This window comes from Aeromonas sp. 2MA4, from assembly GCF_029237305.1.
Taxonomy (GTDB): Bacteria; Pseudomonadota; Gammaproteobacteria; order Enterobacterales; family Aeromonadaceae; genus Aeromonas; species Aeromonas salmonicida.
The window spans coordinates 1-111,491 of sequence record NZ_JAACFY010000016.1 but is presented as its reverse complement, the minus strand read 5'-3'; the positions used below and the strand labels follow the sequence as shown (position 1 = coordinate 111,491).

Genomic DNA, 111,491 nt, shown 5'->3' with positions numbered 1-111,491 from the left:
GAGGTGTTAGAGCGGGTGAAAGTGGCGACGAGGGCATCGCCGACCCGGTTCATTTCGGCGGCGGGGAGTTTAAAGCCTGTCAGTATGTTGGAGGCAATGTCTGCCGAGCGGGCGATTTCCATGCCGCCCGCTTTGGCCATATCAAGGATGCCGGGCATGGCATCCTTGATTGCTTTGGGGGTGAAGCCTGCCATGGCAAGGAAGCCCTGGCCCCCTGCGGCATCCATGGCGGTGAAGCTGGTAGATGCGCCCAGATCCCGCGCCTGTCGGCGCAGCATGGCCAGCTCATCACTGCCTTTTTGCAGGCGAGTGAGGGCCTGCACCTTTGACATTTGGGCGTCGAAATCCAGACCGACCGAGGCCATGCTGTTGATTTTATAAAGGCCCGCGGCCCCCGTTGCCATGCCCGCGGCGCCATAGCCGGCAATGGTGCCTCGTATGGACATGGTTTTGTCATAACTGGCTTTGATTTGGCTCAGGCGCTTTTGCTGGGCCGCCACTTGCCCGAGCTTGGCGCGCTGCTGGTCGAGTTGGGTGTTGGCAGCGGCAAGGTCGGTTTTGAGTTGACGCTGGTGCTGGCCAAGCTGTTTGGTATTGATGCCTGTTTCTGTCATGGCCCGTTTCAGGCTGCCGTGGCGGGCGACCATTTCACGCTCTTGCTGGGAGAGGTCGCGTACCTTCTGCTTGGCCTGCTCCATGGCGCGGGTCATGGCCTTGGTCGGCTGTTCCACTTTGGCGAACTGCTGGGCCATCTGCTGAGCGTCACGCTGGGCTTGGCTAAGCTGGGCCCGGGTCGCGCCGATCTGGTTACCTAGGGTGCGATAGCCATCAATCTGGCCGCTCTGGGTTTCCAGTTCCTTGATGCGCTTCTTGGTTGCGAGCAGGTCTTGAGCGGTCAGGCGGCTCTGGCCGCTGGCTACTTTGAGGGGGGCGGTGATTTTGTCGACCGCCCCGAGCAGGATTTGAAGTTTGAGAGGGTTCATTGTTCTTCTGCCCCGTTGATGCGGTTGTGTGTTTCAACGAGGCGTTGGTGCCAGCCCATCAGCTCGCTGATTTCCATGGCCGCCATGTCGGACGGCGGCCAGTGGGCGATGATGGCAATCTCTGCCATCAGGTCATCTACGCAGCCAGGTAACCCATTTTCTTCGTCATCAAAAAACCGGCCACCTCACTGCCCAGCTGGACTAAGTCCGCTGGGTCCATGTTGCCAATCTCGGCTTCGGTCAGGATCGGGGTGGTGATGCGGGGCAGCAGTTTGGTGAGGGCGTTGACGTCCATCTGCAGGACGTCGGCCATGTTGAGGCCGCGCATTTCACCCGCCTTGGGCTTGCGCAACTGCACGTCGGCGATGGTGGTGTTGCCGCGCTGGATCGGGGTGTCGAGGGTGACAGTCTTGTTTTCCATGGTGCTTGTTCCTGATGTTGATGTGGTGAGGGCGGCTGTTGGCCGCCCATTGGATTGTTGGGTGGGTTAGAGGCCGATGGCTTTGCGGTGTTCGGCCATGCGGTCGACGCCATCGGGGCCGATCTCGACCATGTTGATCAGGTCAATCTCATGCATCACCTGGCCGTTGACGGTCTCTTTGTAGTAGGTGTTGACCATGCTGACCTTGGCCTGGGTGTTGTCACCTGCCTTGAGGGTGCCCCGGTCGAGCTCTTTGAAGCGGCCACGGCAGACGATCTCTACGGCGACGATTTCACCGGTGTCATCGCGTTGGACGGAACCGGCAAAGCGCAGGCTGGTGCCGTCGGCTTTGGGTTCACCCATGCAGCGCAGGAGCTGGTCGCCGTAGCCGCCGAAGGTGAAGGAGACATCAAGGGCGCTGTCATCCATCCCCATGTCGATGTTGACGGCACCGCCCATGCCGCCGCCGCGATAGGCCTCGAATTTGCGAGAGAGCTTGGCCGGGGTGAAGTCTTCCGCTTCACCGACCCAGTTATCGCCGTTGAGGAAGACGTTCAGTCGTTTGATTTTGCGTGGCAGTGCCATGGTGGCTCCTTATGCTGCAGCCGCGACGCGGGCGCTGAAGTCGATGAGGTAGGAATCGGTGATGCGCTGCTGGAAGCCGAGGTCTTCCAGCGGCGGTACCGGTGTGTAGTTGTAATCGATGCGCAGCTTGCCAGCCTTGAGGGTGTCTTTGTCGTTGAGCTCCTCGTTGTACCAGCAGTCAAAACCGAGCAGGTACCCGCCGGTGACCAGTTCGCGGCCCTTGGCCTTGATGCCCTCGATGATGTCTTTCACCAGGGTCGGGGTCATGGGCTTGTCGACGGCCCACATGTGCGCGTCTGCGATGGTGTCGGCCAGCACCTGGGCGGTGCGGGTGTAGTTCTCGAAGCAGAACAGGGGATCGTCCGAGCAGGTGCGGTTGCCCCAGTTGCGGACCCCGTTGGCCTGGATCAGGCAGGTTACCTCGTTGGCGTTGAGCAGGCCGACTTCGGTGTCGGGGTCTTGCAGATCCCAGAACAGGGACTTGGTCATGCCATCGACCCCGGTCACGCCGACGTTGGACAGGGTCTTGTGCCAGCCGATCTCTTTGTCGATAAGGGCCCGCAGGGCGGCCGCCTTGAGGCAGGCATCGAGCTTGACGCTGGCATTCGCTGCTACGTCCCATGCCGTCCAGTCGGCATGCACCAGCATCAGTTCGCGGCTGGCAAAGTTTTCACGATAGGCCAGCGCAGCCTCGACGGTTTCGGCGATGGTCGGCACGTAGGCAAAGGCGCGCAGTTTTTTGGCCATGCCAGCCAGGGCGGTGGCCACCGGCAGGCTGCAGTTGTCCGGCACGCAGAGAATGCGCGGCTTGACGGTGGTGACCGGGGCGGCCCGTTCCAGTGCCTTGAGGCCGGTGTAGCTGCCATCGGGCTTGATGGTGCCGATGATGTTGCTGGTCAGTTCGGCTGCGTCGGCGCCGTCGGCCACGCGCACGGCGATGACGATGGTGTTGACGGTGTCATAGATGGTTTGCAGCGACTTCTTGAGGTTGCCGTTGCTGCCTGCTTTGGCGATGGCTGCTGGCAGGTTGGCAATCAGCACGGGTTTGTCGAGCGGGAAGTAGGCAGCATCAGCATCGGCGCTGGTGCAGACCATGCCGATCACCGCCGTGGCGACGGTGCGGATGGTGCGGGTGCCCTCGTTGATTTCCACGACGCGCACGCCGTGGTGAAATTGGTCCAGTGCCATAGGTTCTCCTGTTGTCCGGACGGAGCTTTTTGCATAGGTGGTGCATGTGATGCGAGCAGGGTCAGGATGCAGGGGCAGGGGATGACAGGCGAGCGGCGGCCAGTGTATCCGGCGTGGATACACTGGAACGGCGGTGACAAGGGGTTGATGAGCGGCAGTAACGAAACACCCCGCACAGGGCGGGGTGTTGGTTAGGGTTGTGCCAGCCAAGCAGGGGGCGGCGGTATCTCGATGGCGGGCCAGCAGGGGGCGGATGGCAGGTCTCTGAGCTGTTGACGGTAGGCGAGCAGCTCAGTGTACTGCTCTGCCGTCAATGTCTCGCTGATCGCCATATCGCGCAGGGCGCGCAACGAGCTGGCAAGTTGCTGAGTCTGCTGTTCTTGCGTGATCCGTTGTGTCCAATCAATCGTCATGATGTGGTCTCCTTTTCCACTGCGTCATAGGCAGGTAACGGTACCGCGCCATTGACCACGGTCATGGGCTCGGTGAATGCTGCCGGGAAGCGGGTTTCATAGGGAGCATTGGTGCCATAAGGCAGCACCAGGGTGAGGTGAATTTCGCCATCAATCCGGCAGACGTCATCCCCTATGAAAGGACTGTCGATGGCGGTATATGGCAGCACATCCCCTTCTTGCAGCGGAGTGAAATCAATCGCTTCGCCATTCAGGTAGAGGGTGTCACCGCTGACGCGAGCGGTGAGCGGTTCATCACGGCGAGAGGGTGAGAGTGTGATTTTCATGGTGTCTCCTTAATACCAGCGGCCAATAGCCAAGGCAGCGGCTGCATTGGCAGCATCACCAGGCTGAAATACATCCGTGCCTGTGGCGAATAGCCTCAGTTGGGTGGAGGATATTGGCCCATTGAATGCGGCGGCTGGTGCTGCAGCTCTGTTCACTCGCCCAGCGTTTGCACCGACATCAGTCAGTTGTGGCCCTGTGAAAATGACGATGAGGCCTGTGACATGCGGATGTGGTAGCACCCAGTTCTTTTGCATCATGCTTGGTTGAAGATAAGCGATGGATACCAATGCCATGCACACCAGGGTGCCGTCGGCGAATTTGATGTATTCACCGTTGGCATTACTGCCCCGCTCAATGATCGCCCCGGTCGGGATGCCGGCAGTTTGTGACACCACCCCCAGAATATTTTTGCGCTTGTAGTGCTGAGTCAGTTTTTTCGGGGTGACGACCACATCATCTGCAGTGACGGCATCCACTTGTTCCTGGGTAGCCAAGCGGGTAAAACCCTTGGCCGTTTCGCTGGCATCCGGGTGATCGCGGCTTAGCTTGTGGGCTGCCATCACATCATCGACATACTTGCGGGTTGCCAGCACCACGGACGGGTCAATCTTGAGTTCCACCGCGCTGGTGTCGCTGACGATCAGCACAATGCGGATAACCTGGGTGCGGCCTGCGCCACTGCTGAGCAACGGCTTGTAGGTATCCGGGCAGTTGGCGACGGCAATCAGGGTGCCGTCTTCGGAGAAGAGACCGACCTCACGGATCCACCAGTTGCCGACGTCTTCCGGGATGATTTGCTCGGCCACCAGTTGTGCCTGGTTCAAGGGGTCTTGAAACAGGGTGTTGAGTGGGGCGCGGCGATTTTCCCTTATCAGTGCGGTTTGGGCGGCGTTGGGGGTGACCGGTTGGCCATTGCCATCACCGACGGCCATGTGGGTGATTTTCAGCGGGATGCCTAGGGCGATGGCGTTGGCAATTTTGGCCTGCCCGGCATCGGTGGGGATGGCGAAATAGATGGCGCTCATTAACTGGCACCTCCTGTCTGTTGCGGTTGAATGGTCAAGGTGTCGAGGGTGTGAGTGATGCCGCCGTGCCATTGCTGGCCACTGATCTCGATGGCTTCCGGGGTGTAGGGGTAGACGGTCAACTCGTCACCCAGGTAGCAGGCTGCCCCCAGATAGAGCGGGCCACGGGTTTCCATGCTGATGGCAAGGCCGGTCAGGTGGCGGGTCATGGGTTTGGCATCGGCGATCAGCCGTTCCAGCTCCTGGTACATGGCCTCGGTGATACCGGTATCGAGCACCCCGATGTCGAGCTTGAAGGTGCCTGGGGTGGCGTTAGGGGTTTCTTGCCACCATTCGAGCACCCGGATCAGAAAGCCGAGGGGTTCGACCACCCGGCGAATGGCGCCGATGGTGCCCTTGCGGCTGTGGACGAAGTAGCTGTTGGCGATCACCTGGCGCTTGGTGGCCTCTGGCCATTTGTCATCCCAGCGGTCGACGCTCCAACTGGCAGCCAGATAGGGCAGCAGGTGGGCGGGACAGGTCCAGGGTGACCAGAGGGTGCGCAACGGGATCGGCAGCTGTTGGGCCTGCGCCCCAGTGCTGGCCAGATGGCGCTCTGTTCGACTGGTGCTGGGCGGTAGCAGGGTATTCATGCTGCCCGCTCTACGGTGAAGCCGGTGCAGTAGGCTGCCTGGGTTGAGCTGGGGGTGATGTCTGTCCAGCCGATCAGGTCTACCTTGCGCACTCCCTGCACATGGAGGGCGGCATCAATGGCAGAGCGGGGCACTTCGACCCCGATACGGCGACGGGGATTGATGAAGGCGGCCAAGCTGTCGCTGGCCGCTTGCAGGATCACGTCTGCTTCTGCGCCCTGGCTGTCGATGTGCAACTGGGCGTTGATGGTGTAGTTGATGATGCCGGCACTTTGCACGGTGAGCCGGTCGGCCACCGGGCGGACGTTTTCGCCGTTCAGGGCGGCGGTGACTTTGGCGATCAGGGCGGCATCGGCGGTGCCGTCCCCTTCGGTGCTGAGGATGGTGACCAGCGCCTGGGCAGGGGATGGGCTGGAGCCTTTGGCATCCGCCACCTTGCCATCTGCCGAGAGGGCGAAATATTCATAGGCGCCTGTTGGGCCTGCCACGCTGAGGCCATCCCACGCCATCAGGGCACGCAGGCTGAGGGCGGCGTCATCTTCCTTGATTTCTGGCACCGGCGGGGTGGCGGTCGGGTCACCGGGCTGAATAGTGAGGCGCGTCACATTCCAGTTAGCAGCCAGATTGTCGAGATCGGCCCCTTCTGCCCAGGCCAGCATGTTGGCCACGGCGGCTTCGTTGATGCGCTGGCGCAGGATCAGCTCCCGGTAGGCATTTTCTTGCAGCAGCTTGGTTATTGGCTCGGATTCCAGCGCTATGGTGGCAGTGACGGCGGCCTGTTGGTCTGCAGGATAGAGGCTGATGAAGTAGGCTTTTCGCTCTGCGAGGATGGTCTCGAAATCGAGGGCTTCGATTACGTCTGGCTGGGGCAGTTGGGAGAGGGTGATAGTGCTCACGAGGCGACTCCTGTGGGGATGGTGATGCTGGCACTTTCTGTTTTTGAATCTGGCGCGCCGCCATCTTTGCGCTGCCAGGTGAGTTCAACGGTGAGTGAGCCATTCATGCTGCCGCCATGCACATCGACCCGGGTGATGGTGATGCGCGGTTCCCAGTTGATGAGGGCCTGTACGGTGGCGGCCATCAGGCGAAGGCGGGTGGCCTGATGTTGGGGCTGGTCGATGAGGTAAAACAGCTCGCTGCCGTAGTCGCGGCGCATGACGCGAGAGCCCACAGGGGTGATGAGGATGTCGCGCACCGACTGGATGATGTGGTTGGTCGCGCTGATGGCGCGACCGGTCGCAGCGTTCATGCCGAGCCAGTTCATACAGGGCCCCCTGATTGGCCACTGCCTGGTTGCACGTCTTTATGGCCGTGGGTCGTGACTTCGACGTTTCCTATCTTGGCGGCGGTAGCCGTAATTTTGCCGCCGGCGGTGATGGTGGTACCGACCTTGAGCGCCTGGGAGCATTCCACCAGGGGGGTGATCAGCTTGACGGTGACGGAGGCCGAGATATTGGCGGACTTGATGCCGGTGGCGTTGAGTGCGCCTGTGGCCGGGTTGTATTCGATGATGGCGCCGTCACTGTATTCGGTGCGGTCGAGATCGGGGTTGTCATCCTCGCGCAGTGGCTCATCTGCGGCGGTGGCGTTGAGGGAGCCGAGGATATACGCATTACGCAGATCGCCACTGACTGACAACAAGATGACCTGTTCGCCGATGCTCAGGCGGTGACGGGTACGGTTAGCCCCGGCCCGTGCTGTTGCATAGGGCCGCCAGTTGGTGATGATGTCGCCGGTTTTGACACGACATTCCCCGGATCGCACTTCGGTCACGGTGCCGATGCGGATCAGGTTGTCGATCAGGCGTTGGAGTTCAGTCGGGATCGGTTGCATGGGGCCATTGTTTTGGGCAATGGCTGGGAAGGCGAGGGAAAGCCAGTGTATCTAAGGTGTATACACTGGCGCGGATGGTTTACTCTGCTTTAATTACGATACTTTCAACTGCTGTTTGCTTTCCAAATGGGGTCAAGCTCCAGAATAAATGCCCAGCAAGATCAGTTAACTCAATTAACCCAAGAGCTTCAAACTGAAACTTAATTGTCTGAAAACATTGGTCATCAACACTTGAATATTTCATCTGAAATATTTCTCTAGCTAAATGTCCTTTCACATTTTGATCTTGATTTTGTGAAACTATAATAGGTGAAAGTATTTTGAAAATCTCCCCAAATGTCATGGTTTTATTGATGGGGTGTTGTTGGTTACCTATATAGTCAGCCCCCTTCCCACTAATGTTATATGAGTGTGATAGTCCTGCTATATTTTGGATGTTATATTTGGGTTTGGCTGTTAGTTGGTCCATCTCTTTCTTAAGTGACTCGTTTTGTTGCTTTAGTAAAAGTAGTTCAGTAAGTGTTTCATTTGAAGTGACACTATCACCTCTAACCCAACCGACCGCAGGATATGTTTTTATTGTTTGGAGTAAGCTCAGGGCTACAGCACCTGGTAATTCAGAAGCATGTTTCCAAAACTGCACCATTCGGCCAGTACATACTGCACTTCTAAAAATACCGAGCTTTTCACTAAGAGACGAATCCTTATCAGTTTTTGAAACTGGTAGCTGATCTGGGTCTTCATGAATAAGAGCAATTATTTTCATTCCTTTTTCTTTTGCATATAAATACTCTTTTTCAGTATAGCTGAGACCGTCGTCTTGAGATATTGAACCGTAACGAGCACCTAATATCAGCAAGTAATAGTCACAGTCGTCAATCACTTTTTTTATAAATTCAAATTGTTCTTCATCCATAGCTGGAAACAATTCCATTCCGGCAGGAATACAGTCCATCTTCATCAGAGTTTGAATCACAGCACTTCGTTCATCTTTTAGGTCAGTAAATGTTGAACTGACAAATACCTGATAGCGTTTATTCATATTGAACCCCTATGTATCGTTGTAGCAAGAATGCCACGTGCTGCTACATAAGGGCAAATGAAAGGCCCGTATGGGACTTTCATTTTGTGACTGTTGTATCAATGAGTTACCAGCCGATCGCTTTGGGTTTGTGGCGTGTGATAGGGATCAGCTTTGGCCAGTCGCTGTCGCCGTGGGTATTGGGTTGGATATGGCGGGTGCGGTCGGCCAGGATCTAGCGGCCCCGTGTCGGGTTGTCAGGACTTCTTGGACTCTTTGGGGGGGAGAAATGTTTGCTCTACTTGGTCATGGCGCAGGATAAGGGTTTTGCCATCTTTGAGTCGGTAGGCGCAGTGAGTTGTATTGCAGATGATCCTGATGTGAGGGGTATCGCCCAGCCATGTAGAAGTGCTGCTGAGTTTGCTTGTGGATTTATCCCCCTTCTCCAGTTGTGCGATCTCTTTCTTGGCTTGAGCTTCCCCGTCGGGAACGCAATAGATTGCAGCCAACATCGTCAACAGGATAGGCATCACGACGATGAAGAGTTTGTCGTATAGGCGGACGACAAAATCCAGGCAGGTGATGATGAACGAGAATTTGTGGCTACGGAGCTTATGGGCTAGCCAGAGGATCCCATTCCTCAGCCAAGCACGTTGCCAAAGTCGAGTCGTACCCAGGCGTATCGTCGGTAGAAACAGCATGACGAAAAGGCCGAGAATGAGAGTGATGAAGCCGCCAAGAATCCACCATCTGTAGGGGGAGATGAGACCAATAAGCGAGATAAAGCCGTATAACAGGGTGGTGTCTGCGGGGAAGGAAAACTCGGTGCTGTCTAGCCCAAACGTAGAGATGTAACCGTAGTGATAAGCCATTCCCATCAAGTAGATGGCTGCCGTGAGCAATGGGGTAGCGGCCAACAATGTATGCACGAAATGCCAATTTGACTCTGTGAAGTCGCTTCCTGATGACTTTTCAACTGATGCCTTCTTGGTGCTTATCCGCTGCTTGATGCGCTCACGTAACGCTGCTTGCCTGTCCATGTTTTAACCCGCCCTATTCATGTGCCTTGGCATCGTATAAGTCCCTGTTTCTACAGGCAAGAGCTGACGCTGTGTCATTTGGTCAAATGGGCCAGCAACAGCCCCTCCAACAGCTCCACCTCCTGGGTAGTGATGCCCAGCAGTTCCCGCGCTGGATAGCGGATCTCGAGGCCCTTGATGCGGTCTTTCAGGCCATATTGGTGAATGGTGGCGAGGCGGTTGGCCGAGCCAACAAACTCGACTATGGCCTGATGTTCGGTGCTGGTTGTCTTGAGCCAGCGGGGGCTGACCAGATGCTGAAACATCTTGCGGCGGGTGGTGCCGCGTTTTTTCGCCAGCTTCTTGAGTGGTTTGCGCGGAGCCATGGGGTTGCCATCGGGCTGGAGGTTGGCCCGGATCCGCTTGGTTTGGCTGGCGCGCAAGGTGCGGGCCATTTCGCCAGCCAACTGGCGTCGTGCAGCAGGCTCCATACTGGCCAGCAGACCGTCGGCCCATTGGGTCAGGCGGCTTAGGTCGTCGGTGGCCATGGCTGATATTCCCTGTTGATAAAGAGTTCCCAGGTGATGCCGTCATAGGGGTCTTCCGGCGGCTCTGGCAGGTGCTCCCAGCCTATCCCCTGTTCATTCTGCCAGACCCTGACCCGCTCGGTCAGCTTGACGGTGATGATGAGGTCCATCAGGTCGTTGGCGAGGTATTCGGCCTCGAAGGTGATGCCATCCTTGCGCAGTTCGTCGTTGGTCATCAGCTCGGGCTGGTGTTGGCGCAGCCAGGCCAGCAGCGGCACCATGATCTGATCCGGGTGGCCGGCGAAATCTTCAATCCCGATAGAGAGCGGGTATTGCCACTCGAACGAGAGCGAGCGAGCACCGGTGCTTTCGACGTTACCCGGATTGATGAATATGTGCAGTTTGTCCGGATTGGTTTTGAGGTGCGGCACGCAGTTGGTCAGCACTTCACGGATCTGTTTTGGCTTTTCCATCCCCACTCCCTTGTTGTTGCTGCCGTTGCTGGCAGGTGATGAGGCTATCGACCTTGGCGGCGCAGCTGGCCCAGGCGGCCTCGGTCTGGGTCAACTGGTCGAGCAGGTCGCCGTTATTGGCCGGGCTGGCCGGTGGCAGCTGGCAGGGGGTCAGGCCCTGACAGGTGAGCCTGATAATCTGCGGCGCCGGTGAGGGCGGGGCGCTTGAGCAGCCTGACAACAGGGTCAGGCAGAGGGCTATCAGCCCAAGACCTAAGTTCAGCATTTTCACGTTTGAGCCTCTTGATGGTGTCGGCGCGGGTGGCGGCGGTCATCGACAGTTCGCCGAGCTGGCTTTGCAGTTGGGCGGCGGCTTCTGCCTGGGCGGTCAGTTCGCCGGTGAGGGTGGTGATGGTGGTGTCTTTGAGTTTTTCCCGCCGCTCGGCCTCTTTGACCTTGTCGTCGGCGGCCTTGAGGTCGCTTTGCAGGGTGGTGACCTTACCCTTGGCGGTCGCCGCCGAGGTGGCAGACCAGCCCCAGCCGCCCAAGGTGATGGCCAAGGCGATCAGCAACCAGGTGAGGGGGGAGCGAAGCAGGTTAAGCCACATCTGCCACCGCCTTCACCTGGTAGACCTTGGCAAAGTGGTCGTATGCCTTGGCCAGCTTGGTGTCGTAGTCGTTGTCTTTGTAGGCGGGGCCGTTGTAGCGGCGGGCAAAGTCGGCCCACTTTCGGCCCTGCAGCGCCTTGTGCATGGCAGCGTCTTGCTGGATGAAGCGGCACAGGGCAGTGAGGTGGTCGACCTCGCTGCGCTGCATGGCCGCCAGCCAGTCGCTGGCCGAGGTAAAGCCCAGCGTCTGCCAGTGGTAGCCCATGATCTGGAACATGCCCCAGCTGGCCGACTCGATGGCGGCATCCCGATGCAGGCTGATGGCCAGTTGCAGCCGTTCCCACTCGGCCGCGCCGCCTGCATAGCCGCCGCGCTTGGGGTTGACCAGATTGGGGTAACTGGCGGCCATCTGGTCGCCGGTGGCCTTGCCCTGGTGCTTGGTGAGCTGCTTGTAGAACACATGCCGCTCGAACAGCACCACGGGGCACATGGCGTTGGTGAAGCCTTCACCGATGCTTTCGACCTGGGCGACGGTGGCCATGGTGGCGAGTGGCAGGGCCAGCAGGTCAGCCCCGCGCTGCATGTGGTGGATGGTGAGCTGGTTGCCGCGCTCGCTGCCAAGCAGGGCGGCCATGGTGCGCGGGCCAGCCTGACCGATGGCGGCGATCATGTGATCCCGCTGGAAGGCGAGCAGGGCCTGCTCGGTGGCATCGCCAAACCAGCCGTCAGGATCCACCGGATAACCGGCTTTGGTTAGGCGGCGCTGCAGATCGGCAACGGCGGTGCCGGTATCCCCTTTTTTGAGGCTCATGGTTTCCTCCTGTCGGTCGTGCTGTAGTGCTTCTTGCTGCGCAGCAGGTGATAGATAGAACCGCCATCGCTCCACACAGCACAAAGCAGGAAAGCGGTCATGATGACGGAGGCGAGGTCGGGGACGAGGATGGTGCCGAACAAGAAACGGATCGGTACCGAGGCCGAGGCCACGCAGATCACCCATGACAGCCAGGCTGGGAGTGCCAGATAGTGGCTATCCCGGCTGTCAAAGAACATGACTCGCAGGCAGATTGCGGTGCACATCAGGGTATAGATCGCGGTGTAGATCATGGCGTATGTAGGGTTAGTGGGGATCATTTCCACCTCCTTTGCCACTGCGGCTGAACAGGGCTCCGAGCTGGCCGGGGATCGCGTTCATCGCGACCTTGAGTATTTTCACCGCCAGGGCGGCGGCCACGATGGCACCGACCCCCTTGTTGATCTCGATGCCTGCCGGCAGCAGTTTGGCCAGCATCTGAACGGTGAAATCTGCCGCCAACAGCCCGCAGATGAACGAGGTGAGGAACAGGAGAATGACCCGTCCTGCAATCTTCTCCTCACTGGTGAGCCCAAAGAGTAGTGCTCCGGCGAACGCGCCGAGCAGGATGATGGGGTCTAGCCAAGGTGCGGTGGAGGCAAGCGCAAGGGCTAGCGCTACGCCATTGGCGGTACTGGCTGAAATCGGTTCTGGCATCGTGCTCTCCTGTTGTTATCGTTTGCCGCCGTAGTGGCGAGCGGTTTGGAATTCGGTGATGGTCTGGCACTCGGCACAGCGTTCGCAGCCCCGGATCGCTTCACGGCGCGCCTGCGGGATGGGGTTTTCGCAGTCGATGCAGTAGTGGGGGCCGGTGCCGCTGATGCGGGCAGCGTGGATGCGAGCAGCGATTTGCTGATCGCTGATGTCGGCCAGTCGTTCGAGTTCGTCGTCGAGGCGGCTCATGGTCAGTCCCATAGCTGGATCAGCGGCTGCTCGGCCTGGGTGGGGGCCGCTGGCATGTTGATGAGGGTTCCGGTCGGGATGATGGGGCCGAGCGTGGCCAAACCGGGGTTGAGGTTGAGCACTTGCTCTGTGATGCCTGCGGTGTAGCCGTAATGCCGGAACAGGATGAGATCGAGGGTGTCGCCCTGTTGGCTGCGCAGTTGCATCAGATCAGCTCCACTGTGTTGTGGGTGGTGCCGAGTATGTCGCGAATGGCAAAGCGGGCATCCCGGTAAAGGTCGTCAGAGCTGACGATTTTGGCATCGGCCCCTTTGACGCCGTCACCTGTGGCGCTGTAGTCGGTGTAACGCTCCAGCAGGTTGGCGCGGGTCATGGCATAGACGGCGCGCCGGTAGCTGTGCAGGTGCACCGATTCGTTGTTGATGACTTCGCTCGGGACGGCGGCCAGGGTGGCGTGGCCTTCGGCCTGACGGGCGCTGCGCCAATCCGCGAGATCCCGGTTGACGCTGGTGATGGCGTCGACCACGGCATGGGTGAGGCGGGCGGTGGTGACTGTGCCATCAAGCCGGACTGTTTCACGCAGGTCAGGCAGCGAGATCGCGGGCCAGAAGGGGCTGTTGGCTATATCCCCTTCATCTGGCGCGGTCGGTGCTGTGGCAATGAATCCGGTGCTCATGGTGCTCCTGTGTTTGTTTATCCGCTTGTTGGGCGGTGGTCGGGCCGTCTGGTATGCCGCTGGCATTCGTCAGGCCCGAGCCGCCCAGGGTGCGGGGTTCGCTCGGTTAGCTGCCGCCGCCTTGGGCGTCGGGCTGCTGTTCTTTTTTCAATTCACGCTCGAGCACTTCGAGCTCTTTCTTGATGCCGACCTTGTCGTGCAGTTCGATGGCGCGGCGGTAGTGCTCTGCGGCTTGCGGCTTGAGCCCTTCGGCCAGTGCGGCACGGCCCACTGCCTTGTGCAGCTTGGCGCGCACCTGGTCGAAGATGTCGCAGGGTTCAAGCAGGCCGAGGTAGGCATAGAGCAGCCCGCAGCTGGGGCCGTTACCAGCCTCTTGCTGTTTGATGGCGGTGTCGGCCACTTCTTCGGCGATCATGGTGGCGGCGGTGCGCTCGTAGCGATCGGGGGTGCTGAGGCCGTGGCGGATCACGTAGTCGGCCATGGGGAATGCCCCTTCGAGATCACCGGTGTCGAGGTGCCAGAGCATGACGGTCACCAGGACGTCATCTTGCCCGCCCCGGTCGGCGGCCAGCAGGCCATCAATCCAGGGTTTGTAGACGGCCAGCATGGGGCGCTTGGCCTCGATCTTGCGCTCGATGCTCTGGATGCCCTTGAGGGTGCGGCGGTGCTCGGCCAGCTGCATCAACTGCAGCTCGTAGGCATTGGCGCGTTGTTGGTCGAACTGAGGATTGGCCGCCCCTTGCAGGGCGGCCAGCTTGCGTTCGCGGTTGCGACGGGCAGGTGTCATATCGCCCCCTTAACCGCCAGTGGCCGGTTTCGGCCCCATGACGATGTTTTCGATCAGGGCGACGCAGTCGTAATCCTCTACCACGTAGGCATCGTTGGAGCTTTCGTAGTTCACGACGCGGTCACGATGGGGTTCTTCCGCGATATGGCGGCGGCGGGCACCTTCCTGCGGGTAGATGGAGAGGTTTTTCAGCTTGGTGATGAGAATGGCGCTGTCGGGGAAGAACGGGACGCGTACTGCAGGCAGGTTGCCAATCTGCTTCTGGCTCACCAGCACCTGACCGGCCAGCTTTTCCTGGTTGTTGTCGGCGTTGTTGATGATGGGGAAGTATTTGTCGGCCAGCAGCTTGCGGCCGCAGATGACCACCAGATCGGTGTCGTCCTGATACCAAGGGGCGATAGCCTCGTTAACGGCATCGAATACCAGCGCATCGAGGTTGTGGTAGTCGCCTTCCTTGGTGTCTGCGTCGTTCTTCGGCTGATAGACATAGATCTTGCCGGAGCCTGGTTCGCCTTCATCCATCACTTTTGCCGGGGCTTCTTCACGGATGTGATACAGCCAGCCCTTGTTCACGTCTTGCAGCAGCGGGTTGGTCTGACGGTTGGTGTTCTTCTCCACAGCGACGCCATTCCAGCCAATCATGATACGGTCGAGCCCCTGCCGCTTGAGGATGGCATCGCGGATGCGGGTCTGGAAGTCGGGGAACTTGGCCCAGATATCCAGCTTGTTGTAAGGGAGGCTGGTGTCGTAGTTGGTCTTGGCACACTCGTATTCATTGGAATAGAGCGTGCTGGGGTCGCTTGGTTCACGAACGTTGGTGCTGGTATCGGTGCGGCCTGCAATGGTGCCGGCGATGTCGATGCCTACTTTCTCCCCCTTAATCTCTTTGACAGGGATGATCTGGATCATTTTCAGGAATTCGACCGATTCCTGCATCTTGGTTTCCAGGGTCTGCTGGACGCTCGGCTCCACATTGAACTGCACCATGGCGCTGGTGATGGCGTTGAGTTTGGCCACCTGGCCGGTGAACTCGTTGAACTTCTGGCGGGTTTCGTTACGCATGGATGGGGTCCTTAGCAGTCGGTTTGAATGGTGGTGCCGTCGCTACCGGTGGCAGGCTGGCGTTTGTGGCTGAAATCTTCCTGGCCTTCCAGCTTCGCGGTGAGTTCAGCCAGTGCTTTGGCTGTGGCTTCCTGCTGGCTGGTCAGTTCGGTGATGGTGGCGGCCTGTGCGGTGAACTTCTTCTGCAGGTCTGCGTCGATGGTGGTCACTTCTTTGGCCACGGCTTCGACGGCCTGATGCACGTCACCGAAATCCGCGGTGGATTGCTTTTTGTGGCTGCTGAACATGGCTGTGATGCGCTCGGCCAGGCTGGGGCCTTTGTCGGCTTCGTCTTCGAATTCGATGACGGTTTCCAGCGCTTCGGTGAACAGGCATTCCTTGTACTGCTTGCGTTCGGCCAGTGGGTTGGTCGAGGCCTTGCTGCAGAACTGCAGCATTTCGGTACCTAGGCTGGCCGGGCTGTCGGTGACGGCCAGCCCCATCAGGTAGGCGCCTTTCTCGTTCAGGTTGGGGTGGATTTCGACAGAGGTGAACACCTTCTGACGAGCCTTGTTCAGTTCGACCAGTTCAGGGGTCGGGTCGATCTGTACGAACAGGGCCAGACGTTTTTCACCTTCCATGTCGACTTCTTCGGTCTTGGCGGCGGTGATGTCGCCGTACATCTTGAACTGGCCTTTGGGGTCGAAGCCCCGGATGTGTTCCATATTGACCCGGGCGCCATAGGTGGACTGGTTGTAGCGCTTGGCCATCTGTTCAATCCATTCGCGGGTGATGGTGCGGCCATCGGTCGTGCCCCCTTCGACGGCAACACGGAAAAATTTGGACTTAGCCATGAGCTGGGATCCCTTTGGTGATTGGGTGGTGATGTCGCGGTTATGGTCTGGGGGACGGGCGGGATCGTGCAATCGGCGGCCAGTGTGTACGGCGCAGGCACACTGGCGCGGTGGAGTTTGGAGCGGTGGCGGCTGGGTAGACTGGCGCCATGACTACAGCACCCTTACTTTTCCCCCATATCGAACCCAGACGGCAGGCCATGCACCTGTTCTTTCAGGGCTACCCGCTCCGCGCCATTGCTGAATTGCTGCAGACGCCGGAGGGGACAGTCTCGACCTGGAAGAAGCGCGACGGCTGGAATGACATCAAACCCATTGACCGAGTCGACTTCGCTATTGAGGCGCGGATGTGCCAGTTGATTGCCAAGGAGGTGAAGAGCGGCGGCGACTTCAAGGAGATTGACCTGCTGGGCCGCCAGTTGGAGCGGATCGCCCGGGTCAACAAATACAGCAATGGCGGCAATGAAACCGACCTCAATCCCAAGGTGGCGAACCGCAACAAGGGGCCGAAGAAGGCGCCCGAGCGCAATGTGGTCGAGCCCGAGCAGCAGGAGCGGTTAATCGAGCGGTTCGAGTCGACCATGTTTGGCTATCAACGCACCTGGTACGAGGCGGGCAAGCTGCACCGGATCCGCGACCTGCTCAAGTCGCGCCAGATTGGGGCCACTTACTTCTTTGCTTTCGAGGCGTTCATTGATGCCCTGGTGACCGGGCGAAATCAGATTTTCTTATCTGCCAGCAAGGCGCAGGCCCATGTGTTCAAGCAGTACATCATCCAGTTTGCCAAGGAGGAGGGGGTTGAGCTGAAAGGCGACCCCATGGTGCTGCCGAACGGGGCGCACCTGTATTTTCTCGGTACCAACGCCCGCACAGCCCAGAGCTACCACGGCAACATCTACATGGATGAGTATTTCTGGATCCATGGCTTTCTTGAGTTCCGCAAAGTGGCCTCTGGTATGGCGATGCACAAGAAGTGGCGTCAGACCTACATTTCCACCCCTTCCAGCCTATCCCATCCCGCCTATGCGTTCTGGTCTGGTGCCAACTTCAACCGAGGCAAGGCCAAAGCTGACCGGGTTGAAATTGACCTGAGCCACGCCAATCTGGCCCGTGGAAAACTATGCGCCGACGGCCAGTGGCGACAGATTGTCACGGTCGAGGATGCGGTGCGCGGTGGCTGCGATCTTTTCGACCTGGATCAGCTGCGCGGGGAGTACTCCGAGGATGAGTACCGCAACTTGCTGATGTGCGAATTCATGGACGACACGGCCAGCGTGTTCCCGCTCGCCAGCCTGCAGCGCTGCATGGTTGACAGCTGGGAATTGTGGGAAGACTACAAGCCGTTTGCGCTGCGCCCACTCGGTAGTCGGCCAGTGTGGATCGGCTATGACCCAGCCAAGGGCGGCAAAGGTGATAGTGCCGGCTGCGCCGTGCTGGCCCCGCCTGCGGTACCGGGCGGAAAATTTAGGGTGCTGGAGCGCCACCGCTGGAGCGGGATGGACTTTGCCGCCCAGGCCGAAGCCATCCGCCAGATGACGATCCGTTACAACGCGGCCTATATCGGCATCGACTCGACCGGGATCGGGGAGGGGGTATTACAGCTGGTGCGCCAGTTCTATCCCGCCGTGACCGAGATTCAGTACAACCCGAGCATCAAGATCCGCATGGTGATGAAGGCAATGGATGTGATCGACAAGGGGCGGCTTGAGTTCGACAGCGGTTGGAATGATTTGGCCGCCGCCTTTATGAGCATCCGCCGGGGGGTGACCGCCGGCAAGATGCCGACCTTTGAGGCCAGCCGGTCCGAAGAGACCAGCCACGCCGATATTGCCTGGGCAACCATGCAGGCCCTGTTACATGAGCCGCTGGCAGGCGCCAACGGTACCAATACCGGTTCTATGGAGTTTTTCTAATGAGCAAACGTCGCAATCGTCGCCCCTCTTCAACCCCTACGCAGCCGGTGACGGCGACCCAGCCATCCGGAGGCGAGACCATCGAGGCGTTCAGCTTCGGCGAGCCGGTGCCGGTCTTATCGCAGCGGGAGGTGTTCGACTACCTGGAAGCGATGCACAACGGCCGCTGGTATGAGCCGCCGCTCTCTCTCAATGGGCTGTCGCGGGTCTATCGGGCCGGGGTGCATCATGCCTCTGCCATTCAGGTTAAGCGCAATATCTTGCGATCGTGCTTCATCCCTCATCCGAAACTGAGTCTGGCGGGCTTCACCGGGCTGGCGCTGGACTATCTTATTTTTGGCAACGGCTACCTGCAGGCGGTACATAACAGGATCGGCGGAGTTCTGCGCTATGACCATCTGCGTGCCAAGTACACCCGGCGGGGGCTGGATATGGCCACCTATTGGTGGATTGCCCAGCCTGGGCAGGAGCAGGATCTGCCAGCAGGTCGTGTGGGCCATGTGATGGAGAGCGATATCAACCAGGAGATTTACGGCATCCCCGACTATGTGGGCGGGTTGAATTCGACCTTGCTGAACGAGTCGGCCACCCTGTTTCGCCGCCGCTACTATGAGAACGGCAGCCATGCAGGTTTCATCATGCACATCACCGATGCGGTGCAGAACGAGGGGGACATCGCCAAGCTCAAGGAGGCGCTGCGCCAGAGCAAGGGCCTCGGCAACTTTCGTAACCTGCTGCTCTACACGCCTGGCGGCAGCAAGGATGGGGTCAAGTTGATCCCGGTGGCCGAGGTAGCGGCCAAGGATGACTTCTTGAGCATCAAGAACGTGAGCCGGGATGACCAGTTGGCCACCCATCGGGTACCACCCCAGCTGATGGGGGTGATGCCCAACAATACTGGCGGGTTTGGTGATGTGACCAAGGCGGCCCAGGTGTTCGACATCAACGAAATCGACAGCATCAAGGCCAGCCTGCTGGCGATGAACGATTGGGCTGGGGAGGAGATCATCCGATTCACGTCTTACCGACTGTCAGATCTGACAGTACAAGCTGAGTAATCAATACTAGAGTTACTCATGTGTTGTGTTGGAAATGCGGTACGAAAAGCCCCTCATCCGAGGGGCTTTGTTTTGCCTGACATCTTTGTCTGTGTTCTGCTTGCGCCGGCGGGCTATGGTTGCTGCTCTGCAACCCCCTGCGCACCGCTGGCGCGCAATCGGGACCCCGCCTCGCCTGCCCGCTTTATGTGTCGATTTCCATGCGGGTGAACGATGGGGGAGGGGAACACCTCCCCGCGCCAGCGCTGGCCGTGCGGGGCAAGTCGGATCCTTTTAGCGATCCTTCACTTTCCGTCAGATCCTTTCACATCCGTTCTGGGGTGGGGGGCATTCCACCACCTTGCTCTTCCCATTCACTGATAAGCGCACCTGGAAGCTTTGATATAAAAATCTTGCTTGGCATTTAGCTGATCAGGGAATTTGCTGGCTAGCTGATGATGCCAGTAAGGAACCATCATCTCCTGATGAGGGGACTTGGGGCCCAGGGTCACATGTTTGACCGGGGTAAGGTGATTGAGCCGGTGCAGCTCCAAATAGAGTCGTGGAGGGCGGCCATTTATTAAGTCAGGTTCTAGTACCTGAATCTCTTTGGCGCCGTATTCCAGATGGGTAACGATAACGCGGTGTTCTTTTTCTGCTTCATAGTCCGCATCTTTCAGCAGATAGGGTAACGGCCCTAATAACCGCGACAGTTGCCGTAGCTTTTCTATATCTGGTTTAGGGCCTAGGAATTTTTCTACCGCGTTTTTCAATTCCTTGAACGACTTCAGTAGGGCGCTTTCTTTGTCATCGCCATGAATCAGCATTTCCCCTTTGATATAGACGACGCGATAGAAAGCTGCGCTCTCTTGAGGTGATTTACCTGAATTAGAGAATGCCAAGTTTTTCTCATCTTGTTCTGCATAATTCGGTTGATTTGAGAGCAACTCGAAATCAAAAAAATTGTCGGTATGAAAGGTAATGGCGCAGCCACAGGCATCTTCTTTTTGATGGTCTTTGCTGTAAAACCGCCACATATTCAGGCTGTCTTCCTCTGGCAGGAAGCATCCGACAAAGGCAGGCTTGCTCTCAACTGGGGTATGGCCAAGATAGCGCCAGAGTAGCTTCCCTTCATTGGGGTCATTAAGCGCATTGATATGCCCCAGCCGCAGAGGGCTCTGCTCCAGTAATAAGGCATTGCCAACCAGCAGTGAGGTGTAGTGGGTCATGGTGACACTATCTTTGACTTTCAGTTGGGCCAGAATGCGTTCCCGAATCCTGGTTATCTGGGGTGATAGAATGTAGCGCTCAGCTTGGTCTTGTAACTCAATGGCTTGAAAACGAAGTTGGGGTTGTGCATTTCGGGCGGCTTTGCGAAACAATGCTCGTGCTCTTGCATAGCTCTGTTCAACACCGTGCCCGTTCATATATGTCAGACCAAGATTGATGGTGGCTTGCGCATCTCCTTTCTTACTAGCCTTGCTAAACCAATAGACAGCCGTGCTATTGTCTTGGTCTACCCCCCGACCCATTATGTACATGAACCCTAGACTGCACTGGCCATTTACATCCCCTTGCTCAGCTGCTTTGCGATACCACGTGACAGACATACTATCGTCTCGTTCAACTCCCCTGCCATGCTGGTACATCCACCCCAAATTGCACTGGGCACCTGCATGTTCTTTCTCGGCAGCCTTTAAATACCACTCGATAGCAGTCTTATAGTTTTGCGCTACACCTTGACCATCCTCGTACATCCTTCCCAGATTGCACTGAGCATTTGCATTTCCTTGTTCGGCGGCTTTGTAAAACCACTCCGCAGCCTGTGTGTCGCTCTGCTCTACGCCTTGCCCCCACCGGTATATCAGCCCCAATCTTAGTTGGGCACCTGCATGTTTTTGTTCGGCAGCTTTACAATACCAGTTGAAAGCAGTTCTATCGTTTTTCGCAACATTTCTGCCTTTTTCATACATAAACCCCAGCTTGAACTGAGCATTCGCGTCACCCTGTTCCGCTTGCTTGATCAGTGCGGTGATTTCTGCTGGTTGTTCAGACTTATCCATATTCGATTACCCATGCTTTTGTTGTTATGCCAACCCACACCGATTCTCATATGTTTGCTGATTGCAACCTGCTGAAAATGATGCACTTATTGTAAATGTGGTTATCTTGCCTTAAGCCCTAAAAATTGTCGATTGAAGGGGGCCAAGGCCCCCCAAGAATTTCACTGACCGGGTTCACATTACCAACTCTTTGCTGTCGGTAGGAGGTGCAGGTGGGGGAGCAACCTGTTTCAGTCGCGGTCGTCGTGGGGGGCGCTCTGAACATGGCGGGTCTTGTCGGCTAGGATGCGCTGGGCTGCCGCCAAGGTCATCGGGTATTCATGGATAATGGAGTAGTAGGTGTCGGCTTCGCGGTGCTTGGCCACCTCGAACAAGGGGTAAACTCGTCCGCATTGCGGGTGTAGATGTGGCTTATGGGATCCTTCTTGTGATCCTTCACTTTCCGTCAGAGCAATTCATTTGCTAGCTGCGCCCTCTAGGGTAGTGACTGGGTGTCATATCATTGATAGGATATCTCTTCACCTATTTCTTCACCTACTTCTTCATCTATCGATTCATTTATCGATTCACCCATCTATTCATGGAGCTATTCAATATCATGTCTACCCATTTCGACACGATTCGCCAACTGCTCAGCCAGGGACCGATGTCTACTAGCCAACTAATTGAAATGCTGGCAGTTAGTAAGTCTACAGTTTCTCGAGCACTAGGGGAGATTGGCGATGATGTTGTCCGAATTGGGGCTGGTCCATCTATTCAATATGCCCTGCGAGATGCCTATCGAAGATTTAATTCTGCGCACATCTATCGTGTCACTGATGCAGGGACCGTTAAGTCTCTTGGTGAGCTAATCCCTGTTCGCCCAGGTGGGTTTGTAATGGTGCAGGATGACAGCTTGAGTCTACATAGCGATGGACTGCCGTGGTGGTTGTACGATATGCGACCGCAGGGATATCTCGGGCGGGCCTACGCATCGTCGTATGCTGCTGAGTTAGGCTTGCCGACAAACCCGGAAGAGTGGGGTGAAGCGGATGTGGTCAGGGCATTGCTCGCACATGGTCATGATGCAGTCGGCAACCTGCTGATAGGTGAAGAGGCGCGAACCCATTTTTTGGAGATGTCGTCTCCCACCCCGGTTGATCGTGCTACAGCTTACCCCGCACTGGCTGAAGCAGCTGGCGTCGGCGAAGTACCTGGCTCATCTGCGGGGGGCGAACAGCCTAAGTTTTGTACCTATACAGACAATGGCCATGTGTTGGTGAAGTTCTCGGTACCGGACGATAACCAGATTAGTGAGCGCTGGCGAGATCTCTTGTTGGCGGAACACCTAGCGCTGGGAGTGCTTGGAGTAGAGACGCAGGTATTTGATTTCGGCAGCCAACGTTTCCTCGAGATCCCCCGTTTTGACCGAGTTGGGCTACTCGGTCGTATCGGTGTGTTTTCGCTGCGGGCGCTAGATGCTGAGTTCGTCGGCGATGCTAGATCTCCTTGGCCGAGCCTGGTCAACAAGTTGGTTGCGGAGAAAGTGGTCCATCCTGATGCCTCTGCCGGTGCAGCACGGCTTTGGGCATTCGGGATGCTGATTGGCAATACCGATATGCACAACGGTAACCTGTCGTTCATCAGTAGCCATGGGCGCCCGTACCATCTTGCACCGGCTTACGATATTCTGCCTATGGGGTTTGCCCCCAAAACGAGTGGTGCAATGACGAATGAGCTTACACCGTTGACGCCTTCGCATGTGGTCAGTGCTGATACTTGGCGGGAAGCGCTGGTCCTAGCCAGAGAGTTCCGTGCTAGGGCCAGAGCTTGTGGGGGCTTCTCTGCCAACTTTTCATCATGTCTTGATGCGATTGACCGTCATATTGACGAGGCGGGTTTACGCATTGACCGCCTAGGATAAAACAAAGCCCCTGAGAGGGGCTTTGTTTTGGATGAAATCTGTTTTATCAATCGTGACCGGTCACAGTGCCAAGGTTTTATCTCCGCGGGTGTGCCAGCAGGCGAGCTCCCCTTTGAATGCGCCGCCGCACCCAGCCGGCAGAGCACATTCGCAGTTTGGGCAGGTCTGCGCGGCCAGCTCTGCTTGTTGCTGCTGCCAGCGTTCCCAGTCGCGGCGCAGCAGGGTACTGATGTACTCGTCGGCGCTGTAGGGTTCACCGGATCCGGCGCGAGCACAGCGCAGAGTTTCCAGTTGCTCGCGTTCGCGGATGGAAAGCCGCACCTCAACCCGCTGGATGCCGAGCGCAGCGTCTCTTGATCGCTGCGCCTGCTTTCTGGCTTTCGCGTCCTTTGGTTTACTCATCTTGTGATCCCTTTGGCAAACGCACCCTGCCGCGCTCGGGTGTCCTTCCATACCTGCTTGGCGGTAGGGCCGGTGGGTAGCACCCGCTTGGCCTTCACCGGAGGAGTGATGGTGTCGACCTCGCCCTGGTAGAAGGGGAACCAGGCATCCTCGAACCGGATGACCCGTTCCATCCGGTCGAGCAACTGATCGCAGATGTGGCGGTCGGCGGCCGGCAGGCCATTGAGTTCGCGGGTGATGGCAGTACGACCCGCCGATCCCGGCGGGTGTTGCTGGATGATGGGCCATAGCCGCAGGCAATGCGGCTGCAGGCGTTCGATGTCAGCGTGGGTGATGAGGTCCTGCATGCTATTCCCCCTCTGCGTAAGGCGACCATGTTTCTTTGGGTTGCTCTGGCTCTGGAAATTCGTATTCATCCGGATTGAAGGTTGGGTTCAGCCATTCGCGGGCACCAGGGTTGGCCTTATCGTAGTGGCAGCCCTCGGCAATCCACAGTTTCTTTCCGGTGGTCTGACATACAATGGTGCCAGTCCAGAGCATGCGGGCGGGTTTCTTCTTCATACAAACCTCCTTAGTTAAAGGCCCCGGCGTTGGCGGGCTGCTGCGATTTCTGCTTCATGGCGCTTGTTATCTGCTACCAGCCAGTCCACCCGGGCTTGCTCCTGTTCGGTGGGCTGGTAGCGGCCCCGGTCTTCTTCGTCGTCCAGCAGGCGGGTGAAGATGGCGATAGCCTCTTCGGCCTGCGCCAGCGGCATGGCGGCCAGCCAGTTGGTGACGCTGCCGCTGGTGTGGATCAGCTCTCGAGCCTGCTCTTTCAGCTCGGCGCTGCTGGCGGCGCGGCGGTTGGCCAGTTCTGCCTCGACCTCGGCGGTCAGCTGATTGGCGACCGCATCGCCAGCACCAGGCCAGCGACGGGTCACAATCAGCCGATCGCTGACCAGGCGCACGTACTGGCCACCGGCATTGATGATGCTGCCGTGTTGCAGCAGGGCGGCGTTGCTCGCATCAAGACCCATTCGGATCAACTCTTTGGCCAGAGTGGATCCTTTAACCCCTGATTTGGATCCTTCCGTACAGTTATTGAAAGAACTCCAAGGGGCGCAGCTGCCGCTGCTCAAAGGCAACTCGCTGCGCTCGCCCACTGCATGCTCGCGCTGCTCGCCCAAACCCTGCACCTCTGCCCCCTTGCGCACTATCTGCCAGCCTTCTGTGCGGGTGGTGGCGGTGGTCTGACCCACGTCAGAGATCACCCCTTGCAGCTTGATTACGTCCTCGCCGTATTTGTTGGCGGCTTCGTCCAGCCGCTTGGATAGGCGGATCAGGTGCTCTTTGCGTGGGGCATCAATGCCGCCCATGGCATTGATAAAGTCTCCCCAGCGGTTGTTATCTGCCGCGTGGCGGGCAGCTTCAATGATGCAATCCCACTCGATCACCTCGTCACCCAAGCGGCGCAGCTCGCGCCACACACTCACGGCTGGGCCACCGATCTGCTGAAACTGGCGGATTCGCCAGCAGCTGGCCCAAGCGGCCACAGCAATGGTGGTGTGGTCTACGGGGGCCTCGGCCTCGTAATCCATCCCCACGGCATGGCCGTCGATGTTCTTGGCGATGTATTTGGCGATGTAGCCGGTGGCGCTGCCCTTGGTTGGGTCGATTTCTTTCCAGTTCACCCTGGGGTTGATGGCCTTGATGGTCTGCTTGTCAGTGATGTCGAGCAGGCTCTTGATGTGCGGCAACTTGTTACGGATGCGCGACTGGGCCAACGCGTTCAGCTCGGCACCGTTGGGCATTTTCAGCTCGTCCCGTTCGGCGGCAGTAAAGTGGAAGGCCAGCAGGGTCAGAAAGACGTGCTGATGTTCCGGGTTGATAAACAGCAGGCAGTGCCAGTGCGGGGTGGCGTCGTGGTGCGGCTCCACCACCCGAAAGCCAAAGGCCCCGACCTTTTCCCGCGCCAGCGCGGCACGAAAGCGGGCCCACTGTTTGCACAGCAGGCGGTTTGTCTCGGTCGGGGTCGCGTTGTTGAAGTCTTCGTTCTGGTAGGTCTTGGCCTTGTCTTGTTTGCCCACCCGCCAAGCGTGATAGCTGGATGGGGCGGTTAGGGTCAGGAACAGGCCCAGCTTGCCCTGTTCCTGTGCCATGTCTTCAAAGCCGCGCATGCGCACCATCAGCTCATGACGGCGGATCTCGGGGTTGGCCACGGATGCCATGATGGCGTCAGTCAGATCGATTTCTTGCCCCAGCTCCTCGTTGACGGCGCTCATGCTCTCCATCCATGCCCGCTGTGCTGCTTTGCGCTGGGTGAACTCGCGCACGGCGTGGGCGCTGGCGTAGGGGCTGACCCCCTTGCGCACCTGGCCGGTGAGGATGGCGATCAGCTCGCAATAGATGGCCCAGGCGCGGTTAATCTTGCGCAGCCACCAGGACTCATCGAGCAGGCGCACCAGCAGGCTGGCGGCATCGCCCTCGAACTTGTCTACGGCGGGGGCCAGATTGGCCCGCTCGGCGTCGGTTAGCGGCCTTTCCAGCAGGCGCTCGGCGCGGGTGCGGGGGTGAACCGGCAAGGTGGGGCAGAAGTGCCACGCCTGTGCCTGAGAGCCAAGGTCAGCCAGCAGTTCGGTGGCGGTGCGCTCGTTGGCGCCGGTGTTCAGTAGTTGCTGGCAGCGGCGGGCCCACTCGGCGGCGACCAGCTCGCGGCGCATGTCGTTGTGCAGGTCGACCACCGGGATCGGGAAGCGGGCCGCCGCAGCTTCGCAAACGTCAACGATGCGGCGCAGCCAGACATTGGCGGTTTTCGGGTTGGCCGGGTAGCGGTGCAGGTAGGTCTTGGCCAACGGCTTGGCAACGTGCCACTCTACGCGGGCCAGTTGTTCGGCAGCCCCTGCCATATTGATGGCATGGTGGCTGACCAGGTAGTGCTGGGGCAGCTGGATGCCCTGCAGGTTGTTGATGGGTTCGTTCACTTACACATCCCGCATTTTTCAGCTGTGTATTCGTTCGGTTGCAGGTAGCGACCGCACTGGGTGCAGGTAGGTACCATGTCGAGGGTTGCCAGCCGATCTGACCAGCAGGTGGTTTCGCAGAAAAACAGGCTGGTCATGCGATTGCCTGACAGGATGACCGGGCGCACATGGCTGAAATCTCCGCAGCAGCTGCACAACATCGAGGGGCGGGCAGCAGGGGCGGCCTTCACCACGGTTTCACTGGCGGCGCAGGCCAGCGGCCAGCAGCGTTCGACACAATAGGGGTAGGATCGGCGACCGTGGCGGCCTGCCACCGGCATGCATACCGCCATCTGGTGGCACTTGGTGCAGGGCTCCAGCGTGACGGGATTAGTGTTTGCAGGGCGCACGACGCCCAAAGCCGGGGCAAGCCCGGCTGGTTTTTGATGGGTCATTAGATGGCGCCTCCGGCATAGAGAGACTGGATTTTGCGTGAAGCCATGCGGGCGGCAGTGCGGGCTTGGCGGCACAAAGTCAGGTGGGTTCTGGCTGGAGTGCGCTGGCCGTGGGGGCCATCTTTACGCAGGTCCAGCAAGTCGAGCTGCAGGCCGTGTAGCCTGGCCTCGGCGGCGATCATGTTAGAAACCCACTGGTCGATGGCATGTTGGTTGCTCATTTGATGGTTTCCCCCAAGCCGTGGAGTGGTTCGCAGTCTGCCCACCACTCGGCGATTTCTTTAGCCAGTGCCAGTTCGGCGCTGCCGACGGCCAGCCAGTACACGGCGCGGATAGCGCCCAGCGCCAGCAATTCCCGGGTGATGTCACGATTTCTCTTTGCATCGCTACCCGAGCTGGCGAACTCATCGACGGCAGCCTCCCAGTGTTTGGTCAGTGGGCTGACTGGTGCCGGTGGTTGCATATGTGCGGGGCCCACCTCTGTGGTACCCAGCGCGTCTTGCGGGGCTTCGAGTTCGAACAGGTCGTCAGTCACTGGGCACCCCCTTTCAACTCATGGGCAAAGGGCGGCTGGAATACAGCGGTGCTATCTGGGCCGCTGGCCATATCCACGCCGATGATGTGGGGCCGCTGGCCACCGCGCAGGATCTCGAGACGCTTGGTCAGCTCGGCGTAGATGTCGAGCAGGCTCAGTTCGTCGGCCAGTTCGGCCAGGGCTTCAAGGCTGGATTCGATCGCCACGCTGTGGCATGCGCCCAGCTGGGGGCGGTGGGTGTTTATCAAGGAGTTGGCGACTTTGCGGATCGCCTGTTCTGCTGTACTATTGCTCATGAGGTTTACCTCGTTGATTGATTGAAAACCCCGCTGGTGTTGGCGCACCGATAGCGGGGTTTTTTATTGCCCGTTTCCGGGCACCCTTCTCATTGCCGCTATGCGGCTTTCCAATGTGTTTGCCTTCTCGTTGAGCAAGGCGCGCTGGTTAATCTCATGTTCTGCCTGTTCCAGTTCGCTACGGCTCGGCCCCTCAGCGTGGTGGTGGGGCCGGTGCCACTCGTACCGGTGCAACACTGACCCGTCGAATTCCCGCAGGGTGGCCAGCAGGTCGCTCAGGGCTAGGCGGATCGCTTCTCTCTGAGTGACGTCGAAATCGTGCAACTCCATGCTTTTGCCTAGCTCCGGTGATATTTCAGCGGCATAGCAAACGATGGCTCTGGCCTTGGTTGGCAGACGTGACCAGCGGCTGGCCGCCCCATTGCGGCCGAACTGGGCGCGCATCTCTGCCAGCGCCACGTCGGCGGCGCTGGTTTGTTGAACGAGCTCGATGACCTGTGCTGTGTTCATGGGGTGGCCCTCTCTTATGCCTGCAGCAGCTTGGTCAGCCAGTGCGGGCGGGGTTGTTGGCGTGGCGTAAAGCGCAGGGCACCACGGCGGCCCCGGCTGTCTTCCAGATAACTGCCATCGAAACGGGTGGTGTTGCGCATCACCGGCTCGTCGCAATCGCTCACGACAGTGGCGCGGGTGAACAACAGGAACGGCAGCGGGATCAGCCCCGGCTGCTCGGCGCGCAGCTTGTTCATTGGGCCACCTCTTTCACCCTGCGCGGGACCATGGGCAGCACAATGGCCGGATTGGGCATGGCACTGGGGCTGATGGTCGCGATGATCTCGAACCCCGCCTTGAAGGTGTGGCCGCAATCCACGTTGCTGCATTGGTAAGTGGCGATGCCGCACAGCGGGCTCATCCGGGTGGATGTGCGAGTGCTGGCGCGGGAACCACAGTGCGGGCAAATCAATCTCATGGTCTGGTCTCCTATGCGCCCAGGGCTGCGCGGGCCATGTCGGCAGCACACGCAAGACTAGGGACGGCGTGAAAGCGGTCTTCGATCTCGGTTGCCAGCAGCACGAGGTGCTCGATGCCAGCCCACAAGCCGCCGACGACGGTGTTTCTGTTGGATTTGGTGACGCGGTCACCTGCGAGGATGGTGGTCGCCTGGGCAGTGACGCCCATGATCTGGGCGCCAGCGTTGAGTGCCTGCTGGGCACGGGCCTCTGTGGTGATGGCGGCGCCGGTAGAGGGGAGGCGAACGGCAGTCAGGCCGCACTCAAACAGCATGCCGTCAAACAGGGTGTCGTCCCCGGTGGCGTGGTAAAGAGTGATCAAGTCTTGGGCGGTCAGCTTGTGCCGCTCTTGCGCCGGGTTGAACTTGTTGCGCAGCACATCGGCGTTCATGTCGATCTCGGCGGCCAACTGGGTCAGGTTGTGCGCCTGCTTAAAGCGGTCACACGCACCGGCAAAGTGACTGTGTAGGTTTTGTTGATGTTTAGACACTTTCGGCTCCTGTTCGTAGCCGCTACTGTGAGATCAAGCCACAGAGCGGGGAGTGGACTTCTTGGCCAAGGCACTGCTGGCCAACCGGCGGCCAGTATTCTCATTGACCAACTTGAAATACTGTTCTGGCTCTCTGGCCATATCGCGCCAGCGCACCAGATTGACCCAGGGCTGATCGCCAGCCCGCAGTTTGGGAATGATGGGAATGCGGCCATCGGCAATCATGTCTTGGGCGGTACGCTTGGGGAGCTTGAAGTTGTAAACGTCGAGCAGCATCTCCAGAAAGGCATCGAGCGGGATGGCCGGCAGAGATTGCAGTGCTAACCCCTGCTTGATGGCCGCCAGCTCACGCAGTACCTCGGTGAGGGGCTCGACAGAATGACTTTCCATCGTCATGGCAATCTCCTTACTGCGCTGGGCGAGCAGAAGGTGCTGCGGGGTCGGCTTTCAACTGGCCGCTGGTCAGCACTTCAATTTGGTAGGCACGGCCTTGGGGGATGGTTTGGCCCCACTGAGAAATTGCGGCCTCTGAGATCTTCAACGCCTTTGCCAATGCAGCGGCTGAGTTGAAGTAGCTAATCGCATCTGCTTTTTTCACTGTAACGCCTCGACCATAAGTTCGGATTTGTAAAAATCCTAACCTAGGTTTGAGCCATAAGCAAACTTAAATTTGCCAAATAAGTGAGCTTAAGTTCGGATTGCCAAGGTTAAGCTAGGCCAATGAACATTTCAGATCGAATACTCAGCAGAAGAACTGCCCTGGGTCTTTCCAAGACGGCACTCGCCAAAGCGATTGGTGTGAGTGATGTTTCTGTTGGAAAGTGGGAGTCAGGTCTAAATCAGCCTAAAGGCCGCTATCTCAATGATTTAGCGGATGTTTTGGGTGTGTCCGTAGATTGGCTGTTGACGGGAGCAATAAAGCCACCAACTTCCTTGTATGCGATGCAGGTTGGGGAGCGGATTAAAGCTAAACGGGTACAGCTTGGCCTCGAACCATCCCAACTTGCTGACACACTCGGTGTAAGCCATGGCTTGATAAGCAAGTGGGAGAGAGGGGAAGTTGTACCCAGTGATGAAAGGCTATCTCATTTGATGGCTGCTCTTGGTGTTGATGAACACTGGCTGCTTCATGGGGTTGGCTCTTTATCTAAACCGGAACGACAGGAAAGTCTTGAGGGGCTGCATTTTGAATACCCCAGCATTGAGCCTGTCCCAATACCACATGGAAACAGAATTCCGATCATAAGTTATGTTCAGGCCGGAAACTGGCGGGAAGTGTGTGAGCAGGCCACCACCTTCGATGGTAATGTCGAATATGTGACATCCAGCGTCGATATTGGGCCCTGTGGCTTTGGTCTCTGGTTGCGTGGTAACTCAATGAGCCCAGTATTCAATGAAGGTGACCTGGTCATCATCGACCCCGATGAACAACCGCGCCCAGGCGACTATGTGGTCGCCAAGAACGGCAGCGAAGAGGCCACCTTCAAGAAGTACCGGCCCCGCGGCATCGATGAGAATGGGCAAGAGGTGTTTGAGCTTGTCCCCCTCAACGACGATTACCCCCCCATGCACTCCGACCGGCAGCAGATTGAGATCATCGGCGTCATGGTAGAACACCGAATTTTCAGAAAACGATAAGGGCGCCGAGGTGCCTTTTTTATTACCTAATATCAAATCAGAATAGCTCAGAGGACATATGTCAACTCAACCGACATTTGATTGGAGTGATTCAGTACCAGATAATAAAGATCTTGGCCCTGACCGTTTAGGAAGAGCTAGATATGCAGAGTTTTTGACATCATTTTTATATGGTCAGAATAAAGATAAATCGTATGTACTTAACCTCAACTCAGGGTGGGGAACAGGTAAGACTTATTTTCTAAAAAGATGGAAGCATGATTTGGATAGAAATCATCCCATTATCTATATTGATGCTTGGAAAGATGACCACTCTACAGATCCATTTATATCAGTGGTTTCGAGCTTAATTACACAGCTTCGAGCGAGGACAGATAAAAATGAAGAGTCTACTTGGATCAAAGGAATTGAATTCAGTTCTCGCCTTATTAAACACGTGGCACCTATTGTCATTGGGTCTTTATCTAAAAAATACATAGGCTTGTCATACGACGAAATATCACAAGGGAACGAAAATGTACCTTCAGATGGAAATAATAACAATATCGATCAAGTAGCTCAGAAACTCTCAAGTTTATTGTTGTCTGACCATGAAAAGAGAATGTCCTCTATTACATCTCTAAAAGAAACAATAAAACTATGGATTGATGCTGTAATAGGTCAGGCTAGTGGCAGTTTAGTTGGACCAACATTTGTGATCATTGATGAGCTTGATCGGTGTCGTCCTGACTATGCAGTAAAAATACTGGAAGTGGTTAAGCACATATTTGATATTCCGGGTGTTTTTTTTATTATTGCAACCGATACTGAACAACTTCAACATGCCATCAAAGTTGTTTATGGAAGGGAGTTTAATGCCCAGATATATCTTTCCCGCTTTTTTGATTCACGCTTTAGCCTACAAAAAGTCTCATTAATTAGCATTATAGAAGCACATTGTAAAACATTGTCTGCATTCGATAAAAATTATCAAAAAGACAATAATATTATACTGTGGCCCTTGAACTACAACGATGCTGAGAACATTACAGCTGTGCTGGATATTTTTGATATACCAGCAAGAGATGCTCTTCAGATAGTAAATAGAATATCGGCAATAATATTTTCATCAGGGTCAAACTCACAATTTGATTTATTGTATTTGACAACACTTCTTTGCTTGCAGGTCAGGGATAACGATTTTTATAATAATGTTGTTGGCACAAAGCAACTGGGTGATATAGACAAGCATTCTGCTGACAGAATATGGTTGGATTCCCCCCATACAATATCATTCCATATGGGGCTTGATGGCGTACATTGTGATTTTAAAAATGAGAAAACAAAAGAAGTTCCTATAAAAGAGTATTATAGAAATACATTCGCACGTTTCTCTAGTGTATTCTCAATCCCTCAGTATGAAGCAGGGCTAATTAGTGAAAGCAAAGTGGAGATATCTGAATACATAAATCTTCATGCAAGTGAAAATGACAAAGATCCAAAATCCCCATTTTACTCTAAACAATGGCTGAGATATTCATATGTAAATTTGGGGTTTCATAGAGTTGAACGAGATAAATATAAAGATTTGGTTGAGATGGCGAAGTCATTCGATTAGTTAAATATATGATGAGCAGTACATAACTTGGAAGTGGCTCATGGATGTTTATCCTCAAGGCCGAGAAGGTCCCCGTAAACGCATGCGCTTCGCTACCAAGGGAGAGGTGTTGGTTGGTGAAATCTTCCTGCTCCGGATGGAGCAGAGTGACCGCCGCTTTCTGGATTGGTGGTGATGTGGTTCAACTGCATGGCAAGATAATGGCGATAGCATCAACCGACAAGGGGGTGAGTGAGATTTCTGCGCACTTCTTCGAGTGCTGACGCGATCGCCTCCGCCAGTTGTTCGGTCCCTTCCGCTTCGGCGAGGTTCGGAAGATGGGTGCGCCAAAAGGCACGGGCACGCACGGCGTCCACAGTGCCGTTGAGTTGCGACACGATGTGCCTCTTCATTATGTCGGTCAGTTCGTACCTGCGCTGATGATTGGCAAATGTCTCTTTAAGTGAAGGATTCATATGGTCTCCAATATTGAACGGTTCGATACCATTGTGGTGCTGGCACTGGCTGAACTGTATAGCCGTTTTCCGGTGCGCCAGTATCTGGCCTCCAGCAAGTTCATCGTCACCGAAGATGGTGAGCACATTGACGGTCTTTCACCCGAGGCGGAAGGGCATCTGTTTGCTGAAGACCCATACCTCAAAGACCCCTATTTTAAGCGCAAGGAATTTGCGTTCGACAGCCTGAGATGGCTGGTTGATGCTGGATATCTCCACGGCACACCAGTGGCTTATGACGGTATCAACAATGCTGTGTTGACAGCCAAAGGGTTGGAGGTACTGAAGGCCACCCCCGATAGCCTGCAAGGGAGCTTGGGGGAGCGATTGGTCGAGGCCGTCAAGGCGGACTCCCGGGAGGTCGGCCGCACGGTACTGGGGCAGATTTTTGGATTGGCAGTTGGTTTGCTCTCATGACAGTACGCAAACAGGATGACGGCAAGCCACTGCCCTGGCTTGCCGATATTCGCCCCGGTGGTCGCAACGGTCCACGGCGGCGCAAGCGATTTGCCACCAAAGGCGAGGCGGCAGCTTGGGAGCTGTGGCTGCTTGAGCAGTTCGCCGAGAAGCCTTGGCAGGGGGATGATGAGCAAACCGTTGAACCTGTTGCTGACTCTCGCCGGCTATCTGATCTGGTCGAACGCTGGTTTGGCCTGCATGGCCAGAGCTTGCGTGATGGTGAGCAGCGGCGCTCCAAACTGCTGCTGATCTGCGAGAGTTTGGGTAACCCACTGGCCAGCGAATTCACCGGCAATGACTTTGCCAAGTACCGCGAGGCGCGCCTCTCTGGTGCGGTGAGTGATCGCCGGGCCGCCACACAGGATGGCAGAGGGGTGAGCGCGTCGACGGTGAACCGGGATCACGCATACCTGCGAGCCGTGTTCAATGAGCTCAAGCGGCTGGGGGAGTGGACGGCAGAGAACCCACTGGCCGGAATGCGGCTTTACCGGGTCACTGAATCAGAGCTGGCGTTCTTATACCCTGACGAGATCAAGGCCCTGCTCGATGCCTGTGATGCGGCCAGCAATCCAGATCTCGGCATTGTGGTGCGACTCTGCTTGGCCACTGGGGCGCGCTGGGGAGAAATCCAGGATCTGACCCAGTCTCAAGTTGCCAACAACCGGTTGACCTTCACCCACACCAAGGGTGGCAAACGTCGAACCGTGCCCATCAACCAGGAGCTGATCGACATTATCCCCAAGCGCAGGGGTAAACTGTTCAGTGAGTGTTACCACCACTTTGAATCCGCCATTAACAAGGCAGGGATCCAGCTACCAGCAGGGCAGAGTACCCACGTTCTTCGGCACACCTTTGCCAGCCATTTTATGATGAACGGTGGTAACATTCTGGTGCTGCAAAAGATACTCGGGCACTCGACCATCACCATGACGATGCGCTATTCACACTTTGCCCCAGACCACCTCGAGGATGCTTTGCGGCTCAATCCGTTGACGGTCAACAAGCTGCGGTAGTGTCCACATTTGATCCACACAGCTCACAGAACACCGCATTTTTCCGCATAATGGCGTGTACTTAAGTGACTGTTTTCACGTAACTATTTGTTTTTAAAGGCCGGGCTCAGGCATTTAAAATCCCTCGACGTTCGCGTCGTGCCGGTTCGATTCCGGCCTCGGCACCATTAAAATCAAAGACTTACGAAGGCCACTAGTAATAGTGGCCTTTTTGTTTTTGGTCAAATGGCCACTGGGTGGCAATAGCGATTGTGTCTCGCGGATTGGACCGGTGGTGGTACTCCTTCGGCCAAAAACAGCAAAGCCCGCTGAAGGACAGGCTTTTACAGGGTTCTGTACATACCCGACGATTTTACCGTGTGGAGCAGGGTATAGCCGTTTACTTCCACCACTCCTTGCTCGGTAAGTTATCCCATTCTCCAATCGGATATTCATGGCCGTTGAAGCGCAGGGTGGTACTCAATGTTCTCTGACTGGAAGTTTGAGAGGAACCATCCTGCTCGACGGTCTCGGTTTTCGCTTTGGTTACAACTTTAAGATCGTGCAGACCGTTCGACATCTCTGGCATGACTTGGATGTATGACATGCCCCGTTCTAAATCTATTGGTTCTGGTGAGCAAGGCATGCCTTTTCGTATGTAGGTGTGCAGCATAGGGGCGCCGTTCATGATGCGCTGTAGGGTTCCGCCATGCACTCGGAAGAGGTGTAAAAAATTGGACCTAAAACCATCGGCGCACGAGGGGCCATAGCCGATATCTAATCTTACGCCAAAGGCTCGTTCTCCTTTGGTCAGTAGGTAGGGCGCTGTATCGAGCCATATACTGGCGCTACCGATACGGATACTGGCATCTTCTTCAATGATTTCCTCAAACCGCTGTCTTACTTTCCCTTGGGAAATGAGTTCTACTCGCCAGAGACTGGTGGGTAGAGACATATCATCATTGCGCTCCCCATTATCTGGGAAAATGTAGGAGATTAAGGTTACCTCTGGCTGGTTTGGCAACGTCTTACAGGCACTAGCTGTCAGCTCGGTGTTTGAAGGCAAACGAGTCTTGATGGCCGCTAGTTGATTTGACGAGCAAACTTGTTCTCCTTCAGCCCATGTGCCAAAGCTGATTACTTGTAGCAGCAGTGTAGGTATCGTTGCGCATACCAGCGACTTTGTTATCACCATAGCTTTTGCCTTCAGTCTTACGCGTTTTATTGGTTGTTGAGTTTTATGCGGGCTGGCACTTTAACAATGTTCCAGGGGGTGTGCGAGTCCACATTGTTTGGGGGAACAGACCGCACAATCGTGGGGGAGGGTAAGGGCATCAAGACTGATCGGCCCCTTTCAAAATTTCAATTATCAAATCGGCCCTCATTAGACTTAACCGACTGAAACAAAAAGCCTTCCAGCGGTTCCCTCGCGGCAAACTGGACCCTTCCTGATTATTTAAATCCCCACAAGAATTACAACACTCCCAATATATTCAATAGGTTACGTTTTCAGCGCGGCTATCCAGCGCTCCTCCAAACTGTAAAAAATGTAAAAAGGATCCTTCTTTTCAGATCCTAGCCTCGCCCGAGGTCCTTTATCTGGCGTGGCCTTGGCCTATGGTTTTGCAGTAATCCACTTCTGTAAAAAATTTTATTGATACAGCCCGCAGGCGCTAGCGGAAGAGCGTGGATTCCGTGGCGCAGACGCGGCGGTGGGCGTCGCCGCCGTGTGCTTGGAGGGTGTGAGCGTGTACAGGCTTCACGTATGATGCCGCGCTGCGCCATTCCCATGCCATGTTCAGGCACCGTCAGGCAGATAGAAGAAGGCCCCACATTGTGGGGCCTTCTTGATGTTAAGACGCTTGGGTCGATTACAGAGACTGCAGTGCAATGGTTGCACTCTGGGAGTTCTGCTGGCTGTCTGCATCCATCCAAACCCACTGCGAACCATCGCCCTGCAGGTTCTCGGTAATGCTTTGGATTTGGGAGGTCGTGATGGTAATTGCCCCGGTCTCACTGGCCGTCGGCCCCATCTTGGTGATCTGACCTTTGAGCAGACCGTTGGAGGTCTCGTTGACGACAAACACGGTCGCCTTGTCTTGCCGGAACTGGCATGAAATGAACTGGGTGATGGTACTGGCGATCGTCAGGTTCATCCATTTTGACGGAGGCACTGCATAGTACCGAGTGTATTTGTTGAACGGCACCGGATCACCGTTGGCTTGCAACGGCTGGTTGTTCAGACCGGCAGTATTGGTCGGCATGCTGACACTGCCCAGCCAGAGGTCAACTTGGGCGATGCCGCTGTTGCTGGGCAGAGAGACGGAAATGGTTTGAGTGTCAGTGCCAGACACAAAGCCCATTGATGCCAGGCCTGCGTTGGCCGTCGTACCCGGTACTGTGATTTGGCAGGGAGGTTGGCTGTTACTCCAGACAACGTTCACCGCAGCGTTGTTGTCATTTTGGGCCGAGTTGTAGATGAAGATCCCATACAGCTGGTCGGGACGCAGCACAGTACAGGTTGCAGTGTCACCGGCTTTGAGGGTGATGCGTTGTCCGCCGTTCCAGTTGAGCTGGGATGCTGCAATAGCGATGCTTTCCATGGTATTTCCTTTTCCTTGATGAAATGTAAGGGATACCGCGTAGCTACATATCTACTTCTGCTCCACGTGAAATGGAGCCTAGCAATGAGATTCGAATGGATCAAGTGACAATGATTCTTTTTTGATTAAGTTATCATTACTGGCGGTGCTGGCTTGAGACGGAATGCACATCGTCGTTGATGGTGGGCTCTAAAAAGAACACAAATTCAATTGGATAAGCTTTCCAAGATAGATACTTGCTCATGAAAATCAGGAAGCTGAGGTGGCAACACAAAAGACTCCCATTGTAAAAGCACTCTAGCGGGAAGGAGCCGGTCCCATACCAGGCCGATCCTGTAGAGTTTCGGGAAAAGGGGATCTGGCGCACAACGAACTACCTTTGCATGCATCAAATAGTCCTGAGGTGATGGAATAATCAGCCTGTCTCCAGGTTTGAGTTGTGCCTTGCCCATCAGCCCCACGCCACGGATATTGACGTCGCGAAGATTCATCCTTAGCGCAGGTCTGAATGCGTCAAACCAGATGTTGTCTAGATGGCACTGGACAACATAACCCCCACCAGAAAGAACAAAACGGACGTAACGCCGAGAGTCATAGCCAAGAGGAATGACATCATCAACTGGCCTTTCTATTTGCCCCCTATCTCTCATTGTTTAATTCCCAAATGACGACATACATATGGTCAATGATAGATGTGACATTTTAAATGCTAATTATATATTTTGGTTATAAGAAAATAGATTTATACTTAACATATTGATTATTAAATCTTATTTCTTGGATTGATATCCCAAAATTGGTAATGCTTTAGTATGAGGTTATCACTCAGTAATGAGGTCTGGCTGCGTTGTCTACCTGCAGCAGGGCAAGCCGAGCCGAGCAGGCGATGAAAGAAAAGATTACCAACAGCAAGGGGTGGGAAACTGTCGCCCTCTGTTCATCAATATCCCGGACGGCAAGACCGACAGCATCAAGCTTATTCCGGTGTTGGAGCGCGAGCTGGACTGGCTGTTACAGGGGGGCTTGTCTTGATCCATGAGCTCAACGCAGGTTTTGCCAGTGCGCAAGGCACTGACACACTGGAAATCTGAACTGTGTCATATGACGTTGTTTCCGTGCCGGTTCAAAACGGCAAGCGGAAGCAATCGATCACAGCTTTTAGTGCCGCAGGTAGCTGCCTGTGGCCGGGATAATAGAGAAAGAAGCCGGGGTAGGTGATCGACCAGTCTGCCAGAACCCGTATCAGTCGGCCGGTTGTCACCAGGTCATCGTGTTCGGTGCTTTGCGCTGTATAGACCAGTCCTATGCCGTCCAGCGCGAGGCGAGTCATCATGCTGACGTTGTCGACCGTCACCGGACCATTAACCGGAACCGCGATTTGCCTGCCATCTTTTTCGAATTCCCAGCGGTATAAAGACCCTCCTGTGATTTCCCGACGTCCGATGCACAAGTGATGCTGTAAATCGGCGGGGGTCAGCGGGATGGCGTGCCGTTCGAAGTACGCCGGTGAGCCATACACCGCAGAATGGAAATCTGCCGTCAGACGAACCGCACTCATATCTTGCTGAACATCGCTGCGAATGCGTACACCGGCATCAAAACCTTGGCTGATGATATCCACGAAGCCGTCGTTGGTAGCCAGCTCCAGCTGAACATCAGGATACTGATGGCAAAATTTCTGCAACTGCGGCAGAAATATCATGTCAGCTGCGATCCTTGGCGTGTTGATCCGCACCCTTCCCTGGGGGCTTTCCCTGAACGCATTTACTTTCTCGACGGCATTCGCAATAACGTTGAATGCCGGGGCTATTTCTGCCAGCAGGGCCAGACCTGCCTGGGTCGGTGAAACGGTACGGGTGGTACGGTTCAGCAGTCTGACGCCGAGCCGCTCCTCCAGCGCACGCAGGGAATGGCTGAGCGTTGATGCCGTCAAATTCAGGCGTGCCGCTGCTTTGCGAAAGCTTTTCTCTTCCGCAACCGCAACAAATGCAGTCAGTTCTCCAAATTCATTTGTTCGCACTGCGTTTCCCATTGCTGAATACAGGCCAGTAAATCATGCGATATAAAGTGGCTTATTCATGACAATAAAGCCACCTATAGTCTGACCTCCATCGAGTTCTTTCATTAACGAGGTACAGAGATGTTTCAATCATTACGTCTGCAAGATAGTGTCGCGCTGGTTACGGGGGGCGGAAGTGGAATTGGTCGGGCAGCGGCGCTGGCGTTTGTCCGTGATGGTGCAAGAGTCGTGGTCGCCGGACGACGGGAGCTTGAACTGCTGGAGACTGTCGATTTGATCCGCGCCCAGGGCGGGGAAGCGCTTGCGGTGCAAACAGACGTAACGGACAGTGCTCAGGTGAAGGCGCTGATTGCTATGACGCTGGCTCATTTTGGGCGCCTTGATGCGGCCTTCAATAACGCAGGGGTGGAGGGGTTTGCGCCGATCAGCGAGATGACGGAAGTTGAATTTGATCGCGTGATCGCCACCAATCTGAAAGGGGTCTGGTTGTCAGTGAAATATGAGCTGGAAGCGATGACGGCCGCCGGTTGCGGTGGCGCTATCGTCAATACGTCATCTTGGCTGACTCAAGGCGCGAGTGTTGGCTCGGCGGCGTATTCCGCCAGCAAGGGCGGGCTGGATGCCATGATCCGCGCCCTTGCGCTGGAAGCCGGCCCTCATGGCATCCGCATCAATAACGTCAATCCCGGCATCATCAACACGCCGATGGCACAACGGATGGGGGCGAATGAAGAGACGCTCAAGCCTTTTGTGAGACTGACACCGGCCGGGCGTATCGGTGGAGCTGACGATGTTGGCGACGTGGTTGCCTGGCTGTGCAGCGACGAAGCCCGATTCATCACAGGTCAGAGTCTGCTGGTCGATGGCGGTTTCACCATTGCCGGATTGCGTTAAGCCAGGATGCGTGCTGGCCTGATGCGCTCGACCTTGGTCCGCTGTGAGCCTGTGTCCGTGCCGTGATCCTTCGCCTGACTGAGCATGATGGCGATGACCCATGCAAAAAGCCCCTCGCGGGGCTTTTTCAGCGGATTACCATTTCTCGAATGGCTACTTCTTGAGGTGTTTTCGGATGGCCTTGCCCGAGGTGCCGACGGCTTTCACCGCTCTTTTCAGCTGTACTTCGGTGCACTCGAAGGTCTTGATCCACAGCTTCATCTCATAGGGGGCGTTGACGTTGATGCTCTTGGCGTCAAGGGGATGGGCTAGGGTGTTGTTGTCAGGCATACGAACCTCAACTGATGGAAATGGCTGGCGAGAAAGAAGTTTCTGCCTGGTCGCCATCATCCCCCATATACCCATGCCGCATGGTGACGAGCTTCACACAACCCTGTACCCGTTCAAGATAAGGGTGGGGACGATTAGCTGCGGATCTTGTTGAACACAAACAGCACTATCAGTGCCCCCATGGTCGCGATGGCGATGCTGGAGAGGTTGAAACCTGTCACTGAGCCCAGGCCCAGCAGGGTGCCGACATAGCCGCCCACCATGGCGCCGATGATCCCCAGCAGTACCGTCATGAAAAAGCCGCCGCCATCACGGCCCGGCATGATCCACTTCGCCAGAATACCCACCAACAGCCCCAACACGATCCAGGTGATAAATCCCATGGCCAACTCCTCGTTATCTATGTGAGCTCACATTATAGGGGAGGGGGCGACGGTGCGAAGGGCTGGCGATGGTCGGCTGGTCACAGATTGTCGGACTCATGGGCCCCGGCAGGATTGAGCGATGGCAAGGTGCGCTGCTCCAGCCGCTGCTCGCCCGGGCGGCATACCAGCACGGATCCCTGCTCGAACCAGTCTCCAAGCACGATACGGCGGGCAGGTTGACCGTCGAGCGTGAAGTCGTGAATGGCGGGCCTGTGGGTGTGACCATGGATAAGCAGCTGGCAGCCGTGCTGGCGCAGCAGTGCGTCCACCGCCGCTGGCGTCACATCCATGATGGTCTGGCTCTTTTGCACGTTTTCCATCTGGCTTTGGCCACGCATCTTGCAGGCGATGGCGAGGCGGCGGGTAAGGGGCAGGCGCAAGAAGAGCCAGCGCAGCCATTTGAGCTGGGTGATGCGGCGAAGTTTCTGATAGCCCAGATCCAGGGTGCAGAGCAGATCGCCGTGGCTCAGCAGCACCCGCTCCCCATAGAGGTCGATCACGCATGGATCAGCCAGTAGTGTCATGCCTGATCGCTTGGCAAACTGCCGGCCCAGCAGAAAGTCGCGGTTGCCGTGGATAAAGTAGATGGGCACGCCGCGTTGGCGCAGGGCTGCAAAGGCATCGGCGATGGCGTGATGAAGCGGATTGGGGTCATCGTCGCCAATCCAGAATTCAAACAGATCCCCCAGCACATAGAGGGCGTCGGCACCGGGGGCGTCGCGCTCCAGAAAGCGCACCAGGGCGGCCGTCATGTCGGGCCGATCGCTGCACAGGTGAATGTCACTGATAAAGAGGGTGCTCATGATGGTGTGCAAGGGGCCCTGATAACTGGGTGGCTGGAAAAAGTGGCTGGCTGAGCAGAGGGTGCCTGTGCCTGAGGCTGCCAGTCAAGCTGGTCAAGGTCGCGCCCCTCCAGCGTCAACAGCGCCTGATAAGGGTCGCCGGGCAACTTCAACAGGCGGCAGATGGCCGCTTCCCCTTTCAGCCCTTGTTGCAGGCGCAAGGTGCGCAGTGTCTGGTAAAAGTCGTGGCCAAAGTGCTCTATCAAGGCGGCCATCAGGCTGAGGTGGCGCCAGCCGTTGAGGGTATCGACCCGTGCCGGAGTCACATAGAGCTCGATGGGCCAGGGGGTACCCTCGCCATCGAGCAGGGTCTGCTCCAGCAGCCAGATGTCGCTGCCAAGGGCGCGGCTCTGCCACTGACGTTGGGCAAACAGGTCGGCAAGGGCGGCGGGATCGCTGTGCTGGCAGAGGATGTCGAGATCGCTGCCTGGCCGGTCGAGCCCTATGGCCAGGGTGCTCACCAGCGCCACATCCAGACACAGGCTCTGCAACTCCCCCCACAGGGGCGTGTCGTTCAGCAGGGCATGGGCCGCGCGTTGGCGAGGATTGCCCTGGGCCAGATAGTCGAGGCGGCGCCAGTTCGGGCCGGCGGTCAAGCGCGCAGATGGAAAAACTGCGGCCGGGGCCGCAGTCAGTTCATCTCGCAGAAGGCAGAGATCAGTCTGCAAGGGTCACCTTGGTGATCACCACGTCTTCTACCGGCACATCCTGGTGCATGCGGCCGGAGTTGCCGGTCTTGACGGCTTTGATCTTGTTGACCACGTCCATGCCGGCGGTCACTTCACCAAATACGCAGTAGCCGAAGCCCTGGGTGGTGGCGGATTTGAAGTCGAGGAAGTCGTTGTTGCTCACGTTGATGAAGAACTGGGCACTGGCAGAGTGCGGCTCCATGGTGCGGGCCATGGCGACGGTGCCGACCTTGTTGGACAGGCCGTTGGCCGCTTCGTTCTTGATGGGGGCGCGAGTCTCTTTCTCTTCAAAACCGGGGGCATAGCCGCCGCCCTGGATCATGAAGCCGTCGATGACTCGGTGGAAAATGGTGTTGTCGTAGTGACCGTCACGGCAGTATTGCAGGAAGTTGGCCACGGTTTCCGGGGCTTTTTCGGCGTTCAGGGTGAGGGTGATGTCGCCGTGGTTGGTGTGCAGAGTAACCATGATATGTCCTTTCAAATGTGGCGCGGGCGCGAAGGCGGCTCGCGGCTATGGCATAAAGTGGTGGCAATTCTAGCCCATCAAGGGGCTGCGGCATAGATGGCACGCAGGATCCGGCCTGTTTTCTGCCTCGTTTTCTCCACCGGATGCGGGTAGAATGGCAGGCCATTTTACTCACAGGCAGTGGTCATAAGATGCTGAAGATATACAACACACTCACTCGTCAAAAAGAAGAATTCAAACCTATCCACCCGGGCAAGGTGGGCATGTATGTGTGTGGCGTCACTATCTACGATCACTGTCATATCGGCCACGGTCGCACCTTCGTCGCTTTCGACGTGGTGGCCCGTTACCTGCGTTACTGCGGTTATCAGCTCAACTATGTGCGCAACGTCACCGACGTGGATGACAAGATCATCAAGCGCGCAGCCGAGACCAACGTCACCTGCGACGATCTGACCGAGCGCCTGATCGGCGACATGCACCAGGATTTTGATGCCCTCGGCATGGTGCGCCCGGACGTCGAGCCCCGCGCCACCCAGCACATCAGTGAAATCATCGAGCTGGTTGAGAGCCTGATCGCGCAGGATCACGCCTACGTGGCCGACAACGGCGACGTCATGTTCATCGTCGACTCCTACGCCGACTACGGCAAGCTCTCGGGCCAGGATCTGGAGCAGCTGCAAGCCGGTGCCCGCGTTGGCGTGGTGGATGCCAAGCGCAACCCGCTCGACTTCGTGCTGTGGAAGATGTCCAAGCCCGGCGAGCCGACCTGGGAAAGCCCCTGGGGCCCGGGTCGTCCTGGCTGGCACATAGAGTGCTCAGCCATGAACTCCAAGCACCTTGGCAACCACTTCGACATCCACGGCGGCGGTTCGGATCTGCAGTTTCCGCACCACGAGAACGAAATTGCCCAGTCCTGCTGCGCCCACGGTGGCGACTACGTCAACACCTGGATGCACAGCGGCATGGTGATGGTGGACAAAGAGAAGATGTCCAAATCCCTTGGCAACTTCTTCACCATCCGCGATGTGCTGGCTCACTACGATGCCGAGAGCGTGCGTTACTTCCTGATGTCCGGCCACTACCGCAGCCAGCTCAACTACTCGGAAGACAACCTCAAGCAAGCTCGCGCTGCCCTGGAGCGGATGTACACAGCCCTGCGCGATCTGCCGGTCGCTGCCGCTGCCGGTGGTGACGAGCAGGTGGCTCGCTTTAAAGAGGCGATGGACGATGACTTCAATACCCCGGAAGCCTACTCGGCCCTGTTCGATCTGGTGCGCGAGATCAACCGCCAGAAAGCGGAAGACATGAGTGTGGCCGCAGGCCTGGGTGCCCGTCTGCGCGAACTGGGCGCCGTGCTCGGCATACTGCAACAGGATCCGGACGCCTTCCTCAAGGGCAATGAGGCCGATGACGAAGTGGCCGAGATAGAGCAACTGATCGCCCAGCGCAACCAGGCCCGCGCCGACAAGAACTGGGCCGCGGCGGATGCCGCCAGAGCCCGTCTCACCGAGATGGGAATCGTGCTGGAAGACAGCGCCGGCAAGACCAGCTGGCGCCGCGCCTAAGGGCGATTGGCCTGTTGGAGCCAACAGGTTGACCCAATAAAAAAACCGCAGCCCTAGGGCTGCGGTTTTTGTTTTGGCGAGGGCTTTGCCCTCGAAGGGGTTTCGCCGCCGCTGCGCGGCTTGGCGAGTGACTTTTGAAAGACCAAAAGTCACCAAAAGTCTTCTTCCCCGGCAAACCGCCCGCTTCGCGGGTTCCCTTGTCTCGTCCAACGGGTCGGACGGAGCGCCGCAGACGGCACATCCCTGTGCCGACTGCGGCTGCGCCATCATCCCTGATGGCGCTCCTGACCCGTTAAACTCGACTCGGCGGTTTGCAGGGGGAACCAATACCGTGCCTGTCCGTGATGTCAGATGATCACTAGAGTTGTACAAACTTCAGTCGTTTGACAGCGCTTATTTTATTTCTCCTAACTATTTATTATGGCGCGGGCGATTTCTAACCTAATAGTTCAGTTACATTTTTCAACCAAGATACATCTTGGATTGAAAGTTCATGTTGAATATATTTTTTTGCAAATTCAACTTTTCTGCCTTGGGTAGAAAAGAATGAGCGCATTGCATCTTGTTGTGTTTGTCTATAGTTGAAAGCTAAACCAGATGGCTTATCTTGATCGATATTATCATAAAGATCTTGTATTTCTTGGTAGATTGGGTCATCTATTGTTGCAATTGCTTTAAGTGTTTCAATGAATGCAAGTGGTTCAAGAGCATCTTCAATTTCTGTTGGTGGGCTCGTTATATCTGAATTTATATCAATCAGAGAGGTGTCGCCGTTAATATTTATAAAGCGCTTTATGTTGATTTTTTTGGATTTTGATGAACTTATTCTTTCATTGGATGTTCTTTCATCGGTATCAACAAGAAATAGAACTGAGCCTTTCACGCTATTTGATTCTGCATCAATCGCTAAATTTAGATATTCAAATATTTTTTTAACCTGCGGAGCTCCACCTACAGCTAAAACTCTCACCCCTAATCCTTCGAGATATGCATCAAGATATATTTTGTCAGATGAACCTTCGCATATTATCCATTTGTAGGTGTTACCGTTTGTGATGGATAATAGAATGGACTGCACTAGATCATGAATGCCCTTTACTTCTATTGTGTCGGGCATTCTTCCCTGTGTCTTAGTTTTGATGGCCTTAATATCCTCCCTAAATCTACGGAGGTCTAATAGGGCTGTTTCATTTGATGATGATATATATGTGGCAGATCCTTTAGATACAACAGGCATAAATCCATACCAGTGTGTAGTGATTAGTGTTTGAATACCCTGCTGTGCTATTTCCTCAAGTTTTTCGAATTGCTCAAAACAAGATGATGCGTGAAGTGATATTTCTGGTTCATCTATGGCTATAATAGTTGTTTTGAAAAGTGCGCTAATGTTTAAATTCAAGAAGGATTTTATTACATCGATTAATGCCTTTCTTTTTTCACCAGAACTTAAATGTGACACAGGTACCAAGTTTATACCATCTTCACAATAACTAAGTGTTTTATCTGAAAAGTAGGTTTCAATTATTTTCTGACTAAGATGACTACGATTAAATTGACTTTGTCTCTTGCTTGGCTTTTTGAATTCATATTTGCTTAGCTGTGCTGATAATGTTCGTAGGTATGTATTTAAATCTTCATTTATTTTTCTTATGAATACATCATCTACAATTTCTTTAATGGTATTTTCGAGTTGTTGGCCTAGTAAAAACTGTAATGTATTGCTTTCTAATCTTGAGTACTCGCTGATTTCTATATCTGATGGAATGTAGAGATAGTCATAAAGGTTTTTTATCTTTTCATATACGAACTTCAATGCTTCATTTTTACTTTCGTAGCCAGTTTCATCTTTTATTCTTTGCTCGTAATCTGGTATGCTCTCAAATATCCCTAGGAATAACTCAGAAGATTTCTTAGGTTCCCTTTTTATTAAGCCTAGAGGAATTAAATAATGTTCATCTTTGTCTAGATTGTTAAATAGAATCTCTCGATGTTCACAAAACTGAGTGGCGAATTTAATTTGAGATGAGTTGAAGTCTTCACTTTCTATTTGAGTCGTTATATCACTAATCACACCGAAGCATTTTTTCAGTTGGGATTCTCTAGATAACTCAGACTTTTTTATTATGAATAAAAGCGTTATATATGGTTCCCTGCCTGCATACCCCTTATTTCTTGTTTCATGATTTATATCAATGTCGTCAAGATCATTTTTATTCAAAAAGTCATCAATGGCCGATAGTAAACTACTCTTACCTACCCCATTTTCTCCGATTAGAGCTGAGAATTTATTTCCATTGCTAAGGCTTACATAGTTTATGTTTTTAAAGTTCTTATAATTTCTGATTATTATTGATGCGATCGTCATATCTCTTCTTTTAATATTGCGCGCTAATTCTTAAAGTGATGGGAAATATTGCTCGTCCACTTAGGTGTTTTAATTAAGGGCCGTAGGTTCGATTAGCGAAGCGTAATCGGACGTTCGAGAAATAAGGTGTTATTACGGTGAAATACTCACTATCGGACCTTCTCTATAAAGCTGTTTCCCGATAGGGATGTGTGCCGCTTACTGCTGTACTCATATTCATTTTGTCACCTATGCAACCGTGTCGATTGTGCTTGTTACATAGGTGCGACAACCTGATCTTGCCATTGGGCGGGCGAGGAGTTGGTTCTGAGATAACAACCCTCCCGATCATTGCCCCAGCTAGAACAGGGATAATGAATGATTTGAGTTGAACAGATATTTCTAAGAGCGACGTTCAACCTTCCAATGTTCACCATCGTTAGATGGTTTTGCATCTTCATCACATCGAGTAACTTTGTTTTTTCCATTCCCCATATCGAGTTCAAGCCAGGGCAATTTAAAGTCTTTGAACATAAAGTAGGCGGGTTCTTCTATGTTTATCTTTTGTGGCTTTTTAGGACTGCAAATTATGAAGTGAGGCCTTACATTTGGCCATGTATTTTCGTTACCAAAAACAGCCTTGAATCGTTTATTTTTACTGTCTAGCTGACCATTGCTAAAGTAGCTGTCGCCTTTAGCTTCAATCATCACAATATGGGTTGTATTTTCATGGTCAACAAAGGCAAGAAGAAAGTCGACATCCTCTTGAGTGCCTGATATTTGATAGTCGACTTTAATACCGTCTGTTTCTATAAAATTTCGCTTAACGCAGTCCGTGCAGTTGTTTTGAGTGAGGTACAAGCTGGCATAAATCCAGTCAAGGTGGTAATCCATCGCAGCAAAGTATTTTCTGGGAATTGTGAAACCAATTAGCTTTGATATCTCATCAAGCTGTTTGTTATCCATGAGAAACTCAGGGTTTCCCAGCATTTGGCCAACCAAGTAAAACCGCTCTTTACGGTTAAATGATTTTAGGTTTTTAATTAGTTCGTTGTTCATATAAATCCAGAAAATGCTTATTGTCTGACAAGAAATGATTCGATTGAAAGCGGTGTATATTGTAGGGTGTAATGAACGAAGTTAATTACACCTCTATTTCTAAGCCGGATCATACAGGATGTAGTTAGTCACTCGCTTTTCACCCTGTATTTTACATTTTCCTCTGATTGCGGGCCGGGTGTTAACCCGGCAATGTTCCAGAGAGAAGTTAGTAATAAATTTCCTGTCCAATCTCTTTTATATCCAGTTTGTTTGAGCCTGGATAGAACCCATCCATGTCAACAGGTTTAGTAATGAGAACGGAGATCTCTTTCTGTTCGTTTTTAAAATTTGATGCAATCTCTTCATCAGTGCAACCATCTTCATATGTCTTATAAATGGCTTTTCCAGTCACCACATTGAAGTCGAACTCAAAGAACCCTTCGCATGGTGCTCCATAATTTATTGTGGCACCAATAAGGTTCCATTCTTTACCATTAAAGCGGTATCTATGTGTGTAATTCCATTTTCGATTACTGCCTCCAAAATGGTCAATGACAATGGCACCTCGTTGTATTTCAATACCCACGAATGGATCCCCCATCATGCCACCATGAGCACTATCTAATACGGGACCTTGCGAAGAGTGCAATAAGGTCCACTTACCTTGCTTCTTTTTATATATAAGCAATGTTCTTTGTGTTCCTATTTCACCGTCCAACCCAGTATCCAGAACAATGATTTTTTCATCTATACCATCTTTATCCAAATCCCCCATAGCCTCGCCAATTACCTTTGAGGTGATAGTATCTTGACTCGGGTCTTCAGCAAGTGCTGTATTTAAAAATAATGGAAAAATAAAAGCGAATAAATATTTCATAAAACCTCATGTTCTTAAGTTCAAATATATTTAAATCGATACTTGCTGTTGAGTAAACGACTGCGCCGAAGAAACCCGACACAGGAGGGCGAACAAGCGGGGGAGAAGACCTTTGGTGTTATTTGCCAAAGAGAGCGGGTCTTTCCAAAGTCACTCGCCAAGCCGCGCAGCGGCGGCGAAACCCCTTCGAGGGCAGCGCCCTCGTGTCCTGCATGGCGAAGCCATGCCAATCAGGCGAGTGACCCCTCACCCTAACCCTCTCCCGCAAGGGGAGAGGGTACTGTTGCCGCGGACGATTACGCTTCGCTAATCGACCCTACAGGCTTATTGCACCCTGCGCCTCATCCCGTGGTGGGAGAGGCGCACTCCCGTTGCTTGGTGCCTTATCCCCCTGGATGCTAGGATGCCGAACTTTCCTCTTATCCAACCCTTATCAGTTATGGCAAACCGGCTCGTCAGCAGTAAAAACAGGATCGCCCAGGCAGGGCGCTGGCTCGCGACCCGCGGGGCCGCGCTCTTTGCCGAACTCTCGGAGTTTCAGCAGCGCATCTGGGTGGTCAGCATAGTGAACGACACCTACACGGATACCTTTATCGTCAATGAAGGCAGCTTCGAGGAGCCCATGCAGTGGATGCGGCGCAAGCAGTACGATGCCGATATGCTGCGGCGGGTCGAGGCCATGCAGCGCTCCCAGGTGATCCAGTTCGAGCTGGGCGATACCCGCCATCGCCTGATGCGGGTCAAATAACCCGGGTCGCATCCGGTGGCGACGGGCCTTGGGTTGGGTGGTGGATGGATCCGGTCAGCCTGTGGTCAGGTGATGGGCGTGCGACAAGCATACTGGCCAGACGCCGGCGTTGAATTCCCTTCTTGTTCGTTGAGATAACACCCCGTCGAAGAGAGCGTCCCCGCTTCTCGCCGCAGGCGCGGGATTCCGGCTGGACTGCGCAATAATTGCTACCGCCCCTGGCTGTCGCTACCACAATGCGCTGTTGACCATCAGAGGGAACAAGGGGGCCAACAGGCACCGTCCACCATATTACGGAGCCATCTCGGCCCAATCCATGGAATTGATGATGCAACTGTCAGAATTGCATGGTTTTTTGCGCCAGTTCAAAGTTATGGCCGTGAGGTGGCTGCCTGGCGGAGTCGCCGGGCCTGGCAGGTCCCTCCGTGCAGGGGATTGGCCGGGGCAGGTGGACAATAAACGGGAAAGGTCGAGCCACGAGCCTGGTGAGAAAGTCTGGGGTTGCGAGCCGGAAGTCCCTTGGGCCGCTGCGGCAGCAGCCGGATAGGCGCCGCCGCCGATCAGGTGACTCGCCTGAGTGCCGTCCATCGACTGCCGGGGTAAAAATGGCGGTATTTTGCCTGATTGGTCCTCTGCTTGCTTGTGGAGGGGCAGTGGGGTTGGCTATCGTTTCAGGACAAGACATGCAAGCTAAGAGGTGTGCATGGACACAATATTGCAGGCTCTGTCAGTGCAAGTGACAGAGGCGCGGGATCTGGAGAGCCTGACCCGCCCTCTCCTTGAAATGCTCGAGACGGTCACTGGACTGGAGTCGACCTATCTGACGCAAATCGACCTCGAACAGAGCGCACAACATATCCTGTATGCCCGTAATAGTGCCGCCTTGCAGATCCCGGAAGGGGTAAGCGTTGACTGGAGCGATACCCTGTGTCGGCGGGCGCTCGATGAAGGGCGACTGTATGCCGCCGACGTCGCCGACCGCTGGGGTGATTCGGCGGCGGCCAGGGCGATGGGGATCCGCACCTATATGAGCAGTCCGGTGCGGACCTCTTCCGGTTCACTCTATGGCACCCTGTGCGGCGCCAGCGCCGAGCACAAACCCCTGGTGACAGGTTCTGAGCATCTGATCGCCTTTTTCGCCCGTCTGATTGCAGAGCATGTGGAGCGGGAGCAGTTGCTGCAGCAGCTGCAACAGGCCAACAACGAGCTGTCGCGCCAGGCATTGAGCGATCCCCTGACCGGCCTGCCCAATCGTCGGGCGCTGATGCTGGAGCTGCATCGGCTGTTTTCGCTGTTGAAACGTACCGGCCATCCCCTGCTGATCTCTTTTATCGATCTCGACGGCTTCAAGGCGATCAACGACACCCATGGTCATGATGCTGGCGATCTGCTGCTGCAAACCATGGCACAGCAGCTGGCGGGAGCCCTGCGCAGCGGCGATCTGCTGGCGCGGGTTGGCGGTGATGAATTCGTTGCCGTGGGCATGGGGCCACTGAGCGGTGAGGAGACGGTCGAGATTGCCGTGCACTCTTTTCAGCGCCGCCTGTTCGAGCAGAGCCAGGTTCAATTGCCCTTGGCGTCCCAGGTGCTGAACTATCCCGGTGCCAGCGTGGGAGTGGTGGCTGTCGATCCGGCCAGCATCAGCATTGACGATGCGCTGCGCCAGGCCGATGCCTGCATGTATGCGGTCAAACGTCAGCGCCGCGCCCAATCCTGAGGCGTCTGGATCAAACCTGCCGAACCTGTCGATCTCGATGCAAGCCGCAACAGTGGTCGCTGGCTGAGCAGGGGCAACAAGGGGAGGAGACTCGCCCCTTGGCGGCTGGCACGCCTGGCTGCATCGCGGTGGCTGGCTGATCCGGTTGGCCTCGGACTGCCGCTATACCTGCAATAAATCGGGGCCCTGTTGGGCCCCGATTTATGCCATGGTGCGGTCAGGGCACGGGGAAGTATTTGTGCTGGATCTGCTGAAATTCGCTGCTGGCCAGCACCTGGGTCAGGCCATTCTGGAACTCCTTGACCAGTTCATCGCTGACCGGGTGGCTGAAGGCGAAGCAGAACTGCTCCGAGCTCAACATCCAGAATACCTTGAACTGGGCGGGATCCAGCTGCTGGGAGGCAATGAGATCCATCAGTGTGGTCTTGTTGGTGGAGATCAAGTCAACCCTGCCGGAGGTGAGCATCTTGAGCGCCTGGGGCAGGCGGTTGGCGGCCATGATTTTTTGCTCGTCAAAGCCGTTGTTGAGCAGCAGTTGCTCCCCCACATCGGCGCGTACCGCCCCTATGGTGTGCTGCTGGGCATCTTCAAGCTTGGTGAGGGTGAGCGGGTTCTTGGCCAGTCCTATCAGCACGATTTCGGCATACCCGATGGGGCATGCCCATTTGAACAGCGGATCCCGCGCCTCGGTACGGGCGGTGGCGAACAGCACCACATTGGGTTTTTGGGTCAGCAGGTAATAGCCACGAGCCCAGGGCATGATGGTGATGGTTTGCGGCGGCGTATTGGTCTTTTTCCACACCTGATGCAGCAGCTCGACGGCGAGGCCGGTCGGGGTGCCGGCGCTGTCTGTGTAGTTATAGGGTTTGTACTCTTCGCTGAGGTAGTGCAGCTTGCCAAGTTCCTGGCTGGCCTGGGTGATGGCTGCAAACAGCAGCGCGGCAAATCCAATCCATTTTTTCATGCTGGCCATCCTGATGAGGTGCTCTGTCATCCTCAAGTGTTACCACATAGTGATAATTCGCCAATAAAACCGGGTGTTAAATCAAGGGGGCAAGCGGGCTCTCTCTTGCACAGACTCAAGGGACTGGCAGGTATTTTTGCCGCAGCGCCTGATATTCCGGCGATGCCAGTGCCTGGGTCATGGCGCGCTGGAACTGTTTGACCAGGTCGTCATCCACCTGGCGGCTGAAGGCGTAGCAGAGCTCTTCGGCATCCAGCACGAAGGCCACAGTGAAGTCGTCGGCATTGAGCTGCAGTGCCTTGATGGCGTCATAACCCGCCAGCTTGCTGGTCGCCAGCAGATCGGCACGGCCAGACACCAGCATCCGCAATGCCTGGCTCAGCCGGTTGGCCGGTATGATACGGGTTTCATCCATGCCCCGGTTGAGCAGCAACTGCTCGGCGGCATCGGCTCGTACTGCGCTGATCCGGTAGTCGTTCATCTGCTCGACGGCACCGAGCTGGACAGGTCTGCTTTTATGGGCAAGCAGTATGTATTCGGAATAGCCGATGGGGCAGGCCCATTTGAACAGGTGAGAGCGGGTCTCGGTGCGGGCGGTGGAGAAGAGCACCACATTGGGTTTCTGGGTCAGCAGATAGTAGCCCCGCGCCCAGGGCAGGATGCGAACGGGTTGGGCGGGGGTGCCGCTGCGCTGCCAGATGAGTTGCAACAAGTCGACCGCCAGCCCGGTGGGCTGGCCTGCCTCATTGCTGAAATTGTAGGGAGGATACTCCTCGGTCAGGTACTCCAGTTTGGTCAAGCCGGCATGAGCCGTGCCAAGGCACGACATCAGCAGCAGACAACAGCACAACCTTATCCTCATGGGTACGTCCTTGGCGTGATTTCTGCAATCCTTTTGCGCAAGTGTGGGCAAAAAAGCCTGATATTGCCAGCAGTTACCAGCGGGCTCTGGGGTTGCCAACGGGTTTGAACTGCTCGTCCCTCAGCCCGACCAGCAACGCCTTGCCATTCCCCTGCAGGCGAAACTCCCCATAGCGCGCCACTTCAAACTGTTCACCCGTGCCCTCTTCAAAGAAGAAGGCATCGGGCCCGATCAGCCACTGGTTGTCGCTCTGGCGCACTTGCAGCAGACGCTCATTCGATGCCAGTTGCTCCGGCTTGCCATCGGCGGCCCAGTTGGCCACCTGATGCTCATCGAGCCGGATCACCAGGGTATCGCTGTCATTGATGCGCTCGCTGTAACGGCTGGCACCCAGCTGGCGGGCGATGTCGTAGTTGAGGCGCATGTAATCTCCCTGCATCAGGGAGCGGGGATCCACCGGCGCCAGCCTGAGCAGGACTACCTCGCCGCTGGTCATGGCGGCTTCGTAACGCCAGACGGTGAAGTTGATGCCTGCCAGTATGGCTAGGCCGGTCAGCAAGAGGGCAAGCTGTCTCATGACGGTCTCCTGGCGTTGATCACATGCAGTAACTGGCGGGCACCGAGCAGCAGGGCGCCGGAGCCCAGCAGCAGCCAGGATTTGGTCATCAGGGTCAGCCCCAGATCGTAGTAATAGAGGGAGCCAAAGCCGAGCAGCAGCAGGCCCGCCAGCGTCATCAGCCCCATGCTGCCAGCATGGAAACCGAGTACCAGCACCAGGGCACCTGCCCCCATGCCGGGGATGAAAGCGCTGATCAGCACCAGTGGCAGCCCGTATAGCAGTGGCAGCTTGAGCCGGATCATGACCCCGAGCAGCAGCGCCGCGCAGAGCAGGGGATTGAGCCAGAGCGGCAGGCGAGAGAGGCCAAGCTCGTCGAGCATGCTGGCCCCCTCGCTCCACAGCGGATGGTGCAAGCGCCCAAGCACCAGCAGGGAGAGTGCCAACCCCAGGGTCAGGGATTCATACAACTGATGGTGGGCCGGTTGACGTTCTGCCTGCAGCCAGCAGAAGGCAAGCGTCATCATGACCAGCGGCAGGGCCAGCAGTTGCAGGCCAAGGCAGGCAAGGCCCAGGGTAAGCAGTATGGCGGCGGCGAAGCTGTGAAACAGCCGGATCAGCCAGTGCTCGAACAGGGCGGCAATAAAGAGAGAAAGGGCGGCGAGCCCCAGCCAGAGTGGCGCCGAGTGGAGATCAATCTGATCGATGAGGCCATAGAGCAGCCAGGCATCGGCGGCCAGCGCCAGCGCCAGCACGAACTGATCCCACAGATCGCTGCGCTGGGCGAAGCGGTTGAGGCCAAAGGCGATGGCCATCAGCACGGCGCCCATCATGAGGGCGCTGTTGGCATCCCGGGTGAGCTGTGAAAAGGACATGAACAGGAAAAACAGCAGGAAGAGAGCGGCAACCCAGCCCACCATGCCGAGCAGAAAGCGGCTGGACCAGTGAGGTTGGGTATCATGGGGGGCTTCCCCTTCCACCAGATCAGCCTGTTGCAGCCGTTGCCAGGGGGTCAGATCAGCCATGTTGCCTCCTTTTGACGGGCTTGCCAGATACCTTGCTTATGCATGGGACCTCCGTTGTTGTTGCAGCCAGCGGCTGGCGGCGACCGAGAGGCCGATGGCGATCAGGCTCAGCAGCAGGAAGCCGTCCACGTCGGGATCCATCCACTTGCCAAGGGCTGTCAGGATAACGGCGATGAGGCTCAGGCACCCCATGGCGAGCCCGGCGATAAATTTGTGGTGCCAGAGGGCGTAGGCGGCGGCGAGCCAGCCCAGCCAGGCGGGCCATACCCAGGGGGAGGCGGCATCAAAGAGTGCCAGCAGGGTCAGCAGTGTGACCCCCAAACCCGCGGCGAGCCCGGGTAGCCAGGCGGGCATCAGCTTGAGGCGGGTGGGGGCCAGCAAGAGGGCGCCCCACAAGGCGGCGTTGAGCAGGGTCAGACACCAGCCCAGCCCCTCTTCATCGAAGCCAAAAAAGAAGCTGAACAGGCCGAGTCGCCAGTAGAGCATCAGCGCCAGCTGACCGAGCAGCCAGCTAGTGGTCCACAGCAGGGGGCTCTGGCCAAGCGCCGCCAGCGGTAGCAGCATCAGGGCCCAGGTGGCGAACAACTGCCAGGGATCGGCACCCGTCTGGTAGGTCTGACCCACCAGGGCCAGCAGGGCGCCAATATTGAGCGCCATGGCCAGCAGCAGTGCCTGGCGGGGCGTGTCTGTCATGGGTTTTCGCCACAGCAGCACCAGCATGGCGAGCAGGGGCAGCTCCAGCAAGGCGAGGCGAGAGACACGGCCCAGCTCCTGCCAGTTGAAGGCGACGAAGAACACCAGACCGGCGCCGAGGCAGAGACTGCCGAGCCAGAGCAGCAGGCGATCAAACAACCATTGCCAGCGGGCACTGGCAGGGGGCAAGTCGCACAGGGCGAGGGCGGCGGGCAGGTGCGTCTGGGCGAGGCGTCCGCGTCTGACCCAGTCGAGCAGCGTCTGTCTTGAGGTGAAGTGCATGGGATGCTCCATGGAGGTTTGCCGCATTATGCCACTGTCTTGGCACTGCGGGACACTCCCTGTCTGTGCGTGGGCGACAGCAGGCTGCGTCTCCGTATGATGGCAGGTAACAAATGTCAGGTAACAAAAAGCCCCGCCTGGTTGAATAGAGGCGGGGCTGGCTTGTGATGGCACGACATCGAGGCCGGCATGGGAGCGGGGTAGGCAAGTGCTCACGCTTGCCTCGCCGCCTTCTGGTCATGACGGCGGTTTGTCAGGCGAAGATGAGAGTACTCACCCCCAGCCCTGCAAACAGGATGGCGCAGGCGATGCGGATCCCCTTGAGCGGCAGCTTGTCGGCGCCCAGCTTGCCGAGCAGTACCACGGGCACGTTGGCCAGCATCATGCCGAGGGTGGTACCGGCGATGACTTGCGTCAGCGAGTCATACTTGGCCGCCAGCAGCACAGTGGCTATCTGGGTCTTGTCACCGATCTCGGCGATGAAGAACAGCACGAAGGTGGCCATGAAGGGGCCGAACTTGTCGAGCGGGCTCTCTTCGTCATCCAGCTTGTCAGGTACCAGGATCCAGGCTGCCATCGCAATGAAGGAGCCTGCGACCAGCCAGGTCATCACTTTGGGGTCCAGCCAGCGGCTGATGAACTCGCCAAGCCAGGCGGCGCCGGCGTGGTTGAGCAGGGTCGCCGCCAGCATGCCGGCTATGATGGGCCAGGGCTTGCGAAAACGGCAGATGAGCAGCAACGCCAGCAGCTGGGTCTTGTCGCCGATCTCGGCGATAGCCACGCTCAGGGTTGAGGTTAACAAGGCTTCCATAAAAATGACCGGGGGACGGAATTGTTATACCTGAGACAAGCCTGCGCCATCCGTCCCCGGTATTGGCACTGGCCCGTCAAAGGTCTTGTCAAATCCACGTATTAGATGGATCACCCTGACCATGGTGAGTTGGCACCAAGCATGTTGATCAGGGTCGCAAACCGGTTTGGGGTCGGGCTGCGAGACTACTCCCCCTCGATGGGAGCGGGCATTCTAGGGAAAAACCATCCGCGAGACAAGCGACTCAACCACCGACCAGCTTGACGCTGAAACCGGCTTTCTCCAGCTCGGTCTTGATCAGGTCCCGTTTATCCCCCTGGATCTCGATGATCCCCTCTTTCAACCCGCCGCCGGTGCCGCATTTCTTCTTGAGCAGAGTGGCGATGGTTTTCTGCTGTTCCGCCGGTACACCGTGGATGGTGATGACGCCGGCGCCCTTGCGCCCTTTGGTCTCGCGCCGGATGCGCACAGTACCATCCTGCGGAAAAGGGGAGGCGGATTGGGGCTGGGTTTGTTCCTTGATCATACCGCCATCCGTGCTGTAAACCAGGTGGCTGTTGTTGTCGTGACTCATGGCAGTTATTTGTGAGTTAGCTAAGCGGAGTTTGATTTTACTCAAATCAGCGCGGGAAACACGGATTATAATGCCCCGAGTAAAAGCGAATTATTATTGTTTAACTTCAGGAGTCAGTCATGGTACTCGCGCAGTTGTCACCGGGACAGAGTGCTCGCATCAAGCACATGAACCATCTTGAACGTACATTGCGGCGCAAACTGATGGTGATGGGCCTGCTGCCACAGACCGAAGTCCTCTTCCTGCGCGCGGCCCCGCTGGGTGACCCGCTCCAGATCCAGTGCCAGGGGATCTGTCTCTCCATGCAAAAAAGCCTTGCCCTGCAAATCGAGGTTGAACTGGTATGAACTACTCCCTCGTGACCGTCGGCAACCCCAATAGCGGCAAGACCTCACTGTTCAACGCCCTGACCGGTGCCCGCCAGCAGGTGGGCAACTGGAGTGGCGTGACAGTCGACAAGAAGATGGGCGAGTTTTCTGCCCAGGGACATGACTACAAGCTGATGGACCTGCCTGGCATCTACAGCCTGGCCAATCAGGAAGGGAGCCTGGACGAGCAGATCGCCAGCCGCTTCGTGCAGGGTCAGCAACCGGACCTGCTGCTCAACGTCATCGATGCCGCCAACCTGGAACGTTCCCTCTACCTCACGCTGCAACTGCGCGAGCTGGGGCTGCCCATGGTAGTGGTGCTCAACAAGATGGATATCCTGCAAAAGCGACGGGTGACCATAGATGAAGCCCTGCTCGCCAAGGCGCTCGGTTGCCCTGTGGTGCCCCTGTCGGCCCACAATCGCCAGCAGGTCGCCGCCTTCAAGCACCAGATCCAGCAGTTTATCGGCAAGCCCCAGCCGGCGCTGATACTCGATTACGGCAGCACTCTTGAGAAAGACTTGGCGGAGCTGGAGACACTGCTCGCCCCCCATCACCTCACCGCCCGTGGCCGCGCCTTGCGCCTGCTGGAAGAGGATGAGGCGATGCAGGAAACCCTGCAGGCGGGGCAACAGGCCGCCGCTACCAATGTGGTTGCCCGTGCGCACCATGCTCAGGACATAGATCTGCAACTGGCGGATATCCGCTATGGCCACATTCATCAGTGGACCAGCCAGGCGTGCCAGCAAAAGGGCAAACTCACCGTTGCCCAGAGTGAATGGCTGGATCGGGTACTGCTCAATCGCTGGGTCGGCATCCCCTTCTTCCTGCTGATGATGTACCTGATGTTCCTGTTTGCCATCAATGTGGGCAGCGCCTTCATCGACTTCTTCGACATCATGGGCGGCGCCCTGTTTGTGGACGGGGTACATCACCTGCTGGGGCTGGTCAATGCCCCCGAGTGGGTTGGCGCCATACTGGCGGGCGGCTTCGGGGTCGGTTTGCAGACGGTCGCTACCTTTATCCCCGTGATCGGCTGTCTCTACCTGTTCCTGGCTGTGCTGGAGAGCTCAGGCTATCTGGCGCGGGCGGCCTTCGTGGTGGATGCCCTGATGCGCCGCCTCGGCTTGCCGGGCAAGGCGTTCGTGCCCATGCTGATGGGCTTTGGCTGTACGGTTCCCTCCGTGATGGCGACTCGCACCCTCAATTCGGAGCGCGAGCGGCTGATGACCTCGGCCATGGCGCCCTTCATGTCGTGTGGTGCCCGCCTGCCGGTCTATGCCCTGTTCGCGGTGGCCTTCTTCCCCGAATCCGGTCAGAACCTGGTGTTCGGTCTCTATCTCGTCGGCATTCTGGTGGCCGTGCTCACCGGCCTCTTGCTGCGCAGCACTCTGCTGCCGGGCAAGAGTGATTCCATGCTGATGGAGATGCCCGATTACGAGTGGCCGCGCCCCATCAACGTGGGGATCAAGACCTGGCAGAAACTCAAATCCTTCGTGTTCGGTGCCGGTAAAACCATAGTGCTGGTGGTTGCCGTGCTGAGCGTACTCAACTCGCTGGGGACTGATGGCAGCTTTGGCCACCAGGATCAGGAGAGCTCGGTGCTGAGCAAGGTCAGTCAGGCGGTCACCCCTGTGCTGCACCCCATAGGTGTGCGCGATGACAACTGGCAGGCCACGGTCGGCATAGTGACCGGCATCTTCGCCAAAGAGGCGGTGGTCGGTACCCTCAACAGCCTCTATGCCGGCGGTTCCGGTGATGGGGAGGAGAGTGAATACTCCCTCGTTGCCAGCTTCCACGAGGCCATCGCCGCCGTTGCCGCCAATCTGGCGGAGATCAACCCGAGCGATCCCATGGGGATCTCCGTCGGTGAGCTCGATGACAGACAAGCCGCCGCCGAAGCTCAGGAAGTGGACGTGTCCACCTACGGCAACATGCAGACTCACTTCGACGGCGCGGCCGGTGCCTTTGCCTACCTGTTGTTTGTGCTGCTCTACATGCCTTGCGCCGCCGCCATGGGCGCGCTGGTGCGGGAAACCGGTCGCCAGTGGGCGCTGCTGACCGCCGCCTGGTGCAACTACACCGCCTTCCTGTGTGCCACCGTCTTCTATCAGGCGGCCACCTTTGCCGCTCACCCCGAGCAGAGCCTGTTCTGGATTGGCAGCTATGGTCTCTCCCTGCTGCTGCTCTGGTGGCTGGGCCGCCGTCACGGTGACATAGTCGCCCGCAAGGTGGTGGCCTTATGATACTGCGAGAGCTGGGGGATTATCTCGCCGTGCAGCGCAAGGTGAGTCTGCGGGATCTGGCGCGCCACTTCCATACCTCGGAAGATGCGGTGGAGGCCATGCTCGGCGTCTGGATGCGCAAGGGCCGAGTGGCCAAGCGGGAGACTCAGGTGTGCGGTGGCAGCTGCTGCGGCAAGAGCCAGGAGGTGATGTTCGAGTGGTGTGAACCCGGCCAGATTGGTTTGGTACAAAAGCGCTAGCGCGCTTGTCGGGTCCCTCATCCAATCATGCAATAAACAAGACCCGCCATCGGCGGGTCTTGTTGTTTCTGCGGCTGGCCGCCTATGCTGTGTTCTAAAAATTAGGCTCGGGCGTTAACGCCCGGGCCAGCGCTGGCCCACGTCGGCGTGGTGATACCAGGCCATCAGGGCCTGCTGGCCCTCGATGTCATCCACGGCCGGTGACCAGGGGGCAAAGTCTTCCTCCCGGAAAGGGGCGTAGGGGCCGTGCTTCACCTCGAAGATGACGGCGCGAGGATCGAGGGAGAGCACCGCATGCCAGGTGGCGACCGGGGTCTCCAGTACCGAGGTCTCTTCCCCCAGTACGCCACGAGCAACCACTGTGCCTTCATCGTCAAAGTTGAGCACCACGAAGCGCCCGCACAGGGCGGTGAGCAGCTCCCAGGTCTGCAGATGGCGATGGGGGCGAATGTAGGTGCCTGGCTCCATGGCAATGGCCAGCCGCTGGATGGGGTCGGCCAGCTGGTCGTGCAGATTGTGATTCATGCGCTGGCGCGGGGAGTGGGCGGCCTCGGTGGCGAGACTGGCAAGGCGGGCGACGTCCAGTTTTTTCATGTGCAGTTCCATCATAAGGCAAAGGCAGAAGTGTCGGCAGAGTAGCATGCCCGAGGGGCTGACAGGCAAGGGACGAGCCGTAAGCAAATGTAAACAAGGGGGCCGGTCGAGCCCCCTTGTTCAGTGGCTGCTGTGTACCAACTCGCTTATAGCTTGGCCAGCATCTCTTTGGTGACCAGCACTATGCCCTGCTCGGAGCGGTGGAAGCGGCGGGCATCTTCACAGGCGTTTTCCCCCACCACCAGCCCTTCGGGCAGTATGCAACCCTTGTCGACCACCACACGGCGCAGGCGACAACCGGCACCTATCTCGACCCCGGGGAAGATCACCGCCTGATCCAGGGTGCAGAAGGAGTGCACGCGCACATTGGTGAACAGCACCGAACTCACGATGAAGGAGCCGCTGACGATGGTGCCACCGGAGAACATGGAGTTGATGGTCATGCCGTGCTGGCCGTTTCTGTCCTGCACGAACTTGGCGGGTGGGGTCATGGTCTGGCTGGTCCAGATGGGCCACTCCTGATCATAGATATCGAGCTCGGGAGTGACGGAGGCGAGATCCATGTTCGCTTCCCAGAACGAATCCACAGTCCCCACATCACGCCAGTAGGGGCGTTTTTGCGGGCAGCAGCCGACGCAGGACATGCTGAACGGATGGGCGTAGGCGGATCCCTCCTTGACCACCCGCGGGATCACGTCCATGCCGAAATCGTGGTGGGAATCCTGGTTGGCCAGATCCTCTTCCAGCAACTGGTAGAGATACTCGGCTTCGAAGATGTAGACCCCCATTGAGGCCAGCGCCATGTCGGCCTTGCCTGGCATGGCGGGCGGATTGGCCGGCTTCTCGACGAAGGCGTTGATCTTGCGATCCTCATCCACCGCCATCACCCCAAAGGCGCTGGCCTCTATGCGCGGCACCTCGATGCAGGCCACTGTGACCTTGGCCCCCATGTTGACGTGATCGAGCAGCATGGCGGCGTAATCCATCTTGTAGATGTGATCCCCCGCCAGCACCACCACGTATTTGGGGGCGTGATCGCGAATGATATCCAGATTCTGATACACGGCATCGGCAGTGCCGCGATACCAGTTGACCTCGTCCACCCTTTGTTGGGCAGGCAGCAGGTCGATGAATTCGTTCATCTGGTAGCGCAGGAATGACCAGCCCGATTGCAGATGGCGCAGCAGGCTGTGGGATTTGTATTGGGTGACCACGCCGACCCGGCGGATCCCCGAGTTGATGCAATTGGAGAGTACGAAGTCGATGATGCGGAATTTACCGCCAAAATGAACTGCCGGTTTCGCCCTGTTGTCCGTCAACTGCTTGAGGCGACTGCCCCGCCCTCCTGCGAGAACCAAGGCCATGGTCTCGTTCAGCAATTGTCTGGATTTTGCTGTATTGGCAGGTTGTAACAACATTGAATACCCCTTTGTTGATAGAATCTCTTGATACTGCCTCCTTTGAGGCCTGTATGAAAGGGCTTTCAGCGACATTTTTTGCAAGCAGGGGGCTCACATTGATTTTTTTGTCATTTATGTGAGCAAACGCCATGGCCGGGGGACGGGAGTTAACCAGATAGCAACATGGCGAGAAGAGGCGGGGGCTAAGACAAGGATGAGTGACTGGCGTTTTTTTGAACCGTCATCTGCCATGGCGGATGACGGTTCAAGGGGAATGGGGCAGGGGGCGGACTAGAAGGGATCGTTACTTTCATCCTTGGTGGGCTCCAGACTCCAGCCGGTGGCATCCGCACTGTTGGCGATCTGGCCCTTCTCTTTCCACAGCTTGATCTTGAGGCGCAGGTTGTTGGCCGAGTCGGCGTTTTTCACCGCCTCTTCCTCCTCTATCACTCCTTCCACCACCAGATCGAACAGGGCGGTGTCGAAGGTGACCATGCCGAGCGCTCTGGATTTCTCCATTACCTCTTTCAGGCTGCCAAATTCGCCGCGTTTGATCATGTCGCGGATGGTGTGGGTGCCCAGCATGATCTCCACCGCCGCCCGGCGGCCACCGTCTGTGGTTTTCACCAGTCGCTGGGAGACAAATGCCTTGAGGTTGTTGCCAAGATCGTTGAGCAACTGTGGCCGGCGCTCTTCCGGGAAGAAGTTGATGATGCGATCCAGCGCCTGGTTGGCATTGTTGGCGTGCAGGGTGGAGATGGCCAGATGCCCGGTCTCGGAGAAGGCAAGGGCATGTTCCATGGTCTCGCGATCGCGAATTTCACCGATGAGGATCACATCCGGTGCCTGGCGCAGGGTGTTCTTGAGCGCGGCGTGGAAGCTGCGGGTATCTACCCCCACCTCCCGCTGGTTGATGATGCTCTTGCGGTGACGATGGACGAACTCCACCGGATCCTCGATGGTGATGATGTGGCCGCCGCTGTTGCGGTTGCGATGGTCGATGAGGGCCGCCAGCGACGTGGATTTGCCCGAGCCTGTTCCGCCCACAAACAGCACCAGGCCCCGTTTCTCCATTATGGTGTCGAGCAGCACGGGGGGCAGTTTGAGATCTTCAAAGCGGGGGATCTCTGTCTTGATGTTGCGGGCCACCAGGGAGACTTCATTGCGCTGCTTGAAGATGTTGATCCGAAAACGGCCTATCTGGGGCAGGGAGATGGCGAGGTTCATCTCCAGCTCCCGCTCGAACTGCTGCTTCTGCTCGCCATCCATGATGTCGGCGGCGATCTTGGCTACTTCACCCGGTTCGAGCGACGTCTCGGACAGGGGGCGCAGCCCACCGTTGAACTTGGCACAGGGAGGGGCGCCGGTCGACAGATAGAGGTCTGAGCCGTCCTGCTTGGCCAGGATCTGTAGCATGTCTCGCAATTCCATGGTTTTGCCTCGTCTATCAAGGAGATGCCGTTACTTGGGATGTTATTGAGTGTACAGCCTCAGGCACCGGTGAGTTTCTCGCGAAACACAAAAAACACCGCGCCCATGATGCAAAGGCCGGCCCAGAGGTAATCCCACTTCAGATCCTCTTTCAAATAGAAGACCGAGAAGGGGACAAACACGGTAAGGGTGATCACCTCTTGCAGTATCTTGAGCTGGCCAACGCTCATCACTGTATGGCCGATACGGTTGGCGGGCACTTGCAACAGGTATTCGAACAGGGCTATGCCCCAGCTCACCAGAGCGGCGATGATCCAGGGTTTGTGGTTCATGCTCTTGAGGTGGGCATACCAGGCGAAAGTCATGAAGACGTTGCTGCACAAGAGCAGACCGATACTGGCGAAAATCGGGTTCATTGGGTTCTCCTTGAAAGTCCGGCGCATTTTATCCCTGAACCCCGGGTTTCCATAAGTGGCACGGCAGGGTATTTTTAACCCATCAAGGGTGGGTGACACAGGGATCAGGGGATGGGGAAGAGAGGCTGGGGAGTGTTTGGCCTGCTGCTGGCCTGCCAGGCACAGGGTGCACCAACCCTGACGGTAGCCACCGATGTCTGGCCACCGTTTCGAGTCTTGCAACCGGATGGTCAGTTTCGCGGGTTGGACATGGATATTCTGCAGCGGCTGCAGAGCCGTAGCGGCATACAGTTCGAGGTGAAGCGGGTCCCCTGGGGACGGGCCCTCAAGCAGATGCAGACCGGTCAGGTTGATCTCATGATAGGGGTGGCGATGACGCCGGACAGGGCACAGTTCATCGATTATCTGCAACCCGCCTACTACCAGTGCGGTTCTGCCTTCTATGGCAAGGGCGCCGTGGTGTCGTCTCTTAACACCTATGCCGACCTGCAGGGACGCAAGGTCGGTCATGTGCTCAACTCCGCCTACTTCGAGCCGTTTGATTCGGACAACAGGCTCGACAAGCACGGCGTACCCACCGAGGATCAACTGCTGCGCATGGTGCAGCGGGGCCATTTATCGCTGATGATAGGCACGGATTGCCAGGTGGATTATGCCCTGAGCCAGCACAATGAGGCCGGGCTCATCAAGGCGGCCTATCTGCCACCCAAGCCGGTCATGCTCTATCTGGGCATGAGCAAGCGCTCCCCTCACCACGCCCTGCGGCAGCCGCTGGCGCTGGCGTTGCAGGAGATGGTGGCGAGCGGCGAGATAGGAGCCCTTGCCAAACCTTACCAGCCTTGACCTTGGGTGGTAACGCACTGTTATCATGCCCTTTTCATCCTTGTGCATCGGGCTGGTCAATACAGCATCGGCGCCGGGCCTTGTACACGTTCGGGGAGCTTCTGTGTATCTCTCTTTGCTCGCCCGCCAGCAACGCTGGCAGCGGGGCTGGTTGTTTTGCCTGACGCTGCTGACCCTGCTGCTCTTTTTCTTCTCTCTTATCTGGGGCGAATTCATGCTGCTGCCCTGGCAGCCCATGGGCGATCTTGAACAACGCATCCTGCTGGAATTGCGGTTGCCCCGTGCCTTGCTGGCCCTGCTGGCGGGGGCGGCGCTCGCCTGCGGCGGCACCGTGCTGCAGGTGATGCTGCACAACCCGGTGGCCGAACCCGGCCTGCTCGGCGTGTCGAGCGGTGCTGGCCTCGCCGCCATGGTGGCGATGGCCGTGGCCAAGTCCCTCGATATCTATCTGCCGGGCTGGGGCTTGTCGCTGGCAGCGTTTGGTGGCGCCCTGGCGGTGACCATGCTGCTCATTCGGCTGGCGCGTCGGGCCAGGCTCGGCCATACCCGTCTGCTACTGTTCGGGGTCGCCATCGGCATCCTCACCAATGCGGCCATGACCTGGCTGATGTACTTTGCCGATGACGGCTCTCTGCGCGAATACATGTTCTGGATGATGGGCAGCCTCTCCTATGGCAGCCAGCAACTGGCCTGGTGGTGGCTGGTGCTGCCGCTGACCCTCGGCTGGCTTTGCTGGCAGGGCAGGGCCTTGCAGCAACTGTTGCTGGGGGAGACCCAGGCCCGTCTGATGGGGCTGGACGTGGACAGGATGCGGGTGCGACTGGTGTTGGCGGTCTGTCTGCTCACCGGCATTGCCGTGTCGCTATGTGGTGTCATCGGTTTTGTCGGGCTGGTGGTGCCCCATCTGCTGCGTCTGTGTGGCGGCAGCGATCAACGCTTCCTGTTGCCCGCCTCTGCGTTGGGGGGCGGTGCCCTGCTGCTGGGGGCCGATCTGGTTGCACGCTCTGCATTAAGCGCCGGTGAGCTGCCCATCGGTGTCATCACCGCCTCGGTCGGCGCACCGCTCTTCATCTATCTGCTGCTGAGGCAAGATGCCAATGCTACCGCATAAATACCGGCCAGAATGCCGACATGCTCAAGTTGTCTACCTGCTGTTGAGGCAAGATGCCGATGCTGCCCGCTGATCCCTCTTCGCTTGAGTCAGCCTCCCTGATCGAGGCGCGAGCCCTTGCCATCCCGGAGCGACTGGCTGCGCTGGATCTCGATTGGCAGGGTGGTCAGCTGGTGGCCCTGCTCGGACCCAACGGCAGCGGCAAATCCACCCTGCTTGGCGCCCTGGCCGGTATTTTGCCCGCCGCGGGCACAGTGCGGCTTGGCGGGGTGGCGATCCGCGAGCTGAGCTGGCCGGAGTTGGCCCAGCGTCGCGCCATGCTGCCCCAGCGCCAGCCCCAGCTGTTTCATATTCCTGTGTTTCAGGTGCTGGCCATAGGGCTGGATGAACGGGTGCAGGTCAGGCAACCGGGCGATGTGAAGCAGGCCCAGAACGACGCCGTCGACGCCCTGTGCGATGCACTGGAGCTGAGCTCGCTACTGGCGCGGGACTTCAGTCGCCTCTCCGGTGGGGAGCAACAGCGGGTGCTGATTGCCCGTACCTTGCTGCAGGTGTGGCCCGGCCTCAATCCGGCGGGGCGAGTCTTGCTGCTGGACGAACCGCTGGCGGGGCTGGATCTGCACCATCAGCTGGCGCTGTTGCGGCTGCTGAAATCGTTGGCACGGCAGGGGCTGCTGGTGGTGCTCGCCATCCACGACATCAATTTGGCCATCGACTGGGCGGATCGGATCCTCTGTCTGCAACAGGGGCGCGTGGTGAGCGAGGGGGGCGTCGATGTCATCGACGAAGCCTTGCTGGAGCGGGTGTTCCAGATCAAGACCGACCGCATTGAGGCGGCCGGTCGGGTCTGGTTTATGCCCAGTTTGTAAGCGGGGTATAGAGGAAAGAGTGCGCGTGTAGGGTCGATTAGCGAAGCGTAATCGACCGACTGCAAGAAGAAGGGGCCGGTATCAACAATACCGGCCCCTTTGGTTTTATTCGCAGTTCAAGCCTGTTTGCTTAGGCGTACCTGGGCGGCCTCTGCCAGCATGGCCAGCAGCGTCTCTGTGTCGCTCCACGACAGGCAGGCATCCGTGATGCTCTGGCCGAAGGTGGCAGCGCAGCCGTTCTCTACATCCTGACGACCTTCCACCAGGAAGCTCTCGGCCATGATGCCGGCGATGCCGGTACGGCCGCGGCGTAGCTGATCGCAGATGTCCTGGGCCACCAGCAGCTGACGGCGGTGATCCTTCATGCTGTTGCCGTGGCTGAAATCCACCACCAGGCGCTCCGGCAGGCTCACGTCGGCCAAGGCTTCGCACGCCTCGTCGATGCTGGCGGTATCGTAGTTGGGTCTGTGGCCGCCACGAAGGATCACGTGGCCATAGGGGTTGCCGGCGGTGCGGTAGATGGTCATCTTGCCGTCCTTGTCCGGGGAATAGAAGATGTGGCTGTGGCGGGCTGCGCGCACCGCATCGATGGCGATGCGGGTGTTGCCGTCGGTGCCGTTCTTGAAGCCGACCGGACAGGAGAGGGCGGAGGCCATCTCGCGGTGTACCTGGGATTCGGTGGTGCGGGCGCCTATGGCACCCCAGGTGATGAGATCGCTGATGTACTGACCGGTCACCATATCGAGAAACTCGGTGGCGGTGGGCATGCCGATCTCGTTGATGTCGACCAGCAGCTTGCGGGCCAGTTTCAGCCCTTCGTTGACATCGAAGCTGCCATCGAGGCGCGGATCATTGATGAGTCCCTTCCAGCCGACGATAGTGCGCGGCTTTTCGAAGTAGGTGCGCATTACGATGCAGAGGCTCTCTTTGTACTGCTCGCGCAGGGCATTGAGGCGACGGGCATACTCGTGGGCGGCGGCCGGATCATGGATGGAGCAGGGGCCGACGATGACCAGCAGGCGCTGATCCTCACCGGCCAGAATGGCTTCCACTTCGCGGCGGGCATCCAGCAGGTTCTGGGCAACGGTGTCGTTTAACGGGAAGGCGTGCGCGAGCTCGCTTGGAGTGATCAGGGACTCCAGGCGACGGGTGCGCAATTCATCGGTGTGAATGGACATACGACTCAATTCTCGAGTGGGTGGCGTGGGCTGTAGCGTTGACCGCGTGCCGAAATTGCAAGGGGATAAAATAAAGCAAAATGCCCCTGATGGAAACCTCGAGGGGCTCTGATAGGATGTGAACCCCAAAACGACGCCAAATGAGGTAGATAGCGTGGCAAAGCCAGGAGCAACCGGGGTTACCCGCATCATCAACGCAACCGGTTACAGCATGAAGGGGCTCAAGTCAGCCTGGGTCAACGAGGCGGCCTTTAGACAGGAGCTGATGTTGATCCTGCTGCTGATGCCGTTGGCCTTCTGGCTCGGGGATTCCCTCAACCAGATCCTGCTGCTGGTGAGCATCAGCTGGCTGGTGGTGATCGTCGAGGTGCTCAACTCCGCCATCGAGGCAGTGGTAGACAGGGTGGGCTCGGAGCATCACGAGCTGTCGGGCCGCGCCAAGGATCTTGGCTCCGCCGCCGTCTTTATCGCCCTGGCGCTCAACGCCCTGGTGTGGGGCGCTCTGGTAGGGCGCAACCTGCTCGGCTGGTGGTAGCATTTTCGGTACCAAGAAAAGCCCGGCGGGGCATAACCCAGCTGGGCTGGTGGTAGGTTGCGACAGCAACCTTTCTCGTGGCGAAGAGACAGGGGCGTCCGATTACGCTGTGCCAATCGAACCGACGCTCTTTGGTCACTGGACCACAGTACCCGGCCATAAAGAAACCCGCCATTCGGCGGGTTTCTTGTTTACTGCGTTTTGTCGGTTGGGTTAGTTGCTTGGCGGCATAGCCCGACGGCTCAATGCAGGATCCGCGCACGTATGGTGCCGTTGATCTCCTTGAGCTTGGCGAGCGCCTTCTCGCTGTGCTCTGTCTCCACGTCGATCACCACATAACCGATATGGCTGCTGGTTTGCAGGTACTGACCGGCGATGTTGATCCCCTCTTCGGCGAAGATCTGGTTGATCTTGTTCATGACGCCCGGCTGGTTGCGGTGAATGTGCAGCAGGCGGCTGGAGCCCTTGTGCCCCGGCAGCGACACTTCCGGGAAGTTGACGGCGGAGAGGGTGGAGCCGTTGTCAGAATACTTGACCAGCTTGTTGGCCACTTCCAGACCAATGTTCTCCTGGGCTTCCTGAGTGGTGCCACCGATATGGGGGGTGAGGATCACGTTGTCCAACCCGCGCAGCGGGCTCAGGAACTCTTCGTCGTTGGACTTGGGCTCAACCGGGAAGACGTCGATGGCGGCACCGGAGACATGACCGCTCTTGATGACGTCGGCCAGGGCATCGATATCCACCACGGTACCGCGGGCGGCGTTGATGAAGATGGCGCCCGGTTTCATCATGCGCAGCTGCTCGGCGCCGATCATGTTCTTGGTGGAGGCGGTCTCCGGCACGTGCAGGCTGATGACATCGGACATGTTGAGCAGTTCGACCATGCTCGGAACCTGGATGGCGTTGCCCAGGGAGAGCTTGTTCTCGATGTCGTAGTAGTAGACCTTCATGCCGATGCTCTCGGCTATGATGCCAAGCTGGGTACCGATATGGCCGTAGCCTATGATGCCGAGCTTCTTGCCACGGGCTTCCACCGAGCGATTGGCCAGTTTTTCCCACACGCCGCGATGGCACTTGGCGTTTTTCTCCGGGATGCCGCGCAGCAGCAGCAGTATCTCGCCCAGCACCAGCTCTGCAACGGAACGGGTATTGGAAAAGGGGGCGTTGAAGACGGGGATGCCACGCAGGTGGGCGGCGTCGAGATCAACCTGGTTGGTGCCGATGCAGAAGCAGCCGATGGCGACCAGCTTGCTTGCGGCATCCAGCACCTTCTCGGTGAGCTGGGTGCGCGAGCGCAGGCCCACGAAATGCACATCACGAATGCGCTCGATCAGATCCTCTTCCGACAGGGAGGTCTTGAGGTACTCCACGCTGGTATAACCTGCGGCACGAAAGGTCTCTACCGTGTTGGGATGCACTCCCTCCAGCAGCAGTACCTTGATCTTATCCTTGTCCAGCGAAAACTTGGCAGTCATGACGATCCCTCTATGTATGCAAAGAATGAGTGCAGATATGGTCTGTGAAGAAAACCGTAAAGTAGCAAAAACGATTGTGAGAGGGAATATTTGTGACGAAAGTCAAATTCTTTGAAGTTTTCAACGATAGTTGTAAACCACAGTTTGCAACTCATTGAGTGATAAATGAAAACGGCGCCATCAGGCGCCGTCGTCGATTTGCAGAGCAATGATGTTGTCGAGGTGGCCTTATTGGGTGATGACCCCGTCAGGTGTGCCGATCAGTACCACGTCCGCGCCACGGTGGGCAAACAGGCCGTTGGTGACCACGCCCACTATGCCATTGAGCTGTACTTCCAGCGCCTTGGCATCCTTGATGGCCATGCCCTTGACATCCAGTATGATGTTGCCGTTGTCGGTGACCACACCTTTGCGCCACTCGGGGTTGCCACCCAATTTGCGGATCTCGCGGGCCACGTATTCACGGGCCATGGGGATCACCTCTACCGGCAGCGGGAACTGGCCCAGCACGTCCACGGTTTTGGTGTTGTCGATGATGCAGATGAACTTGTCAGCCACGGCTGCCACTATCTTCTCGCGGGTCAGGGCCGCGCCACCGCCCTTGATCATGTCGCGGGTGGCATTGATCTCGTCGGCGCCATCCACGTAGACGGAGAGGGCATCGATATCGTTGAGGTCATAGACATTGATACCCAAGGCTTTGAGGCGCTCGGTGGAGGCGATTGAGCTGGATACTGCCCCTTCAATCTGGTCCTTCATGGTCGCCAGCGCATCGATAAAGTGGTTGACGGTAGAGCCTGTGCCTACCCCGACTATGGTACCGGGCACCACGTATTTGAGCGCAGCCCAACCAGCCGCCTTCTTCATTTCATCTTGAGTCATGATCGATCCTCTGGGAAAAAGCGGGCGCATTATATCCAAGCATCCCCCCCAGAGCGACTACAGAGGTCACGTTCCGGTCCAAAAAAACCAAGATGTAAATCGTTTGCCTGTTTATTGAGCCTTCTGGATGGCATCTGGCGTGGCGGGCACGAAAAGGGGGTGGTACTGAGAGGGGGGATGGCAAAAAAACAGAGACGGCAGCACAGCCAACGGGGGCTGTCACAGGCAGTCGGCACAGGCCGACTGCCTGTGCGGTCATGCAAATTGCCAGCAGCGGCTCGGGGTGATGATCTGCGGTAGCGGCACGTCCCACTGCTCCTGTGGCACTGCATCCACCTGTTGGCAGTCATGGGCGAGACCCAGCGGCTTGGGGCCCAGCCTGTGTTCGTGCCAGCAGGCGAGGGTGCGATCGTAATAGCCGCCCCCCATACCGAGCCGGTTGCCCTCGGCATCGAATGCCACCAGCGGGGTACAGATAAGGTCCAGGGTGCTATGAGGCACCACCTGGGACATATCCAGCTCAGGCTCGGCGATGCCGTAGCGATTGCGGGTCATGGGGCTGGTGGCTGTGTAGCGCAAGAAGAGCAGGTGACCCGGGGTGAAGGGGTGCAGCACCGGCAGATAGACCTCTTTTTGCTGGGCCCAGAGCCAGTGGATGGCGGGCAGGGGGTTGAGTTCGCCATCGTTGGCCAGGTAGAGGGCAATGCGTCTGGCGGCCAGGATCTCGCTGTGCTGCTTGAACTGGGCAACCAGCTGCTGGGCTGCCTCCTGCTGCTCGGCCTGGTTCAGGCTTTTTCTGCGCAGACGAATGAGCTGGCGCAGGGTTTGCCGCTCATGGGCTTGCTCGGGTTGGGTATCCGGCATGGGGGCTCCTGTATTGTGCACCTGGGTTGAGCAGGGAGTTGGCCGCAAAGGCCCGGTTACCTTAACAAGGCTTGCGAGGGATGAACAGAGCGACAAACCCGGTGGGGATGGGCTGCCAGGCCGGGTGCAATGCCCGGTCCGGCAGCCGTCCCGGTTATTTGTCCGATGTCTTGCCCATCTGATGCTTGATGAAGACAGCCACTATCGCAGCCAGTGCCAGGGCCATGGGATAGAAGCTCATACTCACCACCGCCAGCGGCGACAGTGCGAAGATGGAGCCCAGCAGCAGCGCCTGTGCGCCCCAGGGGATGAGTCCTTGTACCACGCAGGAGAAGATATCCAGCATGGAGGCGGCGCGGCGCGGGGTGACGCCGTGATGCTCCGCCAGCTCCCGCGCTACCTTGCTGGCCACTATGATGGCCACTGTGTTGTTGGCGGTGCAGAGGTTGGTCAAGCCCACCACGCCGGCGATGCCGAGTTCGGCCGCCTTCTCGTTCTGCTCGCCATCGTGCTGGCGGGTAAAGCGGGCAATCAGGGCGCTGATGCGGGCGCTGATCCAGGCCAGCCCGCCCTGGCGTTCCATCAGGGCGCCGAGACCGCCGATCAGCATGGAGAGCAAAAAGATCTCCTGCATGCCGGTAAAGCCCTGATAGATATCCTTGCTGAACTGGCCCAGCGGGTAACCGCTGATCATGCCAACCGCGCCCGCGGCCACAATGCCAATCCCCAGCACCATGAAGACGTTCATGCCAGCGAGCGCCAGCACCAGGATCAACAGATAAGGCATCACCTTGAACAGGTCCGCGCTGGCGGTGGTGGCGGGAGCTTCCCCCACAGAACCCAGGGTCAGATAGAGCAGGATCACTGCGATGGCGGCAGGGGCCGCAATCTTGATGTTCTCGCGAAACTTGTCCTTCATTTCGCAGCCCTGGCTGCGGGTCGCCGCTATGGTGGTGTCCGAGATGATGGAGAGGTTATCGCCGAACATGGCGCCGGAGAGAATGGTGCCCGCCATCAGCACGGGGTCGATACCGGCTGCCTGGGCGACGCCGAGCGCTACCGGCGCCACGGCGCCGATAGTGCCCATGGAGGTGCCCATGGCGGTGGCAATAAACGCAGAGATGAGGAACAGGCCCGGCAGCAGGAACCAGCCCGGGATCAGCGACAGACCGAGCGCCACGGTGGCATCGACCCCACCGGTGGCCTTGGCCACGGTGGCGAAGGCGCCAGCCAGCAGATAGATGATGCACATAGCCATTATGCTGCTGTCACCCACCCCCTTGAAGAAGGTTTCAAGGTTCTTGTTGAACCCCTCTTTCCCCAGCGTCAGTGCCAGCATGACGGCAGGCAGTGCAGCCACGGGGGCTGGCAGTTGATAGAAGGCGAATTCCACCCCTTGCAGGGTGAGCCAGGTGCCGGTACCGATAAAGAGAGCAAGAAAGACCAGAAGAGGCAGCAGGGCTCTGGCGCTGGGTTGGGTCTGGATCATGTATTCCTCTGTGGTTGAACATGACCTCCCTGTCGTCACCAGCCCGGGTTGATGGGATGAGCGTGGCGGGCATCCTGCCGCTGTGGGGCGCCTACAGTAGTGAGTCGGGGGCATTCGGTCAAGATAGACGTCCAGACGGATAGGGCTTTTTATCGGTCAATTCTGACGCCATTGAAATATCAAAAGTATGTTCGGAAAAATTAATCAATGCTGTCAATTGTTCGGCATTGACTTGAGACATGCAGGGCGCTTTTCACAGACATGTCATTTGGCTGACGGGCTGATGGTACTGAATATCCAGGTTATCTGCGTCTGGGGTAGGCCGCCGACGCCGCCTTGCGCGTGCTGGGCATGGCACCTGCGTCTGCAGGCAATGAGGCGGCCTTGATACTCGGTGAGGGCGGCGCGGTTACTGCGCCATTTCCCCCACTGCTTGAACGGCTGCAGCCAGGGCGTGGCTATCGAGAGTCAGGGGAATGTGGCTGATACCCGGCACCAGGGTGACGGGCCATGGAATGCCGAGCGCTCTTAACTCGGGTGCCAGTTGGTCGGTTTTAAACGCTTCGTCATCGGTGCCCGCGATCACGGCGCAGGGGCGCTGTACATTGCGCAAATTCTGCCGGTAGTCGCGCTCTGGCTGGAAGTTCGCGGCGAGGTTGAATGAGTAGGAGGGGGTCAGGAGAGCTTTCGCTTCGTCATTGAGCGCAAAGTTCAGCACCGTCAGATGGTTGAGTGCTGAAATATGGAAACCGTTGAGGATGCTCAGGGCAATGAGGCGAGGAAGGCCGACACGCACCCAGCCGCCGCTGTTTGGTCGGTAGTTGGCGGCAGTGGGGCCCAGATACGGAGAGAGGAGCAGGTAGTTGTCAAACAGGACTTGCCGTGAGCCACCGGCGACGCGCAGCACAAAGCCACCCCCTGACGAGAAGCCTGCGAGGGTGGCGGGTTTGCTCGGAGCCACTGCTGCGGCGAAATCTTCCAGATCGTCTTCCAGTTGCCCTATGTAGGCTATCGTGCCTCTCTGGCCCGACTCGCCATGGCCGCGGATATCGAGGGTGTAGGCACCATAACCGGCTTGCGAGAAGGCGCTCGCCAGTATGTGCATGCTCTGGCTGCTGGCCGAGGAACCATGAACCAGCACAACGCTACCCCTGACATCCTTGCCTGCGGGGGCATAGTGTCGGTAACCCAACTGCGCGCCGTCACGGGCCGGGTATCTTGAGAGCGGCGGCAGGCCGCTCCAGTCAAGGGTTTTGAAGGGGTTGCTGATACTGGCCATCTCCGGCGCCGGGCCTGGCCCGCCAAACAGCAGCGCCGCCACAAGGGTGACAAGGCCGAGGGACAGCAGGCCCAGTACGCACAGCAATTCCGTATTCATATGTTTACTTCCTAGTTGCGGGTGTCAATTGCGGCTTTTTATCGGCGTAAACCTATCATACGGCGTCGTCTCTGCCAAACTCCAAACCGCCAGTCTGCGGGGTTGGAATGGCAAGGGGTGGATCAGCCATTTTGAGCGGTTCACCGTCGCGCCCGAACCGAAGAGGGTGTCTCACGGCTTTTCAAAGCCGGCGCAGGCTGGTAAAACGGTCTCTTTCCATAAAACAGATGAGAGGGTGGAGATGGACAATCCGATCCGTGTGGCCGTGATGGGCTGTAATGGTCGTATGGGCAAGGTGCTGCTGGAAGCCATCACCAACGCCGAGGGCGTGGTGGTCGGGGCGGCGCTGGAGCGACCTGGCTCTGCCGTGATCGGGCTGGATGCCGGTGAGCTCAACGGTCTGGGCAAGCTGGGTGTGATGATCAGCGACAGCCTGGACAAGGTTCGGGATGAGTTTGATCTCATCATCGACTTCACCCGTCCCGAGGTGACCCTGGCCAACCTGGCCTTTGCCCTGGCCCACAACAAGCAGATGGTGATCGGCACCACAGGTTTTGATGACGCAGGCAAGGCGGCGCTGAAAGAGGCGGGCAAGCAGATCGGCATCGTCTTCGCCTCCAACTACTCGGTCGGCGTCAACCTGGTGTTCAAGCTGCTGGAGCAGGCCGCCAAGGTGATGGGGGATTACACCGACATCGAGATCATCGAAGGACATCACAGACACAAGGTGGATGCACCGTCCGGCACAGCGCTTTCCATGGGGGAAGTGGTGGCCAAAACCCTGGGCCGCGATCTCAAGGAGTGCGCCGTCTATGGCCGTGAAGGGATCACCGGCGAGCGGGATCGCAACACCATCGGCTTTGCCACCATTCGTGCCGGCGATCTGGTGGGGGAGCACACCGTCATGTTTGCCGACATCGGCGAGCGGGTGGAGATCAGTCACAAGGCCTCCAGCCGCCTCACTTTCGCCAATGGCGCTGTGCGCGCGGGCAAGTGGCTTGGCCAGCAGGGTGCCGGTCTTTACGACATGCAGGATGTACTCAGTCTGAAATAAGCTGCCTGACGCTCTGGGTGTCATCGCTCCCCCTGCGAGGGGCACCCACTGCCTTGCCAAACCCCGGTTCGCCGGGGTTTTTCGTATTTTCTTGTATAAATGGTGATTACGCCGCGTTTTTTCATCCAAACCATTCAAACCACCTCTTTCTAGAACGGTGGCCTGGCCCCCTTCTGTCAAATGTCATCAAAGCGTAACGAGATTGGGCCTCTACACCCCCTGCGGTCGCATTTTTTCACATGTCACAAAAAAGACTAAAAATTCAAAACAAGAAAAACGTTTTCTATTTTTGCAAGTCACTTATCTGTCATTAAATGACTCTTTTTCTGTCTGGTTAGTTTTTTTTATAAATCACATTTGCTTGTTTTTAAAGGGTTAAATGTTGGTTTTTGTGCTTTGATCGGCACAAGGTGCCACTTTTGTCGCGGGTTCTGGCTTTTCTTTTGCTGGAGGGGGTTGCAAAGCGATTGAGTGCATAGATAATGGGTAATGTTGCTTGTTTATTGAATTTAGATGCATTTAAAACGAGAAAAGACGTTGAAATGCGATCATTTTTAAGTAGAATGCGCCCAATTTGCCAGAAATCTGCCGGGTTTGAGCCCTGTTTCAAACAGCGTCCGGACCCGCAACACCCAGGTAAATTGCTGAATTTAAAGCTAAATAACTGGAGGTTGTCTTGAATCACACTGCATTGCTAGTGCTGGAAGATGGAACTGTGTTCAAAGGCGTGTCGATAGGCGCCGAGGGATGTTCCGTTGGTGAAGTGGTTTTCAATACGTCGATGACGGGCTATCAGGAAATCCTTACCGATCCCTCTTATTCCCGTCAGATAGTCACCCTCACTTACCCCCATATAGGCAACACCGGCACCAACAGCGAAGATGAAGAGTCCAGTCAAATCCATGCACAGGGATTGATCATCCGGGACCTTCCGATACTTGCCTCCAATTTCCGCAATCAGCAATCCCTCTCCGATTACCTCAAGTCTCACAACATCGTTGGCATCGCCGACATCGACACCCGCAAACTGACTCGCATTCTGCGCGAGAAAGGCGCCCAGGCTGGCTGCATCCTGACGGGCAAGCAAGTTGATGAGGCATATGCCCTCGAACAGGCCCGCGCCTTCCCCGGTTTGAAGGGGATGGACTTGGCCAAAGAGGTCACGGTTGGCGAGGCGTACAACTGGACCGAAGGTAGCTGGCAGCTTGGCAAGGGGCATGTCACCCCAGCGGCCGATGAACTCAAATACCACGTGGTAGCCTACGACTTTGGCGTCAAGCGCAACATTTTGCGGATGCTGGTGGATCGTGGTTGTCGTCTGACGGTAGTACCGGCCAAGACCCCGGCCGCCGAGGTGCTGGCGATGAACCCCGATGGCATCTTCCTCTCCAACGGCCCCGGTGACCCCGAGCCGTGTGACTATGCCATCGAGGCCATCAAGGCTTTCCTCAACACCAACACGCCGGTATTTGGCATCTGCCTGGGTCACCAGCTGCTGGGTCTGGCCTCCGGCGCCAAGACCATCAAGATGAAGTTCGGTCACCACGGTGCCAACCATCCGGTGAAGAGCCTGGATGACAATACCGTCATGATCACCGCCCAAAACCATGGCTTTGCAGTGGACGAGAGCTCACTGCCGGATTGCCTGCGCCCCACCCACGTCTCTCTGTTTGATGGGTCCTTGCAAGGCATCCACCGCACCGACCGTCCGGCCTTCAGCTTCCAGGGTCACCCCGAAGCGAGCCCGGGCCCGCACGACTGTGCCGGTCTGTTCGACCACTTTATTGAATTGATCAAGCAGTATCGCGCTTAAGAGGAAAAGAGAAGCCATGCCAAAACGTAACGACCTACAGAGCATCCTGATCCTCGGCGCCGGCCCCATCGTCATCGGTCAGGCCTGCGAATTTGACTACTCCGGCGCCCAGGCCTGCAAAGCCCTGCGCGAGGAGGGCTACCGCGTCATTCTGGTGAACTCCAACCCGGCCACCATCATGACCGACCCCGAGATGGCCGATGCCACTTACATAGAGCCCATCACCTGGGAAGTGGTACGCGAGATCATCAAGAAAGAGCGCCCGGATGCCGTGCTGCCCACCATGGGTGGCCAGACTGCATTGAACTGCGCGCTGGATCTGGAAAAGCATGGCGTGCTGGCCGAGTTCGGTGTCGAGATGATCGGTGCCACCGCCGACGCCATCGACAAGGCCGAAGATCGCCGTCGCTTTGACATCGCCATGAAGAGCATTGGCCTCGAGTGCCCGCGCGCCGGCATCGCCCACAACATGGAAGAGGCGTGGGGCGTGCAGCAGATGGTCGGCTTCCCCTGCATCATCCGTCCCTCCTTTACCATGGGTGGCTCGGGCGGCGGCATTGCCTACAACACCGAAGAGTTCGTCGAGATCTGCGAGCGCGGTCTGGACTTGTCGCCGACCAAGGAGCTGCTCATCGATGAGTCGCTGATCGGCTGGAAAGAGTACGAGATGGAAGTGGTGCGGGATCGCAACGACAACTGCATCATCGTCTGCACCATCGAAAACTTCGACCCCATGGGCATCCACACCGGTGACTCCATCACGGTCGCGCCAGCCCAGACGCTGACCGACAAGGAGTTCCAGATCATGCGCAACGCCTCCATGGCGATACTGCGCGAGATCGGCGTCGAGACCGGCGGCTCCAACGTCCAGTTCGGCATCAACCCGAAAGATGGCCGCATGGTCATCATAGAGATGAACCCGCGGGTGTCCCGCTCCTCAGCACTGGCCTCCAAGGCGACCGGTTTCCCCATCGCCAAGATCGCCGCCAAGCTTGCCATTGGTTATACCCTGGACGAGCTGATGAACGACATCACAGGCGGTCGTACCCCGGCCTCCTTCGAGCCGGCCATCGACTACGTGGTCACCAAGGTGCCGCGCTTCAACTTTGAAAAGTTCGCCGGTGCCAACGACCGCCTGACTACCCAGATGAAATCCGTCGGCGAAGTGATGGCCATTGGCCGCAACTTCCAGGAGTCCCTGCACAAAGCGCTGCGCAGTCTCGAGACGGGCAAGACCGGCTTCGACCCCATGGTTGACCTCAATGCCCCGGACTCATTGACCCGCATCCGCCACGAGCTGCAGGATGCCGGCTGCGACCGCATCTGGTACATCGCCGATGCGTTTCGCGCCGGTCTCTCCATGGACGGCATCTTCAAACTGACCAAGATTGACCCTTGGTTCCTAGTGCAGATAGAAGATCTCATCAAGCTGGAAGAGCAGGTGAGAGAGCGCGGCATGGCCGGTCTTGATGCCGACTTCCTGCGCGCCCTCAAGCGCAAGGGCTTCGCAGACGCGCGCCTGGCCAAGATCCTCGGCGTGGCCGAGGGCGAGGTGCGCAAGTTACGTGCCCGCCACAACATATTCCCTGTCTACAAGCGGGTCGATACCTGCGCGGCCGAGTTCGCCACCAACACCGCCTACATGTATTCGAGCTATGACGAAGAGTGCGAGGCCAACCCGACCAATCGTGACAAGATCATGATCATCGGCGGCGGCCCGAACCGTATCGGTCAGGGCATCGAGTTTGACTACTGCTGCGTGCACGCGGCACTGGCCCTGCGTGAAGACGGTTACGAGACCATCATGGTCAACTGCAACCCGGAGACCGTCTCCACCGATTACGACACCTCCGACCGCCTCTACTTCGAGCCGGTGACCCTGGAAGATGTGCTGGAAATCGTGCGCATCGAGAAACCCAAGGGCGTCATCGTGCAGTACGGCGGCCAGACCCCGCTCAAACTTGCACGGGCATTGGAAGCGAACGGCGTGCCGATCATCGGTACCAGCCCGGATGCCATCGACCGCGCCGAAGACCGCGAGCGCTTCCAGTCAGCCGTTGAGCGTCTGGGCCTCAAGCAGCCGGAAAACGGCACAGTCACCAACCTGGAGCAGGCTGTGCTGACCGCCGAGCGGATCACTTACCCGCTGGTGGTGCGCCCCTCCTATGTGCTGGGTGGCCGCGCCATGGAGATCGTCTATGACGAGACCGACCTGCGTCGCTACTTCGCCGAGGCGGTGAGCGTTTCCAACGAATCGCCGGTACTGCTGGACCGCTTCCTGGACGATGCCACCGAGCTGGACGTGGATGCCATCTGCGACGGCACCGATGTGGTTATCGGCGGCATCATGGAGCATATCGAGCAGGCCGGTATCCACTCCGGTGACTCCGGCTGCTCCCTGCCACCTTATACCTTGTCCAAGAAAATTCAGGACGAGATCCGCGAGCAGGTGCGCAAGCTGGCACTGGAACTCGGTGTGGTCGGCCTGATGAACGTGCAGTTTGCGGTCAAGGGCGATGACATCTACCTCATCGAAGTGAACCCGCGTGCTGCCCGTACCGTGCCCTTCGTCTCCAAGGCGACCGGTGCGCCGCTGGCCAAGATTGCCGCCCGCGTCATGGCCGGCCAGAGCCTGAAAGATCAGGGCTTTACCACCGAAATCATCCCGCCTTACTACTCGGTGAAAGAGGTGGTTCTGCCGTTCGCCAAGTTCCCTGGGGTTGACCCGCTGCTGGGGCCAGAGATGCGCTCTACCGGTGAGGTGATGGGGGTGGGCAGCAGCTTTGCCGAGGCCTATGCCAAGGCCCAGCTGGGTGCCAGCCATGCGGTGCCGAAAGAGGGTCGCGCGCTCTTGTCGGTGCGTCACAGCGACAAGGCGCTGGTGGTCGATTTGGCTGCCAAGCTGCTGGAGCTGGGCTACGAGCTGGATGCCACCCACGGCACCGCAGTGGCATTGGGGGAGGCGAGCATCAACCCGCGCCTGGTCAACAAGGTGCACGAGGGTCGCCCGCACATTCTCGACCGCATCAAGAATGGCGAGTACACCTACATCGTCAACACCGCCGAAGGGCGAGTGGCGATCCAGGACTCCAAGCAGTTGCGCCGCGCCGCCTTGCAGCACAAGGTGGCTTACACCACCACCATGAATGAGGCGTTTGCCACCTGCATGGCCATCAGCATGGATGCCACTGCCAACGTCAACTCGGTGCAGGAGCTGCATCAAAAGGTGAAAAACCGCTAAGGATTGCGTAACAAGGGTAGGGGAGTCTTTCTCTCCTTCTTTGCACAACACTTGCGAACCCTGAAAAACCCCGCCAGCGATGGTGGGGTTTCTGTTTTTTGGCGTCAGCACTGAGTAAAGAGTATTGGCCTGATTTCACATGGATAGGGATAGATAATCCCTTAAAGTTAACTAAATATGACAATAATTGCGCAATGTTCGATTTATACCGCAATCTTTGCAATCACTCACCCGACCCGCCTCTATATACTGGTTTCTCATCACATAAGGTCGTCTGCGCCTGCAACAGCGGGGTGCGAGGATCAGGGCCAGTTGCTTATCCGGTAGCCGAGGCCGTCCCCTTTTACCCAGAGGGGCCACAGGAAACCGGTTGTGGGGTTACCACCTGCGCAACCGTCAGGGCCAGCGTTACCGCGCAAGCCAGCTTCCCCCTCCTTACCCCGTTTGCTTGCCTGCCCAGTCGCGTCGTTGCTCACCTTCATTGCCCGCAACGGCGCCGCGCCTCAAGGACATCAGCCAAGGGAATCTGAATATGAGCTTCGATCATCGCAAATACCGCCCCGCCCCCGTTATTGCACTGGCGGACCGTCAATGGCCCAACCAGGTGATGACGCGGGCGCCGCTCTGGTGCGCCGTGGACTTGCGCGACGGCAATCAGGCGCTGGTCGAACCCATGACGGTGGCCCAGAAGCTGCAAATGTGGGCGCTCATGGTCCATGTCGGTTTCAAGCATATAGAGGTGGGGTTCCCCGCCGCCTCCCAGCCTGATTTCGACTTCGTGCGCGAGCTTATTGAGCGCAATCTCATTCCCGATGACGTCACCATACAGGTGCTGGTGCAGGCCCGCGAAGATCTGATCGCCCGCACCTTTGAATCGCTCAAGGGGGCCAAACGCGCCATCGTCCACGTCTACAACTCGGTCAACCCGACCCAGCGCAACTATGTGTTCAACTCAGGGAAGGAGGGGGTCAAGGCCATCGCCGTGCAGGGCGCGCGCTGGGTGCGCGACCATGCGGCGCGCAACTCTGGCACAGAGTGGAGCTTTCAGTATTCGCCGGAGAGTTTCAGCAGCACAGAGGTGGAGTTCGCGGTAGAGGTGTGCGACGCCGTCATCGACGAGTGGCGCCCTGCTGGCCGCCCCATGATCCTCAACCTCCCTGCCACGGTCGAGGTGAGCACTCCCAATGTGTTCGCGGATCAGGTGGAGTGGTTCTGCCGCCACCTCAAGGCGCGCCCCGAGGTGAGCATCTCCATCCACACACACAACGACAGAGGCTGCGGGGTGGCCGCCGCCGAGCTGGCTGTGCTGGCGGGGGCCGATCGCATCGAGGGCACCCTGCTTGGCAACGGCGAGCGCACCGGCAACATGGACATAGTCACCATGGCCATGAACCTCTACAGCCAGGGGATTGATCCCGAGCTGGATCTCTCCGACATGGACGCCATAGTCGCGACCGTGGGGGCCTGCACCCAGATAGCCCTGCACCCGCGCCACCCCTACGCGGGCGAGCTGGTCTACACGGCGTTTTCCGGCAGCCACCAGGATGCGATTCGCAAATCTCTGGCGGCTGAGAAACCCGATGCCTACTGGGACGTGGCCTATCTGCCCATCGATCCCGCAGACCTTGGCCGCAGCTACGAGGCGGTGATCCGCATCAACAGCCAGTCCGGCAAGGGGGGCGTCACCTATCTGCTGGAGCGCGACCTTGGCCTGCAACTGCCGCGCTGGCTGCAAATCGACTTCAGCCGTCGGGTCCAGGCACAGGCCGAGGCAAGCAGCAGCGAAATTAGCCCGGAACAGATCCGTGCCCTGTTCGAGCAGCATTACCTCGAGCCGGTACACGGCTATCGCATCGGTCGCTTCCAGCTTGGTCACGACAGTCAGGAGAGTCTGCGCCTCGAGTTGCAGACTCCGAACGGCACCTTGCACCTGAGCGGCGAAGGGGAGGGGGCCATCACTGCGCTGGTCAACGGCTGGGAGCGCCAGACCGGGATGCACATCGACGTGCTCGATTATTCGGAACATGCCCTCACCGCCGGCACAGAATCTCGCGCCGCCGCCTATGTGCTGCTCAGCGTCGATGGCCAGCGCATGTGCGGGGTCGCCATCGGCCGCGACGTGGTCAATGCCTCCCTGCAGGCGGTGATCAATGGTGCGGCGCAAATTGAGGCCCTGCGCCAAACGGCTTGAGTGCATGTCGCCAAAGAGCCCATCCGCTTGCAGCAGCCCCGCCCATCCGGCGGGGCTGCTCGATTGCGCCAGCGGGTGGTGCGTCAAGGCATCTGCGCCTTCAGATCCGCCTGTCAATCCTCTACAATAAGCGCCTGTTTGCGTTCGGAGCCGCTCCGTTCGCGTGACTCTCGTGTGCCGGGCGCCCAGCGCCTTGCCCCTGCATCGGAAGCCTTGATGATATTTTCCTCACCCCTTGTTCCCACTCGGCTCGCCATCCTGCCTCTCTTTGCAATCCTGTTGCTTGCCGGGTGTGCCAGCGACCCGACGGCGCCCAAGCAAGATGTCGCCATGAGCGCCCAGCAGGCCAAACAACCTATCGCTATGCAGCCACGCAAACCGGCAGACATGAAGAGCCGCATAGTGCGGTTCTTGCCGCGTCAGGTGCCAGACAAGCAGGGCTGGGCCAATGATGTGGTGACGGCACTCTCGACGCAGGGAGTGACGGTAAGCGATCACAATGTCTGCACTGTGCTGGCGGTGGCCGAACAGGAGGCCACCTATCAGGCCGACCCTGTGGTGCCGGGCCTTGGCAAGATTGCCTGGAAGGAGATAAATGCCCGCGCCGCCAAGCTGCTGATCCCTGAATTCGTGGTGCGCACGGCCCTTGGCATCAAGTCCCCCACCGGCAAGAGCTATGCCGAGCGCATCGACAAGCTTCGCACCGAGCGGGAGATGAGCGAGATCTTCGAGGACATGATCAGCATGGTGCCCATGGGCAAGACGCTGTTTGGCAACCTCAACCCGGTGCATACCGGCGGCCCCATGCAGGTGAGCATCGCCTTTGCCGAGGCAAATACCCGTGGCTACCCCTATCCCGTCAAGGATTCCATTCGCCATGAGGTGTTCAGCCGTCGTGGCGGTATCTGGTTCGGCACCAGGCACCTGTTTGGCTATCCCGCCGACTACCCGGATACCCTCTATCGCTTCGCCGACTTCAATGCGGGCTGGTACGCCAGCCGCAACGCAGCCTTCCAGGCTGCCGTCAGCCGACTGAGCGGCAAAACCCTGGCGCTGGATGGTGATCTTGTCCGCTATGACTCAGACTTGCCGGGCAAGACTGAGCAGGCTGTCTATACCCTCGCCAGTCGGGTCAATATGAGCAAGCAGGCGATCCACCAGAGCCTGCGCAAAGGGGATACCGCCGAATTTGCCCAGACCGACCTCTATCACAGGGTCTTTACCCTGGCCGACAAGCAGGCCGGCAAGCGGCAACCCCGCGCCATCCTGCCCGGCATTCAGCTCAAGAGCCCCAAGATCACCCGCAACCTGACCACCGCCTGGTTTGCCAAGCGAGTGGATGACAGGGAGCAAGCTTGCGTGAAACGGCTGGGATCCTTGTAATCGAAATAACAAAGGCGGCCAGTGGCCGCCTTTGTTCACTGTGTTTTGACCATCGTGCTGGTCAGGGTTGGCAGATGCCAGGTTCCTCCCAATGTAATCATGCGACAGCTTCCGGTGGTGCTTTGCTCGCTTTGCACGAAGGTTTTGCCATTCCATACCCAGCTCTCGAAAGAGAAACAGTCTCCTATCCCGCGCCCCTTGTGTGAGGCCCTCAGTTCACCCGAACCATAACCGTTTGCATCTGTGTTGATGAGTGTTGCACTGCCGATATCAAGGTCTGCGTCTATCAGGATGAATGCTGAACCATCGTTGTAAGCGGCGAGCCAGCAGGGGAGTTGTACCAAGGTTCGGTCCATGTTCAGGGTGTAGAGCATGCCACCTTCCTGATTCTCATAGGCCATGGGACAAGTGTCTTTATCGACTTGCTGCTTTAGCCACTCGCCTATGCTCTGGATCTCTGGTTTTGTGAGTGGACGAGATAGGTTATCTGCGGCAACGGCGCCTGCGTGGATCACGGGAGCTGCCAATGCGGGAGGCACGGTTGTGGCTGGTAGTGTGCCCTTTTTAGTCAGGGCTGTACTGGTATTGAGACGGCCTTGGAATTCATCCATTTTGAGAAAAATGGCGTAGGCTCCGGCCCCGGATAGCGGTTCCTGGTGCTTGCTCCATTTAAATACCACCTTCCCAGCCCCCTTGATTGCCTGAATGATCGCTGTGGTTTGGTGTTGGCTAAACGGAATCCGCTCTTTTACGGTGCCGAGCACCTTGCCATTGATGCGCAGTGTGATCAAACCATCAGCGGGGGCTCCTGGAGTCTGTTCATCAACCTCTGAGATGGCAAGCTCGGCATGCAGTGCGCCCTTGGCTCCTGCCTCTCGTGTAAGCAGAACCGATATTCCACCAGCTTCTGCGCTGTAACCTGCGGCTCGGCATGTGCCTGTGTTGTCACAGGCGAGCTCCCAGTCCTTGTGTTGAAAAGAGACCCCTTCAGAAAACGAGCCGAGTGCAGAGGCCAGCAGTGTCGTGATGATCATGAGATGGTTCCAGAAGCATTGGGCCGATCAGGATAGCATTTTGGACGGTTTAAATTGAATCCTGTTGTGGGCTGACTTAACTGTACCGAGGGGATAGTCCCTCGATCCGCTTAGAAACTCATCGCCAGCCCGACGCCGTAGCCGCTGGTGTTGTGGCTGAACAAATAGCGGGCTACCAGCCGGGTGCGGGTCACTATGATGTCGTACTTGCTGCTGTCGAGTTCTATCCCGAGCCCCAGCGAGTTGAGGGAGTTGAAACCGAGCAGGCCCCTTTGTTCGCCAAGATATTCGGTGCGAGCCCCTTCCATCACGTAGCGCAGCGGCTTGTCCAGCAGTGTGAGATTGCCGATGGGGGCGCGGCGGCGCAGGTAGAGGCCGAGGTTCTCCGCATTGGCCTGACCGGTTACGCTGGCCGAGGTGCCGCCAAAGCTTTGTAGATGCTGGTAGGAGTAGCGCAGCTCAACGTCGATATCCTGCTGTGCAGAGAAGAGTTCATAGTCGAGCATCAGGGCGCCACCCAGGCCGTAGACATCGAGCCTGCCGCCATCGAGAAAGTCGAGGTTCTTGCCTGTGTATTGGCCCAGCAGCCAGTTGCCGATGCGCAGATCGCTTGCCACAGTGCCCAGCGTGACGTTGCCGATGGGGCGCAATACCCAGTTGCCGCCGTGACGATCCTGATGCAGATGAAGATCCCAGCCGATGCCACCCGTGGCGGTGAGACTGTTCCATCGGGTGGGGATAGTGCGACTCTCGCTGCCGTTGCTCACCACGAATTTGGGATCGTAGCGGCTAAAACCCAGGGTCCCTTCCAGATAGACGGGCACACTCTCGCTCATGGTGGCGCCGCCGCCCATCTGGGTCATGTTGAGCGCCGACGACGCAGTTGTGCTGGTGTTGCTGCCGATGTCGAGGTTGCTGGCTGTGATGTCGGGCACCACAGTGAAGGTCATCAGCGACACCACTGCGTTGGCACGTTTTTGTATTAGTGACGACTCTTCAGCCATGGTGCCATGGCTGAGCAAGGGGGTGATCAGCAGGGGCAGGGTAGTGTGAAGGGTAGTGTGTGTGGGCATGCCTTGTTCCCCCGAAGCCGGTTGTGATGATGCGCCGTTTGACTGTAGCGACTTTTTCTCATCTTGGCAGCCCAAGGGTGAGCCGGTTGAAGCTTATACATCGCAGAGCCGGAGTGCTCGTCCAACCCTTGTCCTGCCATTCAGCTTTTTGTATTGATTGCTGACTTTGTGCCAGACATTAATTTTTTGTTCACTTGCGCGGGTGTATAACAGGAGCCCCTTCAAGGAGAGAAAGGGAATGGCGACAGGGAGTGTCAGCCGCAACGGGGGCCATCGGGTCCCCCGGGATGGATGCTCACTGACGTTGATGGGAGTCACCAGATGCAGGATATGCTGCTTGCCATATGGCAACAGGACTTTGACCAATTGATCCAGATGCAGGCGGCGGGCCTGCTCGTCACCTGCCTGGTGGTGATCCTCTTTCTCGAGTCGAGTTTCGTGTTTTTACCCCTGCCCGGTGACAGTCTGGTGCTGCTGGCCGGTGGCCTGGTGGGGATGGGAGTGCTCGGCCCCGAAGTGACCCTTGTCTACATGCCGCTCGCCGCCGGGATCGGCAGCTTGGTCGCCTATCTGCAGGGCCATGCGCTGCACGGCACCTCCTTTATGGGCCATGTGGAGCGGATGATCCCGGACGGCAGTCTGCCACGGGCCTCGCGTCTGCTGCACAACTACGGCTTCTGGGCCCTGTTTTCCTCTCGCTTCGTGCCCTTCGTCAGGGTGCTGACGCCCATGCTGATGGGGGTCTCCCGCCTGCATCTGCCCCGGGTGGTGATGGCCAGTTTTGCCAGCGCCTTCCTCTGGGCCCTGTTGCTGAGTCTGGTGGGCAAGTTCGTGATGGCGGCGCCGGCGTTCGTCCAGTATCACGAATTGATGACCAAGTGCCTGCTGGTGACCTCCCTCGGTCTGTTCGTTATCGCCATGGCGGCCATCGCCATCCGGTTGTTCAAGCGCCCGACCAATCGCATTCGCTGAGTGATATCCGGGGGAGCGCAGGCTGGCCCCGGGTTCTCCATTGATTTACCAATGGCATTGGCTAGGCCCAGGCGGGCTGCCAATGCCGCCCATCAACCATCAAGCAGGTACTTTATGCCATGTCGTGACACCCTGAGCCTTCGTCCCCTCGAGCGAGAGGATCTGAAATTCGTACATCAGCTCAACAACAACGCCAGCATAATGCGTTACTGGTTCGAGGAGCCTTACGAGGCTTACATGGAGCTGGCCCAGCTCTATGACAAGCACATCCACGATCAGCAAGAACGCCGTTTCATCCTGGAGGTGGAGGGCACCAATGTTGGCCTGGTGGAGCTGGTGGATATTCGCAGCATCCACCGCCGCGCCGAGTTTCAGATCATCATAGCCCCCGCCTATCAGGGGCTGGGCTATGCCAAGACTGCGACCCTGAAGGCGATGAAGTATGCCTTCAACGTGCTGAATCTGCACAAGTTGTATCTCATCGTCGACAGTGACAATGCCAAGGCGCGACACGTTTATCAGTCGCTGGGGTTCGCGCCGGAGGGGGAGCTGAAAGAGGAGTTCTTCATCGATGGCAAATATCGCACCGCCATTCGCATGTGTCTGTTTCAGCGTGATTTTCAGGCAAATGCTGCCAACAGGGTCTAACGTTTCCTGACATTCTGGTGCCGATGGGGGCAGGGCTGCGCTGGCCGATGCCAGTGATGCGGCTCTCTTTGTCGGCACCTTTCTCGTGACAGGATAAAAACTCAGGCCATTTGAGGCAGAATTTGTGATGCCTATCTGTTACACTTCGCGCCCGCCATTTTCCGGCTCATTTTCTGACTTGATGTCGGACGCAGCCACCGGTGGTATCAACCTCCGCCTCGCCTACGCCGAGCCGCAAGCCAAACACAGTCCAGCTGGAACACAGGAACCCATTATGAGATTTGAATCGTTCGATTTTGCCCCCGAGATTTTGCGTGCTGTCTCAGATTGCGGTTATCAGGAGATGACCCCTGTGCAGCGCCAGGCGATCCCGACTATCCGTCGTGGTCTCGATGTGCTGGCCAGTGCCCAGACAGGTACCGGCAAGACTGCCGCCTTCGCCCTGCCCATACTGCAGCGTCTGGTGGACAAGCCGGCCGAGTTGCAGCCGTCCAATGCCCGCGTGCTGATCCTGACTCCGACTCGCGAGCTGGCGGCCCAGGTGGCGAGCAACATCAATGATTTTGCCAAGTACCTGGATGTCACCGTACTGACGCTCGTTGGCGGCGGCAAGCAGGATGTGCAGGCCAAGAAGCTGAAAGCGGGTGCTCACATCATAGTGGCGACCCCGGGTCGTCTGCTGGAGCACCTGACCGCCTGCAACCTCAGCCTGTCCGGCGTCGAGTGTCTGGTGCTGGACGAAGCGGATCGCATCCTCGACATGGGCTTTAGCGCCGATGTGCAGCAGATCCTGCAAGCGGTCAACAAGGAGCGCCAGAACCTGCTGTTCTCCGCCACTTTCTCCGACGGGGTGAAGAAGCTGGCCAACGTCATGTTGGACAAGCCGCAGATCATCAGCGTCAACAAGCAGAACTCCACCGCCGATACCGTTACTCACACCGTCTATCCGGTGGAGCAGAAGCGCAAGCGCGAGCTGCTCTCCGAGCTCATCGGCAAGCAGAACTGGCCGCAGGTGCTGGTGTTTGCCAGTACCCGCGAAAGCTGTGACGAGCTGGTGGCCGAGCTGAACCTGGATGGCATCAAGTCTGCCGTTGTGCATGGTGACAAGGCCCAGGGCAGCCGTCGCCGCGCCCTGCGTGAATTCACCGAAGGCAAGCTGCGGGTGCTGGTCGCCACCGAAGTGGCCGCCCGTGGTCTGGATATCCCGGATCTGCAGTACGTGGTCAACTACGATCTGCCGTTCCTGGCCGAAGATTACGTGCACCGCATTGGCCGTACCGGCCGCGCCGGCAAGAGTGGCATGGCCATCTCCTTCGTCAGCCGCGAAGAAGAGCGCACCCTGCTCGAGATCGAGGCGCTGATCGGCCAGAAGATCCGCCGTGTCATGGCGAAGGGCTACGAAGTGGGCAACCGTGACGAGCTGATCAAGCAGTTGCAGGAGCGTCGTCGCTTCGGCAAGCGTCCCCAGCGTGAAGACAACGCCGCCGCCCAGGCCATGGCCGAAGCCAAGTTGCAGGGTCAGCGCCTCAAGCGTCTGGCGGCAATGAAGAAGCCGCGCCAGCCGAAATAAGCGCGCCCAACCCCGTCCGGGTCTTCCCCTTGTCAGGGCAGGTCCGGAGGGGCGATTTTGTATATAAAGGCGCCACTGGCGCCTTTATGCTGTTGATGACCCGGCCCCTGGCCTGTGCCCGTCTCTCTGAGGACTCGTGATGACACCTCCCAACTACAATCAGGCCCTGCTCGACATGGCCACCCAGAGCCTTGCCGAGCTGGCGCGCACCGCCAAGCAGAAGGCGGGCAAGCGCACCCCGGCCCAGGAGAGCCATTTTCTCTGCACCTGGATGGCGGACTCCCTCAAGGAGAAGCGTTTCTCCCGTCTGGTGATGGAGGATCTGAAAGGCTGGATCCAGCAGGGCCGCACCCTGGGAGCCGGCGCCGATCTCAAGGGCCTGCTGGAGCGCATCGCCTTCCAGTACGCCCGGGTGCAGGCGGACTCCCAACAGCTCGGCACCAGGCTTGCCGCCCTGCTGGCCGAGCTGGAAGCCGCGGGTTGGTTGGTGTTTACTGACAGCGAGGTGAACGCCAAGCTGCGCTTGCAGGGACAGGGCCAATCCAGTCTGGTGATCTCCAGTTGCGAATATGGCGAGCACATAGTGCAGGGTGAGCTGATCAAACCCTTGACCCTGTACGTGCGTGGTGATGAAGCCAGGCTGGCGCAAGCAGCCTTTCACCATGGTCTGCTGCTGAGCCAGGGCAACAAGAAGGTCACTCTGGTCAAGCATCACAAGGCGTACCGTCTGGTGCCCGCCAACTTGCAGCCCGCGCTGGCGCTGCTGGCCGAGGCGAAAGCCTGACGGCGAGCCTCTTTCCCTGTTGTTCCCAAATGTTGTTCCCAAACCCCGGCCTGGCGCCGGGGTTTTTTATGTGCCAGTGATGGTGCAGGCGGGCTTGGCCGGGTGAGGCGAGAGCAAAAGCGAAATTTTTACAGGAACCTTTTTACAAGCACCTTTTACAGGAACCTTTTACAAGAACCAAAGGGGCCGAGTGATACGGCCAGCGGGTTCCCGTTTTGTCGTTCGAAATGTGTCGCATGGTTGTGCGTCTTCATCTTGCCCCCCTCTGATGGGGGGCGTCCCCCATATGGTGGGATGGTGGTGGAAAATTTCTGCTCTAGGGTGAGTGGGCCCCAAAGAGGGCCTTAAGGAAGCAAACCGCCTGATGGCGACACTCAATGAATGAGGAAACATGATGAAAGTGACTCCAATAGCCTTGCTGCTGGCCGGTGTGCTGGCTTCCCCGCTCTGCGCTGCTGGGCTCGATGCCCAACTCACCCTGGTGGATGGCAGCACAGACGACGTGCGCGTCAACCTGACATTGACCAACACGGGTGACAAGCCCATCCGTCTGCTCAAGTGGCAACTGCCGGGCAGCGACGATGCCCCCCTGTTTTTGGTGGAGCGGGATGGTCAACCGGTCAGCTATGAGGGGGCGCTGATCAAGCGGGCGGCGCCAACCGACAAGGATTTCCAGCTGCTCAAGGCCGGCCAGAGCCTGACGGTGCAGGCGGAAGTGTCGGGTCTCTATGACATGAGCGCTCAGGGCCAGTACAGCATCCGCTATCAGCTGCCGACCCTGCCGGGGACGACGAAAGCGGCCAAGGCCAAACAGGCCCAGGAGAGCGAGTCCAACGCCATCACTCTGTGGGTGGAGGGGGTGAACGATGAGCGGGTTCAGGCCAAGGTGGCCGCCGCCGAGCCCCAGGCTGTTGCCGGTTCTGTCAGTTTCAGCGGACGCTGCACCAACACCCAGAAGAGCGATCTGTTGACGGCGCTGGATGCCGCCAGTGGCATCAGCAACAACGCCAGCAGCTATCTGGCGGTCGACAAGCCCGATGGCCAGCGCTATCGCAGCTGGTTCGGGGCCTATAGCAGTGCCCGTTGGGATCAGGCCGAGACGAACTTCAGCAAGATCAAGGATGCCATCGACAACAAGCCGCTCACCTTTGACTGCAGCTGCAAGCAGAGCTACTTCGCCTATGTCTATCCGGATCAACCCTACAAGGTCTATCTGTGCAAGAGCTTCTGGACGGCGCCCGTCACCGGGACCGATTCCCGTGCCGGCACCATAGTCCATGAGCTGAGTCACTTCAACGTGGTGGCAGGCACCGACGATCTGGGTTACGGTCAGGCCAATGCCCGCAATCTGGCGAAGACGGATCCGGTCAAGGCGCTCAACAACGCCGACAATCATGAATACTTCGCCGAGAATACCCCGAGCGAAAACTGATCCACTGACAGGGGCCGCAAGGCCCCTTTTTGATGCTGAAGGAGGCTCCATGATGACACTCTTGCTCACCACCCTAGCGCTCGCTCCCCTGCAGTGTGAACTGTCGGTCAAGGCACACAGCCGGGTGAACGAGCCCTTACCCCTGGTGATGACCTTGACCAACAAGGGGGAGGGGCCGCTCGAGGTGTTGAGCTGGTTCACCCCGTTCGAAGGCTGGTTCGCCGATGCCATCGATCTCACCCTCGACAATCAGCCGCTGGTTTACAAAGGACCGCTCGCCAAGCGTGGCGAACCCGGTGCCGATGACTTCTTCATTCTGGGGGCGGGCCAGCAGAGCCAGGCGGATGCAGATCTGACCCAGGTCTACGATTTGTCCCGGCCAGGCCTCTATCACCTCAGCTATCGCGCCCAGCCCTTGACCCTGACCCAGGGGGTCGCCCCCAGCTGCCCCGCCATCAGTTTCACCCGGTTGGCGGCACCCTAAGCGGCATCACGCCCGTTTGCTGCGTTCAGCAGCCCCACAGCTCGGGCCGCGACTGCCAGATAGCGGTATGTATCGCCGGGTCTGCTTGCCTGTTCACGCCAGCAGCAGTGCACCAGCTTGATCACATGATCGTCCAGACTGGCGAGCGCTCTTTCCAACACTTGCTGCCAGGATAATCCGTTGCAGGCGGGCCATGTCTGGGGGCGCAGGTGCGGAGCCCCGACCGTGATATAAGCCGCCGCCACCGCCTGCCACATCAAGGTCTGCCACTGCCCTTGCCACTCGCTGGGCAACTGCGTTGCGACAATGGCTGCGGCCCGGCTACCTGTCACCATATGGAGCACGGTAAAATTGCTGGTTTGCCAATAGAGCGGCAGGGCCACCTCGGCCAGTTGTGTCAAAACAGACGATGACTCGGCGAGCGTTTGCGGCAGCGTGCCCGGCCAGCGCGGCGCCTCTGCCACCTGCTGCAATCGACCCGTGATCCACTCGCCCTGCCAGCGCCTCCCTGCCCACTGTGCTGATAGCCCGGCCAGCAGACTGGCGACATCCCGGGCCGGTGCGCTTTCCCCGACAGGCAGTATCAGGGGACTGCACTGCCAGGCGGCCAGTGCCGCAGCCTGCTCTCCCACATGACCATTTTCCAGGGCACAGGCGAAGCGAATAAGAGGATGGAAGGCGCCTCCCGCCGGTGAGAAGCGCCGGGCCAGCAGGGTCTCGAAGAGAGGCAACCAGCCCTCGGCGGCAATCCGGTCTGCCAACTGCTGACGCAGTCGTACGAAACGGATTTCATCCTCGTCCTGACTTGTTTCCCCGCTCGGCAGCGCATGGGTTGCCTGCCAATGATCGAAGAAATGCTGCAATTGGCGGGGGCTTGCACCCATCTCATGCAGGGCGTGCAGCGCCATGGGGCAGTGGTTGGTGGTGCCTTTGCCGTTGAGGGCAAAAGCCCGGTTGGCATCAAGCAAGTGGTGAAGATGGTGCATAATCATTTGACTCCTTTTGCGAGGGGAGACAGGATTGTGCAAGTTAAAGCTAACTTGAGGTCAAGGGTGAAAACGGATCGCAAGTGGTTAGCCATAGGTCAGATAGCGAAGCGCGCCGGGGTCAATGCCAGTGCCTTGCGTTTTTACGAGCAGAAGGGATTGATCAGCAGCGTGCGCAGCGATGGCAGCCAGCGCCTCTATCCGCAGGATGCGCTGCGCCGGATAGCCTTCATCCGGGTGGCGCAGGGGATGGGGTTGAGCCTTGGCGAGATTGCCGATGCCCTCGCCGGCTTGCCAGATGGCCGCACGCCGGATCGCAGCGATTGGGAGCTGATAGCCAGCCAGTGGCAGGGCCTGCTTGATCAGCGCATCGAGGCTTTGGTGCAGCTCAAAGGCAAGCTCACCTCCTGTATTGGTTGTGGTTGCCTGTCTCTTGAGCACTGCGCCCTTTACAACCCGGATGATCAGGCTGCCGGACAGGGCGCCGGCCCCCGTTATCTGTTGGGGGATGTGCCGCCATCCGACCCGGGATCAGAAAAACAATAAACATGAGCGTCGACCCGGCATGCCATGCACTGGGCGACCTGCGTAATGAGCAAGGAGGAGACATGGCATTGCAACAGCTTAAACGGGAGTTGGAACAGTTTGGCGAGCGCAGCGATGATGCGCAGCCGACCCGTGGCAGCAAGATGCTCAATATCACCCGCGATACCGGCGAGTTGTTGGCGGTACTGGTACAGGCGCGGGGGGCTGAGGCCGTACTGGAGATTGGCACCTCCAACGGTTATTCCACTCTCTGGCTGGCCGAAGCGGTGCAAAGGCTCAATGGCCGAGTCACCACCATAGAGCGGGATGAGGGCAAGCGTGAACTGGCTGATATCAACTTTCAGCGTGCCGGCCTGAGCCCCTGGATCACCCAGTTGGCGGGGGAGGCTGAAACCCTGTTGCCCACTTTGCCAGAGGCCGGTTATCAGCTCATCTTCCTGGACTCGGATCGCCAGCGCTATCGTGTCTGGTGGCCACAGGTCCAGCGCCTGCTGGCCCCTCGTGGTCTGCTGGTGGTGGACAATGCCATCTCCCATCGGGATGAGTTGGCAGAGTGGATGGGAGAGGTGCAGCGTGATCCGGCCTTTGCGACTTCGCTGGTGCCTGTTGGCAAGGGGGAGTGGCTGGTGGTGAGTTTGTCGGGAGAGTGAGCATGGAGTTCAGAACCATGGAACCAAAAGCAGTGGTAGAGGCCTATTGGCAGGCCATGCAAAGCAATGATTTTTCGAGGGCGGCCCGCTGGCTCGGCGATGATTTTATCTGCGACTGGCCGCAGTCGGGGGAGCGCATCGAGGGGCGCTGCAACTTTGTCGAGATCAACCGCCGCTATCCGGCGGCAGGCCCCTGGAATTTTGACGTGGTCCGGCTACTGGAGCAGGGCGGTGAAGTCGTGACCGAGGTGTTGATAACCGATGGTGAGGTGCAGGCTCGCGCCATTACCTTTCACACAGTGCGCGGCAATGTCATCTCGCGCCAGACCGAGTTCTGGCCCGATCTCTACGAGGCACCCCGCTGGCGTCGCCCCTGGGTGACCCCCATTCCCCGGGAGCCGCAACCGGCCTGATGCATCCGTCAGCTGGCGCGCGTATGTCACCTAAAAAACAGCCCCGCAGATGCGGGGCTGTTTGTTGGCACAAAGGCGATGACAGACGGCGGATCAGACGGCCAGATAGTCCATAATCCCTTCGGCAGCCTTGCGACCCTCGTAGATGGCAGTCACCACCAGGTCGGAACCGCGCACCGCATCGCCACCGGCGAATACCTTGGGGTTGCTGGTCTGGAAGGGGTAGTCCGCCTGCTCGCTGGCCTGGATGCGATCCCGGTTGTCGAGCGCTATGCCAAACTCCTGCATCCAGGGCTGGGGGTTGGGCTGGAAGCCAAACGCCATCACCACGGCATCGGCAGCCAGCACCTGCTCTGAACCCTCTATCACTACCGCATTGCGACGGCCATTGGCATCGGGCGCACCGAGTTCAGTGCTCACCATCTTGATGCCACAGGTCTGGCCATCAGCATCCAGCTCGACGCCGATGGGCTGCAGGTTGAACATGAATTCGACCCCTTCCTCCCGGGCATTTTTCACTTCCCGCTTGGAGCCCGGCATGTTCTCGGCATCGCGGCGATAGGCGCAAATGACGTTGGCGGCACCTTGACGGATGGCGGTACGCACGCAGTCCATGGCGGTATCGCCACCACCGAGTACCACGACTTGTTTGCCGGCGAAGTCGATGTAATCGGCCTGCGCCTTCTCAAAGCCCAGCAGCCGGTTGGCGTTGGAGATGAGATAGGGCAGGGCATCGTATACACCGGGAGCCGTCTCATTCTCGAAGCCACCCTTTATGTATTTGTAGGTGCCGACCCCGAGGAAGACGGCGTCGAACTCGCCCAGCAGGTCGGCGAAGGTGACATCTTTGCCCACCTCGGTCTCGAGGCGGAACTCTATGCCCATATCCTCGAAGATCTCGCGCCGACGCTGCATCACCTCTTTTTCCAGCTTGAAGGAGGGAATACCGAAGGTGAGCAGGCCGCCAATCTCCGGATACTTGTCAAACACCACTGCGCTGACACCACCCCGTGCCAGCACATCGGCACAGGCGAGCCCGGCCGGTCCTGCACCTATGATGGCGACCCGCTTGTCGGTTTTCACCACGTTGGAGAGATCCGGGCGCCAGCCCATCTCGAATGCCTTGTCGGTGATGTATTTCTCGATATTGCCTATGGTCACGGCGCCGAAGCGATCGTTCAGGGTACAGGCACCCTCACACAGCCTGTCTTGCGGGCAGACACGGCCACATACTTCCGGCAGGCTGTTGGTCTGGTGGGAAAGCTCCACCGCCTCCAGGATGCGCCCCTCATTGGCCAGTTTCAGCCAGTTGGGAATGTAGTTGTGGACCGGGCATTTCCACTCGCAATAGGGGTTGCCGCAGTCGAGGCAGCGATCCGCCTGCATACCGACCTGGGCCTGGTTAAAGGGCTCGTAGATCTCCACAAACTGGATCTTGCGGATCTTGAGCGGCTTCTTGGGCGGGTCGACCCGCTGGACATCGATAAACTGGAATACGTTCTGGCTCATAGGGTTCCCTCCTTATTGCGCCTGGATTCTGAGTTCTGCACTGGAACGGCTGGTGTGGCCAAGCAGGGACTTGACGTCGCTGGACTTGGGTTTGATCAGCCTGAACTTGGGCACATAGGAGTCGAAGTTGGCCAGGATCTCCTCGGCGCGCGAGCTGCCAGTCTCATTAAGGTGCGCCGTTATGATGCCGCGCAGGTGTTCCTGATGGATGGCGAGTGTCGCCACGTCCAGCAGTTCGACCAGCTCGGGGTTGGTGCGTTTGGCAAAGTTGCCGCACTCGTCCAGCACGTAGGCAAAACCACCTGTCATGCCCGCCGCGAAGTTGACGCCGGTGGTGCCGAGGATGGTGACGATACCGCCTGTCATGTATTCACAGCCGTTGTCGCCTATCCCCTCGACCACGGCCAGGGCACCTGAGTTGCGCACCGCGAAGCGCTCGCCCGCCGTACCGGCCGCAAACAGCTTGCCGCCGGTGGCGCCATAGAGGCAGGTGTTGCCAATGATGGCGGCTTCGTGGGACTTGAATGCCACGCCGACGTGGGGTTTGACCACCAGTTTGCCGCCAGTCATGCCCTTGCCCACGTAGTCGTTGGCGTCACCCGTGAGTATCATCTCAAGGCCACCCGCGTTCCAGACGCCGAAGCTCTGGCCTGCTGTGCCGTTGAAGTGAACCTTCACCGGATCGGCCGCCATGCCCTGGTTGCCGTGACGCTTGACGATCTCGCCCGACAGACGGGCCCCCACGGAGCGATCCGTGTTGCGGATGTCGTAACGGAACTCGCCGCCCGACTTGTGCTCCACCGCCTCCAGCAGATCGTCCACCATCCGCAAGTTGAGCGGTCCCTTGTCAAAGGTGGGGTTGTGCTGCTGGCTGAACAGGCTGGAGCCTGCCGGCGCCACCGGACTTGCCAGAATACCGGAGAGATCCAGCTTGGCCTGACGGGCGGTGAGGCCTGGCAGGGCTTCCAGCAAATCGGTACGACCGATGAGATCGGTCAGCTGGGTGACCCCCAGCTGAGCCATGAGTTCGCGAGTCTCTTCTGCGATGAACTTGAAGTAGTTCATCACCATCTCCGGCAGGCCGGTGAAGTGCTCGCGGCGCAGCTTCTCATCCTGGGTGGCGACGCCGGTGGCGCAGTTGTTCAGGTGGCAGATGCGCAGGTATTTGCAGCCGAGCGCCACCATGGGGCCAGTGCCAAAACCGAAGCTCTCGGCACCGAGGATGGCGGCCTTGATGATGTCGAGGCCAGTTTTGAGACCGCCATCCACCTGCAGCCGTACCTTGTGGCGCAGGCCGTTGGCAACCAGCGCTTGCTGGGTCTCGGCCAGGCCCAGCTCCCAGGGGGAACCGGCATACTTGACCGAGGTCAGCGGGCTTGCGCCCGTGCCACCGTCATAGCCGGAGACGGTAATGAAGTCGGCATAGGCCTTGGCCACGCCGCAGGCGATGGTGCCCACACCGGGCTCGGAGACCAGCTTGACCGACACCAGACAGTCCGGGTTGATCTGCTTGATGTCGAAGATGAGCTGGGCCAGGTCCTCGATGGAGTAGATATCGTGGTGCGGCGGCGGCGAGATCAGGGTCACGCCAGGCACGGAATAGCGCAACTTGGCTATCTGGGCGGTGACTTTGTCACCGGGCAGCTGACCGCCTTCACCGGGCTTGGCGCCCTGGGCCACCTTGATCTGCACCACGTCCGCGTTCATCAGGTAGTGGGGGGTGACGCCAAAGCGCCCCGATGCCACCTGCTTGATACGGGAATTTTTCTCGGTCCCAAAACGCTTGGGATCTTCACCGCCTTCGCCGGAGTTGCTCTGACCGCCGAGGCGGTTCATGGCCACTGCCAGCGCTTCGTGCGCCTCAGGGCCCAGGGCGCCGATGGACATTGCAGCGGAGTCGAAGCGGGGGAACAGCTTGGCTGCTGGCTCCACTGCGCTGATGTCTACCGGATTGTCGACCTTCTTCAGAGCAAGCAGATCGCGCAGGGTAGAGACAGGGCGCTCGTTCACGAGCCGAGCATACTCCTTGTAATCGGCATAGTTGCCGGAGCGCACCGCGGTTTGCAGGGTCTGCACCACATCCGGATTGTAAGTGTGATACTCGCCGCCGTGGACAAACTTGAGCAGGCCACCCTGAGTGAGGGCCTTGCGTTGCAACCATGCCAGGCGGGCCAGATTGAACTGATCCTGCTGGATATCGGTAAAATCGGCGCCCTGAATACGGCTGGATACACCACGGAAGCACATGGCGACCACGGCACTGGAGAGGCCCACAGCTTCAAACAGCTGGGAGCAGCGATAGCTGGCGACCGTGCTGATGCCCATTTTGGACATCACCTTGTAGAGGCCCTTGTTGATGCCGTTGCGGTAGTTGAGCATGGCCTGGCGCAGGCTCATCTTGAGTACGCCTTCCTCGACTTGTTTGGCGAGGGTTTCATAAGCCAGATAGGGGTAGATGGCGGTGGCGCCAAAGCCCAGCAGTACCGAGAAGTGGTGCGGGTCGCGGCAGCTGGCGGTCTCCACCAGGATATTGGCGTCGCAGCGCAGATTGTTGTCCACCAGGGTGCGCTGCACCGCGCCTACCGCCATGGCGGCGGGAATGGGCAGTGTGTCGGCACTGACGTCCCGATCCGACAGGATCAGCAGCACAGTACCGTTGCGGGCGGCAGTCTGGGCCTCTTCGCAGATGCGCACCAAGGCTGCTTCCAGTCCCTCTTCGGGCCGGAAGTTGAGGCTGATCACCTGATGGCGATAGTGTTCCCCTTCCAGCGCAAGCAACTGGTGGAAGTCGGAGTAGAGCAGGATCGGCGACTGGAACAGTACCCGGTGGGCGTGGCCGAAGGTCTCGTTGAAGACGTTCTGCTCGCGACCGATACAGGTAGCCAGTGACATGACGTGGTTTTCCCGCAGGGGATCGATCGGCGGGTTGGTCACCTGGGCGAACATCTGGCGGAAGTAGTCATACAGGGTGCGCTGGCTGGAGGAGAGCACCGCCATCGGGGTGTCATCCCCCATGGAGCCCACCGCTTCCTGACCGTTCTCGCCGAGCACGCGAATGATCTGATCCAGCTCTTCGTAGGAGTAGCCGAACAGTTTCTGATAGGTCTTGAGCTGATCGTCCGAGAACTCGCGGGCTCCCGTGCTGGCGTCATCCATCTGCTCGAACGGCACCAGGCGTTTGCAATGGGAGTCCATCCACTGTTTGTAGGTGTGACGGCTCTTGAGATCGTCGTCGATCTCGAAGCTGGTCCACACCTTGCCGTTGCTGGTATCCACCACGAACAGCTCGCCCGGGCCGACACGGCCCTTCTCCAGTACTTCATCCGGGGTGTAGTCCCAGGTGCCGACCTCAGACGCGAGCGTGATGAACTTGTCCTTGGTGATGACATAGCGGGCCGGACGCAGGCCGTTACGGTCCAGTGCGCAGGTGGCATAGCGGCCATCGGTCATGACGATGCCGGCCGGACCATCCCAGGGCTCCATGTGCATGGAGTTGAAGTCATAGAAGGCGCGCAGGTCGTCATCCATGTTCGGGTGTTTTTGCCATGCAGGCGGGATCAGCAGGCGCATGGCACGGAACAAGTCCATGCCACCGGCCAGGAAGAGATCCAGCATGTTGTCGAGGCTGGAGGAATCCGACCCTGTGGTGTTGACGAAGGGCGCCGCCTCTTGCAGATCCGGAATGAGCGGGGTCGCGAACTTGTAGCTGCGGGCTTTGGCCCACTGGCGGTTGCCAGCAATGGTGTTGATCTCGCCATTGTGGGCGAGATAACGAAACGGCTGCGCGAGCGGCCAGCGCGGGCTGGTGTTGGTGGAGAAACGCTGGTGGAACACGCAGATGGCCGATTGCAGGCGAATGTCGGCAAGATCCAGATAGAAGTGGGGCAAATCCACCGGCATGCACAGTCCTTTATAGACGGTGACCAGGTTGGAGAGGCTGACCACGTAGAAGTAGTCGTCGCTGATGCGCTTTTCGATACGGCGACGCACTATATAGAGGCGGCGCTCAAGATCCTTGTCGACCCAGCCTGGCGGCGCATTGACAAAGACCTGTTCAATACTGGGCAGGGAGGCTTTGGCGATGGGACCGAGCACATTGGTATCGATGGGCACCTTGCGCCAACCGACCAGACTCAAGGTCTCTCTTTCCAGCTCCTCGTCGATGATGTCGCGAGTCTGCTGGGCCAATACGGGGTCCGGGTTGAGAAACAGCATGCCGACCGCGTATTTGCGGCCCAGATGCCATCCTTTCTCTTCGGCGACGGCTCTAAAGAAGCTATCCGGTTTTTGCAGCAACAGACCGCAACCATCGCCGGTCTTGCCATCGGCGGAGATACCGCCGCGGTGCTGCATGCGAGCCAATGCTGACATCGCGAGACGGACAAGCTTGTGGCTGGCTTCACCTTCCATGTGGGCCAACAGGCCGAAGCCACAGTTATCCCTCTCCAGCTTTGGATCATATAGTGACATTGCATTTCTCCCTTGCTCGGCCTTGCATCGCAAACTGCATAAATTGCGATTGGCTCTTGTGGTTCCGTCCGCCTGACGTGGCGAATCTCCAAACTAATGGGATTTTTCGGCAAGGTCAATTGAACATCCCGGCTGTTTTCATTATTACAATGTCATAACAAAATGTTGGAGTGCGGGTATATATGGGGCTTTAATTGGTGATTGCTCTGGAAGTTTTTATTTTTACAGCATTTAATGTTGATATGTGGGCTTTTGTTGGTTGACTCAGTGGGGGAGGGGATTTGTAGTAATTTTACCAATTCATCAGGCAAGTGGCGGGGAGAGATCACAATTACGGACCACGAGTCTTGCTTTTGTCGTCAGTGAGTCTATGCGTGAATTTTCATTGCCTAACAGGTGGTTAGCTAACTGTTATTTATCAGGATTGCGCATGCAGTGTTTGGTGTAAGGGTTTCGAAAGCATCAACAACGACCCGCTTGCTGATATTTATCCAGATATTGGTGAATATTTATATGTTTTCTGACCTTCCCCTCCCTTGATCCAGCTCAGCGCCCTGTTTTTACAAGCTCGTACAATGACGCTCCTTTAGCGGAGGTGTCATGCAGTTACACGAACTAGTCAATACATTCGGTCAGGATCTCAAGCAACGCCACGGCCAGAAGATCCATAAGCTCTCTATTCACGGCGCTTTCACCTGCCCCAACCGGGACGGCACCCTGGGCCGTGGTGGCTGCACTTTTTGCAATGTCTCCTCTTTTGCCGACGAGTCGGCCCAGCAGCTTTCCGTGGTGCAGCAACTGTTGGCGCGCCGGGATGAAGTGACCCGTGCCAAACGTTATCTCGCCTACTTTCAGGCCTATACCAGCACCTATGCCGAGGTCGAGTACCTGCAACGCATGTATGAAGAGGCGTTGTCGGTGAGTGACATGGTGGGTTTGTGTGTCGGTACCCGACCCGATTGCGTGCCGGATGCGGTGCTGGACCTGTTGGCGGCGTATCAGGCCCGTGGCTATGAGGTGTGGCTGGAGCTGGGGCTGCAAAGTGCCAATGACAAGACCTTGCAGCGCATCAATCGCGGTCATGGTTACGCCGCCTATGCCGATGCGGTTGCGCGGGCCCATCAGCGCGGCATCAAGGTCTGTGCCCATCTGATCGTCGGCCTGCCTGGGGAGGTGCCGATGGATAGCCTCGATACCTTGCATCGCATCGTGGCGACCGGGGTCGAGGGGATAAAGCTGCATCCGCTCCATGTGGTGGAGGGGAGCACCCTCGGCAAGGCGTGGCAGGCGGGGCGGCTGGAGGTGTTGTCGCTGGATCAATATGTTGAAGCTGCAGTGGCCATGATCCAGCACACCCCTCCCGAGGTGGTCTATCATCGCATCTCTGCCTCTGCCCGCCGACCGACCCTGTTGGCACCGGTCTGGTGCGAAAATCGCTGGACAGCCATGGCAGGGATTGCTAGTGAACTGGCCCACTCCGGTGCTCAGGGACACAGTCTGGGACGGCCCTTCTCCCTTTCTGACCATATAGAGTAAGCAATCAAATTTCGTCAAAAAAACAGAGGGTTATTAGATGAAATTCAGTCTTTGCGGTATAGTTTCGGTAAAATTGTCTTGATATAGTATTCCGCTTGGAAAAGATATCATTATCAATAAGCGTGTATTGTTTCCAATTTTGGCGGGATATATCAGACATGGCGCCATCTTGTGTCGCTATCAAGCACTTTCATGCCGTACCGTCTTTGGGCGTAATGCCTCTCAGGTCTGATGATGATATCCAGTGTCATTTACCTGTGCTTAACGTTTATCAGGCTGTTGATCTCTATGCTGTGGGATCCTGATGTGTATTCCACGAGCGTGCGTTCGTCATGCAACCATGTGTGACCACAGATGCGTGATGATGACGGCCGACCTATTCAAGCAGTGACAGGATGCTATGCAAGCAGAAACGAACCGTATTGATGAGCTGTTGGAATGTCTGGTTTTTTTGACCCGCTTTTATGGCGTGCCCAACAGCAAGGATGCCCTGACGACGGGACTGCCGCTGGTCTCCGGCTTGCTGACTCCGAACCTGTTCAGCCGCGCAGCAGAGCGGGGGGGGCTTTCCGCACGGGAAGTGATCCAACCCCTTGCCGACATCTCATCCTTGTTGCTGCCTTGCGTATTGCAGATGCGAAACGGTGGTGCTTGCATACTGCTGGAGTGGAACGAAGACAGAACCCAGGGCAAGGTGATTTTTCCTCAGGCGGGTGATGCCGCCCAGTGGCTCGGCGTTGCCCAGCTGGGTGACGAATATCTGGGCAGGCTCTTCTTTGTCAAAAAGCAGTTCAAGTTTGATGATCGCTCTCCCAAGGTACTGGAGACCCGTGATGGTCACTGGTTCTGGAGCACACTGTTTGAATCCCGCGGCATCTATCGGGATGTGCTGATTGCCTCCATTTTGATCAACCTGTTTGCGGTGGCCAGTCCGCTGTTCACCATGAACGTCTATGACAAAATCGTGCCCAACCTGGCGTTCGAGTCACTCTGGGTGCTGGCGGTAGGCGCCATGGTGGTGTTTACCTTTGATTTTGTGATGCGCCAGATGCGCAGCTATTTCATTGATATTGCGGGAAAAAAATCCGATGTATTGCTGTCGGCCAAGATCTTCGCCAAGGTGATGGGCATGCGGATGGAGTCGAGACCGGCTTCCACCGGCGCTTTTGCCAAACACCTGCAAGAGTTCGAGTCCGTACGGGAGTTTTTCACCTCAGCCACTGTCTCGACTCTCATCGATCTGCCGTTTGCGGTCTTCTTCCTCTTCATTATCTGGTTGTTTGCCGGCGTCATGGTGGTAGTGCCCATCGTCGCCATGCTGATCCTGATTATTTACAGCTTCTATATTCAGGCGCCGCTCAAGCAATCCATCGAAGAGGGTTCTCGCCTCGCCTCCCAGAAGAATGCCAACCTGATCGAGAGTATTTCCGGACTGGAGACCGTCAAGATCTTCGGTGCAGAGAGCATGTTCCAGCATCGCTGGGAACAGGCTGTATCCCACATCTCTACCTGGGGCGTGCAGACTCGCCGCATCACCAACTCCATGTCCTCCCTGGCCAGCTATATCCAGCAGGTGGTAACCGTGGGTCTGGTGATCGTCGGTGTCTACCAGATATCGGAAGGGCTGGTCACCATGGGGGGCATGATTGCCGCCGTCATGCTTTCCAGCCGCGCCATCGCCCCCATGGTGCAACTCTCCGTGCTCTCCACTCGTTACAATCAGGCCAAGTCCGCGCTGGAGATCCTGGAGAAAATAATGATGACGCCGGGTGAGCAGGAGGAAGGGAAGCAGTACATTCACCACCCCATCATCTCCGGGCGCATTGAATTTGATAATGTGTCGTTCAAGTATCCGGGGATGGAGACGAGCACGCTGCACAATATCAATCTGCGTATTGAGCCGGGTGAGAAGGTGGCCATCATAGGTCGGATCGGGGCAGGCAAGACCACTCTCGAAAAGATTCTGATGGGGTTGTATCGACCCACCGATGGTTCGGTCCGTCTCGACGGGTTCGAACTGGATCAGCTGCCCGCATCTGTGATCCGGCGAAACATAGGTTGTGTCCCTCAGGATGTGACCCTGTTTTTCGGCTCTGTGCGTGACAACATCATGCTGGGCAATCCGCTGGTGGACGATGCGCGTGTGCTGCGTGCGGCCAAACGGGCCGGTGTCACCAACTTTACCAACCGTGACCCGAACGGTCTGGACAGACAAATAGGGGAAGGGGGACGTCAGCTCTCCGGCGGTCAGCGTCAGGCGATCCTGCTGGCACGTGCTTTGCTCAACGATCCCCCCATTCTGGTGATGGACGAACCCACCTCCAACATGGATAACCAGTCAGAGATGCAGGTCAAGCATGAGCTGGCACGACTGGGACCGGAAACCACCCTGATCCTCATTACTCACAAGACCTCCATGCTTGATGTCGCATCGCGGGTCATCGTCGTGGAGCAGGGGCAGATAGTGGCAGATGGACCCAAAGATGTAGTGTTGCAACAGTTGAAGGAAGGCAAGGTGCGAGTGCAGGAGGCGTCCAATGGCTAAATTTGGCCTGTTCAAGAAGTCGCCGTCCGATACAGTGCTGCCCGCACCCGAACATCTGGAGTTTGTCGATGATGGCGCTGCTGCCGTCCTGCTGAGTACTCCGACCCGGGCCAGAGTATTGTTGTGGGCCTGTTTTCTGTTCTTCATGAGCGCCATCGTCTGGGCTGCCTGGGCCGAGCTGGATGAAGTGACGGTCGGGCAGGGCAAAGTCATCCCGTCCCGTCAGTTGCAGGTGATCCAGAACTTGGAAGGGGGGATCGTCAAGGAGATCTTCGTCAGGGAGGGGGACATAGTCGAAGAGGGGCAGCCGCTGCTGCGTATCGATGACACCCGTTTTCGCTCTGATTTCCGTGAGCGTGAACAAGAGCTGGTGACCCTCAAGGGTGGTATCGCCCGGCTAAGGGCCGAGATTAAGAGCGTGGTGGTCAAGACAGGGCCGAACCTGAGCTGGCGTGAGCAGGTGCTCATCGACAAACAGCCCATCGACTTTCCCGAGGGCTTTGAAAATGTCTTTGCCGAATATGCTGCCCGTGAAAAGTCGGTTCAGGATGAACGACTTAATAGCCTGAATAACCAGCTCTATATACTTGGCCAGCAGATCGAGCAGAAAGAGCAGGAGCTGATCGAGCTCAATGCCAAGATAAGAACCGTCGGGCGCAGTGTTGATCTGGCCCGGCAGGAATTGAACATCAGTCGTCCACTGGCCAAAGAAGGGATAGTCCCCCAGGTAGAGCTCATCAAGCTGGAACGCCAGGTCAACGAGATGCAGGGAGAGCTGGAGAGCAACCGGCTTATTATTCCCAAACTCAACTCTGTGCTGAGAGAAAGCATTTCCAAGCGCAACGACATTGCATTGAAGTTCCGTGCTGACTCACAGACTGAGCTCAACGAACTTCAGGGTAAATTGAGACAGTTGTCGGAAGGGCAGGTCGGGCTGCGAGACAGGGTCGACAGGACCAGCGTCATTGCGCCCCTCAAAGGCACCATCAAGAAACTCAAGATCAATACGCTGGGGGGGGTGGTGCAACCGGGTATGGATTTGATGGAAATCGTGCCGTTGGAAGACACCTTGTTGGTAGAGGCCAAGGTTTCCCCGAAAGACATCGCATTCTTGCGGCCAGGGCTTGATGCCGTGGTCAAGATCACTGCTTATGACTTCACCGTTTATGGAGGACTACATGGAAAGGTCGAACAGATAAGTGCTGACTCGATCCAGGATGAGGAGGGGAACTCCTTTTATCTGGTTCGTGTCCGCACCGAGAAGAGTTACTTGGGCGATGAGCTTAACGCACTTCCCATCATCCCCGGTATGTTAGCCAGTGCAGATATTATTACTGGTAAAAAAAGTGTCCTAGACTATTTGCTTAAGCCGATATTACGGGCGAAACAGTCGGCACTGAGAGAACGATAAGCCAACAATCTAAAAACAACATGACTGGAGATACCATGAAGAAGACGATTGTTGCCATGTTAGCAAGTGGCGCCGTGCTGTTCCCGGGCCTTACCCAGGCTCAAACGCTGGAACAGTCAGTGGCACAGTCACTGGCTACCCATCCGAAAATCAAGGAAGCTTTTGATCTCTATCAGGCACGACTGTATCAGCATGATGGAGCCAAAGGTGGTTACTACCCCACTATCGATCTGCGCGGTGGTGTCGGTTATGAAAAGACCGATAGCCCCTCCACCCGTGCCGCGGGTGCCAATAGCAATATTGACGACTCCATGACCCGTAAAGAGGCCGGGCTCAGTCTGCGCCAGATGCTGTTCGACGGTTTCAATGTCAGCAGCAACGTGGCCCGGACCGATGCCGAAGCCAGCGCCCAGCGTCTGGCCATGATCTCCGAGGCAGAGAACACGGCGCTGCGCGTGGCTGAGGTATACCTCAACATGTTGCGTCAGCAGGAGATTCTGGAGCTGTCCAAGCAGAACCTGGAAACCCATGAGCAGATCCGCAGCGACATCAGCAAGCGGACCGACTCTGGCCTGGGCTCGACTGCGGACCAGACCCAGATCGATGGTCGGGTTGCCAGAGCCTATGCCAACCAGGCTGCTGCCGAGAACAACTATCGCGATGCCGAGAGCGAATTCATTCGCGTCGTCAACGAGATGCCCAAGGATCTGGTACAACCGGTTCCCGATGGACAGTTCATTCCAGCCAGTCTGGATGCCGCGCTGAAAACGGCCACCGAAGTACATCCGACCCTGCTCTCTTCCCTGCAGGATATCGAAGCGGCCAAGTATCAGCATGAAGGCTCCAAATCCGGCTTCTATCCGAACGTCACGTTCGAAGTGGATCAGAACTGGAATGAGGATATCGATGCGGTCAAGGGACGCAACGATGATCTGACTGCCATGGTTCGGATGCGTTACAACCTGTTCCGCGGTGGTTCTGATCTGGCAGAGAGCAAGGCTGCTTCATCCCTGTACTCCCAGGCGAAAGACATTCACCTGAATGCCTTCCGTCAGGTTGAAGAGGGAACGCGTTTGGCCTGGAACGCCAAAGAGTCTTTGACCAAGCAGAAGACCTTCCTCAAAGAGCACGTTGACGCCAGCTATGACACTGTACAGGCGTACAAGAAGCAGTTTGGTCTGGGTCAGCGTACCTTGCTGGACGTGTTGAACACCGAAAACGAACTGTTCGAGGCGCGCCGCAGTTACATCACGGCCGAGTATGACGCCCTGCTGGCGGATTACCGCATCCTCAACGCGACAGGCAGTTTGCTCAACGCGTTTAACGTGCAGCAGCCGGCCGAATGGCAAGCTAAACGGTAATGGAGAACGCATCAGGTTTGATGCGAGTGAAAGGGATGGTCGCAGCTGTGCTGCCACCATCCCTTGTCTCTAACGGTCTGATGCTTGGCCGGTGCAGTGACAGTCATTGGATGCCCATGGGATGAGTGTGACGGTGTGGTGGAAGGCAAGCGGTTGCAGCAGGGCGTCAGCCTCGGGGTTGGGTCTGCTTTTGCGCGCTCGCTGGCTGCGTTACTCACTGTGGTTGTTGCTGGTTTCGCTTCCGCTCCTCCTCTCCGCCAGTCAACCTTTGACACCCGAAGACCTCAAGCTGGTCCAGCGCGCCGAGGAAACCTATGGGGCCAGGGCAGGCAAGCGCGTGACAAGCTGGCGTACGCTGGTCATGCAGAATCGTGCAGCCGGGCTGAATGAACGCCAGAAACTGGAGAAGGTAAACCAGTTTTTTAATCGAATGCGCTTCATTGATGACATCAAGTTGTGGCGCAAGAAAGATTACTGGGCCACCCCGTTGGAATTTCTGGGGGCGGCCGGCGGTGATTGCGAAGACTTCAGCATTTCAAAATATTTTACCCTGCTGGAGCTTGGCATTCCCGATGAGAAAATGCGGATGGTATATGTCAAGGCGTTGGATTATAACCAGTTTCATATGGTTGTTGCCTACTATGACACTCCGTCCTCCGAACCTGTGATTTTGGATAATTTGATCGGCTCGATCCGTCCTGCCAGCCAGCGCAGGGATCTGGTGCCGATATACAGCTTTAACGGTAGTCACTTGTGGTTGATGAAGGCGCGTGGTCAAGGGGAACTGGCCGGGCAGTCGTCACGCTTGGGATTATGGACTGATTTACGCAATCGCATGACTTCCGGGCGATTGGCTCGGCCTGTGGTGAATTTGGATGATTAACCTATGACGCTCTACAGACAATTATTGGCAACCATGTTGATCCTGTTCGGCTTGTTGTTTGCAGCCACCTATTGGGTGCAGTTCAATTCGACCCGAACCTATCTGGCCCAGCAGCAGGAAACCACCGTCATCAATACCGCCACCTCGCTCGGGTTGGCGCTGACCCCGTATTTGGAAAACGGTGACAAGGTGGGAGCTGAGTCTGTCATCCAGGCCATATTCGATGGCGGCTATTATCAGTTGATCCGACTGGATCTGCTGGCGTCCAAAGATGTCATCGAGCAAGAGAACACCAGCAACATTCAGGGCGTGCCGCAATGGTTTATCGGCTTGGGGTTGTTTCCCGAAGTATCCAACGAGTCAATTCTGACATCCGGCTGGCTGCAACTGGGCAAACTGAAAGTGGTGGGCCACCCTGGACAAGCCTATTACGAGCTGTGGCGGGGGATGAGCGAACTGGCAAGCTGGTTCCTGATCGGTTTTTTAATCACCACCATTTTGCTGATGAGGGCACTGAATTATCTGCTCAAGCCACTCAAGCAGATTTGCGAGCAGGCGGTGGAGATTGAACTTCACCATTTCGGTCACGCCATTCCAGAGCCCAAGACCCACGAATTGAAGCAGGTGGTGCAGGCCATCAATACCCTCTCCAGCAAGTTGGCACTGCAGTTTAAAGAGCAAGCCGATGAAGCTGAAAAGCTGCGGGAGCGGGTCTATGTGGATGCGGTTTCCGGGCTGGGCAACAGGGCCTATTTTGTCGGTCAGGTCAACGCCTGGATTGCCGAGGCAGGACAAGGCGGTGTCATGCTGGTGGCGGTCGACATGCTCGATGATTTGTACCGCGAAGAGGGATTTGCCGCACGGGACAACATGGTCAAGTCCATCGCCCAGACCTTGAAGGATCAGCTGAAGGGGTGGGATGGTGCGGCTCTGGCGCGGATCTCTGCGACTGAATATGCACTGCTCTGTCCAACCGATGATCTGACCCAGTTGAAAGACTTGGCGGAGGTTATCAACAGCCGGATTGCCGACCTGGTCGTTAATCCTATGGGTGAAGGAGATGCCCTCTCCGTCATCGGTATTGCGGGCCGTGATGGCAATGACGATCTCTCCGCCTTGCTGACCAAAGCCGATAACGCCCTTGGCAAGGCCCGCAACGAACGCCGTGGCGCCGTGGTCATGGAAGGGGGCACAGATCAGGGAATGATGGGGCGCCTGGCTTGGCGCGATCTGGTGCAAGATGCCATTTCACGGCACTTGTGGCGCTTCAAGGCTCAACCGGCCTGCCGATTCGACAATGGGGTGCGGTTGCATGCCGAGTTGTTTGCCTCTATTTCGCGGGATGGAACCGACTACTTTGCGGGCCAGTTCTTGCCAGCCATCGAACAATTCAAGTTGGGGAGTGAATTTGATCAGGCGGTATTGGATGCCTGCGTTCCTTTGCTTAAACAGCAATCAGACTTGGTGCTGGCCATCAATATCACGGTAGGTTCCCTCTGCTCTGACGAGTTTCTGACCTGGCTGACGGAGTACCTGACAGCCCATGCAGAGTTGAAGGATCGTTTGCTGTTTGAAATACCGGAAGCCGCCATCATGAAGCACAAGGAACATGTGACCGCGCTGGTGAATACTTTGCAGGAGCATGGATTCCAGTGGGGGGTTGACCATTATGGCCGTCACTTCCAGTCTCTGGGTTATCTGGAAGAGCTGGCTCCGGCGTATGTCAAGGTCGACCATGGTTATACCAGTCAGGTCATGGAGCCGGGGGCCGACACCTCTTTCCTGGCCGCGGTTTGTCGCGCCGCCCACAATGCAGGTGTGACTACCATCGCAACCCGTGTTGAGGATCAGCATCAGGTCGAGCTGCTTTCCAAGCTGCATATCGACGGTTATCAGGGCTTCGTACACCCTGCATTTCCCTTGCCCTGAGCAATCGGTATTCACAGTGAGGCCCCATAGGGGCCTTTTTTTATGCGAAATATAAATAATCTTGGAGTTTTTTAATGGCAAATCTGCTAAGGCTTTACTCGAATCCCAATTAAGTGATTGATTCAATAATATAAAAAAGACCCTTCGATTTAATGGGCGGCATTGCTCTTGGTTTGAACCAACCTTATACATTTTTGCAACGGAAGCCAGGGGGACGGGTATCTATGGTGTAGACATCAAGATCTGTCATGTTGGAGCAATGGATATGCGTACTCAAGTGATCGACAAAACCGTGGTGGTGTCTTCTATTGAAGGCAATGTTCAAATTTTGCTGGCTGATGGTAGCAGCCGCCCGCTGCAGAAAGGTGAAATTCTGCAGCCTGGTGCCAGGCTCAACATCGCAGATGACGCCAAGCTGTTATTGGCTCCCTATGACGATTCTCCTACGGCCACCACGCCAGACTCCTCCGCCCCGGATGTGCCTGTACCGGGATTGCAACAAGTGCCAGATGATGGTACAGCTACCTCCCCCGAAATCGCGGCATTGCAACAGTCGATCTTGCAAGGTATCGACCCGACACAAAACTTTGAGGCTTCTGCTGCCGGTGGGGCACCCGCTGCTGGTGGGGGCGGTGGCATTGGTGGAGTCGCCGGTGCCAGTGGTAATGGCGGTTTTGTCACCATTGATAGAACGGGTGATGCAACCATTGCCGCAGCCGGATTTGACACCACTTATCAGACCGAGCCTGTGGTGGATACAGAGCAACTCGCAGAGCCACTGCTGACCAATGAATTGAGTGATGAGGGAGAGCAGCTGACAGTTTCTGAGGGTGGGGTGCTCAATGGCAATGTGCTCACCAACACCGTCAATACGGATGGCCCTGAAGCTGCATCGGTGCCGATCTTCAGTTGGGGGGACAATATCAATGTGACTGCCGGTACGAGCGTCACGATTGATGGTATCGGCAGCCTCATCGTCAACTCCGATGGCAGTTTCACCTTCACGCCTGCACCCAACTATGATGGTGCGGTTCCGCCTGTTACCTATGTGGTAACCGACGGAGTAGATACCGTGACCTCTACGTTGACCTTGACCATAGACCCGATAAATGACCTGAGTGATGGTGATGAGGCGTTCTCCATCGCAGAAGACACATCTGTCTTGGGTAACGTATTGAGTAACACAGTAAATCCCGATGGGCCGCAGGGGGCCAGCGTAGTGAGTTATAGCTGGGGGGATGTGCTTGGTATTGCGGCAGGAACCACCACGACTCAAGAAGGGATTGGTACGCTGATTATTAACAGCGATGGCAGTTTCTCGTTTACTCCATCTCCTGATTTTTCCGGCGCTGTTCCACCGGTTAGCTATCTGGTAACCGATGGAGAAGACACAGTTACCTCAGTGCTGACCATCAATGTTACCCCTTTGGGAGACATCGACTTCAATGCGCAGGCACTGAACGTGGTGAGTACCGAGACTGATGCCGGGCTGCAGGTGGCGTTGACCAACACAGTGACCCTCAGTGACAGCGATGGCTCCGAGAGCTGGACCAGTCTGG

The 111,491-nt window shown here is 57.4% G+C and carries 118 protein-coding genes and 1 pseudogene (1 of these 119 running past the window's edge); 41 read left to right on the top strand and 78 right to left on the bottom strand.

All coding sequences use genetic code 11. The features are described 5' to 3' along the window. From GWQ31_RS16255 to GWQ31_RS16125, 27 genes are all read right to left on the bottom strand, one after another. Positions 1-698, bottom strand: the beginning of a protein-coding gene (locus GWQ31_RS16255; RefSeq protein ID WP_275909808.1) for a phage tail tape measure protein. It extends 1,579 nt beyond the left edge of the window; only the first 698 of its 2,277 coding nucleotides appear in the window; it begins with the start codon at positions 696-698; its stop codon lies beyond the left edge, outside the window. Positions 699-979: 281 nt separating this feature from the next. Continuing rightward, positions 980-1,111, bottom strand: a complete 132-nt coding sequence (locus GWQ31_RS16250) for a GpE family phage tail protein (protein WP_099993757.1) — start codon at positions 1,109-1,111, stop codon at positions 980-982. An 8-nt stretch (positions 1,112-1,119) separates the two neighbouring features. Continuing rightward, positions 1,120-1,404 (bottom strand): phage tail assembly protein, encoded by a 285-nt coding sequence (locus tag GWQ31_RS16245; RefSeq protein WP_275909807.1) that lies wholly within the window; start codon positions 1,402-1,404, stop codon positions 1,120-1,122. A gap of 66 nt (positions 1,405-1,470) precedes the next feature. Next, positions 1,471-1,989, bottom strand: a complete 519-nt coding sequence (locus GWQ31_RS16240; protein ID WP_094697357.1) for a phage major tail tube protein — start codon at positions 1,987-1,989, stop codon at positions 1,471-1,473. A 9-nt stretch (positions 1,990-1,998) separates the two neighbouring features. Then, positions 1,999-3,171: a phage tail sheath protein gene (locus tag GWQ31_RS16235; protein ID WP_275909814.1), complete on the bottom strand. Its 1,173-nt coding sequence runs from the start codon at positions 3,169-3,171 to the stop codon at positions 1,999-2,001. 197 nt (positions 3,172-3,368) lie between these two features. Continuing rightward, entirely contained in the window at positions 3,369-3,590 is a 222-nt protein-coding gene (locus tag GWQ31_RS16230) for a hypothetical protein (protein WP_275909806.1), read from the bottom strand. Next, on the bottom strand, positions 3,587-3,916 hold the full coding sequence (locus tag GWQ31_RS16225; RefSeq protein WP_275909805.1) for a hypothetical protein: 330 nt from the start codon (positions 3,914-3,916) through the stop codon (positions 3,587-3,589). The genes GWQ31_RS16230 and GWQ31_RS16225 overlap by 4 nt, the downstream gene beginning before the upstream one ends. A gap of 9 nt (positions 3,917-3,925) precedes the next feature. After that, the gene (locus GWQ31_RS16220; protein ID WP_275909804.1) at positions 3,926-4,942 is read right to left on the bottom strand and encodes a phage tail protein; all 1,017 of its coding nucleotides are present in this window, start codon (positions 4,940-4,942) and stop codon (positions 3,926-3,928) included. After that, positions 4,942-5,574: a phage tail protein I gene (locus GWQ31_RS16215; RefSeq protein ID WP_275909803.1), complete on the bottom strand. Its 633-nt coding sequence runs from the start codon at positions 5,572-5,574 to the stop codon at positions 4,942-4,944. The genes GWQ31_RS16220 and GWQ31_RS16215 overlap by 1 nt, the downstream gene beginning before the upstream one ends. Further along, positions 5,571-6,470: a baseplate J/gp47 family protein gene (locus tag GWQ31_RS16210; RefSeq protein ID WP_275909802.1), complete on the bottom strand. Its 900-nt coding sequence runs from the start codon at positions 6,468-6,470 to the stop codon at positions 5,571-5,573. The genes GWQ31_RS16215 and GWQ31_RS16210 overlap by 4 nt, the downstream gene beginning before the upstream one ends. After that, on the bottom strand, positions 6,467-6,838 hold the full coding sequence (locus GWQ31_RS16205) for a GPW/gp25 family protein (protein WP_275909801.1): 372 nt from the start codon (positions 6,836-6,838) through the stop codon (positions 6,467-6,469). The genes GWQ31_RS16210 and GWQ31_RS16205 overlap by 4 nt, the downstream gene beginning before the upstream one ends. Continuing rightward, positions 6,835-7,407 (bottom strand): phage baseplate assembly protein V, encoded by a 573-nt coding sequence (locus GWQ31_RS16200; protein WP_275909800.1) that lies wholly within the window; start codon positions 7,405-7,407, stop codon positions 6,835-6,837. Before GWQ31_RS16200 ends, GWQ31_RS16205 begins: the two co-directional genes overlap by 4 nt. Before the next feature lie 79 nt (positions 7,408-7,486). Then, positions 7,487-8,449: a DUF4062 domain-containing protein gene (locus GWQ31_RS16195; RefSeq protein ID WP_275909799.1), complete on the bottom strand. Its 963-nt coding sequence runs from the start codon at positions 8,447-8,449 to the stop codon at positions 7,487-7,489. Positions 8,450-8,685: 236 nt separating this feature from the next. Then, complete coding sequence (locus tag GWQ31_RS16190) at positions 8,686-9,468, bottom strand: hypothetical protein (RefSeq protein WP_275909798.1); 783 nt, start codon at positions 9,466-9,468, stop codon at positions 8,686-8,688. Between the two features lie 74 nt (positions 9,469-9,542). Next, complete coding sequence (locus GWQ31_RS16185) at positions 9,543-9,995, bottom strand: phage virion morphogenesis protein (RefSeq protein WP_275909797.1); 453 nt, start codon at positions 9,993-9,995, stop codon at positions 9,543-9,545. After that, positions 9,977-10,447: a phage tail protein gene (locus GWQ31_RS16180; protein ID WP_275909796.1), complete on the bottom strand. Its 471-nt coding sequence runs from the start codon at positions 10,445-10,447 to the stop codon at positions 9,977-9,979. Before GWQ31_RS16180 ends, GWQ31_RS16185 begins: the two co-directional genes overlap by 19 nt. Then, complete coding sequence (gene lysC / locus GWQ31_RS16175) at positions 10,422-10,667, bottom strand: Rz1-like lysis system protein LysC (RefSeq protein ID WP_275909795.1); 246 nt, start codon at positions 10,665-10,667, stop codon at positions 10,422-10,424. The genes GWQ31_RS16180 and lysC overlap by 26 nt, the downstream gene beginning before the upstream one ends. Further along, a complete protein-coding gene (gene lysB / locus GWQ31_RS16170) occupies positions 10,561-11,034 on the bottom strand; it encodes an Rz-like lysis system protein LysB (protein ID WP_275909794.1) in 474 nt (157 codons plus the stop codon). The genes lysC and lysB overlap by 107 nt, the downstream gene beginning before the upstream one ends. Further along, the gene (locus GWQ31_RS16165; protein WP_275909793.1) at positions 11,024-11,845 is read right to left on the bottom strand and encodes an N-acetylmuramidase family protein; all 822 of its coding nucleotides are present in this window, start codon (positions 11,843-11,845) and stop codon (positions 11,024-11,026) included. The genes lysB and GWQ31_RS16165 overlap by 11 nt, the downstream gene beginning before the upstream one ends. After that, entirely contained in the window at positions 11,842-12,165 is a 324-nt protein-coding gene (locus GWQ31_RS16160; RefSeq protein ID WP_275909792.1) for a phage holin family protein, read from the bottom strand. Before GWQ31_RS16160 ends, GWQ31_RS16165 begins: the two co-directional genes overlap by 4 nt. Continuing rightward, positions 12,152-12,541: a putative holin gene (locus GWQ31_RS16155; RefSeq protein ID WP_171272707.1), complete on the bottom strand. Its 390-nt coding sequence runs from the start codon at positions 12,539-12,541 to the stop codon at positions 12,152-12,154. Before GWQ31_RS16155 ends, GWQ31_RS16160 begins: the two co-directional genes overlap by 14 nt. Before the next feature lie 15 nt (positions 12,542-12,556). After that, positions 12,557-12,787: a TraR/DksA C4-type zinc finger protein gene (locus GWQ31_RS16150; RefSeq protein ID WP_192896299.1), complete on the bottom strand. Its 231-nt coding sequence runs from the start codon at positions 12,785-12,787 to the stop codon at positions 12,557-12,559. A 2-nt stretch (positions 12,788-12,789) separates the two neighbouring features. Next, on the bottom strand, positions 12,790-12,993 hold the full coding sequence (locus GWQ31_RS16145) for a tail protein X (RefSeq protein ID WP_024943547.1): 204 nt from the start codon (positions 12,991-12,993) through the stop codon (positions 12,790-12,792). Next, entirely contained in the window at positions 12,993-13,463 is a 471-nt protein-coding gene (locus GWQ31_RS16140; RefSeq protein WP_275909791.1) for a head completion/stabilization protein, read from the bottom strand. The genes GWQ31_RS16145 and GWQ31_RS16140 overlap by 1 nt, the downstream gene beginning before the upstream one ends. Before the next feature lie 106 nt (positions 13,464-13,569). Beyond that, positions 13,570-14,250: a phage terminase small subunit gene (gene gpM, locus GWQ31_RS16135; protein WP_275909790.1), complete on the bottom strand. Its 681-nt coding sequence runs from the start codon at positions 14,248-14,250 to the stop codon at positions 13,570-13,572. A 9-nt stretch (positions 14,251-14,259) separates the two neighbouring features. Next, entirely contained in the window at positions 14,260-15,312 is a 1,053-nt protein-coding gene (locus tag GWQ31_RS16130) for a phage major capsid protein, P2 family (protein ID WP_271787927.1), read from the bottom strand. Positions 15,313-15,323: 11 nt separating this feature from the next. After that, entirely contained in the window at positions 15,324-16,145 is an 822-nt protein-coding gene (locus GWQ31_RS16125) for a GPO family capsid scaffolding protein (RefSeq protein ID WP_275909789.1), read from the bottom strand. Between the two features lie 149 nt (positions 16,146-16,294). On the opposite strand from GWQ31_RS16125, the gene GWQ31_RS16120 reads away from it, so the two are divergent. Beyond that, positions 16,295-18,058 carry a terminase ATPase subunit family protein gene (locus tag GWQ31_RS16120; RefSeq protein ID WP_275909788.1) on the top strand — a complete coding sequence of 588 codons (1,764 nt, stop codon included), beginning with the start codon at positions 16,295-16,297 and terminating at the stop codon, positions 18,056-18,058. Beyond that, complete coding sequence (locus GWQ31_RS16115; protein ID WP_275909787.1) at positions 18,058-19,116, top strand: phage portal protein; 1,059 nt, start codon at positions 18,058-18,060, stop codon at positions 19,114-19,116. The genes GWQ31_RS16120 and GWQ31_RS16115 overlap by 1 nt, the downstream gene beginning before the upstream one ends. A gap of 353 nt (positions 19,117-19,469) precedes the next feature. On the opposite strand, the gene GWQ31_RS16110 is transcribed toward GWQ31_RS16115, so the two are convergent. After that, entirely contained in the window at positions 19,470-21,158 is a 1,689-nt protein-coding gene (locus GWQ31_RS16110) for a tetratricopeptide repeat protein (protein WP_275909786.1), read from the bottom strand. 230 nt (positions 21,159-21,388) lie between these two features. After that, a complete protein-coding gene (locus GWQ31_RS16105) occupies positions 21,389-21,607 on the bottom strand; it encodes a P22AR C-terminal domain-containing protein (RefSeq protein ID WP_275909813.1) in 219 nt (72 codons plus the stop codon). Positions 21,608-21,660: 53 nt separating this feature from the next. Here GWQ31_RS16105 and yjjJ point away from each other — a divergent pair, with 53 nt between their 5' ends. Next, positions 21,661-23,061: a type II toxin-antitoxin system HipA family toxin YjjJ gene (gene yjjJ / locus GWQ31_RS16100; RefSeq protein WP_275909785.1), complete on the top strand. Its 1,401-nt coding sequence runs from the start codon at positions 21,661-21,663 to the stop codon at positions 23,059-23,061. A 60-nt stretch (positions 23,062-23,121) separates the two neighbouring features. On the opposite strand, the gene GWQ31_RS16095 is transcribed toward yjjJ, so the two are convergent. From GWQ31_RS16095 to GWQ31_RS16030, 14 genes are all read right to left on the bottom strand, one after another. Then, entirely contained in the window at positions 23,122-23,463 is a 342-nt protein-coding gene (locus GWQ31_RS16095; RefSeq protein ID WP_275909784.1) for a hypothetical protein, read from the bottom strand. Beyond that, positions 23,460-23,810, bottom strand: coding sequence for a hypothetical protein (locus GWQ31_RS16090; protein WP_275909783.1), 351 nt, complete (start codon positions 23,808-23,810; stop codon positions 23,460-23,462). The genes GWQ31_RS16095 and GWQ31_RS16090 overlap by 4 nt, the downstream gene beginning before the upstream one ends. 1 nt (position 23,811) lies before the next feature. Then, positions 23,812-24,024, bottom strand: a complete 213-nt coding sequence (locus GWQ31_RS16085) for a hypothetical protein (RefSeq protein ID WP_275909782.1) — start codon at positions 24,022-24,024, stop codon at positions 23,812-23,814. 14 nt (positions 24,025-24,038) lie between these two features. Beyond that, the gene (locus tag GWQ31_RS16080) at positions 24,039-26,423 is read right to left on the bottom strand and encodes a replication endonuclease (RefSeq protein WP_275909781.1); all 2,385 of its coding nucleotides are present in this window, start codon (positions 26,421-26,423) and stop codon (positions 24,039-24,041) included. Next, a complete protein-coding gene (locus tag GWQ31_RS16075) occupies positions 26,420-26,857 on the bottom strand; it encodes a hypothetical protein (protein ID WP_275909780.1) in 438 nt (145 codons plus the stop codon). The genes GWQ31_RS16080 and GWQ31_RS16075 overlap by 4 nt, the downstream gene beginning before the upstream one ends. After that, the gene (locus GWQ31_RS16070; RefSeq protein ID WP_131729897.1) at positions 26,857-27,078 is read right to left on the bottom strand and encodes a hypothetical protein; all 222 of its coding nucleotides are present in this window, start codon (positions 27,076-27,078) and stop codon (positions 26,857-26,859) included. Before GWQ31_RS16070 ends, GWQ31_RS16075 begins: the two co-directional genes overlap by 1 nt. Next, entirely contained in the window at positions 27,075-27,392 is a 318-nt protein-coding gene (locus tag GWQ31_RS16065; RefSeq protein WP_275909779.1) for a hypothetical protein, read from the bottom strand. The genes GWQ31_RS16070 and GWQ31_RS16065 overlap by 4 nt, the downstream gene beginning before the upstream one ends. Beyond that, positions 27,389-27,688, bottom strand: a complete 300-nt coding sequence (locus GWQ31_RS16060; RefSeq protein ID WP_275909778.1) for a hypothetical protein — start codon at positions 27,686-27,688, stop codon at positions 27,389-27,391. Before GWQ31_RS16060 ends, GWQ31_RS16065 begins: the two co-directional genes overlap by 4 nt. Before the next feature lie 63 nt (positions 27,689-27,751). Next, positions 27,752-28,198, bottom strand: a complete 447-nt coding sequence (locus GWQ31_RS16055) for a hypothetical protein (RefSeq protein WP_275909777.1) — start codon at positions 28,196-28,198, stop codon at positions 27,752-27,754. A 14-nt stretch (positions 28,199-28,212) separates the two neighbouring features. Beyond that, positions 28,213-28,434 (bottom strand): hypothetical protein, encoded by a 222-nt coding sequence (locus tag GWQ31_RS16050; protein ID WP_169045831.1) that lies wholly within the window; start codon positions 28,432-28,434, stop codon positions 28,213-28,215. Further along, on the bottom strand, positions 28,431-28,655 hold the full coding sequence (locus GWQ31_RS16045; RefSeq protein WP_271787945.1) for an ogr/Delta-like zinc finger family protein: 225 nt from the start codon (positions 28,653-28,655) through the stop codon (positions 28,431-28,433). Before GWQ31_RS16045 ends, GWQ31_RS16050 begins: the two co-directional genes overlap by 4 nt. Before the next feature lie 11 nt (positions 28,656-28,666). Further along, positions 28,667-29,185, bottom strand: coding sequence for a phage regulatory CII family protein (locus GWQ31_RS16040; protein ID WP_275909776.1), 519 nt, complete (start codon positions 29,183-29,185; stop codon positions 28,667-28,669). Between the two features lie 33 nt (positions 29,186-29,218). Further along, positions 29,219-29,581 carry a hypothetical protein gene (locus tag GWQ31_RS16035; RefSeq protein ID WP_275909775.1) on the bottom strand — a complete coding sequence of 121 codons (363 nt, stop codon included), beginning with the start codon at positions 29,579-29,581 and terminating at the stop codon, positions 29,219-29,221. 10 nt (positions 29,582-29,591) lie between these two features. Continuing rightward, complete coding sequence (locus GWQ31_RS16030) at positions 29,592-29,783, bottom strand: Cro/CI family transcriptional regulator (RefSeq protein ID WP_275909774.1); 192 nt, start codon at positions 29,781-29,783, stop codon at positions 29,592-29,594. Positions 29,784-29,905: 122 nt separating this feature from the next. Here GWQ31_RS16030 and GWQ31_RS16025 point away from each other — a divergent pair. The 3 genes and pseudogenes from GWQ31_RS16025 to GWQ31_RS16015 form a co-directional block, all read left to right on the top strand. Then, positions 29,906-30,076: pseudogene (locus GWQ31_RS16025) on the top strand (helix-turn-helix domain-containing protein); the annotation flags it as partial. Positions 30,077-30,127: 51 nt separating this feature from the next. Further along, positions 30,128-30,823 carry an XRE family transcriptional regulator gene (locus GWQ31_RS16020; RefSeq protein ID WP_275909812.1) on the top strand — a complete coding sequence of 232 codons (696 nt, stop codon included), beginning with the start codon at positions 30,128-30,130 and terminating at the stop codon, positions 30,821-30,823. 58 nt (positions 30,824-30,881) lie between these two features. Further along, positions 30,882-32,420: a P-loop NTPase fold protein gene (locus GWQ31_RS16015; protein ID WP_275909773.1), complete on the top strand. Its 1,539-nt coding sequence runs from the start codon at positions 30,882-30,884 to the stop codon at positions 32,418-32,420. 212 nt (positions 32,421-32,632) lie between these two features. On the opposite strand, the gene GWQ31_RS16010 is transcribed toward GWQ31_RS16015, so the two are convergent. Continuing rightward, positions 32,633-32,875, bottom strand: coding sequence for a hypothetical protein (locus GWQ31_RS16010; RefSeq protein WP_275909772.1), 243 nt, complete (start codon positions 32,873-32,875; stop codon positions 32,633-32,635). On the opposite strand from GWQ31_RS16010, the gene GWQ31_RS16005 reads away from it, so the two are divergent. Both GWQ31_RS16005 and GWQ31_RS16000 read left to right on the top strand, forming a co-directional pair. Further along, positions 32,876-33,331, top strand: coding sequence for a hypothetical protein (locus tag GWQ31_RS16005; protein ID WP_275909771.1), 456 nt, complete (start codon positions 32,876-32,878; stop codon positions 33,329-33,331). Further along, on the top strand, positions 33,328-34,386 hold the full coding sequence (locus GWQ31_RS16000; protein ID WP_275909770.1) for a tyrosine-type recombinase/integrase: 1,059 nt from the start codon (positions 33,328-33,330) through the stop codon (positions 34,384-34,386). The genes GWQ31_RS16005 and GWQ31_RS16000 overlap by 4 nt, the downstream gene beginning before the upstream one ends. Before the next feature lie 379 nt (positions 34,387-34,765). On the opposite strand, the gene GWQ31_RS15995 is transcribed toward GWQ31_RS16000, so the two are convergent. From GWQ31_RS15995 to GWQ31_RS15985, 3 genes are all read right to left on the bottom strand, one after another. Continuing rightward, a complete protein-coding gene (locus GWQ31_RS15995; protein WP_169045841.1) occupies positions 34,766-35,560 on the bottom strand; it encodes a hypothetical protein in 795 nt (264 codons plus the stop codon). A gap of 676 nt (positions 35,561-36,236) precedes the next feature. Continuing rightward, positions 36,237-36,968 (bottom strand): hypothetical protein, encoded by a 732-nt coding sequence (locus GWQ31_RS15990; protein WP_021141035.1) that lies wholly within the window; start codon positions 36,966-36,968, stop codon positions 36,237-36,239. A 206-nt stretch (positions 36,969-37,174) separates the two neighbouring features. Beyond that, complete coding sequence (locus tag GWQ31_RS15985; RefSeq protein ID WP_125729364.1) at positions 37,175-37,459, bottom strand: hypothetical protein; 285 nt, start codon at positions 37,457-37,459, stop codon at positions 37,175-37,177. 340 nt (positions 37,460-37,799) lie between these two features. On the opposite strand from GWQ31_RS15985, the gene GWQ31_RS15980 reads away from it, so the two are divergent. Next, positions 37,800-38,000 carry a hypothetical protein gene (locus tag GWQ31_RS15980; RefSeq protein WP_271774673.1) on the top strand — a complete coding sequence of 67 codons (201 nt, stop codon included), beginning with the start codon at positions 37,800-37,802 and terminating at the stop codon, positions 37,998-38,000. A gap of 91 nt (positions 38,001-38,091) precedes the next feature. Here the strand turns inward: GWQ31_RS15980 and GWQ31_RS15975 are convergent, their stop codons facing one another. Continuing rightward, the gene (locus GWQ31_RS15975) at positions 38,092-38,988 is read right to left on the bottom strand and encodes a LysR family transcriptional regulator (protein ID WP_275909769.1); all 897 of its coding nucleotides are present in this window, start codon (positions 38,986-38,988) and stop codon (positions 38,092-38,094) included. A gap of 120 nt (positions 38,989-39,108) precedes the next feature. On the opposite strand from GWQ31_RS15975, the gene GWQ31_RS15970 reads away from it, so the two are divergent. Continuing rightward, positions 39,109-39,882, top strand: a complete 774-nt coding sequence (locus GWQ31_RS15970; RefSeq protein WP_275909768.1) for a glucose 1-dehydrogenase — start codon at positions 39,109-39,111, stop codon at positions 39,880-39,882. A 153-nt stretch (positions 39,883-40,035) separates the two neighbouring features. On the opposite strand, the gene GWQ31_RS15965 is transcribed toward GWQ31_RS15970, so the two are convergent. From GWQ31_RS15965 to GWQ31_RS15945, 5 genes are all read right to left on the bottom strand, one after another. Then, entirely contained in the window at positions 40,036-40,212 is a 177-nt protein-coding gene (locus tag GWQ31_RS15965) for a DUF3606 domain-containing protein (protein WP_275909767.1), read from the bottom strand. Positions 40,213-40,346: 134 nt separating this feature from the next. Next, positions 40,347-40,595 carry a GlsB/YeaQ/YmgE family stress response membrane protein gene (locus tag GWQ31_RS15960; RefSeq protein ID WP_017413027.1) on the bottom strand — a complete coding sequence of 83 codons (249 nt, stop codon included), beginning with the start codon at positions 40,593-40,595 and terminating at the stop codon, positions 40,347-40,349. Between the two features lie 80 nt (positions 40,596-40,675). Next, positions 40,676-41,440 (bottom strand): UDP-2,3-diacylglucosamine diphosphatase, encoded by a 765-nt coding sequence (locus GWQ31_RS15955; protein ID WP_021141041.1) that lies wholly within the window; start codon positions 41,438-41,440, stop codon positions 40,676-40,678. Next, positions 41,437-42,147, bottom strand: coding sequence for a DUF4269 domain-containing protein (locus GWQ31_RS15950; protein WP_275909766.1), 711 nt, complete (start codon positions 42,145-42,147; stop codon positions 41,437-41,439). Before GWQ31_RS15950 ends, GWQ31_RS15955 begins: the two co-directional genes overlap by 4 nt. Further along, positions 42,137-42,634 carry a peptidylprolyl isomerase gene (locus GWQ31_RS15945; protein ID WP_059113897.1) on the bottom strand — a complete coding sequence of 166 codons (498 nt, stop codon included), beginning with the start codon at positions 42,632-42,634 and terminating at the stop codon, positions 42,137-42,139. The genes GWQ31_RS15950 and GWQ31_RS15945 overlap by 11 nt, the downstream gene beginning before the upstream one ends. Before the next feature lie 191 nt (positions 42,635-42,825). On the opposite strand from GWQ31_RS15945, the gene cysS reads away from it, so the two are divergent. Then, positions 42,826-44,202, top strand: a complete 1,377-nt coding sequence (gene cysS, locus GWQ31_RS15940; protein ID WP_275909765.1) for a cysteine--tRNA ligase — start codon at positions 42,826-42,828, stop codon at positions 44,200-44,202. A 436-nt stretch (positions 44,203-44,638) separates the two neighbouring features. Here cysS and GWQ31_RS15935 read toward each other — a convergent pair whose 3' ends face one another. From GWQ31_RS15935 to GWQ31_RS15925, 3 genes are all read right to left on the bottom strand, one after another. Next, positions 44,639-46,567 carry an AAA family ATPase gene (locus GWQ31_RS15935; RefSeq protein ID WP_275909764.1) on the bottom strand — a complete coding sequence of 643 codons (1,929 nt, stop codon included), beginning with the start codon at positions 46,565-46,567 and terminating at the stop codon, positions 44,639-44,641. Between the two features lie 381 nt (positions 46,568-46,948). Further along, positions 46,949-47,605, bottom strand: coding sequence for a hypothetical protein (locus GWQ31_RS15930; protein WP_275909763.1), 657 nt, complete (start codon positions 47,603-47,605; stop codon positions 46,949-46,951). A 208-nt stretch (positions 47,606-47,813) separates the two neighbouring features. Further along, positions 47,814-48,464, bottom strand: a complete 651-nt coding sequence (locus GWQ31_RS15925; RefSeq protein WP_275909762.1) for a hypothetical protein — start codon at positions 48,462-48,464, stop codon at positions 47,814-47,816. 439 nt (positions 48,465-48,903) lie between these two features. Here GWQ31_RS15925 and GWQ31_RS15920 point away from each other — a divergent pair, with 439 nt between their 5' ends. After that, the gene (locus GWQ31_RS15920; RefSeq protein ID WP_059113217.1) at positions 48,904-49,212 is read left to right on the top strand and encodes a hypothetical protein; all 309 of its coding nucleotides are present in this window, start codon (positions 48,904-48,906) and stop codon (positions 49,210-49,212) included. A 703-nt stretch (positions 49,213-49,915) separates the two neighbouring features. Next, a complete protein-coding gene (locus GWQ31_RS15915) occupies positions 49,916-50,929 on the top strand; it encodes a GGDEF domain-containing protein (RefSeq protein WP_275909761.1) in 1,014 nt (337 codons plus the stop codon). Between the two features lie 217 nt (positions 50,930-51,146). Here GWQ31_RS15915 and GWQ31_RS15910 read toward each other — a convergent pair whose 3' ends face one another. The 7 genes from GWQ31_RS15910 to GWQ31_RS15880 form a co-directional block, all read right to left on the bottom strand. Continuing rightward, entirely contained in the window at positions 51,147-51,893 is a 747-nt protein-coding gene (locus GWQ31_RS15910) for a transporter substrate-binding domain-containing protein (RefSeq protein WP_034282846.1), read from the bottom strand. A gap of 115 nt (positions 51,894-52,008) precedes the next feature. Next, entirely contained in the window at positions 52,009-52,755 is a 747-nt protein-coding gene (locus GWQ31_RS15905; RefSeq protein WP_275909760.1) for a transporter substrate-binding domain-containing protein, read from the bottom strand. Between the two features lie 73 nt (positions 52,756-52,828). After that, positions 52,829-53,332 (bottom strand): GDYXXLXY domain-containing protein, encoded by a 504-nt coding sequence (locus GWQ31_RS15900; protein WP_275909759.1) that lies wholly within the window; start codon positions 53,330-53,332, stop codon positions 52,829-52,831. Then, positions 53,329-54,336, bottom strand: coding sequence for a DUF4401 domain-containing protein (locus GWQ31_RS15895; RefSeq protein ID WP_275909758.1), 1,008 nt, complete (start codon positions 54,334-54,336; stop codon positions 53,329-53,331). The genes GWQ31_RS15900 and GWQ31_RS15895 overlap by 4 nt, the downstream gene beginning before the upstream one ends. 36 nt (positions 54,337-54,372) lie before the next feature. Next, complete coding sequence (locus GWQ31_RS15890) at positions 54,373-55,311, bottom strand: DUF2157 domain-containing protein (RefSeq protein WP_059113210.1); 939 nt, start codon at positions 55,309-55,311, stop codon at positions 54,373-54,375. 253 nt (positions 55,312-55,564) lie between these two features. Continuing rightward, entirely contained in the window at positions 55,565-56,122 is a 558-nt protein-coding gene (locus GWQ31_RS15885; protein WP_275909757.1) for a TMEM165/GDT1 family protein, read from the bottom strand. Positions 56,123-56,366: 244 nt separating this feature from the next. Continuing rightward, positions 56,367-56,696: a translation initiation factor gene (locus GWQ31_RS15880; protein ID WP_005314581.1), complete on the bottom strand. Its 330-nt coding sequence runs from the start codon at positions 56,694-56,696 to the stop codon at positions 56,367-56,369. A 119-nt stretch (positions 56,697-56,815) separates the two neighbouring features. On the opposite strand from GWQ31_RS15880, the gene GWQ31_RS15875 reads away from it, so the two are divergent. The 3 genes from GWQ31_RS15875 to GWQ31_RS15865 are packed head-to-tail and all read left to right on the top strand — an operon-like array spanning position 56,816 to position 59,549. Beyond that, positions 56,816-57,043, top strand: a complete 228-nt coding sequence (locus tag GWQ31_RS15875) for a FeoA family protein (RefSeq protein WP_005314583.1) — start codon at positions 56,816-56,818, stop codon at positions 57,041-57,043. Then, entirely contained in the window at positions 57,040-59,310 is a 2,271-nt protein-coding gene (feoB, locus tag GWQ31_RS15870; protein WP_275909756.1) for a Fe(2+) transporter permease subunit FeoB, read from the top strand. The genes GWQ31_RS15875 and feoB overlap by 4 nt, the downstream gene beginning before the upstream one ends. Next, on the top strand, positions 59,307-59,549 hold the full coding sequence (locus tag GWQ31_RS15865) for a FeoC-like transcriptional regulator (RefSeq protein ID WP_275909755.1): 243 nt from the start codon (positions 59,307-59,309) through the stop codon (positions 59,547-59,549). Before feoB ends, GWQ31_RS15865 begins: the two co-directional genes overlap by 4 nt. Positions 59,550-59,663: 114 nt before the next feature. On the opposite strand, the gene GWQ31_RS15860 is transcribed toward GWQ31_RS15865, so the two are convergent. From GWQ31_RS15860 to GWQ31_RS15845, 4 genes are all read right to left on the bottom strand, one after another. Then, positions 59,664-60,143 carry a WbuC family cupin fold metalloprotein gene (locus GWQ31_RS15860; RefSeq protein WP_265462242.1) on the bottom strand — a complete coding sequence of 160 codons (480 nt, stop codon included), beginning with the start codon at positions 60,141-60,143 and terminating at the stop codon, positions 59,664-59,666. A 146-nt stretch (positions 60,144-60,289) separates the two neighbouring features. Continuing rightward, the gene (gene glgC / locus GWQ31_RS15855) at positions 60,290-61,561 is read right to left on the bottom strand and encodes a glucose-1-phosphate adenylyltransferase (RefSeq protein WP_125601806.1); all 1,272 of its coding nucleotides are present in this window, start codon (positions 61,559-61,561) and stop codon (positions 60,290-60,292) included. Between the two features lie 273 nt (positions 61,562-61,834). Then, positions 61,835-62,974, bottom strand: a complete 1,140-nt coding sequence (tapW, locus tag GWQ31_RS15850; RefSeq protein WP_275909754.1) for a type IVa pilus ATPase TapW — start codon at positions 62,972-62,974, stop codon at positions 61,835-61,837. 59 nt (positions 62,975-63,033) lie between these two features. Further along, positions 63,034-63,390 (bottom strand): DMT family protein, encoded by a 357-nt coding sequence (locus GWQ31_RS15845; protein WP_005314602.1) that lies wholly within the window; start codon positions 63,388-63,390, stop codon positions 63,034-63,036. A 111-nt stretch (positions 63,391-63,501) separates the two neighbouring features. On the opposite strand from GWQ31_RS15845, the gene GWQ31_RS15840 reads away from it, so the two are divergent. The 3 genes from GWQ31_RS15840 to GWQ31_RS15830 all read left to right on the top strand — a co-directional run bounded on the left by GWQ31_RS15840 (position 63,502) and on the right by GWQ31_RS15830 (position 66,213). After that, positions 63,502-64,233 (top strand): transporter substrate-binding domain-containing protein, encoded by a 732-nt coding sequence (locus tag GWQ31_RS15840; protein ID WP_005314604.1) that lies wholly within the window; start codon positions 63,502-63,504, stop codon positions 64,231-64,233. A gap of 103 nt (positions 64,234-64,336) precedes the next feature. After that, on the top strand, positions 64,337-65,344 hold the full coding sequence (gene btuC / locus GWQ31_RS15835) for a vitamin B12 ABC transporter permease BtuC (RefSeq protein WP_275909753.1): 1,008 nt from the start codon (positions 64,337-64,339) through the stop codon (positions 65,342-65,344). Between the two features lie 59 nt (positions 65,345-65,403). Further along, entirely contained in the window at positions 65,404-66,213 is an 810-nt protein-coding gene (locus GWQ31_RS15830) for an ATP-binding cassette domain-containing protein (protein ID WP_275909811.1), read from the top strand. A 116-nt stretch (positions 66,214-66,329) separates the two neighbouring features. On the opposite strand, the gene GWQ31_RS15825 is transcribed toward GWQ31_RS15830, so the two are convergent. Then, positions 66,330-67,391: a 3-deoxy-7-phosphoheptulonate synthase gene (locus GWQ31_RS15825; RefSeq protein WP_275909752.1), complete on the bottom strand. Its 1,062-nt coding sequence runs from the start codon at positions 67,389-67,391 to the stop codon at positions 66,330-66,332. 154 nt (positions 67,392-67,545) lie between these two features. Between GWQ31_RS15825 and GWQ31_RS15820 the strand changes: the two genes are divergently transcribed. After that, on the top strand, positions 67,546-67,926 hold the full coding sequence (locus GWQ31_RS15820) for a diacylglycerol kinase (protein WP_058394146.1): 381 nt from the start codon (positions 67,546-67,548) through the stop codon (positions 67,924-67,926). A 242-nt stretch (positions 67,927-68,168) separates the two neighbouring features. Here the strand turns inward: GWQ31_RS15820 and serA are convergent, their stop codons facing one another. From serA to GWQ31_RS15795, 5 genes are all read right to left on the bottom strand, one after another. Continuing rightward, positions 68,169-69,401: a phosphoglycerate dehydrogenase gene (gene serA / locus GWQ31_RS15815; protein ID WP_111587642.1), complete on the bottom strand. Its 1,233-nt coding sequence runs from the start codon at positions 69,399-69,401 to the stop codon at positions 68,169-68,171. Between the two features lie 228 nt (positions 69,402-69,629). Next, on the bottom strand, positions 69,630-70,283 hold the full coding sequence (gene rpiA / locus GWQ31_RS15810; RefSeq protein ID WP_111587643.1) for a ribose-5-phosphate isomerase RpiA: 654 nt from the start codon (positions 70,281-70,283) through the stop codon (positions 69,630-69,632). A gap of 255 nt (positions 70,284-70,538) precedes the next feature. Further along, complete coding sequence (locus GWQ31_RS15805; protein ID WP_275907303.1) at positions 70,539-71,147, bottom strand: 5-formyltetrahydrofolate cyclo-ligase; 609 nt, start codon at positions 71,145-71,147, stop codon at positions 70,539-70,541. A 154-nt stretch (positions 71,148-71,301) separates the two neighbouring features. Next, on the bottom strand, positions 71,302-72,636 hold the full coding sequence (locus GWQ31_RS15800) for a Na+/H+ antiporter NhaC family protein (RefSeq protein WP_219598756.1): 1,335 nt from the start codon (positions 72,634-72,636) through the stop codon (positions 71,302-71,304). Between the two features lie 409 nt (positions 72,637-73,045). Further along, complete coding sequence (locus tag GWQ31_RS15795; RefSeq protein WP_275909751.1) at positions 73,046-74,014, bottom strand: alpha/beta fold hydrolase; 969 nt, start codon at positions 74,012-74,014, stop codon at positions 73,046-73,048. A 241-nt stretch (positions 74,015-74,255) separates the two neighbouring features. Here GWQ31_RS15795 and dapB point away from each other — a divergent pair, with 241 nt between their 5' ends. The 5 genes from dapB (at position 74,256) to GWQ31_RS15770 (ending at position 83,696) form a co-directional block, all read left to right on the top strand. Continuing rightward, positions 74,256-75,068, top strand: coding sequence for a 4-hydroxy-tetrahydrodipicolinate reductase (dapB, locus tag GWQ31_RS15790; RefSeq protein ID WP_087755431.1), 813 nt, complete (start codon positions 74,256-74,258; stop codon positions 75,066-75,068). 676 nt (positions 75,069-75,744) lie between these two features. Then, positions 75,745-76,881, top strand: a complete 1,137-nt coding sequence (carA, locus tag GWQ31_RS15785; RefSeq protein ID WP_219615506.1) for a glutamine-hydrolyzing carbamoyl-phosphate synthase small subunit — start codon at positions 75,745-75,747, stop codon at positions 76,879-76,881. 16 nt (positions 76,882-76,897) lie between these two features. After that, on the top strand, positions 76,898-80,122 hold the full coding sequence (carB, locus tag GWQ31_RS15780; protein WP_275909750.1) for a carbamoyl-phosphate synthase large subunit: 3,225 nt from the start codon (positions 76,898-76,900) through the stop codon (positions 80,120-80,122). A gap of 532 nt (positions 80,123-80,654) precedes the next feature. Further along, entirely contained in the window at positions 80,655-82,313 is a 1,659-nt protein-coding gene (leuA, locus tag GWQ31_RS15775; protein WP_275909749.1) for a 2-isopropylmalate synthase, read from the top strand. Positions 82,314-82,529: 216 nt separating this feature from the next. Continuing rightward, positions 82,530-83,696, top strand: coding sequence for a DUF1615 family protein (locus tag GWQ31_RS15770; protein ID WP_275909748.1), 1,167 nt, complete (start codon positions 82,530-82,532; stop codon positions 83,694-83,696). A 35-nt stretch (positions 83,697-83,731) separates the two neighbouring features. Here GWQ31_RS15770 and GWQ31_RS15765 read toward each other — a convergent pair whose 3' ends face one another. Continuing rightward, positions 83,732-84,730 carry a DUF1176 domain-containing protein gene (locus GWQ31_RS15765; RefSeq protein ID WP_275909747.1) on the bottom strand — a complete coding sequence of 333 codons (999 nt, stop codon included), beginning with the start codon at positions 84,728-84,730 and terminating at the stop codon, positions 83,732-83,734. Positions 84,731-84,840: 110 nt separating this feature from the next. Then, entirely contained in the window at positions 84,841-85,803 is a 963-nt protein-coding gene (locus tag GWQ31_RS15760; RefSeq protein ID WP_275909746.1) for a hypothetical protein, read from the bottom strand. 321 nt (positions 85,804-86,124) lie between these two features. Between GWQ31_RS15760 and GWQ31_RS15755 the strand changes: the two genes are divergently transcribed. The 6 genes from GWQ31_RS15755 to GWQ31_RS15730 all read left to right on the top strand — a co-directional run bounded on the left by GWQ31_RS15755 (position 86,125) and on the right by GWQ31_RS15730 (position 91,693). Further along, on the top strand, positions 86,125-86,775 hold the full coding sequence (locus tag GWQ31_RS15755; protein WP_005314658.1) for a DedA family protein: 651 nt from the start codon (positions 86,125-86,127) through the stop codon (positions 86,773-86,775). Positions 86,776-86,889: 114 nt separating this feature from the next. Further along, on the top strand, positions 86,890-87,423 hold the full coding sequence (gene speG / locus GWQ31_RS15750) for a spermidine N1-acetyltransferase (RefSeq protein ID WP_017413054.1): 534 nt from the start codon (positions 86,890-86,892) through the stop codon (positions 87,421-87,423). A 274-nt stretch (positions 87,424-87,697) separates the two neighbouring features. Next, the gene (locus tag GWQ31_RS15745; RefSeq protein WP_005314664.1) at positions 87,698-88,993 is read left to right on the top strand and encodes a DEAD/DEAH box helicase; all 1,296 of its coding nucleotides are present in this window, start codon (positions 87,698-87,700) and stop codon (positions 88,991-88,993) included. 139 nt (positions 88,994-89,132) lie between these two features. Next, positions 89,133-89,777, top strand: a complete 645-nt coding sequence (locus GWQ31_RS15740) for a DUF2913 family protein (RefSeq protein WP_275909745.1) — start codon at positions 89,133-89,135, stop codon at positions 89,775-89,777. 391 nt (positions 89,778-90,168) lie between these two features. After that, positions 90,169-91,209, top strand: coding sequence for a M35 family metallo-endopeptidase (locus tag GWQ31_RS15735; RefSeq protein ID WP_275909744.1), 1,041 nt, complete (start codon positions 90,169-90,171; stop codon positions 91,207-91,209). Between the two features lie 49 nt (positions 91,210-91,258). Further along, complete coding sequence (locus GWQ31_RS15730) at positions 91,259-91,693, top strand: hypothetical protein (protein WP_034282895.1); 435 nt, start codon at positions 91,259-91,261, stop codon at positions 91,691-91,693. On the opposite strand, the gene GWQ31_RS15725 is transcribed toward GWQ31_RS15730, so the two are convergent. Further along, entirely contained in the window at positions 91,690-92,685 is a 996-nt protein-coding gene (locus GWQ31_RS15725) for a questin oxidase family protein (RefSeq protein WP_275909743.1), read from the bottom strand. The genes GWQ31_RS15730 and GWQ31_RS15725 overlap by 4 nt on opposite strands. Positions 92,686-92,745: 60 nt before the next feature. Here GWQ31_RS15725 and soxR point away from each other — a divergent pair, with 60 nt between their 5' ends. The 3 genes from soxR (at position 92,746) to GWQ31_RS15710 (ending at position 94,288) form a co-directional block, all read left to right on the top strand. Then, positions 92,746-93,225, top strand: coding sequence for a redox-sensitive transcriptional activator SoxR (soxR, locus tag GWQ31_RS15720; protein WP_275909742.1), 480 nt, complete (start codon positions 92,746-92,748; stop codon positions 93,223-93,225). A gap of 62 nt (positions 93,226-93,287) precedes the next feature. Beyond that, positions 93,288-93,875 carry a class I SAM-dependent methyltransferase gene (locus tag GWQ31_RS15715; protein ID WP_275909741.1) on the top strand — a complete coding sequence of 196 codons (588 nt, stop codon included), beginning with the start codon at positions 93,288-93,290 and terminating at the stop codon, positions 93,873-93,875. Between the two features lie 2 nt (positions 93,876-93,877). Then, positions 93,878-94,288, top strand: coding sequence for a nuclear transport factor 2 family protein (locus GWQ31_RS15710; RefSeq protein ID WP_034524486.1), 411 nt, complete (start codon positions 93,878-93,880; stop codon positions 94,286-94,288). Between the two features lie 93 nt (positions 94,289-94,381). Here GWQ31_RS15710 and GWQ31_RS15705 read toward each other — a convergent pair whose 3' ends face one another. Then, positions 94,382-95,797, bottom strand: a complete 1,416-nt coding sequence (locus GWQ31_RS15705) for an FAD-dependent oxidoreductase (protein WP_275909740.1) — start codon at positions 95,795-95,797, stop codon at positions 94,382-94,384. Between the two features lie 12 nt (positions 95,798-95,809). Then, positions 95,810-100,267 (bottom strand): glutamate synthase large subunit, encoded by a 4,458-nt coding sequence (gene gltB / locus GWQ31_RS15700; protein ID WP_096118283.1) that lies wholly within the window; start codon positions 100,265-100,267, stop codon positions 95,810-95,812. Between the two features lie 600 nt (positions 100,268-100,867). On the opposite strand from gltB, the gene GWQ31_RS15695 reads away from it, so the two are divergent. The 7 genes from GWQ31_RS15695 to GWQ31_RS15665 all read left to right on the top strand — a co-directional run. After that, on the top strand, positions 100,868-101,803 hold the full coding sequence (locus GWQ31_RS15695) for a TIGR01212 family radical SAM protein (protein WP_265433889.1): 936 nt from the start codon (positions 100,868-100,870) through the stop codon (positions 101,801-101,803). A gap of 400 nt (positions 101,804-102,203) precedes the next feature. Continuing rightward, positions 102,204-104,348: a type I secretion system permease/ATPase gene (locus tag GWQ31_RS15690; RefSeq protein ID WP_265422571.1), complete on the top strand. Its 2,145-nt coding sequence runs from the start codon at positions 102,204-102,206 to the stop codon at positions 104,346-104,348. Next, complete coding sequence (locus GWQ31_RS15685) at positions 104,341-105,759, top strand: HlyD family type I secretion periplasmic adaptor subunit (protein WP_059113185.1); 1,419 nt, start codon at positions 104,341-104,343, stop codon at positions 105,757-105,759. The genes GWQ31_RS15690 and GWQ31_RS15685 overlap by 8 nt, the downstream gene beginning before the upstream one ends. A gap of 35 nt (positions 105,760-105,794) precedes the next feature. Then, on the top strand, positions 105,795-107,120 hold the full coding sequence (locus GWQ31_RS15680) for a TolC family outer membrane protein (RefSeq protein WP_265462228.1): 1,326 nt from the start codon (positions 105,795-105,797) through the stop codon (positions 107,118-107,120). Positions 107,121-107,241: 121 nt separating this feature from the next. Continuing rightward, positions 107,242-108,003 (top strand): transglutaminase-like cysteine peptidase, encoded by a 762-nt coding sequence (locus GWQ31_RS15675; protein WP_212540232.1) that lies wholly within the window; start codon positions 107,242-107,244, stop codon positions 108,001-108,003. 3 nt (positions 108,004-108,006) lie between these two features. Next, positions 108,007-109,932, top strand: coding sequence for an EAL domain-containing protein (locus GWQ31_RS15670; protein WP_111587660.1), 1,926 nt, complete (start codon positions 108,007-108,009; stop codon positions 109,930-109,932). 265 nt (positions 109,933-110,197) lie between these two features. Further along, a partial coding sequence (locus tag GWQ31_RS15665; RefSeq protein WP_275909739.1) for a retention module-containing protein occupies positions 110,198-111,491 on the top strand: 1,294 nt, incomplete at its 3' end.

What these genes read in the sequence shown, in the direction of transcription:
- GWQ31_RS15985 (WP_125729364.1), bottom strand. Translation starts at nt 37,459, where the DNA reads ATGAATCTTCGCGACGTCAATATCCGTGGCGTGGGGCTGATGGGCAAG.
- GWQ31_RS16120 (WP_275909788.1), top strand. Translation starts at nt 16,295, where the DNA reads ATGACTACAGCACCCTTACTTTTCCCCCATATCGAACCCAGACGGCAG.
- GWQ31_RS16075 (WP_275909780.1), bottom strand. Translation starts at nt 26,857, where the DNA reads ATGACCCATCAAAAACCAGCCGGGCTTGCCCCGGCTTTGGGCGTCGTG.
- dapB (WP_087755431.1), top strand. Translation starts at nt 74,256, where the DNA reads ATGGACAATCCGATCCGTGTGGCCGTGATGGGCTGTAATGGTCGTATG.
- GWQ31_RS15685 (WP_059113185.1), top strand. Translation starts at nt 104,341, where the DNA reads ATGGCTAAATTTGGCCTGTTCAAGAAGTCGCCGTCCGATACAGTGCTG.
- GWQ31_RS15970 (WP_275909768.1), top strand. Translation starts at nt 39,109, where the DNA reads ATGTTTCAATCATTACGTCTGCAAGATAGTGTCGCGCTGGTTACGGGG.
- GWQ31_RS15980 (WP_271774673.1), top strand. Translation starts at nt 37,800, where the DNA reads ATGAGGTCTGGCTGCGTTGTCTACCTGCAGCAGGGCAAGCCGAGCCGA.
- GWQ31_RS16085 (WP_275909782.1), bottom strand. Translation starts at nt 24,024, where the DNA reads ATGAAGAAGAAACCCGCCCGCATGCTCTGGACTGGCACCATTGTATGT.
- GWQ31_RS15900 (WP_275909759.1), bottom strand. Translation starts at nt 53,332, where the DNA reads ATGAGACAGCTTGCCCTCTTGCTGACCGGCCTAGCCATACTGGCAGGC.
- GWQ31_RS15735 (WP_275909744.1), top strand. Translation starts at nt 90,169, where the DNA reads ATGATGAAAGTGACTCCAATAGCCTTGCTGCTGGCCGGTGTGCTGGCT.
- GWQ31_RS16230 (WP_275909806.1), bottom strand. Translation starts at nt 3,590, where the DNA reads ATGACGATTGATTGGACACAACGGATCACGCAAGAACAGCAGACTCAG.
- GWQ31_RS15915 (WP_275909761.1), top strand. Translation starts at nt 49,916, where the DNA reads ATGGACACAATATTGCAGGCTCTGTCAGTGCAAGTGACAGAGGCGCGG.
- GWQ31_RS16005 (WP_275909771.1), top strand. Translation starts at nt 32,876, where the DNA reads ATGGTCTCCAATATTGAACGGTTCGATACCATTGTGGTGCTGGCACTG.
- GWQ31_RS16070 (WP_131729897.1), bottom strand. Translation starts at nt 27,078, where the DNA reads ATGAGCAACCAACATGCCATCGACCAGTGGGTTTCTAACATGATCGCC.
- GWQ31_RS16190 (WP_275909798.1), bottom strand. Translation starts at nt 9,468, where the DNA reads ATGGACAGGCAAGCAGCGTTACGTGAGCGCATCAAGCAGCGGATAAGC.
- GWQ31_RS15910 (WP_034282846.1), bottom strand. Translation starts at nt 51,893, where the DNA reads ATGAAAAAATGGATTGGATTTGCCGCGCTGCTGTTTGCAGCCATCACC.
- GWQ31_RS16150 (WP_192896299.1), bottom strand. Translation starts at nt 12,787, where the DNA reads ATGAGCCGCCTCGACGACGAACTCGAACGACTGGCCGACATCAGCGAT.
- GWQ31_RS15945 (WP_059113897.1), bottom strand. Translation starts at nt 42,634, where the DNA reads ATGGTTACTCTGCACACCAACCACGGCGACATCACCCTCACCCTGAAC.
- GWQ31_RS15745 (WP_005314664.1), top strand. Translation starts at nt 87,698, where the DNA reads ATGAGATTTGAATCGTTCGATTTTGCCCCCGAGATTTTGCGTGCTGTC.
- GWQ31_RS16050 (WP_169045831.1), bottom strand. Translation starts at nt 28,434, where the DNA reads ATGAACAAGCTGCGCGCCGAGCAGCCGGGGCTGATCCCGCTGCCGTTC.
- GWQ31_RS15955 (WP_021141041.1), bottom strand. Translation starts at nt 41,440, where the DNA reads ATGAGCACCCTCTTTATCAGTGACATTCACCTGTGCAGCGATCGGCCC.
- GWQ31_RS15995 (WP_169045841.1), bottom strand. Translation starts at nt 35,560, where the DNA reads ATGGTGATAACAAAGTCGCTGGTATGCGCAACGATACCTACACTGCTG.
- GWQ31_RS15770 (WP_275909748.1), top strand. Translation starts at nt 82,530, where the DNA reads ATGATATTTTCCTCACCCCTTGTTCCCACTCGGCTCGCCATCCTGCCT.
- GWQ31_RS15830 (WP_275909811.1), top strand. Translation starts at nt 65,404, where the DNA reads ATGCTGCCCGCTGATCCCTCTTCGCTTGAGTCAGCCTCCCTGATCGAG.
- GWQ31_RS16215 (WP_275909803.1), bottom strand. Translation starts at nt 5,574, where the DNA reads ATGAATACCCTGCTACCGCCCAGCACCAGTCGAACAGAGCGCCATCTG.
- GWQ31_RS16250 (WP_099993757.1), bottom strand. Translation starts at nt 1,111, where the DNA reads ATGGCAGAGATTGCCATCATCGCCCACTGGCCGCCGTCCGACATGGCG.
- GWQ31_RS15765 (WP_275909747.1), bottom strand. Translation starts at nt 84,730, where the DNA reads ATGATCATCACGACACTGCTGGCCTCTGCACTCGGCTCGTTTTCTGAA.
- GWQ31_RS16160 (WP_275909792.1), bottom strand. Translation starts at nt 12,165, where the DNA reads ATGATCCCCACTAACCCTACATACGCCATGATCTACACCGCGATCTAT.
- GWQ31_RS16020 (WP_275909812.1), top strand. Translation starts at nt 30,128, where the DNA reads ATGCAGGTTGGGGAGCGGATTAAAGCTAAACGGGTACAGCTTGGCCTC.
- GWQ31_RS15710 (WP_034524486.1), top strand. Translation starts at nt 93,878, where the DNA reads ATGGAGTTCAGAACCATGGAACCAAAAGCAGTGGTAGAGGCCTATTGG.
- GWQ31_RS16130 (WP_271787927.1), bottom strand. Translation starts at nt 15,312, where the DNA reads ATGCGTAACGAAACCCGCCAGAAGTTCAACGAGTTCACCGGCCAGGTG.
- GWQ31_RS15865 (WP_275909755.1), top strand. Translation starts at nt 59,307, where the DNA reads ATGATACTGCGAGAGCTGGGGGATTATCTCGCCGTGCAGCGCAAGGTG.
- gltB (WP_096118283.1), bottom strand. Translation starts at nt 100,267, where the DNA reads ATGTCACTATATGATCCAAAGCTGGAGAGGGATAACTGTGGCTTCGGC.
- feoB (WP_275909756.1), top strand. Translation starts at nt 57,040, where the DNA reads ATGAACTACTCCCTCGTGACCGTCGGCAACCCCAATAGCGGCAAGACC.
- GWQ31_RS16015 (WP_275909773.1), top strand. Translation starts at nt 30,882, where the DNA reads ATGTCAACTCAACCGACATTTGATTGGAGTGATTCAGTACCAGATAAT.
- GWQ31_RS15845 (WP_005314602.1), bottom strand. Translation starts at nt 63,390, where the DNA reads ATGAACCCGATTTTCGCCAGTATCGGTCTGCTCTTGTGCAGCAACGTC.
- lysB (WP_275909794.1), bottom strand. Translation starts at nt 11,034, where the DNA reads ATGTGGCTTAACCTGCTTCGCTCCCCCCTCACCTGGTTGCTGATCGCC.
- GWQ31_RS15840 (WP_005314604.1), top strand. Translation starts at nt 63,502, where the DNA reads ATGGGGAAGAGAGGCTGGGGAGTGTTTGGCCTGCTGCTGGCCTGCCAG.
- cysS (WP_275909765.1), top strand. Translation starts at nt 42,826, where the DNA reads ATGCTGAAGATATACAACACACTCACTCGTCAAAAAGAAGAATTCAAA.
- GWQ31_RS15795 (WP_275909751.1), bottom strand. Translation starts at nt 74,014, where the DNA reads ATGAATACGGAATTGCTGTGCGTACTGGGCCTGCTGTCCCTCGGCCTT.
- GWQ31_RS15990 (WP_021141035.1), bottom strand. Translation starts at nt 36,968, where the DNA reads ATGGAAAGCATCGCTATTGCAGCATCCCAGCTCAACTGGAACGGCGGA.
- GWQ31_RS16045 (WP_271787945.1), bottom strand. Translation starts at nt 28,655, where the DNA reads ATGAGATTGATTTGCCCGCACTGTGGTTCCCGCGCCAGCACTCGCACA.
- GWQ31_RS16115 (WP_275909787.1), top strand. Translation starts at nt 18,058, where the DNA reads ATGAGCAAACGTCGCAATCGTCGCCCCTCTTCAACCCCTACGCAGCCG.
- tapW (WP_275909754.1), bottom strand. Translation starts at nt 62,974, where the DNA reads ATGGAATTGCGAGACATGCTACAGATCCTGGCCAAGCAGGACGGCTCA.
- GWQ31_RS16165 (WP_275909793.1), bottom strand. Translation starts at nt 11,845, where the DNA reads ATGAGCCTCAAAAAAGGGGATACCGGCACCGCCGTTGCCGATCTGCAG.
- GWQ31_RS15880 (WP_005314581.1), bottom strand. Translation starts at nt 56,696, where the DNA reads ATGAGTCACGACAACAACAGCCACCTGGTTTACAGCACGGATGGCGGT.
- GWQ31_RS15805 (WP_275907303.1), bottom strand. Translation starts at nt 71,147, where the DNA reads ATGCCGGATACCCAACCCGAGCAAGCCCATGAGCGGCAAACCCTGCGC.
- glgC (WP_125601806.1), bottom strand. Translation starts at nt 61,561, where the DNA reads ATGTTGTTACAACCTGCCAATACAGCAAAATCCAGACAATTGCTGAAC.
- GWQ31_RS15825 (WP_275909752.1), bottom strand. Translation starts at nt 67,391, where the DNA reads ATGTCCATTCACACCGATGAATTGCGCACCCGTCGCCTGGAGTCCCTG.
- GWQ31_RS15925 (WP_275909762.1), bottom strand. Translation starts at nt 48,464, where the DNA reads ATGAAATATTTATTCGCTTTTATTTTTCCATTATTTTTAAATACAGCA.
- GWQ31_RS15705 (WP_275909740.1), bottom strand. Translation starts at nt 95,797, where the DNA reads ATGAGCCAGAACGTATTCCAGTTTATCGATGTCCAGCGGGTCGACCCG.
- GWQ31_RS15725 (WP_275909743.1), bottom strand. Translation starts at nt 92,685, where the DNA reads ATGATTATGCACCATCTTCACCACTTGCTTGATGCCAACCGGGCTTTT.
- GWQ31_RS15965 (WP_275909767.1), bottom strand. Translation starts at nt 40,212, where the DNA reads ATGCCTGACAACAACACCCTAGCCCATCCCCTTGACGCCAAGAGCATC.
- GWQ31_RS15800 (WP_219598756.1), bottom strand. Translation starts at nt 72,636, where the DNA reads ATGATCCAGACCCAACCCAGCGCCAGAGCCCTGCTGCCTCTTCTGGTC.
- rpiA (WP_111587643.1), bottom strand. Translation starts at nt 70,283, where the DNA reads ATGACTCAAGATGAAATGAAGAAGGCGGCTGGTTGGGCTGCGCTCAAA.
- GWQ31_RS15690 (WP_265422571.1), top strand. Translation starts at nt 102,204, where the DNA reads ATGCAAGCAGAAACGAACCGTATTGATGAGCTGTTGGAATGTCTGGTT.
- GWQ31_RS15920 (WP_059113217.1), top strand. Translation starts at nt 48,904, where the DNA reads ATGGCAAACCGGCTCGTCAGCAGTAAAAACAGGATCGCCCAGGCAGGG.
- serA (WP_111587642.1), bottom strand. Translation starts at nt 69,401, where the DNA reads ATGACTGCCAAGTTTTCGCTGGACAAGGATAAGATCAAGGTACTGCTG.
- leuA (WP_275909749.1), top strand. Translation starts at nt 80,655, where the DNA reads ATGAGCTTCGATCATCGCAAATACCGCCCCGCCCCCGTTATTGCACTG.
- GWQ31_RS16240 (WP_094697357.1), bottom strand. Translation starts at nt 1,989, where the DNA reads ATGGCACTGCCACGCAAAATCAAACGACTGAACGTCTTCCTCAACGGC.
- GWQ31_RS16225 (WP_275909805.1), bottom strand. Translation starts at nt 3,916, where the DNA reads ATGAAAATCACACTCTCACCCTCTCGCCGTGATGAACCGCTCACCGCT.
- GWQ31_RS16220 (WP_275909804.1), bottom strand. Translation starts at nt 4,942, where the DNA reads ATGAGCGCCATCTATTTCGCCATCCCCACCGATGCCGGGCAGGCCAAA.
- GWQ31_RS16155 (WP_171272707.1), bottom strand. Translation starts at nt 12,541, where the DNA reads ATGCCAGAACCGATTTCAGCCAGTACCGCCAATGGCGTAGCGCTAGCC.
- GWQ31_RS15670 (WP_111587660.1), top strand. Translation starts at nt 108,007, where the DNA reads ATGACGCTCTACAGACAATTATTGGCAACCATGTTGATCCTGTTCGGC.
- GWQ31_RS15675 (WP_212540232.1), top strand. Translation starts at nt 107,242, where the DNA reads ATGAGTGTGACGGTGTGGTGGAAGGCAAGCGGTTGCAGCAGGGCGTCA.
- GWQ31_RS15740 (WP_275909745.1), top strand. Translation starts at nt 89,133, where the DNA reads ATGACACCTCCCAACTACAATCAGGCCCTGCTCGACATGGCCACCCAG.
- GWQ31_RS16095 (WP_275909784.1), bottom strand. Translation starts at nt 23,463, where the DNA reads ATGAGTAAACCAAAGGACGCGAAAGCCAGAAAGCAGGCGCAGCGATCA.
- GWQ31_RS16185 (WP_275909797.1), bottom strand. Translation starts at nt 9,995, where the DNA reads ATGGCCACCGACGACCTAAGCCGCCTGACCCAATGGGCCGACGGTCTG.
- GWQ31_RS15760 (WP_275909746.1), bottom strand. Translation starts at nt 85,803, where the DNA reads ATGCCCACACACACTACCCTTCACACTACCCTGCCCCTGCTGATCACC.
- GWQ31_RS16125 (WP_275909789.1), bottom strand. Translation starts at nt 16,145, where the DNA reads ATGGCTAAGTCCAAATTTTTCCGTGTTGCCGTCGAAGGGGGCACGACC.
- GWQ31_RS15895 (WP_275909758.1), bottom strand. Translation starts at nt 54,336, where the DNA reads ATGGCTGATCTGACCCCCTGGCAACGGCTGCAACAGGCTGATCTGGTG.
- GWQ31_RS15875 (WP_005314583.1), top strand. Translation starts at nt 56,816, where the DNA reads ATGGTACTCGCGCAGTTGTCACCGGGACAGAGTGCTCGCATCAAGCAC.
- GWQ31_RS15730 (WP_034282895.1), top strand. Translation starts at nt 91,259, where the DNA reads ATGATGACACTCTTGCTCACCACCCTAGCGCTCGCTCCCCTGCAGTGT.
- GWQ31_RS16205 (WP_275909801.1), bottom strand. Translation starts at nt 6,838, where the DNA reads ATGAACTGGCTCGGCATGAACGCTGCGACCGGTCGCGCCATCAGCGCG.
- GWQ31_RS15860 (WP_265462242.1), bottom strand. Translation starts at nt 60,143, where the DNA reads ATGAAAAAACTGGACGTCGCCCGCCTTGCCAGTCTCGCCACCGAGGCC.
- GWQ31_RS16090 (WP_275909783.1), bottom strand. Translation starts at nt 23,810, where the DNA reads ATGCAGGACCTCATCACCCACGCTGACATCGAACGCCTGCAGCCGCAT.
- GWQ31_RS15695 (WP_265433889.1), top strand. Translation starts at nt 100,868, where the DNA reads ATGCAGTTACACGAACTAGTCAATACATTCGGTCAGGATCTCAAGCAA.
- GWQ31_RS16000 (WP_275909770.1), top strand. Translation starts at nt 33,328, where the DNA reads ATGACAGTACGCAAACAGGATGACGGCAAGCCACTGCCCTGGCTTGCC.
- GWQ31_RS16180 (WP_275909796.1), bottom strand. Translation starts at nt 10,447, where the DNA reads ATGGAAAAGCCAAAACAGATCCGTGAAGTGCTGACCAACTGCGTGCCG.
- carB (WP_275909750.1), top strand. Translation starts at nt 76,898, where the DNA reads ATGCCAAAACGTAACGACCTACAGAGCATCCTGATCCTCGGCGCCGGC.
- GWQ31_RS16145 (WP_024943547.1), bottom strand. Translation starts at nt 12,993, where the DNA reads ATGCAACTGCGCAGCCAACAGGGCGACACCCTCGATCTCATCCTGTTC.
- GWQ31_RS15715 (WP_275909741.1), top strand. Translation starts at nt 93,288, where the DNA reads ATGGCATTGCAACAGCTTAAACGGGAGTTGGAACAGTTTGGCGAGCGC.
- GWQ31_RS15935 (WP_275909764.1), bottom strand. Translation starts at nt 46,567, where the DNA reads ATGACGATCGCATCAATAATAATCAGAAATTATAAGAACTTTAAAAAC.
- GWQ31_RS16110 (WP_275909786.1), bottom strand. Translation starts at nt 21,158, where the DNA reads ATGGATAAGTCTGAACAACCAGCAGAAATCACCGCACTGATCAAGCAA.
- GWQ31_RS15885 (WP_275909757.1), bottom strand. Translation starts at nt 56,122, where the DNA reads ATGGAAGCCTTGTTAACCTCAACCCTGAGCGTGGCTATCGCCGAGATC.
- GWQ31_RS16195 (WP_275909799.1), bottom strand. Translation starts at nt 8,449, where the DNA reads ATGAATAAACGCTATCAGGTATTTGTCAGTTCAACATTTACTGACCTA.
- GWQ31_RS16035 (WP_275909775.1), bottom strand. Translation starts at nt 29,581, where the DNA reads ATGACGATGGAAAGTCATTCTGTCGAGCCCCTCACCGAGGTACTGCGT.
- GWQ31_RS16245 (WP_275909807.1), bottom strand. Translation starts at nt 1,404, where the DNA reads ATGGAAAACAAGACTGTCACCCTCGACACCCCGATCCAGCGCGGCAAC.
- GWQ31_RS15755 (WP_005314658.1), top strand. Translation starts at nt 86,125, where the DNA reads ATGCAGGATATGCTGCTTGCCATATGGCAACAGGACTTTGACCAATTG.
- GWQ31_RS16200 (WP_275909800.1), bottom strand. Translation starts at nt 7,407, where the DNA reads ATGCAACCGATCCCGACTGAACTCCAACGCCTGATCGACAACCTGATC.
- GWQ31_RS16010 (WP_275909772.1), bottom strand. Translation starts at nt 32,875, where the DNA reads ATGAATCCTTCACTTAAAGAGACATTTGCCAATCATCAGCGCAGGTAC.
- GWQ31_RS15905 (WP_275909760.1), bottom strand. Translation starts at nt 52,755, where the DNA reads ATGAGGATAAGGTTGTGCTGTTGTCTGCTGCTGATGTCGTGCCTTGGC.
- GWQ31_RS15960 (WP_017413027.1), bottom strand. Translation starts at nt 40,595, where the DNA reads ATGGGATTTATCACCTGGATCGTGTTGGGGCTGTTGGTGGGTATTCTG.
- GWQ31_RS15890 (WP_059113210.1), bottom strand. Translation starts at nt 55,311, where the DNA reads ATGCACTTCACCTCAAGACAGACGCTGCTCGACTGGGTCAGACGCGGA.
- GWQ31_RS15680 (WP_265462228.1), top strand. Translation starts at nt 105,795, where the DNA reads ATGAAGAAGACGATTGTTGCCATGTTAGCAAGTGGCGCCGTGCTGTTC.
- speG (WP_017413054.1), top strand. Translation starts at nt 86,890, where the DNA reads ATGCCATGTCGTGACACCCTGAGCCTTCGTCCCCTCGAGCGAGAGGAT.
- GWQ31_RS16055 (WP_275909777.1), bottom strand. Translation starts at nt 28,198, where the DNA reads ATGAACACAGCACAGGTCATCGAGCTCGTTCAACAAACCAGCGCCGCC.
- GWQ31_RS15930 (WP_275909763.1), bottom strand. Translation starts at nt 47,605, where the DNA reads ATGAACAACGAACTAATTAAAAACCTAAAATCATTTAACCGTAAAGAG.
- GWQ31_RS16140 (WP_275909791.1), bottom strand. Translation starts at nt 13,463, where the DNA reads ATGAGCACCGGATTCATTGCCACAGCACCGACCGCGCCAGATGAAGGG.
- gpM (WP_275909790.1), bottom strand. Translation starts at nt 14,250, where the DNA reads ATGACACCTGCCCGTCGCAACCGCGAACGCAAGCTGGCCGCCCTGCAA.
- GWQ31_RS16060 (WP_275909778.1), bottom strand. Translation starts at nt 27,688, where the DNA reads ATGAGCAATAGTACAGCAGAACAGGCGATCCGCAAAGTCGCCAACTCC.